Raw genomic sequence first — 114,667 nt, 5'->3', positions numbered from 1 at the left:
AGCCCCTCGATCGGCTTTTTCGGCGCATTCGCCTTGGGCACCACCGCCACGCTGAAACCCAGCTTGGCCGCCTCCTTCAGCCGCTCCTGGCCGCGCGGCGCGGGCCGCACCTCGCCCGCCAGGCCAACCTCGCCAAACGCCAGGAATCCCTTGGGCATGGCCTTGCCGCGCAGGCTGGACGCAATCGCCAGCATCACCGCCAGGTCGGCAGCCGGCTCGCTGATGCGCACGCCGCCCACGGCATTCACAAACACGTCCTGGTCCATGCAGGCGACGCCGGCATGGCGGTGCAGCACGGCCAGCAGCATCGCCAGCCGGTCGCGGTCCAGGCCGACGCTCAGGCGGCGCGGGTTCGGGCCGCCGTCATCGACCAGCGCCTGGATCTCGACCAGCAGCGGCCGCGTTCCCTCCAGCGTCACCATCACGCAACTGCCGGGCACCGGCTCGCTGTGCTGGCTCAGGAACATCGCGCTCGGGTTCGTCACGCCCTTCAGGCCCTTTTCGGTCATGGCAAAGACGCCGATCTCGTTGACTGCGCCAAAGCGGTTCTTGATGGCGCGCACCAGGCGAAAGCTCGAATGCGTGTCACCTTCGAAATACAGCACGGTATCGACCATGTGCTCCAGTACGCGCGGCCCGGCCAGCGCGCCGTCCTTGGTGACATGGCCAACCAGGATGATGCACACGCCGCTGGATTTGGCCGCGCGCGTCAGGTGCGCCGCACATTCGCGCACCTGCGCCACCGAGCCCGGCGCCGACGTCAGCAGGTCCGAATACACCGTCTGGATCGAGTCAATCACCGCAACCGCCGGCTGCGTGGCCTCCAGCGTCGCCAGAATCTTGTCGAGCTGGATTTCCGCCATGACCTTCACCTGCGAGCCGTCCAGCCCCAGCCGGCGCGAGCGCAGCGCGACCTGCGCGCCGCTTTCCTCGCCGGTGACATACAGCGTGTTCAGACCGGCGCGCTGCAGCGAATCGAGCGCCTGCAGCAGCAGCGTCGATTTGCCAATGCCCGGATCGCCGCCGATCAGCACCACGCCGCCCTCGACGATGCCGCCGCCCAGCACGCGGTCAAGTTCCTCGTGGCCGGTCGGCGTGCGGCTCATGTCGGTGGCCTCGATGTCGGCCAGCGCGGTGACGTCGGACGCCTTGGCGAGCCCCTGGCGCTGCGTGCTGTAGCGGTTCTTGACGGCGCCGGGGTTCTCGGCAACCGACTCGATCAGCGTGTTCCAGGCGTTGCAGTGCGGGCATTTTCCCAGCCACTTGGGGCTGATGCCGCCGCATTCGGTGCAGGTGTAAATCGTTTTTTCTTTGGCCATGCACCTAGTGTATTGACCGCGCGCCCAGGTCAGGTCTGCCTGGCAGTCGGTGCCGTTGAAGTCATCGACAGGAACCGGGCATGCCTGCACGGTTCCTGCCCTGCCTCGTCAGGATTTTTTGGCGGCAAGGCGATGCGCCCAGTAAGTGTGTATTCCGGTGAGGCACAGCGTCAGCCAGGCAATGCCTTCGGCAAATGCGGCCAGCACGTCGCTCAGGTAATGCACGCCCAGGTACACCCGGGTCAGCGACACCAGTGCCACCAGCGTGAAGGCCCCGAGGATTGCCGTCACGCGCCAGTGCCAGGCCGCGGTCCTGGCCACCACCATCGCCGCCATGACACCGTAAAACAGGGTGGCGCCGGCCACATGGCCACTGGGAAAGCTGTAGGTGGCCAGCAGCAGCAAGGGGTCGTCAAAGCTGGGGCGGGCACGGTGAAATGCATGCTTCATGGCCACGTTCAGCAGCATGCCGGACGGCACCGTCAGGCCGACGCACAGCAGCCAGTACCCGTTTCGCTTCCAGGCCAGCCAGGCGCACACCACCACAACCCCCAGCACGACCGCGACGGGGCCGAGAATGTTGGTCGCCGCCAGCATTGCCTGGGTCATCAGCGCGGTGGAGTGCGCATGGAACCATTGCGCCACCCGCAGGTCGATGACGGTGAGCGGGTCACCGGTCACCACGTCCTCGGCAATTCCGCCGAACAGCCAGCTTGCGCCTGTCAACAGCACCGCCCCCGCCGTCAGCTGCAACCCCAGATAGCTGGTGGGTGAGAACCGGTCCCGGACAAAAGAAATCTGCGGGGCGAAGTGCTGGCGCCAGGCGCTGACGCGCGGGCGCTGGAGAAAGCGGCGCCATGCCTGCGTGAGGGCAGCTTCATGGCGGGTCGCCCAACGCCACAGCCAGGCCACCAGCAATGCAACCACCAACAGGCCACCGACGATGGCGCTGGCCCGCCCGATCCACCGTTCGGCCGTTTGCCAGCTGGCGCCCAGAACGTAACCCAGCAAGGCGACAGCCGCTGCCCAAAGCACCGCGCCAAACACGTTGTAGGGCAAAAAAATCCGGTAGGGCATGCGCGAGGCGCCGGCCAGAAAGGGCACCAGCGCCCGGGCAAAGCCGACGAACCGGCCCAGGAAGACCGCCTGGCTGCCGTGGCGCGCAAAAAAATCGTCCGCGCTTTGCACGCGCGCCTCGTTCAAGCCGAAACGCCCGCCATAGCGCGCCAGGGCCGGGCGCCCCATCCGGCGGCCCATTTCATAGCCGAGGCTGTCGCCGATGGACGCGCCGACCGCCACGGCGATGATGAGCAGGTCCAGGTCCAGGGAGCCCTGCGCGGCCAAAAAACCGGCCACCAGCACCAGGCTTTCGCCGGGAATGACCAGTCCCAGAAACGCTGCCGATTCCAGCATCGCACCCAGGAAGATGATGAGGTAGCCCCATTGCCCAAGCCGCTCGACCAGATGGATCAAATACTGCAGCATCGGCTTTCCTGCGTTGTTTCGGGCACGTGAACCCGGTCACCATTCAGAGTTGGTCGCCAGACAGTCTACGCCGGCCAGGTCGATGCCAGGAAGGCCATGAACACGCCCAATCCTGTCAGGCTCAACACCAGCACCGCGCCGGCCGCGCAGTCCTTGGCAATCCGTATCGCCGCATGCTGTTCGGGATGAAGATGGTCCAGCGCATTTTCCAGCGCGGTGTTGAACAACTCGGCCGCCAGCACAAGGCCGCAGTTCATCAGCAGCAACGCCCACCACACCAGGGCCGGTCGGCGCCACAGCAGGATCAGCAACACGCCGGCGGCCAGCGCCGCCTGCTGGCGAAAACTCGCTTCGCCGCGCCATGCGCTCGCAATGCCTTGCACGGCAAAACCGGCACGTTGGCGAAAAGACTGGTTTTTCATGGCGGGTTCTGGTTGATTTGCGAAGGCCGGACCGACGTGGGGGCTGGATGCGCCGATGCACGTTGAAAGCTTTTCATGGCGTCGGTTGTCGTCTTTTACACCTTCTTGTTTTTCGTCGTCTGGTGCCTTTCCCGGTGCCTGTCGGCAACGCGCGACCAGGCCAGGCGGTGACGCCTGCCAGGCCATGGTGCTGACGGCTTCGGCCTTGTCGGCATCGAGGATGCAAAGTGATGCCGGCAGCGCGGACACGTTGTAGCATGCCTGCCTGCCTTCGTTCCTCCAACCCACACACGGACACCGCCCATGACCACCCCCCTCAATCCCTTCAAGCAAACACTGGCCGACAAGCGGCCGCAAATCGGCCTGTGGCTGGGCCTGGCGGACCCGTACAGCGCAGAACTCTGCGCCGGCGCCGGGTTTGACTGGCTGCTGATCGACGGCGAGCATTCGCCCAACGACCTGCGCAGCATCCTGGGCCAGTTGCAGGCGATTGCGCCGTATGCCTCGCACCCGATTGCGCGCATTCCGGTCGGCCACGGCCACATAGGGACCACGCTGATCAAGCAATACCTGGACCTGGGCGTGCAGACGCTGCTGGTGCCGATGGTCGACACGCCCGAACAGGCCGCCGACCTGGTGCTTGCCATGCGCTATCCACCGCAAGGCATTCGCGGCATGGGCGGCGCACGGGCTTCGTTCTGGGGCCGAAACCCGGCGTATGTGCATGAGGCCAATGCCCAGGTCTGCCTGCTGGTGCAGGCCGAAACCGAGCTGTCATTGCGCAACCTCGATGCGATTGCCGCGACGCAAGGCGTGGACGGCGTGTTCATCGGCCCGGCCGACCTGTCTGCGTCGATGGGCCATGTCGGCAACCCCGGCCACCCCGAGGTGCAGACAGCAATTGTGGATGCGATTGCGCGCATCGTCAAAGCCGGCAAGGCGGCGGGCATTTTGACGCCCGACGAGGCGCTGGCCCGCCGCTACCTGGAACTTGGCGCCACCTTCGTCGCCGTGGGGCTGGACACCAACCTGCTGGCCAAGACCACCAGCGCGCTGGCGGCACGCTTCAAGAGCGGCGTGTCGGTCGCACCAGCCAGCCAGACCTATTGAGCAGCCACAGCCGACGGCTATTTTTCAACTGGAGTTCTCCATGCCGCATCTGACAATCGAATACACCGCCAACCTTGAAGCTTCGGCCGACATGGGCCTGCTCTGCACCACCCTGGCGGCCACGCTGGTGGCGCTGCGCCACGACGACGGTGCCCCGCTGTTTCCAGTGGCCGGCACGCGCGTGATGGCCTGGCCTGCGCCGCATTTTGCGGTGGCCGACGGCCAGCCCGAGCGGGCCTTCATCTACCTGAACCTGCTCATCACGCCGGGCCGCAGCCCGGCGATGGTCGAGCGCGCCGGCGAAGCGGTGCTGGCCAGCGTGAAAGCGCACCTGGCGCCGGTGTTTGCCGCCCATGCCGTCGGGCTGACGCTGCAGGTTTACGAAGGCGCGCCAGTTTATGAAGGCAAGCACAACAACCTGGCGGCGCACCTGCCACCGGCCTGAGCCGGGACTAATTTGCTATTTAATCAATAGCTGCCAGTACCGGTGCATCTTGCGCAAAAGGCATTTTTCTCTTAAATTTTGACTTCTGGAGACCGTCACCATGAAAGCCATGAAAGTTTGCATTTACGGCGCCGGCGCCATTGGCGGCTGGGTAGGCAGCGGGCTGGCGCAGGCCGGTTGCAGCGTCAGCATGGTGGCGCGCGGCGCCACGCTCGACGCGCTGCAGTTGCACGGGCTGCGCCTGCGCGCGGGAAACCACGTCACTTCGCAGGCCGTCGCCTCCAGCGACACGCCGGCTGACTTTGGCGTGCAGGACCTGGTGGTGCTGGCGGTCAAGGCGCCGTCGCTGCCCGAGGTGGCGCGCCAGATCGCGCCGCTGCTCGGCCCGCAGACCCTGGTGCTGACGGCGATGAACGGTGTGCCGTGGTGGTTTCTGCACGGCTTCGGCGGCGCGCTGGCTGGCACGCGGCTGACGTCGGTCGATCCGGACGGCACGCTGGCGGGCGCCTTGCCGGTGCAGCGCATTGTCGGGGGCGTGGTACACGCCAGCTGCTCGGTCGATGAACCGGGGCAGGTCTGCCACCACTTCGGCAACAAGCTCATCCTGGGTGAGCCGTCGGGCGAGAAGACCGGACGTGTGCAGCAGCTGGCCGCGCTACTGGAAAAGTCCGGCTTCAAGGTGGCGGTTTCCGACCAGATCCAGAAAGACATCTGGTACAAGCTCTGGGGCAACATGACCGTCAACCCGATCAGCGCGCTGACCGGCGCCACCACCGACCTGATCATGAATGACGAGCTGGTGCGCGGCTTCATCTCGCAGGTGATGCTGGAAGCCAAGGAAATCGGTGCGCGCATCGGCATTCCGATTGAACAGCAGCCCGAAGACCGGCACCAGATCACCCGCCAGCTCGGCGCCTTCAAGACCTCGATGCTTCAGGACGTCGAGTCCGGCAAGGCGCTGGAACTCGATGCGCTGGTGACGGTGGTGAAGGAGCTGGGCCAGCTGACCGGGGTGGCCACGCCGTTCACCGATGCGCTGCTGGGCCTGGCACGGCTGAAAGCGCGGGTGCGCGGGCTGTATTGAGACGTTTCAGGGCTTTTACGCTTGCTGCACGGGCAAAATCCGCTATCAAATACGCAGCAACCAAAGCGCAACCGCAAGAATTTACCGTCACCCGCCCGATTGCGCCGCATCGCGCAGCAGCACGCACTGGCTGTACTGCAAAAACTCGTCCAGGTGTTTCTGGATGATGGCCACCGTGATTGGCAGCTGCAAGGCCTGGTAATCATGCAACGCAATATTGCGAAAACCGACCATGCGCTTAAGGCCATCGGCCAGCGCCGCTTCTATCCAGCCGCCCTGCGCCAGCAGCGCAAACACGTCGCGTGCGCTTTGCGGCACGCCCATCCTTTCGCGCCGGATCAGGTGCTGCCCCATGTCCAGCGCCGCTTCGCAGGCGCGCTGGATGTTCAGGATGGCCGCATCCTGGCGCGTGAAATCGGTGGCAAAAGTGGCCGGGTGGCGGTGATATTCCTCGCGTGCCCGTTTCACACAGCGCTCAATGGTGGCGGCCTTGTTGATCAGCACGTCATCGGCCATACACGCTTCCACTTTTGCCAATGTCGTCCAGCAGCCCGGCACGGGCGGTATCGAGCGCTGTTTTTTCGCTCAGGATGGCCGCCTCGTACAGGCCAGCCTGCACATCCCTGGCCCACCAGCGCTGGCCGGTGGTGATGATCTGGTGCTGCATTACGGTAGAGGCCGCGCGCAGGTCGAGCAAATCGACCGGGCAGCCGGCCACATCGGCCAGGTCGCCCGACAGCGCCCACAAGGCCAGCGGCTCGGCGTATCCGGCCACCAGCACCGCCAGGTCAAGGTCGCTTTGCGGGCCTGCAACACCCTGCGTGCGGCTGCCGAAGGCGTAGATCGCCAGCAGGTCCGGCACGCGGCTGCGCAGCATGTCAAGAAGGGCGTTCCGGTTCATGCGCTAGCGTAACCCAGCCTGGGCTTGCCGCCGTGGAGTTGCCTCGTTTGTCCTGCCGCGCTGGCCCGCTGACAGCCGCAGCCAATGGGCAGCGGGCACGAAATGGTCAACCGTCGCACTTTTTCAATCAGCCACCATGGTCACGCGTGGCGCCACGGCGCACATCAGCTCATAACCCACCGTGCCGGCGGCCCGTGCCACCTCGTCGATGGGCAGCACCGCGCCGCTGGAGGCCACGCCCCAGAGCGTGACCTCGCTGCCCACGCCGGCCCTGGGCACCGGCGTCAGGTCCACCGTGATCATGTCCATGCTGACGCGGCCGACCATGCGGCATCGAACGCCCTGGACCAGCACCGGCGTGCCGGTCGGGCAGTGGCGCGGATAGCCGTCGGCGTAACCACAGGCGACCACGCCGATACGCATGGGCGCTTCGGCGGTAAAGCTCGAACCATAGCCGACCGTGTCGCCGGCCTGCAGCTGCTGCAGCCCGATGATGCGGGACGACAGCGTCATCGTGGGCTGCAAGTCCCAGTGGGCGGCGCTGTGCTCTGGAACGTCGGGCGCGCTGCCGTACAGAACGATGCCGGGCCGGACCCAGTCGGAGCGTCCGGCCAGCGCAGCACCATGGCGCAGGATGGCCGCGCTGTTGCTGAGCGTGCGCTCGCCGGGCAGGTCATGGGTGACGGCGTCGAAGGCCTTCAGTTGCGCGCTGATGCCCCGGGGACCGTCGGCATCGGGGAAATGCTGCATCAGCGAGATTTCCTCGACCTGCGGTAAGGCGTTGAGGCGAATCCACGCGGCCCGAAAGCGCTCGGGCGTGAAACCCAGGCGGTTCATGCCGGTGTTCATCTTCAGGAAGACGCGGTGCGGCAGCTGCGTCTTGTGCGCGGCCAGCCGGTCGATCTGCTCGTTGCAGTGGACGGTGTGCCACAGGCCCAAACGCGAGCACAGCTCCAGGTCGCGCGCCTCAAAGCAGCCTTCGAGCAGCAGGATCGGGCCGCGCCAGTCGAGCGCGCGCAACCGCTGCGCCTCGGCCAGGTCGAGCAGCGCAAAGCCGTCGGCGCTGCGCAGTGCGTCAAAGACACGCTCGATGCCGTGGCCATAGGCATTGGCCTTGACGACGGCCCAGACGCGGGAATCCGGCGCGGCAGCGCGCACCCGAGCCAGATTGTGGCTCAGGGCGGTGGTGTGAACGGTGGCAAGAATGGGACGTGGCATGGCGCAATGAAAGTGGGTAAGGACAGGAATAAACGAAAAAGGGCGGGCAGGTCCGGACAGGTGCAATTGAAGCGGGCACCGGACGGCGGGCCACCCTTCATTTTGACATCTGGCCCCCATGCTATAAACAGCGATATTTTGGAGACATTCACCCCCTATCTTGAGACACCGGACCCACTGGTGCATTTTTCTGCGGTGATCAATACAGTTCAATGAAGCGCGGTTTTTACACCATCATGGCAGCCCAGTTTTTCAGTTCGCTGGCTGACAACGCGCTCTTTGTAGCGGCCGTCGAACTGCTCAAGACCAATGGGGCGCCCAAATGGCAACCGGCCGCGCTGGTGCCGATGTTTGCGCTTTTTTACGTCATTTTGGCGCCTTTCGTTGGCGCCTATGCGGATGCCCGGCCCAAGGGCAACGTCATGTTTGTCAGCAACGCCATCAAGGTCGTCGGCTGCCTGATGATGCTGTTCGGCTCGCATCCGCTGCTGTCCTATGCCATCGTCGGCCTGGGTGCCGCCGCCTATTCGCCGGCCAAGTACGGCATCCTGACCGAACTGCTGCCGGCGTCGCAACTGGTCAAGGCCAACGGCTGGATTGAAGGCCTGACGATCTCGTCGATCATCCTGGGCGTGCTGCTGGGCGGACAGCTGGTCGGCCATGCGATTTCCAGCCACCTGCTCGCCTTTGACATTCCGTTCATCGACACCGGCATCGACACCGCCCCCGAAGCGGCCATTTCGCTGCTGATCGTGCTGTACGCAATAGCCGCCTGGTTCAACCTGCGCATTCCTGACACCGGCGTTGAGATGCGCCCCATGCCGAAAAACAAGTTCGAGCTGCTGCCCGATTTCTGGAGCTGCAACTCGGCGCTGTGGCGCGACAAGCTGGGCCAGATTTCGCTGGCCACCACGACGCTGTTCTGGGGCGTGTCGGGCAACCTGCGCTACATCGTGCTGGCCTGGAGCGCGGCGGCACTGGGCTACAGCACCACGCAGGCTTCGTCGCTGGTGGGCGTGGTGGCGATCGGCACGGCCGTCGGCGCCATCCTGGCGTCTATGCGCATGCGGCTGGAGCATGCCACCAGGGTCATGCCACTGGGCATTGCCATGGGCGTGCTGGTGATTTTGATGAACTTCATCACCAACGTCTGGGTGGCCGCGCCCTTCCTGATCCTGCTGGGCGGACTGGGCGGCTTTCTGGTGGTGCCGATGAATGCGCTGCTTCAGCACCGGGGCCACAACCTGATGGGCGCGGGCCGCTCGATTGCCGTGCAGAACTTCAACGAACAGGCCTGCATCCTGAGCCTGGGCGCGGGCTACAGCCTGTCCACCGGCCTGGGGCTGTCAGCCTTTGGCGCGATCACCGGCTTTGGCGTGGTGGTGGCCGGCTTCATGTGGCTGATCCAGCGCTGGCACAACAGCAACACCGTGCACCACAAGGTGCAGCTGGACCACTTGCTCAGCATTGCCCGCAGCGACAAAACGCACTGATGGCGGGCGCGAGCGTGACACGCACTGCCACCGGGCAGACTGCGGCGCTGGCGGTTGGCGCGCTGGTGCTCAATGCGCTGGTCTGGGGCGTTTCCTGGTGGCCGTTTCGCCAGCTGCAGGCTTACGGCCTGCATCCCCTGTGGGCCACGGCGCTGATGTACCTGATGATTGCGGCCAGCCTGCTGACCGTGCGGTTCAAGGCCTGGCGCGGCTTCGTGGCCTGTCCGCAGCTGTGGTTTCTGGCCGTTGGGGCAGGCCTGACCAACGTCAGCTTCAACTGGGCGGTGACCGTGGGCGACGTGGTGCGGGTGGTGCTGCTGTTTTACCTGATGCCGGCCTGGTCGGTGCTGGTGGCCTGGCTGCTGCTGGGTGAAAAACCCACGCCAGCATCGCTGGCCCGCCTGGGGCTGGCCATGGCGGGCGTGCTGATCGTCCTGAAGACGCCCGATGCGTCCTGGCCCGTGCCGCAGGGCGCCGCCGACTGGCTGGCGATTGCCGGCGGCTTCAGCTTTGCCGTCACCAATGCCCTGCTGCGCAAATACGGCCACACGCCCGGTGCTTCGCGCATGCTGGCGATGTTTGGCGGCAGCGGCCTGATGGCGACGGCAGCAGCGCTGGCGGGCATGTCCTGGCAGCTCGTGCCCGGCCCGGCGCTGCAGACAGCCGGCATTCCGGTGTTGCTGGGGCTGAGCCTGGCCTTCATGGTCGGCAACACCGCGCTGCAATATGGCGCGGCGCGGCTGGCGGCCGGAACGACCGCCGTGGTGATGTTGACCGAAATCCTGTTTGCCAGCCTGTCGGCCGCCATGATGGACGCCGCCCAGTTCACCCCGCGCATCCTGCTGGGCGGCAGCCTGATTGTCCTGGCGTCGGTGCTGGCAGCCCTGGCACCGGCCGCCGAAGAAGTGCAAACGGGGGCAAAATTACCTTGATACGCTTTTCCCCACCATGCCTGACAGGAGTTTTTTCATGCGCACAGACGCCAAAACGGTGTACGACTTCGAAGCCCGCCAGATCGACGGCCAGGACATGGCCCTGTCCGAATTCAGGGGTCAAGTCATGCTGATCGTCAACACCGCCAGCCAGTGCGGTTTCACGCCGCAGTTTGGCGGGCTGGAAGAACTGCACAAGGCCTATGCCGCAAAAGGACTGGTGGTGCTGGGGTTCCCGTGCAACCAGTTCGGCGCGCAGGACCCGGGCCAGGACAGCGACATTGCCAGCTTCTGCCAGGTCAACTACGGCGTGACGTTTCCGATGATGTCCAAGGTCGATGTCAACGGCCCGGCCGCCCATCCGCTGTACCAGTGGCTCTGCGGCGAAGCACCCGGCCTGCTGGGCAGCAAGGCCATCAAATGGAACTTCACCAAGTTTCTGGTCGGCAGGGACGGCAAGGTCATCAAGCGCTACGCACCGCTGGACAAGCCGACCGATCTGGCCAAGGACATCGAAGCGGCGCTTGCCGCCTGACTTCAGGCCAATCCCTGAACACCAGGGCAGCGTCCTGGCGCGTGGGAAAACCTGCTGACAGGGCCCACTACACCAAAGCCGCATGAGCGGCCTGTTTTATTGATCAAAAACAGCTTTAACGCTTTACTGACGAGCGTAACAAGCTATATATTTAATAGCAAAATGAACCACTGGCGCGCGTCAAGCCGCAGGGTTTGCGTCGACCGTCCCGCCGGCAGTCGCGGCCAGGCCCGCCACGGCGCTGGTCAGGGCCGTCGCAAACTGGTCATGAAAATCCTGCTGACCCAAAAGATCAAGGACGCCGGCCTTCCATAGTTTGGCGCGCACCCGCTCATTAGCCTCGCACAACAGGGTGCGCACGCCGCGTTTTCGCAGCTTGACGATCACTTCGTCCAGCGTCTGGATACCGGTGATGTCCATGAACGGCACCCGGCGAAACCGCAGGATCACGACCTTCGGGTCCGCATGGATTTCCATCAGCACATGCTCGAACTTTTCCACGGCACCGAAGAAAAAAGGCCCGTCAATCTCGTAAATCGACACGCCAGGCGGAATTTCCTGCAACCCTGCCGCAGCCAGTTCTGTCTTGAGCTCCTTGCTGTCAACGACCTGCACATCAACGGTTTCAGCCATTCTGCGCAGGAACTGGAGAATGGCCAGAATGACGCCGATATTGACCGCCACCACCAGGTCGGCAAAGACCGTGAGCAAAAACGTGATCAGCAAAATCGCCACGTCAGCCCGTGGCGCGCGCCGAACGATATGGCTGAAATGCTTGAGTTCACTCATGTTGTAGGCCACGACAAACAAGATGGCGGCCAGACAGGCGAGCGGAATATATGCCGCGTAGGGCGCCAGGAACAGGACGATCAGCACCAGCGTCACCGTGTGGGTGATGCCGGCCAGGGGGCTGGTGCCGCCATTGCGGATGTTGGTGGCCGTGCGCGCAATGGCGCCGGTGGCGGCAAAACCGCCAAAAAATGGCGCCACCACGTTGGCCAGCCCTTGCCCGATGAGCTCCTGGTTGGAGTCGTGTTTGGTCGCCGTCATGCCATCGGCGACGACGGCGGACAGCAGCGATTCGATGGCGCCCAGCATCGCTATCGTGAAGGCCGGCCCAATCAGTGAGATGACCTGTGCCAGCGTCACGCTGGGAAAGGAAAAATGCGGCAGGCCCGTGGGAATACCGCCAAAGGCACTGCCGATGGTGGCAATGCCGTCAACGTGGAAGAACGCCTGCAAACCGGTTGCCACGATCAAGGCCACGAGCGGCCCTGGCACCCGCTTGAGCCCACGGATACGCGTGGAAAACAGCACCAGCAGCAGGCTCATCAACGCCATGCCCGTTGTGGGAAAGTGCAGTTGCGGCAGCACTTCGACCAGGTGCAGCAACTTCTGGTGGAAGTGCTCTCCCTCCACCTTGGGCAGCCCCAGAAAATCGCGCCATTGCCCAACCCAGATGATGACGCCGATGCCGGCAGTGAAGCCCACAATGACCGGATCGGGAATGAACTTGATCACCCCGCCCATGCGTGTCAGCCCCATGACGAGCAGGATCAGCCCGGCCATGAGCGTGGCCAGTTGCAGGCCTTCAAAACCATACTTGAGCGTGACCCCCGCCAGAATTGCAATGAAGGCGCCCGTGGGGCCGGCGATCTGCACCCGGCTGCCACCCAGCACCGACACCATGAAGCCGCCGATGATGGCGGTGTAGATGCCCTGTTCGGGCCGGGCGCCCGAGGCAATCGCGAAGGCCATGGCCAGAGGCAGCGCCACCACCCCGACGATCACCCCGGCAACCACGTTGGGAACGATCTTTCCTTTGCCGAACAGGCCGGCCCGCTTTGCTTCAAGAATGGTGATCATCGGCCTTCAGCCTTTCGTGCAAGAGTGGCTGACGAACTGGCGTCAGGTGGATTGCCCGCGCAGCCAGGTTCGGTAGGAGAGTAAATCCTGGTACAGGGGCGGTGCGGCAACGGCCATCAACACCAGTGCAATCGGCACGGTGGAAAAGAAACCGATGGTCTTGAAGGCAAACGCGCCCATCAGGCCCCCCCCAAAGAAAAGCAGCAAAATTGTCGAGTGGATGCGCAGCTTGTCGCGATCAGCCCTGACAAAAAACTGCACGTTGGCCTCCGACACCCCGTTCCAGTACAACAGCCGTCCGATCTCGATACTCAGGTCCGTCAGAAGGCCGGTGACGTGGGTGGTGCGGATTTCAGCAGAAGAAATCTTGGTGATGATGGCGTTTTGCAGACCCATGATGAAACAAAGCAGCAGCACCGTCGTGGGAACAAAGACCTCCACCAGCATATTGAGGTTGGCTCCGAGCAAACCGAACAGCAGCAAAAGCAGCGCCTCCAGCATCAGGGACAAGGCAAATTCGGCGTGCAGCCTGCGACGCCTTGCCCAATTGATCAGCACTGTCGTGGTGATGGCCCCTGCCACAAAAGAGCCGACGTACACCAGGCCGGCGATGATCAGGGTGAAGTTGCCAAGCGCAATGTTGTCGGCAACGGAAGACACGATGCCCGTCATGTGCGAGGTGTAGCGCCCCACCGCCAGAAAGCCTCCGGCATTGACGGCACCCGCAACCCAGGCCAGCAGTCCGCCCAACTGCCGGTTGGCCCGGCGGGTTCGGCGCTTGGTGGTCAGCCCTATCAGGCCTTTCCACAAACTGCTGATATGGCTCACGGCTTGCGGACCCGGCAGTGACAGGCGGCAAGAACGTGCCAGCGCCGGTCTGACACACCAATGCCTCGGAAATATTCACGAGATTTCTTTTTACCCATGAAAGTTGCGCTGTGTGGTCACGTCGTTTTTATTTTAACAACACCCACTGCAAGCCCACTATTCTAAAGCTGCACGCTATGAATTCAATAGCGCATCATCCAGTACTTCGATCCAGTGCCGCACTGGCGTGGCCGTGCCGCTTTGCAGGTGCGTGATGCAGCCGATATTGGCCGAGACAATCACTTCGGGCGCGATCTCGCCCAGATTGGCCAGCTTGCGGTCGCGCAGCTGGTAGGCGATCTCTGGCTGGAGCACCGAATAAGTGCCGGCCGAGCCGCAGCACAGGTTTGCCTCATTGTTCGACACCTTGATGTCAAAGCCCAGCCGTCCCAGATACTGCTCGACACCGCCGCGCAACTGCTGGCCATGCTGCAGGGTACAAGGCGGATGAAAAGCCAGTCGGGGTGAATTTTTGGCCACAGCTTCGGTCAGTTCAGGACGAGCCGACTGCAGGGCTTCGGTGATGATGGGCAGCAACTCGCTCAAATCGCGGGTCAGTGCGCTGATGCGGGCGGCTTTCTCGGCATACGCCTGATCGTCCTTCAGGATATAGCCGTATTCCTTGACCGTGACACCGCAGCCCGAGGCGTTCATGACCAGCGCTTCAATCCCCTGCTCCACATAAGGCCACCAGGCGTCGATGTTGCGGCGCATCTCGGCCTTGCCGCCGTCCTGGTCGTTGAGGTGGAATTTCACCGCGCCGCAGCAGCCGGCTTTGGCCGCCACGACGGTCTGGATGCCGGCGGCGTCGAGCACGCGGGCCGTGGCCGAATTGATGTTGGGCATCATCGCGGGCTGCACACAGCCCGCCAGCATGAGCATTTTCCGGGCATGCGTGCGCGTAGGCCAGGCGCCGGCCGCCTGTTTGGCGGGCACCTTGTTCTTGAGCGAATCAGGCAGCAGACCGCGCACCGCCTGGCCGATCTTCATGGCAGGCGCAAACAGTGGCGACGGCAGGCCTTCCTTGAGCGCCCAGCGCACGGTGCGTTCGCCGGCCGGGCGCGGTACCCGCTCATCGACCAGCTTGCGGCCAATATCGACCAGATGACCGTACTGGACACCGCTGGGGCAGGTGGTTTCGCAGTTGCGGCAGGTCAGGCAGCGGTCCAGGTGAAGCTGGGTCTTGCGCGTCGGCATTTCGCCTTCGAGCACCTGCTTGATCAGGTAGATGCGGCCGCGCGGCCCGTCCAGCTCGTCGCCGAGCAGTTGGTAGGTCGGGCAGGTGGCAGTGCAAAAACCGCAATGCACGCATTTGCGCAGGATGGCTTCGGCCTGCAGGCCGTCAGGCGTGTTCTGGAATTCGGGGGCGAGTTTGGTTTGCATGGTGCTTCAAAGTTTCCGGTGGATGTCACCGGTCCGCAAACATGCGGCCCGCGTTAAAAATGGAGGTCGGGTCAAACTGCTTTTTGAGTTCGCGCTGGATGCGGGACTGCACCTGCGACAGCGGCGTGAAGACCGGCAGATCCACCGGCGTGTGGTCGGCGCGCCGGAACAACGTAGCATGGCCGCCGGCCTGGCCCGTCAGCTGGCGCAATTGTGTGGCGGCCGAAGCCGGCGCCCAGAGCCAGCGCAGGCCGCCATGCCACTCGATCAGCGGGGCAAAGGGCAAGTCCATGGCAGCCGTGGTTTGCGGCACGCTCAGCCGCCACAGGCAGGCGTCAGGCGAAGGCGGCTGCGCAAAAAACGGCAGGGTTTGCTCGCGGCAGGCATTCCAGTCGGCGCTGGCCTGGTCGTTGTCGATGAGCATCGCCTGGCCGCCCGCCGCCTGCACATCGGCCATCATGCGGGGGCATGCGGCCTTGACAGCAGCCACCGCGCCGCGCAGCCGCACAAACAGGACATCCTGACCGGGGCTGGCGCTGTCGTCATGGACCCAGCAGCTGGCGTTCAGCGGCAGAGGCTGGCCCCCCCAGCGATTGAGCAAATCCAGCGCTTTTTGCTGCGGCAGGCTGCACTTCAAGGTGGCTTCTGCGGGCGCCATGGGCAGCACCTTGAGCGACACTTCCAGCAGCACGCCCAGCGTGCCGAGCGCGCCGGCCATCAGCCGCGAGACATCGTAGCCGGCGACGTTTTTCATGACCTGGCCGCCGAAGGTCAGGCATTCGCCCTTGCCGTTGAGCAGCACCACGCCCAGCAGGTAGTCGCGCACGGCGCCGCTGCTGGCGCGCGCCGGTCCATTGAGGCCGCTGGCGACCATGCCGCCGACCGTGGCGTTGGGACCGAAATGCGGCGGCTCGAAGGGCAGGCACTGGCCTTGCTCAGCCAGCAGCGCTTCCAGATCGGCCAGCGGGGTTCCGGCGCGCACGGTCACGACCAGTTCGCTGGGCTCGTAGCTGACGACGCCGGAAAACGCGGCCATGTCCAGCACATCGCCGTTCAGGGCCTGGCCGTAAAAATCCTTGCTGCCGCCGCCGCGGATGCGCAAGGGCGTTCCTGCTTGCGCCGCCTCGCGAATGCGTGCGGCCATCAAAGTTGTCATGTCGGTGTCTGCATTCATGGCCGGAATGGTACGCGTGCAACGCACTCAGGGTGTTTGAATTTTTTGAATGCGGTGTGTTCGGTTTTTTTGCGGGCCGGGGGCAGTCGCCTGCAAACCCCATTCAGCGCCGCGCAAACGCCCAGGCATGCTATCAATAAAGTAGCTGCGCATGCAAGGCTGTCATGCGCAAACACCTTTTTTAATAAACGGCGGAGGGTTTTTCAATCCCTGAAGAAATTCACCGGCAGCCCCGGAACCTCGACCGGCATCGACAGCACGCAGCCCGAAGCAGGCCAGTCCCGCAGTTCGCCGGCCGGGCGGTTCTGCCGCGCGGTCGTGAGGTAGAGCGTTTGGAGGTCGGCGCCGCCAAAGCAGGGCATGGTGGGGCATTGCGCAGGCACGGCGAACTCGGCCAGCACCTCGCCCGCTGGCGACAGCTTGAGCAGCCGCCCGCCTTCATACATGGCGACGTAATAGTTGCCTTGCACATCGACCGCCGCGCCGTCGGGCCGGCCGCCATAACCCTGCATACCCGGCATGCCGGGCTGCCAGCCGGCGGGCTTGGCGGGCCATTGCCGGAACACCCGCTCGTGGCTCAGGATGTTGCCAGCGGCATCCCAGTCCCAGGCGCGGACCGCATGGCGCGGCGTATCGGTCCAGTACAGCGTGGCCGCGTCGGGCGACCAGGCCAGGCCGTTGGCCGTGGTGGCATCGGCCGCCTTGACGTCAAGGATGGGCGTGCGGCCTGCGCGAACGTCCAGGCAAAAAAGCTGCGCGCGGGCGGCGTCGCGCGGTTCGTAAATGGTGCCGGCCCAGAAGCGGCCCAGCGGATCGGCCTTGCCGTCGTTGAAGCGCGTGGTGGCCGGGTCGTGCAGCGCAGGCGCGAGCAGTGCCAGTTCACCGCCCCAGTGCCGGGCGCGGTAGATGCCGTCGCGCAGGGCGATGACCAGGCCCGTAGTCTGGCCACTGCTGCGGGCCGGCGCGATGCAACCGGGCTCGGACGGCAGTGTCCAGCGTTCGACGGCGCCACCGGGCAGCGTTGACCGGCAGACCTGTCGGGCAGGAATGTCCACCCAGTACAGTCGCTGCTCCTCCGGGTGCCAGAACGGCGATTCGCCCAGTTCGCTGGGCTGTGAAATGGCGATTTGCCAGGGCATGCGTTTCTCCTTGCGGCGGTGCGGTTCAGCGAAGGGGTCCTTCGCGCCTGCGACTGTAGCGGCAAAAAAAACAGCCCGCTGGCATTGCTGCCTGCGGGCTGAACTTCCCTCGGAGACTTCTGTCAGCTTGTTGGGCAGTCCTTAGCGGTTGTAGGCGGTTTCGCCGTGCGACGTGATGTCCAGGCCTTCGCGCTCGTCTTCTTCGCTGACGCGCAGGCCGATGGTCAGGTCAACGATCTTGTAGGCAATGAAGGACACGACGCCCGACCACACCACCGTGATCAGCACCGCCTTGGCCTGGATCCAGACCTGCGAGACGATCGAGTAGTCGGCGGCAGTGATGCCGGTAGCCGTCACCCAGTCGGCGACAAAGCCGGGGCCGCCCAGGGCCGGCGAGTTGAACACGCCGGTCAGCAGCGCGCCGACGATACCGCCCACGCCATGCACGCCAAACACGTCCAGCGAATCGTCGGCACCCAGCAGCTTCTTCAGGCCATGCACGCCCCAGAGGCAGGCAAAGCCGGCAATGAAACCAATCACCAGGCCGCCGCCGATGCCGACGTTGCCAGCTGCAGGGGTGATGGCCACCAGGCCCGCCACGGCGCCGGACGCAGCGCCCAGCATGGAAGCCTTGCCGCGCATCAGCGCTTCACCGAGGCACCAGGCCAGCACGGCGGCAGCCGTGGCACCCAGGGTGTTGATGAAGGCCAGGGCGGCAAAGCCGTTGGCTTCCAGTGCAGAGCCGGCGTTGAAACCGAACCAGCCCACCCACAGCAGGGAAGCACCCACCATGGTCAGCGTCAGGCTGTGCGGCGCCATGGCTTCCTTGCCGTAGCCGATGCGCTTGCCGACCATGAAGGCGCCGACCAGACCGGCGACGGCCGCATTGATGTGGACCACGGTGCCGCCGGCAAAGTCCAGCGCGCCCGACTGCCAGATGTAGCCGGCCTTGCCGTTCATCGCATCGACCACTTCCTTGCCGGTGTAGGCGTCAGGGCCCATCCAGAACCAGACCATGTGGGCCATGGGCGCATAGCTGAAGGTGAACCAGATCACCATGAACAGCAGCACGGCGGAAAACTTGATGCGCTCGGCAAAGGCGCCGACGATCAGGCAGCAGGTGATGCCGGCAAAGGTGGCCTGGAAGGCGGCAAACACGATTTCCGGAATCACGACGCCCTTGCTGAACGTGGCCGCGTTGGCAAAGGTGCCGGCGGCGTTGTCCCAGATGCCCTTCATGAACAACCGGTCAAAGCCGCCGATAAAGGCGCTGCCCTCGGTGAAGGCCAGGCTGTAGCCGTAGATGAACCAGAGCACGACGATCAGCGAGAACGTCACCATGATCTGCATCAGCACCGACAGCATGTTCTTGCTGCGCACCAAGCCGCCGTAGAACAGCGCCAGGCCGGGCACGACCATCAGGATCACCAGGATGGTCGAAACCAGCATCCAGGACGTGTCGCCCTTGTTCGGAACCGGGGCCGGCGCGGCAGCAGCCTCGGCGGCCGGAGCCGTTACTGCGGCGGCAGGTGCAGCCGTGGCGGCGGGTGCGGCGGGTGTGGCAGCAACATCGGGCTTGGCTTCAGCAGCAGATGCAGCAGGCGCTTCTGCCGGGGTCTGCGCCAGCGCAAAAGCGCCCGTGCCGAGCAAGCTCAATCCGAGCAGCAGGGAAGCAATCAGTTTTTTCATGGCAATGGTTCTCGTTTTTTTCAGGGGGGTGATGTCAGAGGGCTTCCTTGCCGGTTTCACCGGTGCGGATGCGAACGACCTGCTCCAGGTCGTACACAAAAACCTTGCCGTCGCCGATCTTGCCGGTGCGCGCCGAGGTCTCGATGGCTTCAATCACGCGTTCCACCAGGTCATCGGACACAGCCGCTTCGATCTTGACCTTGGGCAGGAAATCGACGACGTACTCGGCGCCCCGGTACAACTCGGTGTGACCCTTCTGACGTCCGAAGCCCTTGACTTCGGTCACGGTGATGCCCTGCACGCCCATGCCGGAGAGGGCTTCGCGCACCTCGTCCAGCTTGAACGGTTTGATGATGGCAGTGACGAGTTTCATTTCAGTTTTCCTCCAGGATGAATGACGAGGCAGCAATCCGATGGCGCTGCCGGCGCATTACAGGGTTGTTGTAGGCATCACGTCCAGCGTGTTCTTGGTGCGAAAGCGGCCGCTATCAACAAGGGCGACGAAGATTGGTTTCATGGAATCCCCGAAAAATTTTTAACGTTGGCGGAACTTCTTTAGCAGGGACCGTGCCAGTTTTTTTTGCCTCCCCTGAAAGCGCCTGGCTGATTTCGTCGGCTGCCGGGTTACGCTAGTGGTTTACAAGCTGTTACGCACCGTTTTGATGCACGCGCAGTGCACAACATTGATGCATTGATAAGGAAGCCACCCCATGAGCCTGTCTTTAGTGCATAGCCGTGCCTTGCTGGGCCTGCAGGCACACCCGGTGTGCGTTGAAGTGCATCTGGCCAACGGCCTGCCGAGTTTCACGCTGGTTGGACTGGCCGACACCGAGGTCAAGGAAGCACGCGAGCGGGTGCGCTCGGCCATCCAGAATGCCGGGCTGGAGTTTCCGGCCAACAAGCGCATCACGGTGAACCTGGCGCCGGCCGATCTGCCCAAGGATTCGGGCCGCTTCGACCTGCCGATCGCACTCGGCATCCTGGCGGCCAGCGGGCAGATTGATGCGCGCAAGCTGGCGGGCTATGAGTTTGCCGGCGAGCTGTCGCTGGGAGGCGACCTGCGGCCGGTACGGGGTTCCCTGGCCATGAGCCTGGCGATTGCCCGGCCGGCGCAGGGCACGCCGCAACCCTTGCCCCGCATGGTGCTGCCCGAAGGCAGCGCGCAGGAGGCCGCGCTGGTGCCGCAGGCCGAGGTCTACCGCGCGCAGCATCTGCTTGACGTGGTGCGGCAGTTTTTGCCGGGCGATGCCATTCCCGAAGCCAAGGACGGCTGGATGCGCGTGGCGTCCGCCGCTCCGTCGCGGCAACCCGCCTATCCGGACCTGGCCGATGTCAAGGGCCAGGCTGCTGCCCGGCGCGCACTGGAAATTGCAGCGGCCGGCGGGCACAGCATTTTGATGGTCGGCGCGCCGGGGTCCGGCAAGTCGATGCTGGCGCAGCGCTTTGCCGGCCTGCTGCCAGCCATGACGACCGAGGAAGCGCTGGAAACTGCTGCCGTCGCCTCGCTGGGCGGGCGCTTCACGCTGGACCACTGGGCCGTGCGGCCCACCTGCGCGCCGCACCACACGGCCAGCGCGGTAGCGCTGGTGGGCGGCGGATCGCCGCCGCGCCCGGGCGAGATTTCACTGGCGCACCGGGGCGTGCTGTTTCTCGATGAGCTTCCAGAGTTTCCACGCGCCGCGCTGGAAGCGCTGCGCGAACCGCTGGAGTCCGGCCACATCACGATTTCGCGCGCTGCACAGCGCGCGGAATTTCCGGCGCGCTTCCAGCTGATTGCCGCTATGAACCCCTGCCCCTGCGGCTACCTGGGCTCCAGCCTGCGCGCCTGCCGCTGTTCGCCCGATGTGGTGTCTCGCTACCAGGGAAAGCTCAGCGGCCCGCTGCTCGACCGCATCGACCTGCATGTGGAAGTCGGCAGCTTGGCCGCCGATGAACTGGTGGACGCACCGCCGGGCGAATCCACCGGGGCCGTGCGCAGCCGGGTGGTGCAGGCCAGGGAGCGCTCGATGACCCGGCAAGGCAGCAGCAACCAGGCGCTCGAAGGCCAGGCCATTGATGCGCAATGCCAGATGGACCCGGCAGCGGCCAAGTTCCTCCATGTGGCGGCGACGCGGCTGGGCTGGTCAGGCCGGGGCATTCACCGCTGCCTGAAGGTGGCGCGCACCATTGCCGACCTGGCCGGCGCCAAGACGGTGCAGGTCACGCATGTGGCCGAGGCGGTGCAGTACCGGCGCGCGCTGAAGGCGGCGCACTGAAACGCCAATGGCAATGCTAAAGCCGGCCTGCGGACGGGTTTGATACCCGCCTGTTGCTCATCCATGAAGTTAATTTTGGTAATAAAGACAAGAAAATAAATAAATTTCTGCCGCCTGCCTGACCCGCCAAAACCACCGCTCACCGCCTTGAAACCGCCGGTTTTGGAAAAAGCACAAACCGGCATCCTGCGCCAGGGGTTACCCATTGCGGCGACGGCCTGCCAGCGCTCGGCATTTGCAGAAAATTCCATTACTTGCTCTGATTTTTATAGCTATAAAGACAATAAAAACGTGCGCTGAAGGCATATTTTTATTTTTAATCATGGTTTTAAAAACCGCCTGCTTTGACGCAACAAATAGCCTACGGAGACGACCGGCCCGGGACTCACCACTTTGTGAACGGGTTGTAAACGCAATGTAGCCTCCCTACAATAAATTGCCAATTGGGAGGGAACTTTGCGCATGGATCAAGCCAGCAAGCTACATATCTGGACTGCGCGCCCCAAGGATGTCGAGCTGGCTCAATGGCCTCAGCTGACCGCATGGCTTGATGCCGCGGAGCGCCTTTGTGCAGCAAAATTTCGGCGCGACGACGACCGCCGCGCCTACATCCTGGCGCATGCCTTGCGGCGTCTGGCCGTGGCTACTGAACTGGGCATGACGCCTGCCAGCCTTGCCTTTTCCAGCGAAACTGGCGGCAAGCCCATTCTCACTGCGCCCGCAGACCGGGCCATTCACTTCAGCCACGCCCGCAGTCGCACGCTGGTGGTGTGCGCCGTCACGCGCATCGGCCCGGTCGGCATTGATGCCGAATTCATTGAACACAACAGCGCCGACATGGCGCTGCTGCGCGGCCTGGTAGCGCTGCCTGATGCGCAGCAGCGGCGGGCGGCACTGGGCAGCGACAGCACGCGGCAGTTTTTCTTTTACTGGACGCTGCTGGAGGCGTACTGGAAGTCCCGGGAAAGCGGGCTGTCGTTTGACAACCCCGCGCTGCATTGCCAGCCCACGCCCCAGGGCTGGTTTGAGGTCTCGACATCGCAGGGGGGCGCTGGCAGGCACGCTGCACGCAGCGGGCTTGCATGGGCCAAGGCGCTGCAGGGGCCGCCCGACTGCATGATCATGCTGGCCGTGACGCCAAGCCCGGCCATTGCAGCGCGCAGTGCGTTGCGCCTGTGCTACCACACGCCGGTCTTTCAGTCCCTCTTTGAGCCGGTCCTTGCGAGGCAGGACGGCAGCCCCCGAAATCCGCACCCGTGGCACCGGCCTTGCGCGCCACCCAGCCCCCTATCACGCATGCAAGCTGCCACATCCCTAGGCGCATGAAAGAAATGAACATGAAAAGAAACCTGGCCAGCGCCCTGTTTGCAGGCAACGAAAGCCTGCTGATTCACTGCGCCGAAGCCTGGCTCAACGCAGGCCATGCCGTGCGCGCCGTCGTCAGCACCGAGCCGGCTATCGTCCAGTGGGCGCACACCCGGGGAGTTGCGGTGTTTGACGATGAGGCGTCGCTGGTGCAGCCGTCCGGGCAGGCGTTCGATTACCTTTTTTGCCTGGGCAAGCCGTGCGGCGTGCCGCGCGAGCTGATGGCGCGTGCGCAAGCGCTGGCCATCACGTTTCACGACGCACCGCTGCCGCGTTACGCGGGCTGGCATGCGCCGGCATGGGCGCTGATGGCGCAGGAAACGTCGCATGGCGTTACCTGGCACGAAATGACGCCTCTGGGCGAAGGCCGCATCGTGCGCCAGGCGCACTTTGACATTCCGCCGGGCGAGACGACGCTGGGCCTGCAGGCGCGCTGCTACGAAGCGGGCCTGCAGAGCTTTGAAGCGCTGGCCGAAGCCATTGGCCGCAACGACCTGGTGTTGAGCCAAGCGCTGCCGGCCGGCCCCTGTGTTGACCGCCAGCAGCGTCCGCCCACACTGGGAACGCTCGACTTTTCGCGCCCGGCCGGCGAACTGGCGGCGCTCGTCGGCGCACTCGACTTTGGACCTTACCCCGATTGCCCCAACCCGGTGGCCCGCGCCAAGCTCTACCTGGGCGACAAAATGCTGCTGGTGCATACAGCGCGCGCCCTGTGCAAGGCCGAATCCTCCGGCGCGGCGCCCGGCACGGTGCTGCAGGCCGATGCAGACAGCGTGCGGGTGTCCACCGCGCACGGCGACATCGTGCTGGACGGCTTGACCGCGCCCTGGGGAACGGCGCCCAGCCATGGCTTGCTGGCGGGCATGGTGCTGCCCGTGCTCGACAGCGTGACGCGCGCGCAGCTGGCCGCCCGCGCTCCTGAAGTCGGCCAGGGCGAGCGCTTCTGGCAGCAGATTTTGAGCACCTTGGCGCCCGTGGAACTGCCTTATCCGCACAAAACAGGTGCGCCACAGCCCGCGCCAGGGCCATTTCGGCAACTGGCGCGCATACCCCTTGCGCTGCCGGCGCGCGGCGCTGCGACGGTGGCCGGTTTTTTGAGCTGGCTGTCGGCGCTGACAGGACAGCAGCGCATTTCCCTGCTGTATGGCGACCGTGCGCTTCAGGCCAGCGCGCAGGGGCTGGAATGCTGGCTGTCGCCCTGGGTGCCGCTGACGCTGGAGACAATGCCCGACCATTGCGCCCAGCAGGCCGCAGAACAGGCCCAGGCACGGATTGACCGGATGCACCGGGCCGGTGCCTGCCCGCGCGACCTGCCGGCGCGACTTGGCGGCCAGCCGGGCGCCGGCGAACGCTGGAGCAAGCTGGGCATCAGCCTGGACGGCACCGCCGTGCCGCCCGGGGCCGAACTCATCCTGATGAGCGATCCGTCCGGGCAGCACCTCGAACTCGTCGGCGATACCGCTGTTTTTTCAGGCGAAACCCTGGCGGTGATGGCCGGCCATCTGGCGGTTTACCTCCAGGCCTTCGAGGGCGCGGACGCCATTGCAGAAATTTCCCTGCTGCCCGACGCTGAAACGGCGTTGCTGGCGCGCCTGAATGCGACGGCCACGCCGTATGACGCTGTCTTGGGCATTCACGAGGCCATTGCCGCGCAGGCGGCCCGCACGCCGCACAGCACGGCTGTTTCCTTTCGGGGCAAGATACTGAGCTACCGCGCACTCCAGGCGCAGGCCAGTGCGCTGGCAGAGCGCCTGCGCCTGAGCGGCGTGCGTCCCGGCGACGTGATCGGCCTGTGCCTGGAGCGCGGCCCCGACCTGGTTGTCGGCGTGCTGGCCATCCTGCAGACCGGCGCGGCCTACCTGCCGCTGGACCCGGACTACCCGCACGACCGCCTGCTGTACATGATCGAGGATTCCGGCGCGCCGCTGGTGCTCACCAGCCGCGCCGTCACCGCCCGGCTGCACATTCCGCCTGAAAAGGTGTTCCTGCTGGATGAAGCCGAAGCGGGCAGCGCGCCGGTCCTGACGCGCAGCCCGGCACCAGACAGGGCGCGGCGCGCGGCCTACCTGATCTACACCTCCGGCTCGACCGGCCGGCCCAAGGGCGTGGTGGTCACGCACCAGAACGTGCTCAATTTTTTCGCCGGCCTGAACGCGTGCATTCCGCATGCGCCGCCCGGCCGCTGGCTGGCCGAGACCAGTGTGTGCTTTGACATTTCGGTGGTCGAGCTTCTCTGGACGCTGACGCACGGCTTTGCCATCGAGCTGCATACCAGCGCACTGCCCTACCTGTCGGTGGCCGACGCCCTGCTTCAGGGCCAGGTCACGCACCTGCAATGCACCCCGTCCATGGCCTCGATGCTGGTGTCGGACAGTGTCGGGCGCCGGGCGTTGTCCGGCCTGGCGGTGCTGATGGTGGGCGGCGAGGCGCTGTCGATGAAGCTTGCCCGGGAACTGAGGGCGCTGGTGCCGGGGGCTTTTTTCAACATGTACGGCCCGACCGAAACCACCGTCTGGTCCACCGCCTGCGACCTGGCGACGCTGGGCGAGTTCGTGCCGCTGGGCCAGCCGATTGCCAACACGCAGCTGTCCATCCGCACGCCAGGCGGCGCGCCCTGCCCCGCGCTGGTGGCTGGCGAACTGCTCATTGGCGGCGCCGGCGTGTCCGACGGCTACTGGCAGCGGCCCGAACTCAACGCTGAGCGCTTCCTGAATGAGGCAGGCGCACGCTGGTACCGTACCGGCGACCTGGTGCGCCGCCACCCCGACGGCACGCTGGAGTTCCTCGGGCGCATCGACCACCAGGTGAAGATTCGCGGCCACCGCATCGAGCTGGGCGAGATTGAAAGCGTGCTGCTGCGCCAGCCCGGCGTGAAGGAAGCCGTGGTCATCGCCCGCGAAGACGCCGCTGGCGACTGGAGCCTTGCCGCCTACGTCACGCCCCAGACGGGCGCGGCGCTGCAGATCGAGTGCCTGCGGCGCGGCGTGGCCGAAAAACTGCCCGACATCATGGTGCCGAGGGCCATCGCACTGCTGCGCACCTTTCCGCTGACGCCCAACGGCAAGGTGGACCGGCGCGCGCTGCTGCCGATCAAGCCGCTGGCCGCAGGCCAACACCCGGCAAGCCCCGAGCCGCAACTGCCGCAAAGCCCGCTGGCCACCACCCTGACCGCCATCTGGGCGCAGGTGCTCGGGCAGACGGACATTGCCGCAGGCGACAACTTCTTTGAACGGGGTGGCAGCTTTTTTCTGGCCCTGCAGGTGCAGCGCCGGCTGCACGAGGCCTGCGGGCGCCTCGTCAGCCTGGGCGACATGGTGCGCTGGCCGGTGCTGGGTGAACTGGTGGCGCAGCTGGACGCCAGTGCGCCGGCTGCGGGTGCGGCGGGTGCCGCCAGCGCCACGCCAGACGACCCATCCGTGGCCAGCGCTGCCTTCATGGCAACGCTGCTAACCGTAAGCCCCGTGGGTCCAGCCCCGGAGAAAGTCACTCCGCACCCCGTCGAGTCCGCCATCGCCCAGATGTGGCGCGAGCTGCTGGACGTGCAGGACATCGTGCCCGAGGACGATTTTTTTGCGCTGGGCGGCCATTCGCTGACCGCCGTGCGGCTGTTTGCGCAAATCCGCAAGCAGTTCGCCGTTGAACTGCCACTGGCCACCCTGTTTGAAGCCCCCACGCTGGCCACGCTTGCCGCCATCGTCACAAGCCACCTCGGGCAGGACGCTGCCAGCGCGATGGCAACAGACACTGTGCCGTTCGACCGGCCCACCCCGCGCGCATTTTCTCCGCTGGTGACGATCTGCCGGGGGCGCCCGGGCCGCCGTCCGCTGTTTTTCATTCACGGGGCCGGCGGCAACGTGCTCAACTACAAGGTCATCTCCGACCGGCTGGGGCCGGACCAGCCCTTCTACGGTCTGCAGGCGCAGGGCGTCGATGGCCGTCTTCCTTTTCATACGACGATTGAGGCCATGGCGGCGCAATATGTCGAGGCCGTGCGTTCGGTGGACCCGCACGGCCCCTACCAGCTTGCCGGCTTTTCCGGCGGCGGCGTGATTGCCTTTGAAATGGCGCAGCAGCTGAGCCGGGCCGGCGCCAAAATCGGGTTGCTCGGGATGATCGACACGCTGTCCCCGGAAGCTGAAAAACGCAAAATTCCGCTGCTCAGGCGCTTGTGGCTGTTGCGGCACTGGTCGCTGAAATTTGCCAGGGAGCGCTCGGAGCAAAGCAAGAAGGACCGCGTGCTGCCGGCCGGCGTCACGCTGGCGCAGCAGGATGCCGCTGTTGCCGGACCGTACACGCAAGAGGTGGCCGACTTCTACCTGTTTCGCAACTACATGCAGGCGCAGAACCGCTACCAGGCGCAGCCTTATCACGGATCAATGGTTCTTTTCCGGGCAACGCAGGCCAGAACGCAGTACCTTGCCGCCGGAAACTGTCTTGGCTGGGAGGCGCACATTCGCGGCGACATCCGCGTGACCACCATCGATGGCTCCCACCTGACGATGATGGTGATGCCGGGCGTGGACAAGGTGGTGGAAGGATTTCGCAGCGAACTGGCTTTGCGCGAGGAAACCGGAGCGCCGGCCGACCAAGCCACGCTCACGCACCCGGTCACGGCGGATTCAACGCCCAAGGGCAAGCTCCGCACCGCCTGAGACGGGCGCGCCTCCGCGCCGCTTCAGCCGTATCGCCCAAGCGGGTTTTACAGGTTGGGCGCCAGCAGGCGCTGCAGGTCCTCGGCCCGGGCACCACGGCGCTGCGCCAGGTCCTGCAGCTGGTCGTCGCCGATCTTGCCGACGCTGAAGTAACTGCTGTGCGGATGGCTCAGGTAAAAGCCGCTGACGCTGGCCGCCGGCGTCATCGCCAGGCTTTCCGTCAGCGCCATGCCGATGTCTTCTGCCTGGAGCAGCTCGAACATCTCTTTTTTCGCGCTGTGGTCCGGGCAGGCCGGGTAGCCGGGCGCGGGGCGGATGCCCTGGTACTTCTCGGCAATCAGCGCGTCCTTGCCGAGTGCCTCGTCGGGCGCGTAGCCCCACAGGTCGCGCCGCACGCGCTGGTGCAGCGCCTCGGCAAAGGCTTCGGCCAGCCGGTCGGCGAGCGACTTGAACATGATGGACGAGTAGTCGTCGTGGTCGTCCAGAAAATACTTGTCCTTCTTCTCGGCGCCCAGGCCGGCGGTGACGGCAAAAATCCCGATGTAATCGGCAATTTTTGAGTCATTTTTGCCGTTTCCGCTTGTGTGACGGGCGCGAGCAGCTATCAATTCAGGAGTCAGCCGCTTGGGCGCGACAAAGTCGGACAGGCAGCGGCTGGGGCGCATCACGCCGTCAACGGCTGTTTTTTCGGTCTGCTGGCGCAGGCCGTACCAGGTCATGGCGACTTCGCTGCGCGTTTCGTCGGTGTAGATCTCGATGTCGTCGCCCACGCTGTTGGCTGGCAGCAGCGCCATCACGCCGTTGGCGGTAAGCCAGCGGCCCTCGATCAGCCGCTTGAGCATGCGCCTGGCGTCGGCATAGACGCGCACCGCCTCGACGCCGACCACCTCGTCCTTCAGGATCGCCGGGAACGGCCCCGCCAAGTCCCAGGTCTGGAAAAACGGTCCCCAGTCAATGAAATCGGCGAGTTCGGCCAGGTCAAAATTCTTGAACACGCGCCGGCCAATGAATTTGGGAACGGGCGGCGTGTAGCTGGCCCAGTCCATCGCCGTGGCATTGGCTCTAGCCTTGGCCAGTGGCCACATCGGCAGCTGCTTTTTGTTGGCGTGCTGGGTGCGCACCTTGTCGTAGTCGGCGTTGACCTCGGCGATGTACCTGGTGGCCTGGTCAGACAGCAGGCTTTGCGCCACGCTGACGCTGCGCGACGCGTCGGGCACGTACACCACCGGGCCGTCGTAATGCGGCGAAATCTTCACCGCCGTGTGCACGCGGCTGCAGGTGGCGCCGCCAATCAGGAGCGGAATGTTGTTGAGGCGGAAATGGTCGTCCTTTTGCATCTCGCTGGCGACGTACTGCATTTCCTCCAGGCTCGGCGTGATCAGCCCCGACAGGCCGACGATGTCTGCGCCTGAAGCCTTGGCCAGCGCCAGAATCTCGTGGCACGGCACCATCACGCCCATGTTGACGACCTCGAAGTTATTGCATTGCAAGACCACGGTAACGATGTTCTTGCCAATGTCGTGCACGTCGCCCTTGACGGTGGCGATGATGATCTTGCCCTTGGTCTTGACATCGCCGCCGGCGGCCTGCAGCAGCAGCTTTTCTGCCTCGATGTAGGGCAGCAGGTGCGCCACGGCCTGCTTCATCACTCTAGCGCTCTTGACCACCTGCGGCAAAAACATCTTGCCCTGGCCGAACAGGTCGCCGACCACGTTCATGCCGTCCATCAGTGGGCCTTCGATGACGTGCAGCGGCCGTCCCTTCTCGGCAAGGATGGCCTGGTACATCTCCTCGGTGTCTTCGGTGATGAACTCGTTGTTGCCATGGACCAGCGCATGCGACAGCCGGGCGCGTATCGGCAGTGCGCGCCATTCGTATTTCTTGCTGTCGTCGCGCGCGCCGCTCTTGGCCGTTTCGGCGACTTCGATCAGGCGCTCGCCGGGCGTGAGGTGTTCCTCGCCCTCCTTGTAGACAGGCTGGCGATTGAGCACCACGTCTTCGACGCGCTCGCGCAGCACCGGCTCCAGGTCGTCATACACGCCCATCATGCCGGCGTTGACGATGCCCATGTCCATGCCGGCCTGGATCGCGTGGTACAAAAATACCGTGTGGATGGCTTCGCGCACCGGGTCGTTGCCGCGAAAGCTGAACGATACGTTGGACACGCCGCCCGAAACCTTGGCACCGGGCAGATTGGCCTTGATCCAGCGCGTGGCGTTGATGAAATCGACCGCGTAGTTGTTGTGTTCGTCGATGCCGGTGGCAATGGCAAAGATGTTGGGGTCAAAAATGATGTCTTCGGGCGGAAAACCGATCTCATCGACCAGCAACCGGTAGGCGCGCTCGCAAATGCCGATTTTTCGCTCGTAGGTGTCGGCCTGGCCCAACTCGTCAAACGCCATGACGACGGCAGCGGCGCCGTAGCGCTTGAGCAGCTTGGCCTGCTGCTTGAAGGCGTCAACGCCTTCCTTCATCGAGATGGAATTGACGATGCCCTTGCCCTGGATGCAGCGCAGGCCGGCCTCGATCACGCTCCATTTGGAGCTGTCGATCATGATGGGCACACGGGCGATGTCGGGCTCGCCGGCGATCAGGTTCAAAAACCGCACCATGGCCGCCTGGCTGTCGAGCATGGCCTCGTCCATGTTGATGTCGATGATCTGCGCGCCGTTTTCAACCTGCTGGCGCGCCACTGTAAGCGCCTGTTCATAATCGCCGTTCAAAATCATGCGGGCGAAGGCCTTGGAGCCGGTGACGTTGGTACGCTCGCCGATGTTGACGAACAGGGAATCGGCGCCGATGGTGACCGGCTCCAGGCCGGACAGCTTCATGGGCGAAACGTCTTGGGGAAATTGAACTGAGGGCATGACTCACCTTGGAATAAAGGTGAGCGTCGTTGCTAAAAAGGGATAGGCATCCCTGTTTACCCAAGCCTGACAAAACTGGAGTTTCGCTGCAACGCTCCTTGGGTTAAGCTCGATTTTAAGCACCAATGCCGGCAAGCCCGCTGCCAGCGACCAAATTCCATCGGGTTGACCCATGCTAAGCACCTTCTTCAGAAAAAAAAGCTTCCCTTCGGTCAGTCCAAGCCATGACGCCACCGAAGGCTCGGAAGCGGCCGACCTGGCGGCCCGGTTGCTGATGGCGCCCACAGCCCTGATGCAGCTGACGATGCCAGAAGCGCGCATGGTGGTGCGCTACATGCAGCCGCAAATTGTCGCCAAAGGCACGGTCTTCATCCGTGAAGGCGACGTCCGCGACACCGGATTCCTGATGCTGCTGCTCGATGGCGAAGTAACGGTGGAGTCCCTGGTGGTCAGCCGCGTCGAGCCTATCGTCATCACCCTGCTGGGCCCCGGCAGCCTGATTGGCGAACTCGGCATGTTCGACGGCCTGCCCCGCTACGCCAGCTGCATTGCCGCCACGCAGTTGCGCTGCGCAATCCTGACGCGCGAGGCCCTGAACCGCATGATGGAGGAAAACGCCGCGATTGCTGCCAAACTGCTGCTGGCCGTGTCGCTGCGCATCGGCGCGCGCCTGCGCGAGGTGACAGACAAGCTCAAGATGTACGTCCAGCTGACGCAGGCAATGGAGCAGGAGATCGCTTCGCGGCCCGACGCCTGAGCCATCACCGATAGCCGGCACCCGCAGGCTCAGCCGGTCCTCAAGCCGCTTCGGCGTAGAAAACACCGCGCTGCAGTTTGCGTCCGCCCACCAGCGCCACCGAGCGGGCAATCGCCGCGATGTGATCCGGCGTGGTGCCGCAGCAGCCGCCCACGATGTTGACCAGCCCTTCGACCGCAAACTCGTGCAGCAGGCGCGAGGTCACGTCGGGCGTTTCGTCAAAGCCGGTGTCGCTCATCGGGTTGGGCAGGCCGGCGTTGGGATAGCAGCTGATGAAGGTGTCGGGCGCGGCCTTGGCCAGTTCCTGGATGTAGGGGCGCATCAGCGCGGCGCCCAGCGCGCAGTTCAGGCCCACGGCCAGCGGCTCGGCATGGCGCACGCTGTGCCAGAAGGCCGTCACGGTCTGGCCGCTCAAAATTCGGCCTGAGGCATCGGTCACGGTGCCGCTGATGATCAAGGGCAGCCGTTCGCCCGAGTCCTCGAAATACTCGTCAATCGCAAACAGCGCCGCCTTGGCATTGAGCGTGTCGAAAATCGTCTCGACCATCAGCACGTCGCAGCCGCCCCTGACCAGCGCTTCGGTCTGCTCGTAATAGGCTTTTCGCAGTTCCTCGAAACTGGTGTTGCGCGCACCGGCGTCGTTCACATCGGGGCTGATGCTGGCGGTCTTGGGCGTGGGGCCCAGGGCGCCGACCACAAAGCGCGGCTTGTCAGGCGTGGAGAACTTGTCGCAGGCCAGTCTCGCGATGCGGGCCGATTCGTAATTCATTTCCACTGCCAGGTCGGCCATGTCGTAGTCGGCCTGCGCCACGGTGGTGGCGCCGAAGGTGTTGGTTTCGATCAGGTCGGCGCCGCCGGCGAGGTAGCCTTCATGGATGTCGCGGATCACGTCGGGGCGCGTGAGGCTGAGCAACTCGTTGTTGCCTTTCACGTCCTTGTGAAAGTCCTTGAAGCGCTCGCCCCGGTACTGTGCTTCGGTCAGCTTGAAGCGCTGGATCATGGTGCCCATCGCGCCGTCAAGGATCAGGATGCGTTGCGCCAGAAGGGCGGGGAGCTGCTGGGCGCGGGTGTAGATGATGGGCTTCATGGCGTGCATTTTAGGATGCGCTTCAAGGCCGTTGACTTTCCCTGACAATAGGGCAACAGCCTGTTGGCCTTTGATGGAACCCATCATGAACCCGCCTCCCGGCCCAGATGACGGGACACAAGCCACAGGCAAGCGCTGCAAAGGTTGATTTTGAAAAATATTGATTGAAAATGGCTTTTGCGCATGTCTGACGTGCGCTAGCAGCTATTTTTTTTATAGCGCCACCGATTATTTACACCGCTCACCTGTCTGGCCTGCCCTTGTCCTCACTGCCCATTTCCTCCTCCCAGCCCACGCCGCTGGACGTGCTCGGCCAGGTCTTTGGCTACAGCGACTTTCGCGGTCCGCAGCAAGCCATCGTGGAACACGTCGTGCAGGGCGGCGATGCGCTGGTGTTGATGCCGACCGGCGGCGGCAAGTCGCTGTGTTACCAGATTCCGGCCATCGTGCGCCAGCAGGCGGGCCACGGCGTGACCATCGTGATCTCGCCGCTGATCGCGCTGATGCACGACCAGGTTGGCGCGCTGACGGAGGCCGGCGTGCCGGCTGCCTTCCTCAATTCAACCCAGACCTATGAGGAAAGCAGCGCGCTGGAAAAACAGCTGCTGCGCAATGAACTGACGCTGCTCTACGCTGCGCCCGAGCGCATCAACACGCCGCGCATGCGGGGTCTGCTGGCGTCGCTGCACGAGCGCGGCCTGCTCAGCCTGTTTGCGATTGACGAGGCGCATTGCGTCAGCCAGTGGGGCCACGACTTCCGGCCCGAATACCGCAGTCTGAGCCTGCTGCACGAGACCTTTCCCGACGTGCCGCGCATGGCGCTGACGGCGACGGCCGACCACCTGACGCGCCAGGACATGATCGAGCGGCTCAAGCTGGAGGACGCGCGCCAGTTCGTCAGCAGCTTTGACCGGCCCAACATCCGCTACACCATCGTCGAGAAAACCGATGCCACGCGCCAGTTGCTGCGTTTCGTCCAGACCGAGCATCACGGCGAAGCCGGCATCGTCTATTGCCAGTCGCGCAAGCGCGTCGAGGAAATTGCCGGCATGCTCGAAGACGCCGGCATCAAGGCCATGGCCTACCACGCCGGGCTCGACGCCAAGCTGCGCCAGCAGCGCCAGGACCGCTTTCTGCGCGAAGACGGCATGGTGATGGTGGCGACGATTGCCTTTGGCATGGGCATCGACAAGCCCGACGTGCGCTTCGTGGCGCACCTGGACATGCCGAAAAACATCGAAGGCTACTATCAGGAAACCGGCCGCGCCGGCCGCGACGGGCTGCCTGCCGATGCCTGGATGGTCTATGGCCTGCAAGACGTGGTGAACCAGCGCCGCATGATCGACACCAGCGAAGTCGCCAGCGAGGAGTTCAAGGCCGTGATGCGCGGCAAGCTCGATGCGCTGTTGACGCTGGCAGAAGGCACGCGCTGCCGGCGCGTCAGCCTGCTGGGCTATTTTGGCGAGGCCAGCGAGCCCTGTGGAAATTGCGACAACTGCTTGACACCGCCGGCCGTGTGGGACGCGACCGAGGCAGCGCGCAAGATGCTCAGCTGTATCTACCGCGTGCAGCAGGCCAGCGGCATCAGCTTTGGCGCCGGGCACATCATGGACATCCTGCGCGGCAAGCCGACCGAAAAAGTCGTGCAGTACGGCCACGACCAGCTCAGCACCTTCGGCATCGGCGCCGACCTGGCAGAGCCACAGTGGCGCGGCGTGCTGCGTCAGCTGATCGCCAGCAACCTGCTGCGGGTCAACGCCGAAGCTTTCAACACGCTGCAACTGCTGCCCGACGCACGCGGCGTGCTCAAGGGCGAAGTCAGCGTGCTGCTGCGCCAGCAGGCCGCCAGCACCAAGGCCGAGCGCACGCGGCGCGGCAGCAAGTCGGCGGTGAAAACGTCGGCGAAAGGCATGGTTGAAGCCACGCTGAACGCGGGTGCGCTGGAGCGCCTGGGCCGCCTGAAAGCCTGGCGCGCCGAGGTCGCAAAAGAACACAACCTGCCCGCTTTCGTGATCTTTCACGACGCCACGCTGCGCGCCATTGCCGAGCAGGCGCCGCAAACCCTGCAGGCACTGAGCGGCATCAGCGGCATGGGCGTGAAGAAACTGGCAGCGTATGGGGCCGAGGTGCTTCGGGTGTGCGCGCAAGGGAGTTCATAAATTTCACGCATGGCTTTGCAGGTGCCGAACTGGGGGCTCAAATCAAAATTTACAATGAAAAAGGCTCTGTCGCACTGCAGGCAAACGCAAGCAGCTATAAATTATGTAGCAAGCATCAACGCATGAAGCCCATCGCCCGCCCTTCCCGCACCTCGGGCTTGATGCGGTGTTCGGCTTCCAGTTGGGCGAGGAACTCGTCGGCGGACAGCACTGTCTCCAGAATCACCCCCTGCCGCTTGACCGCCGCAAAGTCGCCGGGGCACAGCTGCGTGAGCTGGGACAGTCTTTTTTGCAGGGGCGGCGTGAGCAACGATGCATCGCCCGCCAGCGCTTCGGTGACAAACATCGTTTCGCGCTGATTACTGGTCATTGGCATGAACTTGATCTTGAAGGTAAAGCGCCGCAGCGCCGCCTGGTCCAGGCTTTCCAGCAGGTTGGTGGTGCAGATGAAAATGCCGGCGTAGCGCTCCATGCCCTGCAGCATCTCGTTCACTTCGGTCACTTCATAAGTGCGCTGGGCGCCGCGCCGGTCCTGCAAAAAGCTGTCGGCCTCATCCAGCAGCAGCACGGCTTTCTCGGCCTCGGCTTCGCGGAACATGGCGACCATTTTTTGCTCGGTTTCGCCGACGTACTTGCTCATCAGGTCGCTGGCCTGCTTGATCAGCAGCGGCTGCTCCAGCGCCTGGGCGATGTGCTCGGCCAGCGCGGTCTTGCCGGTGCCGGGCGGGCCGTAAAAACACAGGCTGCCGTGGCCCCGGCTTTTGAGGGCCTGCACGATGCGTGGAATCTCGAAACGCGATTCGACGTTGAGCATCGCCAAATCGTACGTCGTGACGTTGCGCCGGCTAGAAGCTTCAGCTTTGTTGCCCAGCGCCACGTCGGCGTTTTTCAGCTGGCGCTCGATCAGCGACTCGATGATAGAAGCCCCCACGCTCCCCACTTCGTGTGGTTCGCTGCCCCCCGAGGGGGCGCTGCGCCTGCGGTCCGGCGAAGCCGGTCCCGCGGCCCTAACTGGTGAAGAAAGAGCCCCTACGCCCGGCTGAATGCCCATGGGCGTGTCCAAACCTGTGTCAGGGGCGCTGGCCAGGCGGGCAAAGCGCACTGCGGTGCGAATCTGCGCCGGCGTCAGGCCCTTGCGGGCGGTGAGTTTGGCGACGAAGGCATCGCTGACCTGCACGCCTTCGAGCGTCTTGCGCACGATGCCTTCACGCGCGCCGGGCGGCGGCGAACGCAGTTCCAGGTGATAGGCAAAGCGGCGGCGAAACGCCGGGTCGATCTGCTCGATGCGGTTGGTCACCCACAGCGTGGGCACGGGGTTGGATTCGAGAATCTGGTTGACCCAGGCCTTGCCGCTGACCGAATGGCTGCCGGGCGCGCTCAGTTGCTCGGAGCGCGCCATCAGCTGCGCGGCTTCGCTGGAAATCGGCGGAAACACGTCTTCGACCTCGTCGAACAGCAGCGCCGAATGCATGCTGCCCTTGAGAAACACCTGGGCGATCTGCAGCGAGCGGTAGCGGTCGCGCCCGCTCAGGGAATTGCCACCCTGGTCGGCATATTCGACCTCGAACAAATCCAGCCCGGCGGCCTGCGCCACCACCTTGGCCAGCTCGGTCTTGCCGGTGCCGGGCGGGCCGTACAGCAGCACATTGACACCCTGCTCCTTGCCGGCCACCGCATGGCGCAAGAGCGACACCAGCACCTGAGCGTCTTCCTCCACAAAGGCAAAGTCGGCCAGCCCCAGCAGGCTGCGGGTGGCGGGCCGGGTGAAAACCGCCATCAGCTCGCTGTGGTCGCGGTATTTGCGCATCAGCACCGGCGGCAGTTTTTCGCTGACCTTCATCAGGTCGGCCAGGTCGGTGATGTTGTGCTCGGAAATCAGGTTTTCGACCATGCCGATGCGCTCCAGCCGCGAGCCGGGCCGCAGCGCCTCGGCCACTTCGGGTGCCTTGACGCCGGCGACGTCGGCAATCGCTGCATAGGCTTCGGGCGCATTGTTGACCTTGAACTCGACCAGCAGCGAGCGCAGGTCGCGCTGGTAGCGCGCGAGCGTGCCATAGAGCAGCAGCGCGCGTTCGGCGCGGTTGAGCTGCAGCAGGCTGGCCAGCGACTCGATGTTTTTCTCGACCAGCGTGGACTGCTTTTTCAGCGCCAGCGTCAGCCAGTCACCGGTGGCGCTGAGCACCGACAGCAAATCCTTGGGCTGGTCCTTGGCATGCTCGTCAAGGTAGAAGAACAGCGTGCCTTCCTCGTACGGGCCGCGCCAGACACCATGGCGCGCCATGAACTCGGCATCGCTCAGGGTCTCATGGTCCTGCCAGAACTCGTTGCCCTTGCAGCGTCGGCCCAGGAATTCGCGCAGCCGCTGAAACGCCGGCAAGGGCCAGACCAGGTGCCGGCCGGACAGGGACAGCAGGCTGGTCAGGTCGCGCCGCACATTGAACTTAGCGCCCTGGCGCGCGGCCAGGGTGAGCACGAAATGCGAGCACATCAGGTCCAGCACCGGCGCGTCTTTCAGCCCGGGGGACAACAGCCACTGCTGCGGATGCTCGACAAGTGAACGCTTGTTCATGGACAGACTCCAGTTTCCAACGGTATCGCCAACTCCCCCATGCCAAATTTTTATTGATTCAAAGAAACTGCACCATAACGCATGCTGAAGCCCCATGGAAGACACTACTTCAACCGTGGCGCCCGGCCATCGCCGCAGGATGCGCTCAAAGGCGCGGAAAATGACGGTTATCAGCTTCACGCCGTGTTCTACAAGGAAATCCATGCTCAGCCTGACCGACATCGAACAAGCCGCCCAGCGCCTGCACGGCCATTTGCTGAACACGCCCTGCGTGGAGTCGCGCACGCTGTCGCAGTTGACCGGGGCGCAAATTTACCTGAAATTTGAAAACCTGCAGTACACCGCGTCCTTCAAGGAGCGCGGCGCCTGCAACAAGCTGGCGCAGCTCACCGAGTCCGAGCGCCAGCGCGGCGTGATCGCCATGAGCGCGGGCAATCATGCACAGGGCGTGGCCTACCATGCACAGCGGCTGGGCATTCGCGCCATCATCGTCATGCCGCGCTTCACGCCGGGCGTGAAGATCGAGCGCACCCGGGGCTTTGGCGCCGAAGTGGTGCTGCACGGCGACACGCTGGATGCATCACGCGCCCATGCGCTGCAGATGGCCGAACGCGAAAGCCTGGTGTTTGTCCATCCCTACGACGATGAGGCCGTCATCGCCGGCCAGGGCACGGTGGGACTGGAAATGCTGCATGCCGTTCCCGATCTGGAGGTGCTGGTGATTGCCGTGGGCGGCGGCGGGCTGATCGCCGGCATGGCCACGGCGGCCAAGGCGCTCAAGCCGGGCATTGAAATCATCGGCGTGCAGACCGCGCGCTTTCCCGGCATGGTCAACGCCATCAAGGGCACGCACCATCCGCAGGGCACCAGCACGATTGCCGACGGCATTGCGGTGGGAACGCCGGGCGTGATCACACAGGCCATCATTGCCCGGCGCGTCGATGACCTGCTGCTGGTCGATGAAGGCGACATCGAGCAGGCCATGGTGATGCTGCTGGAAATTGAAAAAACCCTGGTTGAGGGCGCGGGCGCGGCCGGGCTGGCGGCGCTGCTGAAGTACCCGGCGCGCTTTGCCGGGCTGAAGGTCGGGCTGGTGCTGTGCGGCGGCAACATCGATCCGCTGCTGCTGGCGGCCATCATCGAGCGCGGCATGGTGCGCGCCGGACGGCTGGCGCGCATCCGGGTCAGCGCACGTGATGTCCCCGGCTCGCTGGCCAAAATCACCGCCACCGTGGCCGACGCCGGCGCCAATATCGAGGAAGTCCACCACCAGCGCGCCTTCACCATGCTGGCGGCACTGAACGTCGAGATCGAACTGGTGGTGCAGACGCGCGGCCGGCCGCACATCGAACAGGTGCTGCAGGCCTTGCGCGCGGCAGGCTTCGAGGCCGAAGAGCAGCACTGAGCCGCCCGGCCATAGCGCATTGGTTTTATCCAGCCAGCCTATTTCAAGCTGAAAACGCCTCTTTCGCTTTACTGACGTGTGAAGTCAGCTATTGATTTAGTAGCAAAAAACTGCCGCGCACCTTGCTCGCCAGGATGAAAGTTCAGGGTAGATTTCGCGCCACCGGCTGTCAGCGCAGGTGCTTGGACAGCTTCGCGGCAAACAGCGCCGGAATGCCGGCGCCACGCCGGCCTGCGATGAGGTCGAACGCATCGCCGGCGCGCAGCGATCCGGGCGTTTGCACCGCCAGGTAAAAGCCGCAAAAGCCGGTCTGGGCCATCAGTTTTGAAGCGCCGCCAAAGCCCATTACCGCATTGAATTTGTAGCAAGGCTCGCGCGGCAGCGTCACGCGCAGTTCGCAGCCGGGAAACTTCAGCACGTCGCCGGCCCAGACGCCGGTCTCAAGCAGGCCTTCGAGCGTCAGGTTTTCACCCAGGCTGCCGGGGGGCAGGCTGTCGTCGATCCCGCCGAGGCCGGCTTCGCGCCGGGCTGCCTGCCACCAGGCGTAATGCTCGGACGGGTAGGCATACACGGCTTTTTCCAGTCCGCCATGAATCGACAGGTCGGCCTGCTCATCGCCCAGCAAGCCCAGCAGCATCACCGGCACGGCACCGGCCACCGGCTGCTTGCCATAGGCTGTCAGGATGCTGCGCTCGCCGACCCTGATGCGGCGGGCCGAACCCACCTGAACCGACATAACCCGCAGCATGGCGCGACGGTCAGTTCCAGCCGATGACATCAAAGCCTTTTTCACTCAGGCAGCGCTGCACGAAGCTGCGGTAAACGCCATTGGGCCGGTCGTTGTGGAAAGCGCCCGACACGGCGCCGGCCGAGCCGCCGACAGCCGCGCCTGCCGCACCCGCGCGCAACACGCCTTCGCTGCCCCGGCCAGTGATCAGCGCGCCGACAACCGATGCCACGCCGGCCACCGCAGCCCCTTCGCCGGCGCGGCGGCCCACTTCATTGGTGTTTTGCGATGGATTCAAGCCAGAGGCCTGCGCGCGCGACAGGCAGGCGTTCACCTCCATGCGGCCCTGCGCATCGCCGACGCGGCTGAGCGTGGCATTGGGGTAGAGCACCGGCCTGGCCGAGGCGCTGTCGGGGCCACTGCTGGCGCAGCCGGCCAGCCCCAAGATCAGCGCTGCGAGAGTGGCGAGCGGAAAAAGGCGGGTCGAAAAATTCATGGTCGGGGATACGGACATCTGCATATCGCAAGGTTAGCGCAATTGCCGAAGTCCGCAAGAAGCGCCCGGGCATGTCAAGAAGGTAAACTTGCAGCAGTTTTCCAAGCATTCCAGGAGCCCTCATGAACCCTTCAGCCGAACACACCACCAACGCCGCCCACAGCAGCCCGACGCCGGCCGAAGAGCAGGATGCGGTTGACGCCATCGTCCCGATGATTCCCTTTGTGCTGCCCATCGTTGGCGGCGTGCTGATTTTCCTGCTGGCCTTCATCGCCGTGTCCATGGCTTGAGTCGGCCTGGCCGCTGCCATGCCCGCTGAAAAAGTCCGCCGCGTGCGGACTTTTTTTCGTTGGCAATGGACGCAGGTTTGCAAAAACCAGGCTTGACCGCCGGTAATGCAAACACCCGGCAACCATTGAAAGGGCTCGCATGATGCGTCCGGAAACGACCGTTTTGAAGGCGCAAGGCCTGGTCTTCAGCCATTCCCCTCCACCCGCGCCGCCGCTGTTTGACCGCCTGTCTTTTGTGCTGCCGCCCGGAGTGACCTGGCTGGGCGGCGGCGAAGGCAGCGGAAAAACCTCGCTGCTCCGCTTGCTGGCCGGCGCCCTGCCCGGAAATGCGGTGCAGGGCCAGCTTCAACTCCACGGCGTCAGCCTGGCGCAAGACCCGTCTGCCTACCGGCTGCAGGTCGCCTGGCTGGACCCGCGCGATGACGCACGCGATGCCCAGACCGCGCGCGGAATCTTTGCCGGCATGCCTGCGCACCACGCCGGCTGGAATCCGGACGCACTGCAGGCGCACATGGCCGGGCTGAGCCTGGCGCCGCATCTGGACAAGGCGCTCTACATGATGTCCAGCGGCACCCGGCGCAAGGTGCTGATTGCCGCCGCGCTGGCGGCAAACGCGCCGCTCACCCTGCTCGACCAGCCGTTCATGGCGCTGGACCGGCCCTCCATCGACTACCTGCTGCAGACGCTGGCAGAGGCGTCGCGACACACCGGCCGCGCCTGGGTGGTGGCAGATTACGAAGCGCCGCCAGGCGTGACGCTGGCAAAAGCCATTGAACTGCCGGCCTGAACCCCAAAAACAAGTCTGAATCTGCCTTCTGCGCTTTACCAGCGTGAATTTTCAGCGATCAAAAAGATATTTTTCATGTCAGCCTGTGTGTGCTTGACAAGGCAATAAGGGCACCCTTTTAAGGTTAAACAGGCATAACCTCATGTTTGTTTTGCATATCTTTTGCAGGTAACACAGTGGTAACCGAAGCCGATGTTCCTAAAATGGCTCTCTGGCCAACCTCTGATGAAGCAGCAAAAAGCTGCATTCCGACAAACGTCCGAACGCCACAGCAGCTGCCATGCGTGTCGTTGCCTGACGTTTATCGAAATCTCGTTTTTTACTTTGGAGTTTTTTTCGATGAACCAACCTAGCATGCAAGGCCTTGAAATCAATACGCCCGCCTATGTCAAGAATGCAAAACTGATTGCCTGGGTCGCCGACATGGTGGCCCTGTGCAAACCCGACACGGTGTACTGGTGCGACGGCAGCGACGCCGAATACCAGCGCCTGTGCCAGCAACTGGTGGACGCCGGCACTTTCAAAAAGCTCAACGAAGCCAAGCGCCCGAACAGCTTTTTGGCCTGTTCCGACCCCAGCGACGTGGCCCGGGTCGAAGACCGCACCTACATCTGCTCGGCGCTGAAAGAAAACGCCGGCCCGACCAACAACTGGATGGAACCCGCCGAGATGCGCGCCACGCTCCACCCGTTGTTTGACGGCTGCATGAAGGGCCGCACGATGTATGTCGTGCCCTTCAGCATGGGTCCGCTGGGCTCGCCGATTGCGCACATCGGCATTGAACTGTCCGACAGCCCGTATGTGGCCGTCAACATGAAGATCATGACGCGCATGGGCAAGGCGGTGTTCGAGGTGCTCGGCACCGAAGGCAATTTCGTGCCCTGCGTGCACACCGTGGGCGCGCCGCTGGCCGAAGGCCAGGCCGACGTGGCCTGGCCGTGCAACAAGACCAAGTACATCGTGCATTACCCCGAAACCCGCGAAATCTGGTCCTACGGCTCGGGCTACGGCGGCAATGCGTTGCTGGGGAAGAAATGCTTTGCGCTGCGCATCGCGTCCAACATGGGCCGGGACGAAGGCTGGCTGGCCGAGCACATGCTGATCCTGGGCGTGACCAATCCTGAAGGCAAGAAATACCATGTGGCGGCGGCCTTCCCGAGCGCCTGCGGCAAGACCAATTTTTCGATGCTGGTGCCGCCCGCAGGTTTTGACGGCTGGAAGGTCACCACCATCGGCGACGACATTGCCTGGATCAAGCCGGCTGCCGATGGCAAGCTCTATGCCATCAACCCCGAAGCAGGCTACTTTGGCGTGGCCCCCGGCACCAACATGCTGACCAACCCGAACTGCATGCTCAGCGTTCGCGGCAACACGATTTTCACCAACGTTGCATTGACCGACGACGGCGACGTGTGGTGGGAAGGCATGGAGCAGGACGCGCCCGGCAAGGCACTGCCGGCGCACCTGATCGACTGGCAGGGCAAGGACTGGACGCCGCAAATTGCCAAGGAAACCGGCGCCAAGGCCGCGCACCCCAACTCGCGCTTCACCGTCGCCGCCACCAACAACCCGGCGCTCGACCCTGCCTGGGACGACCCGAAAGGCGTGGCGATTGACGCCTTCATATTTGGAGGCCGCCGCTCGACCACCGTGCCGCTGGTGACCGAGGCGCGCAGTTGGGTCGAAGGCGTGTACATGGCGGCGACCATGGGCAGCGAAACCACCGCCGCCGCTACCGGCCAGGCCGGCGTGGTGCGCCGCGACCCGTTCGCCATGCTGCCCTTCATGGGCTACAACATGAGCGACTACTTCCAGCACTGGCTCGACCTGGGCGAAAAACTGGCAGCTTCCGGCGCCACGCTGCCCAAAATCTACACCACCAACTGGTTCCGCAAGGGCGCCGACGGCAAGTTCGTCTGGCCCGGCTACGGCGAGAACATGCGCGTGCTGGCCTGGATGATCGACCGCATCGAAGGCAAGGGCCAGGGCGAAGACCATGTCACCGGCGTCAGCCCGAGCTACGAAGACCTGAACTGGACCGGCCTGGACTTCAGCGCCGAGCAGTTCGACACGGTCACCAGCATCGACAAGGCGGCCTGGCTGAAAGAGCTGGAACTGCATGCAGACCTGTTCAAGCAGCTGGCCTACCACCTGCCCAAGGAACTGGGCGACACCAAGGCCGAGATCGAACGCCGCCTGGCGGCCTGACACCGCTTCGCGTGCTGCACTGGCTGCCTTTCATGGGGCCAGACGCAAAAAAGCCACCTGGGCCAGGTGGCTTTTTTGCATCCAGGCGCTGCAGGAGCGCGCTGGCCGGTTTCGTTTGAAGGTGGCTTAGATGTTGTAGCGCGTGTGGGGCTGCGACATGAAAGCGGCCAGTTTCACGGCGGGCGCGACGGGTTTGGCCAGGGGCACGGCATCTTGCACGGCTTCACTGCGCGACATCGCTGCCTGCAGGTCGGCCATCACGCGGTCGTCCTGCCGGGCAATGGCCCACAGGCGCTGGTCGGCGCGGGCTTCGGCGATGCTGCGCGACCAGTTGTCGAGGCTGCTTTTGACCTGCTGGCCGGCGGTGCGCAAGGTGCCGGCAAAAAAGGCCAGCACCGCGAACAGCGCGATCCACAGTGCCATCCAGATCATCAGCAAATGGCTTTCATCCGTGCTGTCCATGACTTCGTAAGCCACCGCCACCACCGCCGCCGCCAGGGCGGAACCCAGCAGCAACGCCACGCCGCACTTGCCTGAAACATCTTGCGGAACGTGTTGCACGGCGTCCATCAGGGCCTCCATGCGGTCGGCGCCGTGGTGGTGGTCGGGATGGGGGGTGTTGATAAAGCTGGTCATGGTGATTTCCTTCGGTCTGATGTGCTTCCGGGTAGGGGTAGCGTGTAAGGTGATATTAGGGTTTTTACCAATACTATTCAACTTTATATATGTAATGTTGTTCATTCATGAAATTGATGAGTGAACCGCCATGTCCCTGCAAAAACCCGGCAAGCCGCCGAACTTTCGGACGCTTGACCTGAACCTGCTGCGCGTCTTTGACGAGGTGATGGCCGAGCGCAGCCTGACGCGGGCTGCGCGCAACCTGTCGCTGACGCAGCCTGCCGTCAGCAACGCCCTGCGCCGGCTGCGCGAGACGCTGGGCGACGAGCTGGTGCAGCGCAGCGGCCAGGGGATGGCGCCAACGCCGCGCGCATTGGTGATCTGGCCCGCCGTGCGCGAAGCCCTGCGGCAGCTGCAGGCCTCGCTGATTCCCGACGAATTCGTGCCTGGCCAGGCGACCAGCAGTTTTGTGCTGGCCATGGCCGACGCCACCGCAGCCGAACTGATACCGGGCCTGAGTGACATCCTGGAGCAGGAAGCGCCGGGTGTCAGCCTGCGGGTCATTCCCCTGACCACGCGCGACCCCCGGCAGTTGCTGGACAGCCAGGCCTGCGATCTTGCGGTGGGGCATTTCCCGTCGGTGCTGCCCGACCTGACGGCCAAGGCACAAAACGGCGAGGCGATGCCATTTTTTTTCCAGCGGCTGTATGACGGCGAATATGTCTGCGTGATGCGCAAGGACCATCCGCTGGCCGGCGGGCGGCTGAGTCTGGACGACTTTTGCGCGGCCCGCCACATGCTGGTGAGTTTTTCCGGCCGGCCTTACGGGTTTATCGACGAGTCGCTGGCCGCGCTGGGCCGGGAACGGCGGGTGGTGCTGACAGTGAACCAGTTCTTTACTGCCGGCCGGGTGGTCGCCCACTCCAACCTGCTGACGGTGCTGCCGCGACATTTCGTGCGCGTCACCGGCATTGCCCGGCAACTGGCGCTGCAGCCCCTGCCGTTTGCCGTCTCGCCGGTGCATGTGGACGCGTTGTGGCACCGGCGCTCGGACCGGCTCGGCGCACATGCCTGGCTGCGGCGCGCCGTGTTGCGGGCGGCTGAAAAGGCCTTCACGGTCTGAGAAAGACCGCCTTTGTTTTTGCGCGGGCGCAGGCGCTCAGCGAATGACGCTCAGGAAGGCGCGGGCTGCACGGCGCAACTCCAGCGCCTGGCGCGGGTCGCGTCCTGCACCGGCGTCGGCGCGTTCCATCAACTGGTGCGCGACCCCGCCGGCGGGCGCCACGGCGTTGCGGGAAGACATGAAGCCGGCGATTTTGGAAAGAATGCGGAACATAAGAAGCTCGGTTCTGTGTTGAAAGTGGTGATGTATTGATAGTAAGGGTTTTCCCTAGGTTTGCATAGTCAGTGCCATGCACAAAGCCATGCCGATATGGCATGGCCGCATTCAAGCCAGTCTTTGCGCCAAGAAAAAATTCCGGCGAGGGAGAAATTTCGCACCTTCCCGCACAATCGGCCCTGTGAACATCCAGCTTCTTTCCGACCTGCATCTTGAGTCCAACCCCTTCTTCAAGGCGACGCCGCTGCCGGGCGCCGACGTGCTGGTGCTGGCGGGCGATATCGGCTCCTACCAGGCGGGCTCGCTGCTGACCAGCCTGGCGATTGACGACTTTGGCCTGGCGCGGTTTTCGCCCTTGCCGGTGGCGCAGGGTGGCGCGGGCTGGCCGACGCCGGTGTTGTTCGTGCCCGGCAACCATGAATACGACGGACTGGAATTTAACGAAGCCGACGCCCGGCTGCGCGAAGCCTGCCAGCGCCTGGGCATCATCTGGCTGGAGCGCGAATGCGTGCAGTTGCAGGGCGTGCGCTTCATCGGCTGCACCTTGTGGACCGATTTTGATGCGCTGACCACCTCTGCCAGCAGCCGGGACCGGGCAGCGAGCAGCATCACTCTGGGCGAGCAGCTCAAGATGCGTGAAAAAGCCTTTCGCGCGGCCAATTTCTACCTCAAGAAGAACCATGCACTGTGCCAGGGCCAGCCCATGCTCGCAGAAGCCATGCGCGAGGAGAGCCTGAAAAGCCAGGCCTGGCTGCGTCAGGCGCTGGCGGTGTCGTTTGACGGCCCCACGGTGGTGGTGACGCACTTTGCGCCCAGCCTGCTCAGCGCCGACCCGCGCTATGGGCTGACGCCGGGGTCGGCCGGGTTCTGCAATTCGCTGGACGAGCTGCTGCCACTGGCCAGGCTCTGGCTGCACGGCCACTTGCATTGCCCGAACGATTACGTCAGGCAGGGCTGCCGCGTGGTGGCCAATCCGCTGGGTTATGCGCGCAAGGGCGAGCAGGAGGGCTTCCGGCCGTCGCTGCGCATAGCGGTCCATCCATAGCCTGATGCCGCGTGTTGAGTTGACGCGCCAGCAGCCTGCCGGTGGCTAAACTACGGTTTTGAACAAGGAGCACACCCCATGAAGATTCTTCTGGCCGTTGACGGCAGCAGCTACACCAAGAAAATGCTGGCCTACCTGACCACGCACGACGAGTTGTTCGGCCCGCGCAATGAATACACCCTCCTCACGGTGCAACCGCCCTTGCCGCCCCGGGCGCGTGCGGCGGTGGGCAAGGAAGTCGTTGACGGCTACTACGCCGAGGAAACCCAAAAAGTGATGGCGCCCATCACTGAATTCCTGGCGCACCACAACCTGGCGGCACAGACTGAATGGAAGGTGGGGCATGTGGGTGAAACCATTGCCAGCTTTGCCGAAGAGGGCAAATTCGACCTGCTGGTGATGGGTTCGCACGGCCATGGCTCGATTGGCAACCTGGTCATGGGCTCGGTCGCGACGCAGGTGCTGTCGCGCTGCAAGGTGCCCGTGCTGCTGGTTCGCTAGGAGTCTGGGCGGCAGAAGGCGTGCATGGCGAAAAGTGGCCCCGCCGAGGACAGTTTTCGCCGAATTTGCAGGCCAATAGCGCGCTATTGGACAAAAAGGCGGTGAAAAATGGACCGGTGCGGCCGCTTTGCAGCGCACGTCCTTCTGCCGCCCAGGCTCCTGGCACTGCGGCAAACCGATTGCAGACGGTTGAAATCGTCATGAATGCCACCAACCGGCTGACACGATTTTGCTATTCATAGCATAGCTGAACATGCCCTGCCAGTAAGCGACAAGGGCCTGAAAGACTTGAAGACTCCGCCCGGGAAACAGGTTTCCCAGGTCAGGCCGCCTCAGCGCCCAGGGTGAAATAGAACGTGGCGCCTTCTCCTTGCACCGACTCGGCCCAGACCCTGCCGCCATGGCGCGCCACGATGCGTTGCACTGTCGCCAGGCCGATGCCGGTGCCGGCAAATTCAGCAGTGGTATGCAGGCGCTGGAAAGCGCCGAACAGCTTTGGGGCATACGCCATGTCAAAGCCGGCGCCGTTGTCACGGACGAAATACACCGTCTCGCCCTCGGGGTCAACCATTTGGCCGAGCGTGATGCAGGTGCAGGCCTTGCGGGCGCTGAATTTCCAGGCATTGCCGAGCAGGTTGTAGAGCACCTGGCGGAGCAGGCGCGAGTCGCCCTGCGCCATGAGGCCGGGCTGCACCTGCAGGCGGCTCACCCGGCCCGGGTCGCGCTCCTGCTGGGCAGACAGCAGCGCCCTGGCCATGGCGCTCAGGTCCACCGTTTCCCAGGCCAGGCTCGAGCGCGACACGTGGGCCAGCGACAGCATGGCATCGATCAGCTCGCCCATCTGCCCGACGCCGGCGCGAATGCGCGCAAGGTAATGCTGGCTGCGCTCGGTCATCGGCGTTGCGCCCTGGCCGGCGATCGATCTGGCCAGCAAGCTGCTGAAGCCATTGATGCTGCTCAGCGGGCTGCGCAAGTCATGCGAGACCGAATAGGAAAACGCCTCCAGCTGCTCATTGGCAAACTTCAGCTGCGCCGTGCGCTGCTGCACCCGGTCTTCAAGGCTGGCATTGAGCAGCAGGATTTCTTCGCGCGCCTGGCGGCGCTCGCGAATGTCGGTGTTGACGATCAGCACGCCGTTGACCTGCCCACTGGCATCGCGCACGACGGTCCCGCGCATCTCGACATATACCGGCGAGCCGTCGCAGGCGGCCTGTTCCACCTCGCCGGTCCAGTCGCCCCCGGCCGCCTTGATCTGTTCGATGGCGGCGGTCAGGACCTGCGGGTCTCGGTACATCAGCGTCTGCAGGGTCTTGCCCAGCACCTGCTCCGCCGGCCAGCCGTAGAGGCGCTCCGCGCCTTTGCTCCAGAAGCGGATGCTCAGGTCCAGGTTGCGCACCACAATGGCACCCGGCGCCAGGTCGATCAGCGACGCCTGCTCATGCAGTCGCGCCGCTGTTTTGCGCTCCGCCTCTTCACTGCGCTTCTGCTCCAGCCGGGTACGCAGGCTGACGATGCCAAAGGCCAGATTGTCGGCCAGCTCCTGCAAAAGCCGGACCTCTTCGGAGGTAAACCGCTGAAGCTCGCCGGCATACAGGCACAGCACGCCAAAACTGTGTTGTTGGCTGCACAAAGGCAACGCGAGGGTGCTGCAATACCCGCGCTTTATCGCCGCCGCACGCCAGTGAAACCCGCTGTCCAGCTGGCTGACATCGTCGGTTTGCTGCGGCAACCCGGTGCGAATGGCCCGGCCCGCCGGCCCGCGACCTTCCGGAAGGTCGTCGCGCCAGTACAGCCTGATGGCTTCCAGGTAGCCTTGCTCGGCGCCCGCATGGGCCGCCGGCTGGATGGTTTTTTCCTCGTCATCGTTGGCAAAGCCCACCCAGGCCATGCGGTAGCCGCCGACTTCCACCGCCACGCGGCACACCTCGGCCAGCAAGGCGGCTTCGTCATGAATGCGGTTGATGGCTATGCCTGAACGGCTCAGCATCTCCAGTGCCCGGTGGGTAGCGGCCAGCGCCATCTCGGCCAGCTTGCTGTCGGTGATGTCGCGTACGGTGCCCACCACGCGCTCTAGTTCGCCTGTATCGTTGAACACTGGGTAGGAGCGGTCGCGCAGCCAGCGGATCTGGCCGTCCGGCGGACAAATGCGGTACTCCACGCTGGAATTTTTTCCGGCTTCATTGAGCGCATTGGCCAGTGCCAGCACCGGCAGGTCTTCGGGCAGAACGGCGTCGACCTGGGAGCCCGGTGTGGCGTACAGGCTCTCACAGCTCCGGCCCCAGACTTTTTCATAGCCCGGGCTGACATAGCGCACCCGGCCCTGGCGGGCATCGACGTTGTAGAACACGTCCTCGATGTTTTCGGCCAGTTCGCGAAAGCGCGCCTCGCTGCCGACCAGCGCTTCCTCGGCGCGCGCGCGCTCCAGCGCCAGCCGCGCCAGCCGGGTGGCCGCATCGATCAGCAGCTGGTCGGCAGGCTGCGGCCGGCCCGGGGTGCGGCGGTAGATGGCAAAGGTGGCCAGCACTTCACCATCCGTTGCCACAACCGGCGTACTCCAGCAGGCCAGCAGCCCGTGGGTGGCCAGCAGCCCCTGGAAACCCTGCATCAGCGGGTCGTGCCGAACGTCCTCGACGATGACGCTTTCGCGGCGAAAGGCTGCGGTTCCACAGGCGCCGGTGCCTTCGGCGATTCTCAGGCCGTCGAGGGCCTGGACGAAGGCTGGCGGCAGACTGGGCGCAATGGCCTGGCACAGCTGCTCGCCCTGCGTCATCAGCATGGAGCACAGGCTGTCCGGTGCGCTGCTTTCGATCAGCCGGAGGATGGCATCCATCGACTCGCGCACCGGCGCGCCGCCGGCGATCAGGACCAGCACTTTTTCCTGGGCCAGGGCGAAGCTTTCTGCCGCCTTGACCTCGGTGACATCGACAAACACTGCCAGGGCGCCGACCTGCAGGCGCTCGGCGCCGAGCAACGGATGGGTGCTCATGCGCAGGATGCGGTCGTGCGTGCCCGGCCGGGAGAGCAGCATATCCCGGTTGTCGATGCGGGCGCCCGCGAGGGTCTGGGTCAGCGGCCCGTTCGAATGCAGGCTGCTTCCATCGAGCGGGGTGAGCGGGCTGGCGTGCCGCCACTCGCTGAACAGTGTGTCTTCGCCGGGCGCGGGAAAGAGCGTGCGCGCGGTCTGGTTGAACTGCAGGAAACGGTCCTGGGTGTCGATGGCGATCACGCCTTCGCTCATGCTGTTGAGGATCAGGTCGAGCATGGCGCGCTCGGCATCGGCCTGGTGCAGTGCAGCATCCAGTTCGCTGCGCTGCGCCTGCAGCGAGGCGGCCATGCGGTTAAAGGCAAGCGCCAGCCGGCCCATCTCATTCTGCGGCGATCCTTCCAGGATGACACGCGCCAGAAAGTTGCCACGGGCGATTTCGTTGGCTCCCTTCAGGATGGCATTGGCCGGATTGACCACCAGGCGCCGGCCCATCGCCAGGGCACAGGCCATGCCCAGGGCGGCCATGCCCAGCAGGGCGGCCAGATCAGCCATCAGCAGCGTGCGCGGCGTGGCGACCAGGATGGCGCGCGGAACGCTGATGGCCACGAACAGCCCGCCGCCCGATCCGCCAACGGGCGCATACGCATACACCTGCTCGACGCCGCTGCCATCGGTCGCCTGGCCCACGCCCGGCTGCCCCGACCGGGCCGCGCCCAGCACCACCGGATCCCGCTCCCGGCTGCCGGCCAGACCGGCAGCCGGATGGGATGCCAGGACAATGCCGTGGCGGTCGATCACCCGCAGTTGCGCGCCTTCCAGGATATTTTCTGTCGCAATGACTTCGGCAAACTTCGTGACATCCACGGCGGCAAAGGCCACGCCGTTGAGGACGCCCTGGTCGCTGTACACCGGCATGCCGAACGCCACGCCAGGCCGGCCGCTTGAGCGGGAAATGGTGTAGTCGCCGACTGAAAAAGTCCGCTGCTCAAGCGCCTGGGTAAAAAAGGTCCGGTCGCCGATATAAACATCGGCAATGGGACTGGCTGCATGGCAGGACAGCTTGCCGTTCAGGTCCACAACGCCGAGGTTGGAATACGCCGTGTCCTGCGCTTGCAGGTTTTTCAGGTACTGCACGCACAGGCGGTTTCGCGTGTCCTTGATGGAAGGGCCGCTGGCGATGTCGCCGAGCAGTTGGGCGGCCCGTTCCACCAGGCGCTGCTGTTGCGCCGCCGCCAGCAGCGCCTCGGACTGCAGACCGGCCTGGGCCAGCGCCAGCACGTTCTGCTGGTTTTTTGCCGCCGACCAGGCGAACAGCCCAAACACCGGCAGCAGCGCCGCCAGCATCAGCAGCACCAGGCTGGAACGAAGACCGGGCCGGATCAACATCGGCAATTTCCGTGCGGGGTGAGTGAAGGATTCGCGAAACAGGATGCGGACATGGGGTCGGGCGAACGCCTGTGATCAACGCGTGGCGGGGTCCGGCAGACAGGCGCCCCGGGCTTACTGCTTGCGCTGCACAAACAGGTTGCGCTTGGCGTCTTCGGGGTAGGCAAAGGTCACCGCGCCATTCTTCACCATGCCCATCACCAGCATGTTCTGGGTGGTGGCATCCTTGTCCTGCTTGCTGAAGGGCTGCTCGTAGGTGGCGGTGACGCCGTAGTACGTGCGGTTACGGCTTTCCAGCGTCGCCTTGATGGCCGGGCCGGTGAGCTTGCCGTCGCGAATGCCGAACAGCGAATAGACCAGCACGTACACCGCGTCATAGCCCTGCGCCGCCGCCATCGGGACCGGAATCTTCTTGACTTTGTACTTGCGCGCATAGCCGGTCAAAAACGACGCCCGGCGCTCGTTGCTGGGTTCGGCGATGAAGGTCTGCGCCATCAGTGCGCCCTCGGCGGCCTCCTTGCCCCCGTCGATGAAGAATGGAAACGACAGTGTCCAGCCGCCGACCTGCGGCACCTTCCAGCCCATCGACTGGCGGCCCCGGGCAATCACCGCGTTTTCCGGGCCGACGGTGTAGCTGAAGATCACATTGGCGCCGGCCGTCCGGGCCGCCTTGAGTTCTTCGCCCAGGTCCTTCACCCCCAGCGCAAACCGGGCCACATGCACCGGCTTGAGTTGCCTGGCCGCCAGCGCGGCTTCGACATCCTTCAGGCCGGCTTCGCCGTAGCCGGTGGTGTCGGCAAAGATGGCCACCTTGTCCCAGCCGCGCTTGACGATGTCCTCGACCACGAAGGGCGCCTGGATGGCGTCGCTGGGCGAGGTGCGGAAGATGTAGCTTTCGGCTGCGGGGTATTTGGCGGTGAGCGGCTTTCCGGTGGCGCACGGAATGATCAGCGGCAACTGACTCGTCTGGTACACCTCCAGCGACTTGGCGGCCACGCCGGTGTTGCAAAAGCCGATGGTGGCCACGACCTTTTCAGCAACCAGTTCCTGCGACAGTTTCAGGCCGGTGTCGGGATTGGCCTGGTCGTCCTTGCGCACGATCTCGATCTTGCGGCCCAGGTAGCCGCCGACGGCATTGATTTCATCGACCGCCTGCAAGATGCCGTTGAGCATCGGCACGCCGAAGTCCGCCGACCCGCCGGTGAACGGACCGATGACGCCAATCTTCAGGGTATTGGCGGGTGCGCCCTGCGCGCCTGTCACCGGAACAGTCTGCCCACGGGCAGGCATTGAAATCGTCAACGCGGCCACAAGGGCCGCTGCAATTCCGGTCACGGCACGCAGGCCGGTAGAGCGCAAAAAAAGCATTGAATTTCTCCTGAGGTACCCGAGTATATGAAACAACATGTATGGAACCCCCGGGTTTCGAACCGCCAAGAAACCAGCAGCTTGTCAAGGTCATCGTCGGGTACAGCCTGTAGCGGATCAGACCCTCTCGCGGTGCATGATGCAACACCCGTATTCAGGCGGACAGCGCCACTTCAGCCGACCGGGTCAGTGCGCAGGTCAGGGCATCGAGCACTTCGGACTCCAGGTTCCAGCAATGCCAGTAGAGCTGGATGGGCAGTACGCAGGAAGGCGCCAGGTTGACCAGCAGACCCTGATCCAGAAGCGGCTGCGCCAGCAGGCGCGGCAGCACGCTCACGCCCCAGCCGGCCAGCACGGCGCGCACCTGGCCTTCGGACGAAGGCACGAACAGCTGGTTCAGCATGACGCGCTTCAAGCCAAAGGCCTGGCCGACAAACTCGCTCTGCATGTCGTCCTTGCGGTTGAAGGCGACGAAGGCAATCTCGCGAAAGTTGTGCGCCGTCAGCGCCTTGCCGCCGAGCCGCTCCTGCGCCAGCGCGGGCGTGGCGACGGCGACATATTCCATCGCGCCGAGCGGCACCACCTTGCAGCCGCGCAACGCCTGTTTGAGCGTGGTGACGCAGCCCAGCACCTGGCCCTGGCGCAGCCATTCCTGCGTGAAGTCCTGGTCGTCGGTGACGATTTCCATCGGCAGGCCCGACTGCGCCAGCCCGGTCAGCGCCGGCAGCGCCCAGGTGGCGATGCTGTCGGCATTGATGGCAATGGAAATGCGCTCTTCCTCGCGCGCGCCGCGCAGCGAACTGGGCGCGAGTTCCTTCAGGTCGCGCTCCAGGTCGGCGCGCAGCAGGCGCAGCATGCGCGTGTGCTTGAGCAGCAACTGCCCGGCCGAGGTGGCCTTGAGCGGCCGGCTGCGTACGATAAGCACCGTGCCCACCTGGGCTTCGAGCGCACGCAGCCGCTGCGACACCGCCGACTGGGTGATCGACAGACGCCGCGCGGCGCGCTCAAAGCCGCCCTCCTCCACGATGGCCGCCAGGCATTCCAGCGCGTCCGGGTCAAAAGTGCTCATGGGGAGGGCTTTCAGTATTAGTGGGCCTGATGATTTAGCTGACAGTTTAATTTGACTGTTATAAGCCGCCAAGCTCCTGCACACTTGCGCTTTGCACAAGGGGAACGGCATGAAGGTTGTGGTTTTGGGCGCAGGCATCATTGGCGTGAGCACCGCCTGGCATTTGCTGCAGCGCGGGCACGAGGTCACGGTGGTCGACCGGCAGCCCGACGCCGCGCTGGAAACCAGCTTTGCCAATGCCGCGCAGATTTCCGTCAGCTACTGCGAGCCCTGGGCCAACCGCGACGCGCCGCTGAAGGCGCTGAAATGGATGTTCCGCGACGATGCGCCGCTGCTGTTCCGGCCCCGCATGCCGTTTGGCGAAGGCTGGCAGCAATGGCGCTGGGGACTGCAGTTCCTGGCGCAGTGCAACGATGCCGCCTTCGAGCGCAATGTGCAGCAGCTCGTCGCCCTGGGCGCCTACAGCCATGCCGCGCTCAAGGACGTGGTGCAGTCCACCGGCATCGACTACCACCGGCTGGAGCGCGGCATTGCCCACTACTACACCGAGCAGAAATCGTTCGACACCGCAGGCGACGCCGCCGCGCTGATGCGCAAGTACGGCGTGGCGCGCCGGGTGGTGTCCACCGCCGAATTGCTGAAGATCGAGCCGGCCCTGAGCCAGTTTGCCGACCGCATCGTCGGGGGCACCTACACCGCCAGCGACGAAAGTGGCGACGCCCGCGTTTTTACCCAGTCGCTGGCCCGGCGCTGCGCCGAACGCGGTGCTCAGTTCTTGTACAACCACGACGTGCTGCGGCTGGAAAAAGCTGGCAATGCTATTGAATCCGTAGCTGTACGCGCCCGTCCATCAAGCGCAAACGGCATAAAAGATGCGCAATTGACGCACTTGAAGGCCGATGCGGTGGTGGTGGCCTGCGGCTCCTACAGCGCGCCGCTGCTGCGCAGCGTCGGCGTGGACCTGCCGATCTACCCGGGCAAGGGCTACAGCGCCACCTTCAGGCTTCTCAAGCCCGAGCTGGCGCCGTTTGTCAGCACCATCGACGACGAGGTCAAGTGCGCCATCAGCCGGCTCGGCAACGAGTTGCGGGTGGCCGGAACCATCGAGGTCGGCGGCTACGACCTGTCATTGGACACGCCGCTGGCCAGGGCCAGGTGCCGCATGCTGGCCCAGCGCATCGAGCAGGTGCTTCCCGGCGTGTGCGACACGCGGCTGGAAGAAGAAGGCGGACAGCCGAACTTCTGGACCGGCCTGCGCCCGGCCACGCCGACCAACATTCCCTACATCGGCAAGACCAAAGTCGGCCGGCTGTGGGTCAACGCCGGCCACGGCACGCTGGGCTGGACGCACGGCGCGGGCTCGGGCAAGGCCATGGCCGAGTTGATCAGCGGCGAGGAGCCGGCCATGGCTTTCGGCTTTTACGGCTACGAGCACGGCCGCCGCCAGCCCGGGTTTTCCGCTGCCTGAGGCTTTTGCTTGCGCTGCGCACGCTGACGGTTTGCTTCGGCAGCGTCCGCAGGGTCATCTTTTCCTACAGCTGCTGCTTTTTCAGGCTGACAGCCGGTACGCCACAATTCAGCGACAGTGGGAACATGACCACCCAAAAATCCCACACCTCACCTGCCAACACCCCTGACCAGCCGGCCGCCGGCAAGGGCATGCCGGCCAAGGACCCGCAAGCGCAAGCGTCCATGGTCGGCAAGCAGCCCGACCTGAAGGACGCCTCGGCTTCGGACCAGCTGGAGTTGCCCAGCGACCGCGACCAGGCGCAGGACATGACCAGCAGCCAGTCCAGCCCGCACATCGAGCAGGCCGCCAAGGATCTGAAGGATGGCAAGAAGGACACCAGCAAGGCGCCTGAAATGGACGCAGCCTACAAAAAGCAAAAGCCCTGACGCAACACGCAGCCGGGGACGAAGCGCAAGCACTGCCGCCCCAAGCCTGGCCGGTGGCGCGCAGGCCTTGGGTCGCTTGGGATTGAGCAGTCAATAACTTCCCGTCCGTCATTCCCGCGAAGGCGGAAATCCGGTAACGACATTTGCAAAGGTCATGCGCGCGGCCCTGGATACCCGCCTTCGCGGGGAGGACGGCTGGTTTTGTGTCAAGCGCTCTGCACCATCAGGCATTGCCTGAAAATTAAATTTTTCTGATCAAATCATCGTTTTACGCTGTTTCTGTATAGCTCGTCAGCTATTTAAAAGGTAGCGCCATGGATTTTTAACCCGTCTTTTTCCGCTGCTGGCCGGACTTTTTGCGATGTCAGGGCGGGCCGGCTTGCGCGTGCCCGCCTCCGGCGCAAACCCCGAAGCCTGCGCCTGCCACCGGCATCAGTTAAATTAGTCCCCTATGTTGCCCCTCTCCCCCCTTCGCAAAGCGAGCAGCCCGAGCTTTTCGCCCCGGGAATTCCGCGCCTCGCTGGCGATGTTTGCCACCGGCGTGACCATCGTCACGGCACGCACGCCGGCCGGCGTGCTGGTCGGCCTGACCGCCAATTCCTTCAATTCGGTGTCGCTCAACCCGCCGCTGGTGCTCTGGAGCCTGTCGCAAAGCGCCAGCTCGATGGCAGCGCTCAGCACCGGCTCACACTACGCCATCAACATCCTGTCGGCCAGCCAGAAAGAGCTTGCCGAACGTTTTGCCAGCCGGTATGAGGACCGCTGGACGGATGTGGCCTTCACCGAAGGCGCCAGCGGCGCGCCCTTGCTGACCGGATCGGCCGCCACCTTCGAATGCTTCAACCGCAGCCGTTACGAGGAAGGCGACCATGTGATCTTTGTCGGCGAGGTCGAGCGCTGCAGCCACCAGGCCGGCGCAGCGCCGTTGCTGTACCACGGCGGCAGGTTCTACACCGAACACCCCCTCTAACCGGGCCTCCGGCCTGTCGGCTGGCCTGGCCGGCAGACGGATTCCGCCCGCGTTTTTTGCGTTTTCCAATGCCCCGGATTCTTCATGATTGAACGAAAAACCCACCTCGACACCCTGGCGGTTTCGCTGCTGCTCGGCTGCTGCCTGTTCTGGGGCCTGCAGCAGGTGTTGATCAAGGCCACGCTGGCCGAAATACCGCCGATGTTCCAGGCCTCACTGCGGCTGGTGGGCGCCACCCTGCTGCTCTGGGGCTGGTGCGCCTGGCGCCGCATTCCGCTGTTCAGCCGCGACGGCTCGCTGGCGGCGGGGCTGCTGGCAGGTGCGCTGTTTGGCGGTGAATTTGCCTGCATCTACCTGGGCCTGCAATACACCACCGCGTCGCGGCTGACGGTGTTTTTGTACACCTCGCCGTTCTGGGTGGCGGTGCTGGTGCCGTTCTGGGCGCATTCCGAAAAGCTGCGCGGCCTGCAGTGGGTCGGGCTGCTGTGCGCCTTCGTGGCGGTGGTTTTTGCCCTGCGCGAAGGCTTTTCCGGCGGCGCGGCATCGACCGTTCGCGGCGACCTGCTGGCGCTGGCGGCAGGCATGCTGTGGGGCCTGACGACGGTGGTGATCCGCGCCTCCCGGCTGGTGAAGATTTCGGCGGAAAAGCTGCTGTTCTACCAGCTGGCCGTCAGCGCCGCCACTTTCCCGGCGGTGTCACTGGGGCTGGGCGAGGCCTGGGTCTGGCACTTCAGCCCGTTTGCGCTGGCCTCGCTGGGCGTGCAGACGGTGATTGGCGCGTTTGCCAGCTACCTGGCGTGGATGTGGATGCTGGGCCGCTACCCGGCCACGCAGATTTCAACCTTTGTGTTTTTCACGCCGCTTTTCGCGCTGCTGTTTGGCGCGCTGTGGCTGGGCGAGGCAGTCACGCCCAGCCTGCTGGCAGCGCTGGCCACGGTGGCGGCAGGCATCATGCTGGTCAACCGCAGGCCGCGCGCCGCAGCCTGAGCGACGGGGCGCCGGGACGCGAAGCCGCAGGCAAAGCCTGGTCATGCATGCGCAATGGCCGGCTGGCTCTGGCGACTGGCCTGCTCGGTCACTTGCGCCAGCCAGGCCTCCAGCTGGCTTGAGTCGATGGGCTTGGCAAAGTGAAAGTTGAAGCCCGCCGCAAAGGCGGCCTGCTTGTCCTTGGGCTGGCTGTAGCCAGTCACCGCCGCCAAGACTGCGGTCTGCATGCCGGGGATCAGGCGCAACTGGCGCGCCAGCGTGTAGCCATCCATGTCGGGCAGGCCGATGTCGAGCAGGCACAGGTGCGGCAACACCTGGCGGGCGCATTCAATCGCATCAGCGGGATGAAATTGCACGAACACTTCATGCCCGAGCAGTTCGACGAGCATGCCCAGCAGGCGCGCCGCATCGACGTTGTCATCGACCACCAGGATGCGCAGTGAATGGCGTGCGGGGCGGGAAGACGCATCGCCAGCATCGACGCAGCGTTGTTGTGCCTCTTGCGGCAGGCGCGGCAGAACCACCGTCACTTCGCTGCCCATGCCCATTCCGTCGCTTTGCATCTTGACGGTTCCGCCATGCAGCTGCACCAGACTGCGGACCAGCGCCAGGCCGATGCCCAGCCCGCCCTGTGAACGGTCGGAGCTTCTTTCGCCCTGGGTGAACAGTTCGAAGGCGACGTCCAGCAGTTCGCTGGACATGCCAATGCCGTTGTCACGCACGCGAAGCGTCAGGTGGCCGTCGTCCGCCAGCATCCGCAGGTCGATCCGGCCGCCGTTGGGGGTGTACCGGATGGCGTTGCCGAGCACATTGACCAGCACCTGGACCAGCCGCAGCCTGTCGCCCATCACCTGGGTGGGTTCCGGCGACAGCTGGATGTCCAGATGGTGCGCCTTGGCCTCCAGCAGGGGGCGAATCTGCTCCAGTGCCTCGGTGGCAATGCTTTTCAGGTCGACCGGCTGCCGATCCAGCTTCACCTGGCCCCGGGTGACGCGGGACACGTCCAGCAGGTCGTCGATCAGGCGGGTCATGTGCCTGGCCTGGCGAGAAATCACTTCGCTCAGCTGCCACACGCCGGCTTGATCCAGCGTGCCCCTGGACAGCAGGTCGGCGGCGGTTGCAATCGGCGCCAGCGGGTTCCTGAGCTCATGGGCCAGCATGGCCAGGAACTCGTCCTTGAGCCGGTCCGCATGCTGCAGACCCTGCTGCGCCAGCTTTTGCTCATGAATGTCGGTGCAGGTCCCGATCCAGCGAACGATCACGCCCTGCGCGTCGCGCACCGTCCGGGCGCGGCCCAGGACCCAGCGGTACTGGCCGGAGTGGTGGCGCAGGCGGTGTTCGATCTCGTAGGACTCGCCGGTGGCCAGGCAGTGGCGCCATTTTTTCATCACCTGCGCCCGGTCCTCGGGATGAAACAGCGCCGTCCACGCCCTGCCGTCGATGGTGCCGTGCGCAACGCCGGTGTAGTCATACCACTGCTGGTTGCAGTAGTCCAGGAATCCGTCAGGCTGCGTGCCCCAGACGATCTGCGGTATGGCATTGGCGATCGTGTGGTACTTGAAGACAGTCTGACGCAACTGGTCGTCGGCGCGGGCGTGTTCGGTGATGTCATTGCCCTCGATGAAGACGCCGCTGACGACTCCTTCGGGACTGGTAATGGGCTGAAAAATGAAATCGATGAGGCGCCGCTCGGGCTGGCCCTTGGCATGCCGCAAAAAAATCACCGGCATCCGGGTCCCGATGAAGGGCTTGCCGGTGGCATAGACCTCATCGAGCAGCGCGCCATAGTCCTGGCCCTCGACCTTGCGGCCAATCTCCCGAAAAGTCTTGCCGACCACCTCGTCGCGTCCGACCAGCCGCAGGTAAGCGCTGTTGGCCAGTTCATACACGTGGCCGGGCTCGCGCACCACGGCCATGAAGCTGGGCGCCTGCTCAAACATGCTGTAGAGCCACTGCGTTTCGCTCCGGCGGGGTTTTTCCGGCGGCGCCTTGGCAGTGGCTTGCGCCAGCGCGCAATACAGCCCGGCCACCGTGCCGTCGGGACCATCGACGGGCGCCGACGAAAAACTGAAGCAGGCCGTTTCGTCCGCGCCGTTGCGGCGCAGCAGCAATGGCGTGCACTCCAGATCAACCGCCTGCCCGGAAAGGGCCGGCTTGACCAGCCGCTCCATGTCGGGCCACACCTCGTAAAGGGGCCGGCCCAGCGCCGCCGTATGCTTTTGACCCAGGAGGTTCAGGCAAGCGTCGTTGCACAGCAGGCACAGCTCGGGACCCCAGGCGACAAATACCGGCGTTCTGGAACGCAGCATGAGGGCGACAACGGTCTGGAGCGCTTGCGGCCAGTCTTGCGGGTGACCAAGCCGCGAGTTTGCCCAGTCATGGCTGCGCATCACCGCCCCCGCTGTGCCACCGTCCCTCAAAAAGCCGGGAGATATTTTTAATTCTTGAGTCAAAATTTGATTTTTTCAACCAAGTTGATAACGTTACATAGAACGTATGCTAATCGAACATGGCCGTATCGGTACGGCTGGCGCCATTTGAATTGCTTTAAAAAAGCCGCTTTTGTGACTTCCGCCATACCCGACCCGTCAGTGATCCGGATGCCGCGAAACACCTGAACAATTCTCGTCTTCAGGATTCTAGGGATGAACCGGTATTGTCGAGGTAGCGGGACGGTGGCGGTGCCGGCGCTTCAGTGCGCTCCTGCATCAAACGGTCCACCGTCTGACAGGCAGCAAAAGAAAAGCTGGTTATCTTGCACGCATGAGTTCATTGCGCATTCACACCACGGGCATGGCGAGCGGCACTGAAAGGCAGGCACCATGACGCCCACGCTGCCGCAGATGCTGTGGGTGGTGCGCCACGGCCAGAGCGCCGGCAATGTGGCGCGCGATGCGGCCGAAGCCAATGGCCTGCATGTCATCGACATTCCCACGCGCGACATCGACGTGCCACTGTCGGACCTGGGCCGGCGCCAGTCGCAAAGCCTGGGCCACTGGTTTGGCAGCCTGCCGCTGCAGGAACGGCCCCAGGTGCTGCTGTGCTCGCCGTATGTCAGGGCGCGGCAAACGGCGCAGTTGCTGCTGGACAGCGGCGGCATCACGCAGGCCGTCAGGCTGCGCATGGACGAACGCCTGCGGGAAAAGGAGTTCGGCATCCTGGACCGCCTGACGCACCTGGGCATCACCCGGAAATACCCGGAACTGAGCGAGCAGCGTGGTCATGTCGGCAAGTTCTACTTTCGCCCGCCGGGCGGCGAAAGCTGGTGCGACGTGATCCTGCGGCTGCGCAGCCTGCTGGAAATGGTGACGCGCGAATATGCCGGCCAGCGGGTGCTGGTGGTGGCCCACCAGGTGATCGTGAACTGCATGCGCTACCTGGTCGAGCAGATGGACGAGGCCACCATCCTGGGCATCGACCGGCTCGGCGATGTTCCCAACTGCAGCGTCACCTCATACCGGACCGTGGGCGACGACGACGGCAATGACCAGCCCCGGCATGTACTCGACCTGGTGAACTTTCTGGCGCCGCTGCTGGAAGAAGGCACGCCGGTGACTTACGAGCCCGATATGCCGGTGGCACCCAGCCCCTGAACCTGGTTGCCTGCCATGCAGACCTTTGACCGACTGTCACTGCGCGACTGGCCGGGGTTCCGGGGATCCTCGATACGCTGGCCATGGACGTCTTGCTGCAGGTGCCGCGCTTTGACCAGCCGGCGCTGCTGACGCCGCATGCGGGTGAAATGGCGCACCTGAGCGGCCAGCGCAAGGATGATGTCAAGGCCGATGCGCCGGCACTGGCGCGGGCCATGGCGGCAAAGCACAACGCGGTGGTGGCGCTGAAAGGCGCGAGCACCTTCGTCATTTCGCCCCAAGGTGAAGCGTGATGCCATGTGCCGGGCAATGCAGGCCTGGGCACGTCGGGCTCTGGCGATGTGCTGGCCGGCATCATGAGGGTCTGGCGGCGCGCCGCTGGTGCAGGCCGGCGCCCGGGGTGTCTTTGAGCATGCCCTGGCAGGTCATCGGCTGGCCGAGCGCCGTGGACGGCGGGGCTTTCCGGCCCGGTAAATCCTGAGGGAAATTCTGTCGGCCATGCGCGATCTTTGACAATGCCCCCAGACAAACCCAATGCGCCGGTTGAAAAAAGCGCAGGGATGGCTTGCCGGCCTGCGTAACTTGCGGCGAGTTGCGTTCCAATCGACTTGACACCTTTTCCAGGATCTTCGCCATGCCGCTCCGCTCTGCCCTTCCCGCACTTCTCGCCGCGCTGCTGTTCGGTGCCAGCACGCCGCTGGCCAAGCTGCTGGCAGGGAACATGCCGCCGCTGCTGCTGGCCGGCCTGCTCTACCTGGGCAGCGGCTTGGGGCTGGGCGCGTTGCTGCTGGTGCGGCGCCTGCGCGAGCGCCGTGGCGGCCAGCCGCTGACCCTGCTGCATATTCCACGAGCCGAGCGGCCCTGGCTGCTGGGCGCCATCGTGGCTGGCGGCATGCTGGCGCCTGCGCTGTTCATGCTCGGCCTGGCGCAGACCAGCGCCGCGTCGGCATCGCTGCTGCTGAACCTGGAAGGCGTGCTGACGGCGGTCGTGGCCTGGCTGGCCTTCCGCGAAAACGCCGACCGCCGCGTCGTCCTGGGCATGGCGGCCATCGCGCTGGGTGGCGTGCTGCTGTCGTGGCAACCGGGCGGCGCCAGCTTCTCGCCCGGCGCCCTGTTGATCGCAGGCGCCTGCCTGGGCTGGGCCGTGGACAACAACCTGACGCGCAGGGTGTCCGGCAACGATGCCCTGCTGGTGGCCTGCCTGAAAGGCCTGCTCGCCGGCGTGACCAACACCGCCATCGCGCTGTATGCCGGCGCTTCACTGCCGGGTGCAACGCAACTGGGCTATGCCGGCCTGGTGGGCTTCCTGGGTTACGGGCTCAGCCTGAGCCTGTTCGTGGTGGCGCTCAGGACGCTGGGAACGGCGCGCACCGGTGCCTACTTTTCGGTGGCGCCCCTGTTCGGCGTGATGATTTCGCTGGTCCTCTGGCCGGACATGCCGGGCGGGCTGTTCTGGGCGGCGGCCGCGCTGATGGGGCTGGGCGTCTGGCTGCACCTGAGCGAGCGGCATGCGCATCCACACACGCACGAGGTGTTGCAGCACAGCCACCCGCACCGGCACGACGCGCACCACCAGCATGCGCATGACTTTGCGTGGGATGGCACGTCGCCGCATGTGCATCCGCACCGGCATGCGCCGCTGGCGCACACGCATGCGCATTACCCGGACATTCACCACCGCCATCCGCATTGACGCCCTGAAGCGGCGCGCGGGGCGCCGGCTGAAGGCTTTATGGCTTCACGCCGTGCCGGGCCTGCCACTTTTTCATGAAGGCGATTTCCTGCTTCTGCGCCTTGATGATGTCCCGGGCCATCTTGCGCAGCTCGGGGTCCTTGCCGTACTTCAGCTGGACATTGGCCATGTCCACCGCGCCCTCGTGGTGCGGAATCATGTGCGCCACGAAATCCTTGTCGGCATTGCCGGTGTAGGGTCGGCCCATGTCCTTCATCATCTTTTCCTCGCCTTGCTGAAAGGCCCGGGTCGCGTCAGAGGCTCCGGCATCGGCGGCGTGGTTCATGCCCGCATGCTCCGCCGGCATGGCCGCGGCAGGCTGCGCCTGGGCGGTGAAGGCGGCAGCGGACAAGGCCATGGCGCCGAGCGCACAGGCCAGGGTTTGGGAAAAACGGAAATTCTTCATGGGGAAAGCTCCTGAAAGGTGGATCAAATCGGTTCCATGCCGGTGCATGCTGGCGTCAGCATGAAGCTTCCCACCGGGGGAAGGTCAAGCGCTTTTCCCATGAAAAACCGTCCCGTTGGGCGGTGTCAATTCCTTACGTCTGTGCAGGTTTTTTTTTGCTACCGTGAGGCTCGCCTTTGCCACGCAAACCCAGCCACAGCACGCCAACCCGTCCAGTGCGATTTTTTGCAGAATCAGCGAAACCTGCATCCGCCGCACTGGCAGCCGGAACCCCATGAAATCACCTGCCCCCGTTCCGCGCCCGGAAGAAATCGAACTCAAGCTGGCCTTGCCTACCGCCGACCCGCTGGGCCTGGCCCGGCGGCTCGCGCGAACGCCGCTGCTGGCGCGCCGCAAGCCCACGCAGCAGCCGCTGCACAACATCTACTACGACACGCCCGGGCAGGACCTGTACGAGGAGCGCGTGGCATTGCGCCTGCGCCGCATGGGCAGCAGCACCGATCCGCAGTGGCGGCAAACGCTGAAGATGGGCGGCCGCAGCGACTCGGCCCTGAGCCATCGCGGCGAGTGGGAAGTACCGCTGGCCGGGGCCGAACTGTCGCGCGAGGCGCTGGAAGCCACGCCCTGGCCCGAGTTCGACCCGGACGGCAGCCTGTTTGAGGCGCTGGTGCCCTGCCTGGTCACCGCCTTTGAACGCACGTCGTGGTCGGTGCGCCGGCGCGGCGGCAGCGTGGTCGAGGTGTCGCTGGACATCGGCCAGGTCGTGGCGGGCGACCAATGTGCGCCACTGTGCGAGCTGGAACTCGAACTCGTGTCCGGAGAGCCGGCGGCGCTGTTCGAGGTCGCCCAGGAGATTGCCCGCAGCGTGGCGGTGCTGCCGCTCAACGTCAGCAAGGCCGAGCGCGGCTATGCGCTGCTGCAGGACCGCCTGAACCAGCCGCTGCACGCCCGGCCGCCAGCGCTGGCCGAGGGCATGACGCTGCCGCTGGCGGCGCAGAGCGTGCTGCGTGAAATGTTCTGCCAGTTCACCAGCAACCTCAAGCTGCTGAACCAGACGGACGATCCCGAAGTGCTGCACCAGGCGCGCGTCGGCTGGCGGCGCTTCAGGAGCGCCATGCGGCTTTTCAAACCCGGACTGGCGGCCGACCAGCTGCCCGACTGGCAGCCGCTGGCGCCGCTGCTGGCCTTCATCGGCGAGCTGCGCGACATTGACGTGGCCCGGACCGACACCCTGCCTTTGCTGGCCGACGCCTACCGTGCGGGCAACGCGCAGCGCGCTGAAAAATGGCAGGCCATGCTGCTGGCACTGTCGGACGCCGCCCGGCTGCAGCGCAAATCGATTGGGCATGCGCTCGAAGTGCCGGCCGTGGGCGCCACGCTGCTGACCATCACAGAGTGGCTGGAAAACCTGCCCAGGCAGAAAGGGCCGGCCGACCACAAGGCTGACGCGTCCAGGCGGCCCCTGCGCCGCTGGGCCCGGCAGCGCATCGGGCGGCTGCACCGTAAACTGCAGCGCGCCCTGGACGACAGCGCGCACCCGCAAAGCCTGCACCGCGCCCGCATCCTGGCCAAGCGGCTGCGTTACGCCATCGAAGCGCTTCAGCCCCTGCTGTCCAGGCGGCAGACGAAACGCTGGCTGCTGCAGGCGGTCCAGCTTCAGGCCGACATTGGCAGCGCACGCGATCTGCAGCAGGCCAGCGTGCTGGCGGCCCGGCTGGAGATCGACCCCGGGCTGGCCGAATTCCTGCGCGGTGTCGCCGCCGGGCAGGCAGTGCCGCGCTGAGCCTGCCTGGCTTCAGCCCGGCCGCGCCAGCCGCTGCTGCGCAAAACCGACGTACCAGTCCAGGCAGTGCGGGTTGGCCATCGCGTCGCGGTTGAGGACTTTTTCCAGTGGCTGGCCGAGCAGCAGCTTCTTGATCGGCAGTTCCTGCTTCTTGCCCGACAGGGTGCGCGGGATTTCCGCCACCTGAAGGATGTCGTCCGGCACGAAACGCGGGCTCAGCGCGGTTTTGACAGCGTGGTTGAGCCGCGCCCTCATCGCGTCGTCGAGCACCACGCCACTCTTGAGCACCACGAACAGCGGCATGTAACTGGCGCGGCCCAGGTATTCCAGGTCGACCACCAGCGAGTCGAGCACTTCGGGCAGCGCCTCGATGGCGCTGTACAGCTCGCTGGTGCCCATGCGCAGGCCGTGGCGGTTGATGGTCGCGTCCGAGCGGCCATAGATCACGCAGCCGCCTTCTGTACCCGGGTCAATCTTCAGCCAGTCGCCATGGCGCCAGACCGCGCCCAGTTCCGGCCCGGCATCGCCGCCGCCGGGCCTGCGGCCGTGGCCGGGCGGGTACATGTCGAAATAGCTGGCCAGCAGGCGCGCGCCGCTGTCGTCGCCCCAGAGGTACAGCGGCATCGACGGAATCGGCTGGGTGCAGACCAGCTCCCCGACCTCGCCGATGACCGGCCGGCCGCTGTCGTCCCAGGCCTCGACCGCCGCGCCGAGCAGGCGGCACTGCATTTTTCCGGGCGTCTGCGGCAGTTCGCGGTTGCCGCCGATAAAGGCGCCGGCAAAGTCGGTGCCGCCCGAGATGTTGCACCACCAGACGTCGTCAACGCCGGCACTGGCCATGAAGGCGGAGCCCCATTGCTGCACCTCGGCGCTCAAGGGCGATCCGGTCGAGCCCAGCGCGCGGATGCGGCTCAGGTCGCCGCAGGCTGCGGGCGTGATGCCGGCCTTCATGCAGCTGGCATAAAACGCCGCACCCGCGCCAAAAAAGGTCACGCCGGTATCGGCGGCAAAGCGCCAGAGCGTGGTCCAGTCGGGCTGGTCCTTGGAGCCGCCGGGGTTGCCGTCGAAGATCACGCAGGTCGTGCCGCCCAGCAGGCCGGCCAGCTGCGCATTCCACATCACCCAGCCGGTCGAGCTGTACCAGTGGTAGCGCTCGCCGAAGGAATTGGGCTGGTAGCTGCAGCCGACGTCGTTGTGCAGCGTGCCGAGCTGCATCTGCACCAGCAGCATGCCGCCGTGCCCGTGCACGATGGGCTTGGGCAGGCCGGTGGTGCCGCTCGAATAGACGATCCACAGCGGATGGTCGAACGCCAGCCAGAGCGGCTCGAAAGCGCTGGTTTGAGCATCATTTCGGGCTGTTACGCTTGTCCAGTCTGCACAACCAGCTACTGAAACCATAGCATCCAGGTTGCCCAGCAGCAATGTGTGCCGAACGCTGGGCAGCGCCTGGCGCAGCTCGGCCAGCACGCCCAGGCGGTCGTGGTCGCGCCCGCCGTGGGTCACGCCGTCGCAGGCGATCAGCACCGTGGGAGCGATCTGCCGGAAGCGGTCAAGCACCGCGTGCGTTCCCATGTCGGGGGCGCACAGGCTCCACACGCCGCCGATGCTGACCGTCGCCAGGAACGCCACCATCGTCTCGGGAATGTTCGGCAGATACGCCGCCACCCGGTCGCCAGGCTGCACGCCCTGAGCCTGCAGGTGCAGCGCCAGCGACGCCACCTGGCGGCGCAGTTCGGGCCAGCTCAAGTCGCGCTGCCGGCCCTTTTCGTTGCTGCTGACGATGGCGGGCATACCGGCGGCATGCGCCGCATCGACATGGCGCAGCACCTGCCGCGCATAGTTGACCTGCGCGCCGGGAAACCAGCAGGCGCCGGGCATGACGTTTTTGGCCAGTGCCGCGCCGTGCGGCGTGGGCGACTGCAGGTCAAAATAGTCCCAGATGCTTTGCCAGAACGCGTCCAGTTCAGTGGTGGACCAGCGCCAGAGCGCGTCGTAGCTGCCAAACACCAGGCCATGCCGGTCACGCAGCCAGTCCTGGTAGAGGCGGATTTGCGCAATGCCGGGCGCGGCTGTAGTTGTCTTGTTCATGCCTGTTGTCTCCGTGCGGGTGATGAACGGCCAGCGTAGCAGCGTCGGACGGGCCTTGCTGTCGCCAGCCGTACCCGGGAACAGGTCAAACGGCTGGAATCGCACTTTCAGGCTGCAGGGGGCTTTTTGCGCAGGACGGTCAGACCCGGGCAACTACAAGATAAACCGCGATAAAGCCCCCAGGGCGCCTGACTCAAATTCCTGCTTCAGCAAATCGGCCAGACGCAGCGCCATCGCCACGATCGTGAGGGTGGGATTGGCATAGCCGCCGGTGGGGAAGGTGGAACTGCCCGCCACGAAAAGATTGGCGATGCCGTGAACCCGGCAATCGGCATTGACGACGCCAAGCTTGGGATCGTCATGCATCCGGGTAGTGCCCATGAGGTGGTGAGAACCGACAGGCCTGACGACATTGGGCAGTCCGTCGGGGTCGTGGACAAGCTGCAGCTTGCCCAGACCGGAGCGCTCAAGCGCATCGGCAATCGCGGTCTGGGCGCGCAGCGTCTGCGCGATGTCCTCTTGCGGCCAATGCCAGCGCACTTCCAGTTTGGGACAGCCGTACATGTCACGTTGCGAGCTCAAGGTGACACGGTTGTCCGGATGGGGAGATTGTTCAATGCTGTGCCAGACTTCAAACCGCTTGAATTTTCCAGGCACATCAGGCAATGCCGACCAACCGCCATTGCCCAGGCCGTAAGCCGTTGCCTGCCGGCCGGTATGGGCCAGGTAAGCCATTCGGGCCACATAATCCGAGCCAAACAAGGTATTGAGCAAAAGTTTTGCCCGGCCCTCCTTGGGAAAAATTGCAGCATATTCGCCTTGCTGCCTTGTAAACAGGCCAACTTCCCTGAGCCTGTTGAAGGAATCGATGGCCTTGTTCTGGCGCGGATTGGGCTTGGGATAAAGAAAGCAGTTGATGTTGAGCAACTTGTGCTTTTCCATGATGGCTTGGGACAACTTCAGGTAGCCCATGACCGAACTTCCGTTGACCTGGCGCAGGTCATAAAGGGCGCTGCGCCCAAGCAGCCGGGAATCGGTTGGCGTGAAATAGCCACTGCGGCCCTGGAGATGGTCGTGGTAATACCTTCCGACCACATCATGCTGGTTTCCCATACCTGCTGACTGCTGCTGGTTGGACATCAACAGCAGCCGGGCGTTCTCGAAACCACCGGCCGAGATAATGAAGGCCTTGGCTGAAATCCAGAGGTCACTTTTGCCGGGTCGGGCAATTCGGGCACGGGTCACAGCCTTGCCGCTGTCGCCGGCCAGCAGCTCGACGACGCTGGCATAGGTATAAACCGTGACATTGCGGCTCGCAGCCAGTTCGTCCCGATAGTGCTGGTAAAAAACATTGCCGGCGCTGAACCGGAAAATACCGGTTTCCAGATCGGAATCTGGCAGCGTCATGCGCTGAACCTCGGAATCTTCAAAGCCGTCTGGCGAATAGGAAAAATTTCCCGCCTGGCATGTGGACTGTGCCCGCAGGTAATAGGGCATCAGATGGTCGCGGTCAAAAGGCCAGCCGCTGTTGGTAATCCAGTCCCGCTTGACAAAATCGATTGCATCAAACACCGCATGGCGCAGGCCCACGTTGCCATTCCCCACCTGGACATGCCAGACATTGGCGTTGCCGCCAAACTGGCGGCGATTCACATCAATGGGCGCCTTGACATCGCCACGGACCACGCCGCCGGCCAATGACTGGATTTCCGGATCAAAATCAAAACCGCCGCTTTCCAGCAGTGCCACCTCAAGCTTGTGACCGATAAATTCACGCGCCAGACCAATGCCTGCAGGACCTGCCCCAATAATGCATATATCTGTTTCAATTGTCTCTGAATGAAAATATCTGGCGTCAATTAGCATTTGATATCTGTATAAAAATATAAATGAAACAGCAATTTCAAATTTGCTTCACTCAGGGTTTCCGGACTGAACTCATCATTGGAGGTGTTTTACGAACATTGACAACTATGAACCTATTTTTTTAGGGTTTTAACGTTAATTCGGAATGTAAGTTTTATTATTTAATTCGAGGTAATCCAATCAAGCCTTTCTGTTTGCCATCGTCCAGAAAAACAGCTGCATGCAAGCCGAGTCCAGATGCGCTTGCCAGGCTGCACGATGTTGGCGGCATGCATGTGCTTGTTTGCGCGCCGATCCTGCGCCTGGCAAGCCTTGCCATTTGAGCGGCCAGCAACCACTGATGGACCAGCCCCGGGGAGTTTTTGTTTTTTTCCGATGTTTTCGCAAAGCGCGCCTGCCTCCAGTTTTGGGGGGCTCATGGCGTGCAGCAGCTGATTGCCCGGAATGACCGACGCAGCCAGACGAAAACCACTTACACACAGGCCGGTCTTTTCCTGAAAAATCAAGGACCCATCGTTATTTCTCAATGCCCGCTTTTGCCGCAGCTTTTCATCCCCTACCCGCTCCTGACCAAAGGATTTCACATGCAAGAACAATTTGCCGATTGCCTGCAGGCCTGCAACGACTGCGCCGCAGAATGCAACCACTGCGCCGCCGCATGCCTGCAGGAAGACAACGTGGAGATGATGGTGGACTGCATTGCGCTGGACATCGATTGCGCCCAGGCCTGCGCCTTTGCAGCGGCGGCCATGGCCCGCAACAGCGTGCATGCCGCCGACATATGCGCGCTCTGCGCCGACATCGGCCAGTCGTGCGGGGAGGAATGCATCCAGCATGAAATGCAGCACTGCCAGCAATGCGCCACCGTCTGCTTCAATTGCGCCGAAGAATGCCGAAGCCTGGCCAGCAGCGCTTGAGCAGCGTAGCGCGTGCCGAAATCCGGACGGTATCAGTCGACGCGCTGGTCGCGCAGCGAGATGCCGCCCAACAAAAAAGCGTCACACCCGCCGGGCGGGTATGACGCTTTCGAAGCCGTGAAGTTGCTCAGGCGGCGGCGCGTCAGTGCACTTCCTTGAGCAATTCCAGGTCCACATCACCGTTCTGGCTGGTGAAGCGCAGGCTGCCGCCATGGCTGCCTTGCGCCTGGCTCACGCCGGAAATGCGGTGCTCGCCGGTGTCGTATTGTTTGGCTTTCCCGTCCTGCTCCACCGCCAGCCGGTGCTGGTCGGGAAAGAAGGCGTAGCGCACGCCGTTCTGGCTTCCGCTGCTGGAGGGATTGGACAGCCCCTGGGGCCACCAGCTCGAGTCAGGCCCGTCCATCGGCTTTATCGGCTTCATGGGTTCCATGGGCTTCATCGCATCCATGCTCAGTCGTCCCTTCGGTTGCGCCCACGGCGCATGAGCAGCGCGGCCAGCAACGCGCCAGCGGCAGCGCCAATGGCCACCGCCTTGAGGGGCTCATCTGCAATGCGTCGGGCGGCGGTTTCCTGGAAATCGGACGCCTTGGCCTTGAAGTCGCCGAGCTTTTCGCCTGCCACGCCGCTTGCCGACTTGGCGTAGCCACGGGCCGTGTTCCAGGCGTCGCCGGCAACTGCCTTGGCATCGCTCGCCAAAGCCTTCGCGGTATTCAGGGCGTCACGGCCCGTGGCCTTGGCGTCGTCGAGCGCGGGACGCAAGGCCTGCACGGTGTTGGCCGCATTGGCCTTGGCCTCGCCGGCCAGCTGGCCTGCCGCATCGGCAGCGTTGTGGCCGGTTTTCCGTGCCTCGTCAGCAATCTGCGAGGGGGTTTTGAAATCTTCACTCATGGCGGTCCTTTGAATCTTGTTGGCAACAGCGCCAGTCACCATTGGACTATCGTTGCCCCGGCCTGCGTGTGGGTCGGCATACCCTTCTCCTGTAGGCTGAAGATTTACAAGTCCTGCGAAAACGGCGTAGGCAGCGGCTTTTGCGCACGGATCAAATGCCGTGAAGGCGTCCCTGGCAAGCCATCCAGTAGCGTACCTGCCCACGCTGCAAAAATATCAAAAATGATAGCTAATGGTGCACGGCTGTCATGCGCAAACTGCTTATTTTTCTTGAAATTTGCATCAAACCGCGACGCTCAGAAGGCGGGGGCTGGACCGCACAGCTCAGGAACGCCGAAAAGGCAGCACCACCCGGCCGTTTTCAGCATCTTTCAGTGCACTGGCGCACGTCTCAATAGACGCCTGCAACTATTTTTTTTCATGGCATCAGTCAGACACCACCCGCCCGTCCACCAGTTCGACCAGCCGGTCGCAGCCGGCCGCCAGGCGCGGGTCGTGGGTGACGATCAGGCAGGCGCTGCCGTGGTCGCGGTTGAACTCGCGCAGCAAGCCGAACACCTCGTCGGCCGACACCGTGTCGAGGTTGCCGGTCGGCTCGTCGGCTAGGATCAGGCGCGGCCGCAGCGACAGCGCCCGCGCAATCGCCACGCGCTGCTGCATGCCACCCGACAGTTCGCCAGGCCGCTTGTATTCGGCGCCTTTCAGGCCGACGCGCGCCAGCAGTTCGCGCGCATTGGCTTCGGCCGCAGCCGTGGCGGTGCCGTGGGCAATGATGGACGGCAGCAGCACGTTTTCCAGCGCCGTGAAGGCGGGCAGCAAATGGTGGAACTGGAAGACGAAGCCGATGGTCGCGCCGCGCAGCTTCGTCAAGCCTGCATCGTCAAGCGACTGGGTCGGCTGGCCGGCGATTTCGAGCAGGCCCGAGGTCGGCCGCTCCAGCAGGCCGATGATGTTGAGCAGCGTGCTTTTGCCCGAACCCGACGGCCCCTTGAGAGCGACGAACTCGGCGGGTTGCAGGGCCAGGCTGATGCCGTGCAGCACCTCGGTTTCAACGTCCGTGCCGACGTTGTAGCTGCGGTGGATGTCGGTCAGGCGCAGGATGGGGGTGGGGGGTGTGGTCATGCGCCTCGTATTGTGAACGCAGGGATTGGTGCGGGTGGCGGCTGGGCTGGCGGCCTCTGAAGGGCGTCGCTGCGACCAGGAAATGGGGGGTTGCAAGCCATTGTGAAACGGCGCGTCGCTGCAGGCGGGCCGCCAGTTTTCAAACTTCCATGCCGCTTGTCCGATCTCCAGCGCTTGCCACGGGGATAGGGTATCCCCCTAAAATCGGCAGATGATCTCTTCGCACGCTACGGCGACTCTGCAAATCTGGCAGCTGCTGACGCGGCTTGGCGAGGCGCAAATCCTCCTGCCAGCCGCAGCGATGACCCTGCTGGTGTTGTTTGCACAAGCGCATACGCGCAGGCTGGCGTTGAGCTGGATGGCGTTCATCACCACCGCCGCCTTCATCACCACCGCCAGCAAGGTCGCGTTCATGGGATGGGGCATTGGCTGGGCAGCCATCGACTTCACGGGCGTCTCGGGCCATTCCATGTTTGCTGCCGCGATTTATCCCATGTTGATGGTCGCTTTTTTGTCGGCCCCCTTGCGCAGTCACCATCGGCTTGCTGCCGCACTGGGATGCGCTCTTGCGTTATTGGTCGGCGTGAGCCGCATTGAAGTGGGGGCGCATTCCTGGTCCGAAGTGCTGGCCGGGTGGGCCGTGGGCGGTGCCGTGAGCGCGGCGGCGCTGGCTGTTTGCAAAACATCGTCCCTGCGCATCCGGCCCATCGTGCCGGTTGTCCTGCTGGCATGGGTGGCCGTCATGCCTTTTCAATTGCATGCCTCGCCCACCCATTTTCTGGTCACACGCCTGGCCATGTCCCTGTCCGGAAACGAGACGCCGTTCACGCGCAGCGACCTGATGCGCCGTGCCGATCTCGAACGCCTGACCTTTACTCGGCCTGAACCATCCCTCACGCCTTGATCGCCTGTACCGGGTCCATGCGCGCGGCGCTGCGGGCCGGAATTGCTGCCGCCAGCCTGACACCGCAGGCCACGGCGGACTGTTGAGCAGCGTGCTTTTGTCCTGAACTGACAGTCCGTTGAGGGCGAGGGAAATACCGTGCAGCACCCCGGTTTCGACTTCGGTGCCGACGTTATAGCGGCGGCGGATGTCGGTCATGCGGGGGATGGGGTGGGTGAGGTCGTCACTTTTTAAAGGCTTTTCTGCCGATGGTGGCGCTTGATGTTTGAAACCTGCCGTTCGCTGTGCAACTTTTCATGCAGCCACACCTCGATGACCGACGGACAGGGCACGTCCCGCACATTGGCCGCCACCTTGATCGAGTCCAGCAAATGGTGGGGCAAGCGCCGGGAAATCGTCTTGGTTGCGGGTTTTAAGTTTGGCAGCGAAACCTTCTTCGGCTTCGGCCATGAAGACACCCTGCTTTTCGTTCTTGCGGGCGCTGCCGTCATCCCGGTTGACCCCGGTGATGTGGCCCGGATCCATCATCTTTGTCTGTTACCAGCATGTACAAATTTTGCCAGTCAGCCCAGCCGAACGCCATATCGCGCAGGCAGCGATCCAGTCAGGCAAGAAGATCACCGAATCGATCGGTTTCTTGCGCTTGTGGAAAGTCCCTGCAGAAGCGTCCCGTCGGTCGTCAGGGTGCCTCGGAGAGAAGCGGGATGGCCTTTCGGCCCAGCGGCTCGTCTTCGAAAAAGACAAACACCGTGGGCGGCTTGACACCTTTCCAACGCGGCTGGTCGACGACCCACTTCTGCACAAATTCACTGACAGTCTGCCGGGCTGCTTCGCGCTGCAGCAGGAGCAGCTGCGGCGAAGCCGCTTTCTCCGCGAGTTTGAGGGTGATGGACTTCTGGAGCGCGCCAACGGCATCCGTTCCGGTGATTGGCGACCAAATGCCGCTCGAAAAGGACGCAAGCTTTCCCGTATCGATTGCCACCGGCAGTGAGGGCCGCACTGGGGGTGCGACGACGATGAGCGTACGACCTGAAATCCGGAAGTCCCAGTCCTTGGCCAGCGGGATGTGATAGCGATAGACGGTTGGCACCTTGATTTGGGCCACGGTGTTACCAACTGGCACGCCAAGAACGGTATGTCCGGTGGTCGAATCGAATCGCTCCTCTGCGCTGATCATGCTCACCTCCAGCAGTCCTCCGGGCGTTCGCATGACCACCACATCCTGCGTGTCATGGGTGGTTTGTACTGCAACCGGCGGGAACCACAAACGGTAGGCGAAGAAGGAGTTCAGCCCGAGGCTGGCAGCGATGAGAACGGTGACGATTGGTTTCATTGGGCGCAGGATGGGACGGGTGGAGGGGTCATGCGACCGGCCTATTGTGCTTGCACCCTCCACGCGGCCAGCCAGAACATCGCCAGCGGTGAAAATGGAGGGCAATTTCCCTGATGCCATGACCACTGACCAGTCCCTTTTCCCCTTGCGCACCGAATGCCCGCCCGGCACCTGCAACTGCGGGCGCGATGCCCTGCTGGCAAACCCAGGTGGCGACCTGCGCGTGTTACGCCTGACCCGAGAGGACGAGAAGCGGCTTTTGCACCGGCTGGAAAATTTAGGCAGCCTCAGCGATCTGCGGCATATCCAGACGCGGATGGAACATCAACTCGGCATCCGGCTGAGCATCCAGGCCAGCCACAAAGAAGTCCGCAACCTTCGCGGCATCACGGTCCTGGTGCATGAACAGCCCGGTCTGTGCCGAAAAACGCGCCAGGCCATCCCGGCAGCCCTCAAGCGCAGCCTGGAGCAGCGGCCTGAAATTGCGTATGCGTTACTCAACATAGGAAGTCTGTTCGAAAACGAGTAATCCGGCCGGATGACGGCGGCGAATCCATGGCGACCCGCCTCGCGACAAGCTGCCGTATTGCACCCCGGATTTCGATTTCGATACCGGCTCTGGCCAGGCGCAGGATTGGGGGCAGAGGGGTGTTCGTACGCTATCGATTGCGAACGCATGCGTTTTGATGGCCGGGTCCTGGCATGTGGTGTCTGAAGCCCGCCGCTGTACAGGCGTTGAACTGGTCAGAATCTGGCTTTTCGGCTTTTCGGCTTTTCGGCTTTTCGGCTTTTCGGCTTTTCGGCTTTGTGGGTTGAAGGGCTGCCAAAGGCTGAACGGAGTCACTCGAGGTTGAGCGCCTGGACAACAGCAGAGGCCGTCAATAGTCATCCGACCGTAGGCCTTGCGCATGACCGCTTCACGATCAAGACCGGGTGCTCGGCCACCGTTAACAGCGGACCGGCGGCGAACGACCAGATGGATTCAAGTTGAGCTGGTGCTCTCGACCCGAAGCTGGCTATCGGTCCTGAACCGCAGAGCAGTCACTCGATGCCTAACGGGCAAGCACATCCAACGAACTCGACTGGCCATGCCATGAACCAACCCAAATGCGAGCAGCTCGATACCTTAATCTGCCAGCGCGATGGACGAAAGTGGATTTGGCATGTGCGGTGAATTGCAGGTAGCGAATCTGGCCAAATTTGTGATCGAATGATTCAACATAAAGCGACTCCTTCATAAGGGCTGAAGAATCACCTGGAACAGGTCCGGGATATGAAAACGCAACACAGCCTTGGCGATCAAACCTTCTCGCGTTTCTATTTGAGGACCATCCTGGCAAGAGATGACAGTGTTCTTCGCGCATCTCGGCGTCTCGGTCGGCGACATGCTTTTCAAGCCGCAGGAAAAGAAGCAATCGCGACTGATCAGTGTTCTAGCTGGGCTGCGGCCCAGCGCCCAGTCACACATGGTTTCCGTCACCTCTATGCGCCGCGGCAGAAGGTAAGTCGCCGCAGTTCCCGTGGCCCGCATTCGGGCGCCGGTTGATTGATGCTCAGTGCGCCCATTCCACGCGCCGTGCCAAGCGCTCAAACCCCATGTCCACCACCACGGCCAGCATGCCGACCACGATGGCGCCTTGCAGCACATAGGCGGTGTTGAAACCGCTCAAGCCCACGATGATCGGTGAGCCCAGCGTTTTGGCCCCCACGGTGGAGGCAATGGTTGCCGTACCAATGTTGATGATGACCGAGGTGCGCACGCCAGACAGCCACACCGGCAAGGCCAGCGGCCCTTCCACCTGACTCAGGCGCTGCCACGGCGTGAACCCCATGCCGTTGGCTGCTTGTTGCACCGGGGCTGGCACGGCTTCCAGGCCTGTGATCGTGGCCTGCACCACCGGCAGCAAGCCATACAACGCCAGGGCCATCAAGGCGGGCAGTTCGCCGAACCCCAACGCTGGCACGGCCAGCGCCAGCACCGCCACCGGCGGCAGCGTTTGCCCCATGGACACCAGCGTTTCCACCACCGGCCGAAAGGCTTTGCCTCCGGGCCGGGTCACCCAGACCCCGGCCAGCGTGCCCACCAGCACCGACGCCGCGCCTGACACACCCACCAGCAGCAAGTGCTGCCACAGCAGTTGCGTGAACGGCTCCTGGCGGTACACCGGGCGCTCCAGTTGGGGAAACAGGCTGGCAAACAGCGGCTCGCTGTGCGGCAGGCCCACCACCAGCAACGCCAATAACAGCACGGCCCAAAGCAGCCTGTCACGCCACCAGGCATGGCGCGGCTTAAGCATGGGTCGCCTTGCCATCTGCCCGTACGTGGGCTGCTGTGGCGGATCGATTAAACAGGTCGGCCGCGTGCAGAACCCCGGCGTGGGCGCCCGCGTCGTCCAGCAGGTTGAGCGCAGAGCAGCCGTGCAAGGCCAGCAAGGAGACGGCTTCGCGCAGCGTTGCGCTGGCTGCCAGGCTGGGGCCGGTCTGCGCCGACCCGGCGCGCGCCAGACTGCCCGCGCTTTGCAGCGACAGCAGTTTGATGCCGACGTCGCTGCGTCCTACAAAGTCGGCCACCCGGGCGTTGGCGGGCTGGCTCAGCAGCGCCAGCGGCGTGCCCACCTGCGCGATGCGGCCCTGCTCCAGCAGCACAATCCGGGTGCCCAGTCGCAGTGCCTCGTCAATGTCGTGTGTCACCATGACGATGGTCTTGCCAGACGCTTGGTGAATCCGCTTCACCTCGTCTTGCAATGCCGCGCGAATGAGCGGGTCGAGCGCGCCAAAGGGCTCGTCCATCAGCAGCACCTCTGGGTCGCCGGCCAGCGCGCGCGCTACCCCCACGCGCTGTTGCTGGCCGCCAGACAACTGGTGCGGGTAACGGGGGCCGTAGGTGGCCGGGTCCAGGTCAAACAGGGTCAACAACTCGCTTACGCGGGTGGCAATGCGCTCGGGCGGCCAGCCCAGCATGGCTGGCACCACGCCGATATTTCGCGCCACCGTCCAGTGCGGGAACAGCCCCACCGACTGAATCACGTAGCCCATGCGCAGGCGCAAGTCGCGCACCGGCTGCTCCGCAATGTTCTGGCCGTCCATCGTCACGGTGCCGGTATCGGGTTGCTCCATGCGGTTGATCATTTTAAGCAGGGTCGATTTGCCCGAGCCTGAGGCGCCAATCAACACCACCAGCTCACCGCGTCCGATCTGCAGGCTCACATCGTCCAGCGCCCTGGGGGCGTCAGCCGCATGGGCATAAGTTTTTGACACGTTTTTAATGTCGATCAATGCGCGGACTCCCCGGAAGTTGTGGCCGGGCGGGTCAGCGTGATCAGCCCTTTGAACACACCGTCCACCAGCGCGCCCAGCACGACGATGGGCACCACGCCCAGCAACACCAGGTCTTGGGCGCTGCTGAACAAGCCTTCAAACATCAGGCTGCCCAGGCCGCCTGCGCCAATCAATGCCGTCACGCCAGCCAGGCCCACAGCCTGAATGCTGGCCGTGCGCACACCGCTCAGCACCACGGGCAGCGCCAGAGGCACCTGCACCTGCCAAAAAAGCTGGCTATCGGAAAAACCCATGCCCTGCGCCGCCTGCGTGACCGCCGAAGGTACCTGCGCCAGCCCGGCCAGCGTGCCGCGCACCACCGGCAGCAGGCTGTACAGCGTGAGCGCCACGACTCCGGGTGCCAAACCCACTCCACTGATACCTGCGCGGCCCAGCGCTGGCCAGCTTGCAGCCAACCAGGCCAGCGGCGCCATCAACAGGCCAAACAGCGCAATGGACGGAATGGTTTGAATGATGTTGAGTACCGGAAACAGGGCCGGTGCAGCGGCTGCGTAGCGGTGCGTGGCCCAACCCAGCGGCAAGCCAATGACCAGGGTGAAAAAAAGCGCCAGCGCCACGATCTGCCCATGGCGCGCAATGGCTTCCCAGAAGGCGTCATCGCGGTTGGCGTACTCCTTCATGATGGACAAATCATCTGCGGCGCCGCTGGCCAGCAAAAATGCCAGCGGCAGCAAGCTGGCGGCGGCCACGCCCAGGCGGGTCAGCGTGCCCGCGCGCAGCGCTTGCATGGCGTCGGCCAGCACCAAGCCCAACAGCAGCCAGGCCAGCCACAGGCCGCTGCCCAGCGAGGTGCGGCCAAACGGCGTGTCCGCCGACACCACTTGGCTCGCATGGCTGGCGGCCAATGCCCCCAGGCCCACCACCAGCGCGGTGGCCGTTGCTACGGTGAGCCAAAGGCTGACCCGCTTTGCGGGCACCATGGAGAACAATATGAGGCTCGTTAACAGGGCTGCCAATGCCCAGGCCGGGCCTTGAACAAGCGAAAAAAACGAGACCGACTCACCCGTCACCAGCCGGTTCGGGGCCACCCGCACCAAGGGCAGACCCAGCAAAGCGCCCACCGCCGTCAGTGAGAGCGCTGCTTGAGCTGGGCGCCAGCCGAGCGGGACGCCTGAGTTCAGGGAGCTATCCACGGTCATGCTGGCCTCAGCGAGGCGTTAACGCTGGGCTTGCTTCAACAGCCCTTTGGACTTCAGGAAGTCTGAGGCCACTTTTCGGGCGTCCTGGCCTTCAAGCTGAATCTTGGCGTTCAGGCTTTGCAGCGTGGGGCCGTCCAGCAGCTTGAATACCGGAGCAAGGGCGTCTGCGATCTTGGGGTTTTGTTTGAGGACGGCTTCGCGAACAATCGGCGCCGGGGCGTAAATGGGTTGCACGCCTTTGGGGTCGTCCAGAATCACCAGACCCAGCGCGGCTACGGCGCCGTCGGTGCCGTAAGCCATGGCGGCGTTCACGCCCGAGGTTTTTTCACCCGCTGCGCGAATCGTCACTGCCGTGTCGCCGCCGGCCAGCGTCAACAACTGGTCTGGCTTGAGTTTGAAGTTGTAGGCGGTCTGGAACGCAGGCAGTGCGTCCGATCGCTCCACAAACTCGGCCGAGGCTGCGAGCTTGAACTGACCGCCCTTGCCCAGCCACTGGCCGAGGTCGTCCAGTGTTTTCAGCTTGTTTGGGGCGGCGACATCTTTGCGAATAGCAATCGCCCAGGTGTTGTTGGCAGGCGAGGGCGCCAGCCAGACAATGTTGTTCTTCTCAAAGTCCAGCGCCTTCACGCGCTCGTAGCCCGCCTTGGCGTCCTTCCAGGCCGGGTTGGACTCTTCCCCAAAGATGAAGGCGCCGTTGCCGGTGTACTCGGGGTACAGGTCAATCTCACCGGCGGTCAGGGCGCCGCGCATCACCTTGGTGTTGCCCAAGCCACTCTTGTTCTCGGTCTTGATGCCATTGGCCTCCAGCGCCAGCACGATCATGTTGCCCAGCAACTTGCCTTCGGTGTCGATTTTGGAACCCACGCGCACCGGTGCGCCCGCCTGCGCCAGGACGCCGCCCACGGCCAGTGAACCAGCCAGCAGCAGCGCTGTTCTACGTTGGATGAGTGTCATGGTGAGCTCTCTGTGGTCAGGAAAAAAGAGTTTGACAATACCCCACCTGGTGGAACTCTGTCTGTCAGTGCCGAACAGTTCGACAGCCAAGGCGACCACCACACCCCCGCCCGCTTGTATCGAGCGTTGCACTTGGAGCTCAAACTCGACCAATCGTCGAGCAGCTTGCAGCTTTGTCAAAGGCTCAAACGGTTCGTTGAGCCCCATCGATTACCAGCTAAATCATTGTTTGCGCTACACGTGAGCACACGCAGCAAGTCTGCAACACCCCCAAAATTTGACTTTCAATCCGTGACATTCCCCTGCTCTGGCTGACCGTAACATGGATAGCGCCACGACATTGGTGCGCTTCGCCACCGTCAGCGATCGCTGCATTGCCTTCGCTCAAGCACCGGACGGGATAACTGGAACCGATCAAGGCCACCCTACCCGACACCAAACCCTCACGCCCGAATCGCCTGCACCGGGTCCATGCGCGCCGCGCTGCGCGCCGGTATCGCCGCTGCCGCCAGCCCCACGCCGCAGGCCACCACCGACGCCAGCAGCACCAGCATCGGGTCGAGCTGCGCGGAAAACAGCGAGCCGCCGTCGGGGCTCTTGAAGACGTGCGAAAACACCACCAGCAGGCCGAAGGCCAGCGCCGAGCCCAGCACCGAGCCGGCCAGCCCGACCAGCCCGCCCTGCAGCAAAAACACCGTCATGATGCGTCGCCGCCCCGTGCCCATGGCCCGCAAGATGCCGATTTCGCGCTGCTTTTGCACCACGCTGACCACCAGCACGCTGGAAATGCCGAGCGCCACGATGATGATGACAAAGCTGCGGATCAGGTTGTTCGACACGGTCTGGTTGCTCAGCGCGTTGAGCAGGCCCGAATTGGTCTGCATCCAGCTGTCCACCGTCAGGCCGGTCTGGGCGCGCAACGCGTCGGCGACCTGGTTGGCGCCGAACAGGTCCTTGACCGTGACGTCGATGTTCGACACGCCGCCGGGCAGATCCAGCAGCGTCTGCGCCAGCTTGAGCGTGACGAAGACCCAGCGCCGGTTCAGGTCGCGGTTACCCATGTCGAACAGGCCGGTGATGTCCAGCGTTTCGCTGCGGCCGCCGGCGCTGGTCACGCGCAGCTTGTCGCCGACGGTCACACCCAGGTCGCTGGCCAGGTCTACGCCGATGAGCGTGTTGCTGCCGGTCACGTCGAAGCGGCCGCGCGTCATGTAGTCGTCCATCTTCACCACGCGCCGGTAGGCGTCGGGCTGCACGCCGAGCAGCGCGACGCTCTTGTTGCTGTTGCCGCGCGATGCGAAGGCCGGGCCGCTGACCACCGGCGACACCGCCAGCACGCCGGGCGTGGCGGCGGCCAGGCCAGCCATGCGCTCCCACTGATCGACCGAGCGCAAGCGCTGGTCGCGCGGCTGCACCACGGCAGCCACGGCGCGGCCTTCGCTGGGCGTGATGACGCGCTGGGTGACTTCTTCAAGCGGGCGGATCACCACATGCGCCTGCGAGCCCAGCACGCGGTCGATGATGGTCGATTGCAGCTGGTTGATCAGCTGCGTCAGGAAGATGATGACCGCGACGCCGCCGGTCACGCCGGCCAGAATCAGCACGCTTTGCATGCGGCCTTCGCGCAAAAAGCGCAGTGCCACCAGCAACTCGAACGGCATCCAGCGGGTCCAGGAACTCAGGGCGGGGCGGTGGCGGGAAGTGGCCATGGTGGACGTTTGCGGTTCAGCGAGAAATGAAGGACGACGTTTCCATGCCCTTGACGGGCGCGAGCACCGGGCCGGGCCGCACGCGGTCGCCGGCCACGGCTTTTTCGGTCTGCGGAATCACCGCGTCGCCTTCGTTCAATCCTTGGGTGATTTCCACCGAACCGATACCCCGCAGGCCCAGCTTGACAGGCACGCGCACCGCCACACCGTCCTGCAGCGCCAGCACCCATGGCGCTTCGCGGTCGGCATCGCGCACGGCGCCAGAGGGCAGCACCAGCGCATCCTTTTTCAGGCCGCCCACCAGCTCGACCGACACCGTCATGTCGGGCCGCAGGAAAGCAGGCGGCTGGGGCACGGCCAGCCGCACCTCGACCGTGCCGCGCTGCGGGTCAATGGCCGGGGCAATGTAGTTGAGCTGAGCATCGAAGGACTGGCCGGGATAGGCATCGGCCACCGCCCTGGCGGGCATGCCGGCCTTCAGCAGGCGGAGGTTTTTTTCATCGACATTGGCGTCGATCCGGGTGCCGCCCTGCGCGGCCAGCGTGAGCAATACATGGCCGGGCTGGGCCATGGAGCCGGGCTCGACGCTGCGCGTCAGCACCATGGCATCGACCGGGCTGGTGATGCTCAGCCGGGCCAGCCGCGCCTCGGCCACGCCGACCGCCGCCAGCGCCTGGTCGATGCGCGACGCGGCCAATGTGTGCTCGATGCCGCTGGGCTGGTTGGCCTGCGCCTGCACCCGGGCCGATTGCAGCGCGCTTCTGGCCGTGTCCAGCGCGCGCCGGGCGTCATCGAGCTTTTGCTGCGAAAAGAAACCCTGCGCCACCAGGTCCCGGGCGCGCTGGTGTTCGCGCTCGGCGGCGGTGAACGCGGCTTCGGCCTGCACCACCGCCTGGCTGGCGACCGGCGCAGCCACCGTCGCCTGCTGGGTGGCGCGGCCGCGCGCTTCCAGCAGTGCGGCCCTGGCCTGCTGCAGGGCCGCCCGGGCTTCGGCATCCGACAGGCGCAGCAGCACGTCGCCGGCCTTGACGAGGTCGCCTTCGCGCACCCGGACTTCCAGCACCGTGGCGGTGACTTCAGCGCCAATGTCCATGCGCGCCGGCGCATTCAGCCGCCCGGTGGCAACCACCGACTGCACGATGCCGGTACGCGCCACAGGCACCAGTTGCACAGGCGTGCCGCGCCGGCTGGCCAGCAGCGCCGCGCCAGCCACGGCCACTACCAGCAAGGCAGCCAGGCCCCATTTGACAAGAGGTTTCATAGCCGGCAAGCGTAGCAGTTCAACAGCCCCACAACGCTGTGCGAGGTCAAGGCTTGCCAACTTCCTACGGTGCTCAGGCAGGACGGCCGACACAGCTGTGGGCCTGCGTGGCGTGGATTGACTGTTTGATTTTTCTGCAAGGCGTGGTGGTTCACATGGCCCTTTCAGTTCCCGACGTGCTGGTCCTGCCGGGCCGCTGGCTCCAGCAAACCGGCTACCGGTTCACAGTCATCCCCCCCGGCAAGCCATGACCGGGTGAATGTCCGGTACGGCAACCCTGCCGCGCGCAACCTGCGTGATGTGTTCGGCTGAAGCCGGCCGTTTGCCCCCGGCCTGCTGCCGGGCAATGCACTGGAATGGCTGCGCGACGCGGGGTTGTTGGATGAAACCTGCAACTTGCTGCGCAGCCGGGTGCGGTGTTCTTTGAGCCGGACACCTACCGTTTTGATCGCCACCTATGTCAAAGAACCCGGTGAAGGCCGCGCCGAGAAAAACCATGTGCTGCTCTACCGCAAGCTGCTGGAGGCCATGGCCTGAACCCGCTGCACGGCCTGCCGGATGCTTTTTACACGCAGGGCGTGCTGCAGCTCGCCCCGGGATGGAACGCCAGCGAATTTTTGCCTGAAATCATCGGCTTCAACCTGGCTTACGAGCAACTGCAGCTGCACCTGTTGATCACGGCCTGTGAGTTGAACGAACCGGGCATCGACCCGTACTATTTCACGCTGCACATCACCATGGACAACGCCGACAGCGGCCATGCGCAGCGGGCGGTGCAGGCGGTACTGGACACGCTGCCGCGCTTTGGCGACAGCGCCGGTTTCTGGCAACGGGTACACGATGGCAGCCGACTCAGCAACGCGGGCGTCGGCACCACCGAAGTGATTGCCGGCTTTGACATGCAGCGTGAGGTGGAAGCGATTTTCTCGCGCAAGCGCCTGACCGGCCAGAGCGCGCATTCCGACTACTGCCGGGTGGCAGGCCGCAGCGTCAACGACTGGCTTGCGCAGCCTGACGGCATTCCGGCTTTTCTGGCGGCGCTGGAGCAGGCCGGATGGATCAAGCGCCATGCGCCGGTGGGTGAAAGCCGTTTCTGGAAACTGCTGCAGGGCGACAAGGCCGAAATGTTTGGCGTGTTCAGTCCCTATGAACTGCAGGTCATCCATGACTGGATTCGCGGCGACGCGAGCGCCGATGGCCAGGCGCATGACGAACCCGCGTTGCTGTCCGGCCGGCGTCGCCCCAGTTTCCGCGCACATTCCCGGCTGGTGCAGCATCAAGCGGGCGTTACAAATCCGGGCCTGCTGAAGGTGCTGGAAACCTCGCACGAGGAAGCGCCTGACCACGACCTTCAAGCCCCGAAAGCCGAACTGGCGGCATGCCTTGATGCTGAACAGCAACGGCAACTGCTGGTCCGGGCCATGTCGTCCGATCTGCACTGGACGCCGGCAGGCCTGTACGCCACCCGCCGCTTCATGCAATCGACTGGCTGAAGCTGGCGTCCTGCCAGCCAGCATGCAGGTTGGCGCCAGCCGGTTTCTTCGCGCCGCGCTGGTCTGAAAATTCCAGGCACGGCCAATTGCCTTTAGCATTGCCCCACTTACAAACTGGAGCGATCAATGGGCATGCTGGACTGGACGGAAAAAAGCAGCGCGGTGCTGGGGCAAGGCGGCGTCATCGGGCCGGACGAGCGGCTGCCCTGGCCGCAGACGGCGCTGATGGGCGTGCAGCACGTGATTGCCATGTTCGGCTCGACCGTGCTGGCGCCGTTGCTGATGGGGTTCGACCCGAACATCGCCATCCTGATGAGCGGCATCGGCACGCTGATCTTTTTTGTCATCACCAACGGCAAGGTGCCGAGCTACCTCGGGTCGAGCTTTGCCTTCATCGGCGTGGTGATCGCCGCCACGGGTTATGCCGGCAAGGGGCCGAATGCCAACATCGGCCTGGCGCTGGGCGGCATCATCGCCTGCGGCGCGGTGTATGCGGCCATTGGCGCCCTGGTGCAGCTGGTGGGCACGCGCTGGATCGAGCGGCTCATGCCGCCGGTGGTCACCGGCGCGGTGGTTGCCGTGATTGGCCTGAACCTGGCCAGCATTCCGATCAAGAACATGGCGGCCAGCAACTTCGATTCGTGGATGCAGGTGGTCACCTTCGTCAGCGTGGCGCTGGTGGCGGTGATGACGCGCGGCATGCTGCAGCGCCTGCTGATCCTGATCGGTCTGATCGTCTCGTCGCTGATCTATGCGCTGCTGACCAACGGCCTGGGCCTGGGCAAGCCCATCGCCCTGAGCGGCATGGCGAATGCCGACTGGTTTGGCCTGCCGGGCTTTGCCGCGCCGGTGTTCAGCGCCAATGCCATGCTGCTGATCGTTCCGGTGGTGGTGATTCTGGTGGCGGAAAACCTGGGCCACATCAAGGCGGTGACGGCCATGACCGGCAAGAACCTGGACGTGTACATGGGCCGCGCCTTCATCGGCGACGGCATTGCCACCATGGTGTCGGGCAGCGCCGGCGGCACCGGCGTGACCACCTATGCCGAAAACATCGGCGTGATGGCGGCCACCCGCATTTATTCGACGGCAGTGTTTGTCTTTGCGGCGCTGATTGCGCTGCTGCTGGGCTTCAGCCCCAAGTTCGGTGCGCTGATCCAGGCGATTCCGCTGCCGGTAATGGGCGGCGTGAGCATCGTCGTGTTCGGTCTGATTGCCGTGGCCGGCGCCCGGATCTGGGTCGTCAACAAGGTCGATTTCTCGGACAACAAGAACCTGCTGGTTGCCGCCATCACGCTGGTGCTGGGCACCGGCGACTTCACGCTGAAGTTCGGCCAGTTTGCGCTGGGCGGCATTGGCACCGCAACCTTTGGCGCGATCCTGCTTTACGCGCTGCTGGACCGCAGGAAATAGCCAGGGCAGGCTAGCGCGCAGTCGGGCTGATTCAAAAACGGATTTTTCAGTGTCAAAAAGGCACTCTGCGCAGACTGTGTATGCGCCGGCAGCTATTGATACCCTAGCAAAAAATGCGGTGGTTGCGGCATGCCGCCGTTGCCGGCCAGACGGCTTGTGCGCTAGCGGGCAGCCGAGCCCTGGACCGTACGGTCTTTTGCCTTGGAATGGCCGTGCGTCTGGTCAAGCGCTGCCTGGGCAGAGGCCAGTTGGCGCTCCAGGTCGGCACGCAGGCTGATTTCTTCCTTCAATGCCAGGTTGACCTGCGCCAGTTCGTCGGCCGAATTCTGGATGCGGCTTTCAAGTTGCTCGGTGCGCTCGATGGCCTGGGCGACTTCGCCGGTTTGCAGGTGCGCCGGGACTTCCTGCGTCAGCACTGCATTGACCACGCACAGTTCGGCGGCCGACTGTTCGACCGCTTCCTGAATGGCTTCGTTCTTGTCAAGCGCGTGCTCCAGCGCGGTGGGGTTGGAGTCGTTCTGGGCTTGTGGCATGGTGGTCGCGGGCAATGGATGGGAGCGAAAGAAGCTGTGAAGCTTAGCAGAAACACGCCCGAAAGCGTCGGTTGCCGGCCTTGCAGGGCCAGCGGCGCCGCTGCATTGCCGCAGGGCTGCCGGTGGTGCCCGAACTACTTTTCGACAGGCGCCAGGCGACGCGGCCCGCCCGCCGGCTCCGCTCCCAGTATCCGGCCGATGGCCGCTCCGATGCGTGCCCCGATGGCCGTGCCGATGCCTGGCAGCACGGCGGTTCCTGCGGCGGCCCCCGCCAGGGCGCTGGCCGGCACCGACACCTGGACCTTGTCCAGAGGACCGCTGAGCATGAGCGGAACACCGATCACGCCATCGACCAGATCGACCGAAAACTCGGCGTCGATCTTCCGGTTGGCGATGTGCGCCTTGCCCGATGCGCTCAGGGCGCCCGAGCTGGTCTTAAGCCGGCTCAGACTCACCACCATGCCTTGCGAGGTGTTTTGCGTGTCCAGCTGGCCCGTGATGGCATCGAGCGGGGTTTTTCCGGCATGCTCTTTCCCCAGGCTGCGAATGGCCTTGTCCAGGTCAAAACGCAGCAAGGTCGAGCGGCCCATGGTGAAGGACGTGGTGGTGTGCAGCGACCGGGCCAACTCGCCTGCCGTGACGCCGCTGGCGGACAAGGTGGTTTCGCCTGAAGCCTTGCCTGCAACGACGGAGGGCTGGTTGATCGCCTGCAGCGCACTGTCGACTTCGATGCCTTGCGGCTGGAATTTTCCGCTCAGGCGCAGTCCGCCCCTGTCCCCGGATTGCAGCTGAAGCTCGCCGTTGGCCGTGCCGCCCCCCAGGTTGATGCGCGCTTCCCAGCGGTCCTCCTGCCCCAGGCGGGTCAGGGCCAGATCGGCCGGGGGCGTGACATCCGGGCGGCGAATCTGCGCCGTGCGCGGCCGCCAGCCCGCGTCAAAATCGGCTTCTCCGTCAAAACCAATCCGGACGTTGGTTCGGGAAATCCAGGTCACATCGCGAAAAGCAACATGCGCCAGCGGCAGGTCATCCACTGTCAATTTGCCCGACTTTTGCGCTTGACCCGGTGCTGGCGGTTCTTGCGTTTTTTGTGTCGTCTCCGAAGGCGTCTTGTCACCCAGTTGGCGCAATGAAAGCTGCGGCAGAACCGCACCCTCCAGGTCGGCGCGGTCCAGCTTCAGGCGGCGCTGCCAGAGTGCCGCCATGTTGGGGTAGGCCGTGAGTTTTTTCACTTCAATCGGCTGGCTCTGCGTTGTCACGACGTTTTCAATTGTCACGCGGAGCGACGGCAGCAGCTGCCAGTGAAGCGCGCCCACGCTGACCGGAACTCCCAGCGCAGCTTCCAGTTCGGCCGCAGCGCGCCGCCTGAGTTCCTCGTCCGAAGGAACCAGGCGGACCAGCACAATGGCAAGCAAGCCCAGTGCGCCCAGGGCGATGCCTGCTCCAAGCAGCCATTTGCGGGTGCGCGTCATGCCATTTCCGGTTTCATTGCCATAGGCTGCAGCTTAAGCCGCACACAGCAGACGCGGGCGCGACAAGGGACTCATTCGCTGTAGGTGTCCACCTTATAGTGAAGGCCATTTATCTTTATGGACCCGTCATGCGAATCTGGAAGCAAGCCATCTCTGTCGAACTGCTCACCGCCTCGAACGCCGACACCGCCGTCCACCACCTGGGCATCGAGTTCCTCGAAGTCGGCGACGATTTCATCCGCGCCCGCGTGCCGGTGGACAGCCGCACCATCCAGCCCTACGGCCTGCTGCATGGCGGCGTATCGGTGGTGCTGGCCGAAACCCTGGGCTCCTGCGGCGCGGCCTATTGCGCGCTGCCAGGCCATCGCGTGGTCGGTCTGGACATCAACGCCAACCACCTCAAGGGCACGACCAGCGGCTGGGTCACCGGCATCACCCGGCCGGTGCACATTGGCCGCAGCACCCAGGTCTGGGCAATAGAGCTCACCAACGATGCCGGCGAACTGACCTGCGTGTCACGCATCACGATGGCGGTGCTGGCGCCAAAATAAGGGTTAAAACCGGCTCTTGCGCAGGTGGGACGTGTATTCTTAGCTATGAATAAATGAGTCTTTCCTGGCTTGCCCGGCGCCGGCCAAGGCGTTGTGCCGGAAGGGTGGCAGTGGCCGGAGCGCCTGGCGCAGCGCCAAATTTAAGGGTTTACCCTAATCAAAACCACATCGACTGATAAAATCCGGGCACTTGCCTGCGCGGTTCCGCGCCATGCCCCAACCCGGAGTTTTTCCAGATGTCTTTCGCCGATCGCGTACAGAACCCTGCCCTGAGAACCAAAATCATGTCGGCCGACGAGGCCGCCGCGCTGATTCCGGCGGGCGCCCATGTCGGCATGAGCGGTTTCACCGGCGCGGGTTACCCCAAGTCGGTGCCGCAGGCGCTGGCCCGGCGGATTGAAAAGCTGCATGCGGCCGGCGAGGATTTCCGCATCGGCCTGTGGACCGGCGCCTCGACCGCGCCCGAACTCGACGGCGCGCTGGCCAAGGTCCACGGCATCGACATGCGCCTGCCCTACCAGTCGGACCCGACCTGCCGCCGCCAGATCAACGCCGGCGACATGCAGTACACCGACATGCACCTGTCCAACGTGGCGCAGTTTGTCTGGTTCGGCTTCCTGGGCAAGCTTGACGTGGCGGTGGTGGAAGTCGTCGGCATCCTGCCCGATGGCCGCTTGATTCCGTCGTCGTCGGTCGGCAACAACAAGACCTGGCTCGACCAGGCCGACAAGATCATCCTGGAAGTCAACACGCTGCAGAATGCCGGCCTGGAAGGCATGCACGACATCTACTACGGCACCCGCCTGCCGCCGCACCGCCAGCCGATTCCGCTGACCCAGCCGGGCGAGCGTATCGGCGAGGCTTACCTGACGTGCGACCTGAGCAAGGTGATTGCCGTGGTGCCGACCAGCCAGCCCGACCGCAATTCGGCCTTTGCCGCACCCGACGAAAACTCGCAGCGCATTGCCGCGCACATCATCGAATTCCTGCAGCAGGAGGTCACACTCGGCCGCCTGCCGGCCGAGCTGCTGCCCTTGCAGTCGGGCGTGGGCAACATCGCCAACGCCGTGCTGGCCGGCCTGGACAAGGGCCCGTTCAAGAACCTGACGGCCTACACCGAGGTGCTGCAGGACGGCATGCTCGACATGCTGCGCTCGGGCACGCTGGCGATGGCGTCGGCCACGGCGCTGTCGTTCAGCCCCGACGCGCTGGCCGACTTCAACCAGAACATCGACTTCTACCGCAAGCGCATCGTGTTGCGGCCGCAGGAAATCAGCAACCACCCCGAGGTGGTGCGCCGCCTGGGCGTGATCGCCATGAACGCCATGATCGAGGCCGACATTTACGGCAATGTCAACTCGACGCACATCATGGGGTCAAGCATCATGAACGGCATTGGCGGCTCGGGCGACTTTGCGCGCAATGCGTACCTGTCGTTCTTCATGACGCCGTCGGTCGCCAGGCACGGCGCCATTTCCTGCATCGTGCCCATGGCCTCGCATGTGGACCACACCGAGCACGACGTGGAAATCATCGTCACCGAGCAGGGCCTGGCCGACCTGCGCGGCCTGTCGCCGACGCAACGGGCGCGGCTGATCATCGAAAAATGCGCGCATCCCGATTTCCGCCCGGCGCTGCGCGACTACTTCGAGCGCTCGCTCACGGGCGCCTCCGGCAAGCACACGCCGCACCTGCTGGAAGAGGCGCTGTCGTGGCATTCGCGCTACCTTGAATCCGGCGAGATGCTACCGGTCAGCGCCCTGCAGGAGCCGCTGCATCTGGTGTGACGGCGCCGGACAGTGTGGGCCAGGCCCAGGCACGGGTTTTCAAGCATTTTTAGCCGTTTGCACTTACCACACAAGCGTTACCAGCTATCTTTTCGATAGCAAACGAGCGCAGCGGCGGTCTGGCTCAGGACCCGGTTTTCGCCTCTGCCGCGTCATCCTGCGCCATGCGCGTCATGCGTTCGCTTTTCCAGTACACATCGTCGCCGCCGTTCATGCGGTTGAGCACACGCGACAGCACGAACAACAGGTCGCTCAGGCGGTTCAGGTACTGGCGCGGCGTGTCTTTCAGCGCGTCCTGCTGGCCCAGGGCGACCACGGCGCGCTCGGCGCGGCGGGCGACGGTGCGGCAGACATGCGCCAATGAAGCCGCACGGGAACCGGCGGGCAAAATGAATTCGGCCAGGCGCGGCAACTGGGCGTTGTAGGTTTCCAGCGCCTCGTCCAGCTCCAGCAGCGCGTCTGGCTTGAGCAGCTCGAAGCCTGGAATCGACAGCTCGCCGCCCAGGTTGAACAACTGGTGCTGCACCTCGACCAGCACGTCGCGCACGTCAGCGGGCATGTCTTCGCACAGCAGCACGCCGATGTTCGAGTTCAGCTCATCGACATCGCCCATGGCGTGAACCCGCCGGCTGTCCTTGGAAACGCGGGTGTTGTCGCCCAGTCCGGTGGTGCCGTTATCCCCGGTGCGGGTGGCAATTTGTGTCAGTCGTTGTCCCATGATGAAGCTCCTTTTAGGAACCTATTGTCATGCCAATCAAAATAGGGCGAGGCTGCCGCCGCCTGCGGTGGTGAGCGCTGCCGCTGCAACCACCACGGCATTTTTGACCTGCACGATCTCGGCCACGATGGAGACGGCGATCTCGGCCGGCGTCTTGGCACCGAGCGCCAAGCCAACCGGGCCATGCAGGCGCGACAACTCTTCCGCGCTCAAGTCAAAGTGCTCGGCCAGTCGCTGCTTGCGGACCTCCTGATTGCGCCGCGAACCCAGCGCGCCCACATAGAAAGCGCTTGATTTGAGGGCTTCAAGCAGGGCCATGTCGTCGAGTTTGGGGTCGTGCGTGAGGGCGACGATGGCGGTGTGCGCATCCGGTAGCAGTTCGCGCACCACATCGTCAGGCATGCCCTCCACGCGCCGGATACCTTTGACACCTGCGACCAGCATGGCGGCATATTCTTCACGCGGGTCGCACACGAGCACCTCGAAGTCAAGCATCAGGGCTATTTGCGCCACCGCCTGCGACAGCTGACCAGCGCCAATCAGCAGCAGGCGCCATTGGGGGCCAAACACCGTGGTCAGCGTCGTGCCATCGAACTGCAGTGGTTGGCCGCGCACCGCGTCTGCGAGCACAACGGCGCCGGTGGCCAGCGTCAGGTTGCGCGCCACCAACTCGTGCGCGGCCGTGCGCGCCAGCAGCTCCGTGATCCAGGCCGTGTCGAGCAGGGGTTCCTGCACCAGCCGCAAGGTGCCGCCACACGGCAAACCGAAACGGGTTGCTTCTTCCTTGGTCACACCGTAGGCGATCAGGGCGGGCTTCGCCAAGGCCGGTGTGCTCACGCCCCCGGGGGCTAAACTGGTCTTGGTCCGGGCAATCAGGTCGTCTTCAACACAGCCGCCCGACACTGAACCGCTTACCACCCCGTCATCCCGCACCGCCAGCAAGGCGCCCGGTGGTCGCGGTGCGCTGCCCCAGGTTTGCACCACGGTGACGAGCGTGACGGCATGACCGGCCGTTCGCCAGGCCAGCGCGTCACCCAAAACTCTGAGATCAAGACTTTCCATCAGGCCACCTTTTTAATCTGGACGCGGTTGCGCACGACAAAGAAACCACGGTACAGCGCCACGCTCACCACCATGCCCCAAGTCATGCCGACGAACATACCGCCCAACATCCCTGGCAAAGTGCTGATGCCCGCCGCCACCTGCCAGCGCGACAGCCACAAGGCGCCAACGGTCATGCCGATCAGCATCCAGCTGGAGCACATCAGGTTCTGGGCGAAGAGCGAGCACAGGTAGCGCCCGCAATCGGCCCGCATCAACCGCAGGCTGGGGATCGCCAGCAGCCCGCCAGCCAGCATGCCGGCATGCATGCCGGGCAAAAACTCAAGGTGCAGCTGCATGCTTTCCACGAAATCCAGCGACGCGGACTGGGTGCACAGGCTGTCCAGCCGGGCGGGGCCCGCGTTGTAATAGTCGTAGAGCAGGCCCAGCAACATGCCGCCAAACCCCAGCGAGAGCATGACGTGCGGTGGAGACAGACCAGCGCGTTGCGGACGTATCCAAGCCAGAGCGGCGCAGCCCGCAGCGACGGCGGCGAGCGCGAGGAAGGTGACGGCAGACGGGTGACTGCCGGCGTCAATGGCACTGGTCTGCCCGGCCAGCCACAGCGTCGCGCCGACCAGCACAACCAGCACGAAAGGGGTCAGGACGGCGGAGCCGATGCTGCGGGCCAGCCAGTGGGAAGGTGAGTTCATGGCAATCGTTCGGTTCACAACAACAAATGAAAAATGATGCGCTAGGGGAAACCCCATGCCAACCTGGACCTTGTCACCTCAAAATATTCAGTCAAATCTGCAAAGGTTGGGAAGAATGTCATTTTCATGAACAAGGCCGCTCAGGAAAGTGACTCTAACTGCCGTTTCACGCGACCGCCGGGCCCATGAACGAAACGCGTCTGACCTGCATGAGCGTCCGTTTTCCGGCACGAAACTGCCTTCTCACAATTTGCCTGCAACCTTACTACTTAGCAAATCAGATGAAAACCTGCCCCATGGATTCCCTTTCTGCACCACCTTCGAGTTCATGGCTCTATTTGCTGGAGCGATTTGACGTCGGTGTGGTAAATCTCGACCTGGAATTGCGCGTGATGGGGATGAACGACTATGCGCGGCGCTGCCTGCCCGTGCAGGACAAGATGCCCTTTGGCAAGATCGTGACGTCGTTCCATCCCGAGTCGGCGCAGCACAAAGTCAGATTCCTGCTGGGACAGGCCGAGTGCCCGGTGAACAATGCCCCGCCCATGGCCATGATGATCAACATTCCGGATCGGATGCTGCTGATCAAGGTGTCCAAAATCGGCGATGTACAGGGCGCGACCAAAGGCTACACCCTGGTTTTCTATGACATTACCGAGGTCGTCAGCCAGGAGGCGAAAGCCGGCACTGCGCCCGGTTCGCCCGGCACGCGTGAGGGCGGCGACAAGCGGCAACTGCGCAAGATACCCACCATCAAGCAAAACCGGGTGTTGCTGGTAGATGTGCCAAGCGTCTCGTACATCCGCTCCGAGGGGCACTACACCTGGGTCCATACCGCGCAGGGCAGTCAGTTCTGCAACCTCAATATTGGGGATCTGGAGAGCCGGCTCGATCCGCACCTGTTCATGCGGGTGCACCGCAGCTACATCGTCAACCTGTCCCATATTGATGAAATTGTGCGCAGCGACGGTCGCATGACGCTGCACATGATCGGATCCATCCCGGTCGAGATTCCAGTGTCGCGAGCTAGCGCGCCCCTGCTGATGGAGCAGCTCGGGCTGACGGACACGGCCTCCGCCTACGCCAAAAGCTGACGGATCGGGCTGACGCTGGCTGATGAGTGAACATGCTTTTTCTGATCCTCCGTGCAGTGCGGCTGCCATTCGTGCAGCCTGAGCGACGGTTGGTTGTTTAGCTTCCCCATCCGAATCGGCCGGCACTAGAGTCACACTCCTAAAGGTCAATCAGGCCGTACAGGAGACAAAGTGATTCCACCTTCATTTGCGTACCACGCGCCCCGCTCCATTGGCGAGGCACTTTCACTGCTGACCGAACTGGGCGACGACGCCAAGCTGCTGGCTGGCGGACACAGCCTGCTGCCGATGATGAAACTGCGCTTTGCGCAGCCCGGCACGCTGATCGACATCAACCGGATTCCCGAACTGCGCGGCATCCGCGAAGAAGGCGGCCTGATCCGCATCGGCGCGATGACCACCGAGAGCGAACTGATCACCTCGAAGTTGCTGCAGGAACGGCTGCCTTTGCTGCCCGAAGCGGCGCTGCTGATTGCCGACCCACAGGTGCGCAACCGCGGCACCATTGGCGGCGATATTGCGCACGGCGATCCGGGCAACGACCATCCGGCCATCGCGATGGCGCTGGATGCCACATTTGTCTTGCAAGGCCCCTCCGGCGAACGCCAGGTGCTGGCGGTGGACTTCTTCCATGGCACCTACATGACCGCGCTCGCCGAGAACGAAATCCTCACGGCCATTCTGGTGGCGCCGTTTCATCCGGGCACCGGTTATGCCTACCAAAAACTCAAACGCAAGACCGGCGACTGGGCCACTGCCGGTGCGGCGGTAATGCTGCGCATGGACGGGGGCGTGGTGACGCACATCAGCATCGGCCTGACCAATGTGGCACCGACCGCGCTGCGGGCTAGCGCGGCAGAGTCAGCACTGATGGGCCAACCCGTGAATGACACCACGCTGGCGGCTGCGGCGCAAGCGGTGCGCGACGTGTGCGACCCCGCCGAAGACCTGCGCGGCGACATTGAGTACAAGACCGCCATGGCCTCCGAGATGGTCAAACGGGCGATCCGCACGGCGGCCAGCCGCTGCGCCTGAGCTGAAACAAAACAAAGAAGGAGACATTCGATGAGCAAGACACTGGTTTCAATGACCCTCAACGGCCGCCAGGTGGAAGAGGCGGTCGAGCCGCGTACCCTGCTGGTGCACTTTCTGCGCGAAAAGATGAATCTGACCGGCGCCCACATCGGCTGCGAGACCAGCCACTGCGGCGCTTGCACGGTGGATATTGACGGGCAATCGGTCAAGTCCTGCACCCACCTGGCCGTCCAGTGCGATGGCAGCGACGTCAAGACCGTCGAAGGCCTGGCCCATGCCGGCGTGCTGCATGCGGTGCAGGAGGGCTTCTACAAGGAACACGGTTTGCAGTGCGGCTTCTGTACGCCCGGCATGCTGATGCGCGCCTACCGTTTTCTGCAAGACAACCCGACGCCCACGGAAGAAGAAGTGCGCATCGGAATGGCGGGCAATCTGTGCCGCTGCACCGGTTACCAGAACATCGTCAAGGCCGTGCTGCACGCAGCCAACACCTTGCAGAAAAATACCGTCGCCGCTTAAGCGGCAGCCCCATAAGGAGACATGCATGAACGCACCAATGAGTGATCGTGAAAAGGCCCTGATGGGCATGGGCGAGTCCCGCCTGCGCAAGGAGGATGCGCGCTTCATCCAGGGCAAGGGCAACTATGTGGATGACATCAAGCTACCCGAGATGCTGCACATGGACATCGTGCGCTCGCCGGTGGCCCACGCCCGCATTCTTCGCATCAACAAGGAAGAGGCGCTGAAGGTCCCCGGCGTCATTGCCGTGCTGACTGCGGAAGACCTCAAACCCCTCAAACTGCACTGGATGCCCACACTGGCCGGTGACGTGGCAGCCGTGCTGGCAGACGGTAAAGTTCACTTTCAAATGCAGGAAGTGGCCGTGGTGATCGCCACTGACCGCTACGCCGCCGCCGATGGCGTGGAGGCGGTAGAAGTTGAGTACGAAGAACTGCCGGTGGTGATTGACCCGTTCGAGGCCCTGAAACCCGATGCCCCGGTGATCCGGGAAGACCTGGTGGGCAAAACCGAAGGCGCGCATGGCAAGCGCTACCACCACAACCATATCTTTACCTGGGATGCCGGCGACAAGGAAGCGACCGACGCTGCCTTTGCCAGCGCACCCATCACGGTCAAGCAGGACATGCATTACCCGCGCGTGCACCCGTGCCCGCTGGAGACCTGCGGCTGCGTGGCCTCGTTCGATCCGATTCGCGGTGAACTCACCACCTACATCACCAGCCAGGCGCCGCACGTGGTGCGTACCGTGGTGTCGATGCTGTCGGGTATTCCGGAGTCCAAGGTTCGCATCATTTCGCCCGATATTGGCGGCGGTTTTGGCAACAAAGTGGGCATCTACCCCGGCTATGTGTGCGCCATCGTCGCCAGCATCGTGCTGGGCAAACCGGTCAAGTGGATTGAGGACCGGATCGAGAACCTCTCCAGCACGGCGTTTGCCCGGGACTACCACATGACCGGGGAGCTGGCCGCCACCGCCGACGGCAAGATTCTGGCGCTGCGCACCAATGTGATCGCCGACCACGGCGCTTTTGACGCCTGTGCCGACCCGACCAAGTTCCCCGCCGGCATGTTCCATATCGTGTCCGGCAGCTATGACATTCCCAGCGCCTACTGCCGGGTCGATGGGGTCTACACCAACAAGGCGCCGGGTGGCGTGTCTTACCGCTGCTCCTTCCGCGTCACCGAGGCGGTTTATCTGGTGGAGCGCATGGTCGACGTGCTGGCGCAAAAGCTGGGCATGGACAAGGCCGAGATCCGGTCCAAGAACTTCATCAAGCGTGAACAATTCCCCTACACCTCGGCGTTCGGCTTTGAGTACGACTCCGGGGACTACCAGACCGCCATGGACAAGGTGCTGAACGCCGTGGACTACAAGGGTTTGCGCGCCGAGCAGGCGATCAAGCGCGCGGACCCGGACTGCCCCACCTTGATGGGCATTGGCCTGGTCACCTTCACCGAGGTGGTGGGTGCCGGCCCCAGCAAGATTTGCGACATTCTGGGGGTCGGCATGTTCGACTCGTGCGAGATTCGCGTGCACCCAACCGGCAGCGCCATCGCGCGCATGGGCACCATCTCGCAGGGCCAAGGTCACCAGACCACCTATGCGCAGATCATTGCCACCGAGTTGGGCATTTCCTCCGAAGTGATCCAGGTCGAAGAGGGCGACACCCACACGGCCCCTTATGGTTTGGGCACCTACGGGTCCCGCTCGACACCGGTAGCGGGTGCAGCCATTGCCATGGCAGCGCGCAAGATTCACGCGAAAGCCAAGAAAATTGCGGCCCACCTGCTGGAGGTGAGCGAAGCCGATCTTGAATGGGAAATTGACCGTTTCAAGCTGCGCGGCAACGACGACAAATTCAAAACCATGAAGGACATCGCCTGGGCCGCCTACAACCAGCCGCCCGAGGGACTGGAACCGGGACTGGAGGCCGTGCATTACTACGACCCGCCCAATTTCACGTTCCCGTTTGGCGCTTACCTGTGCGTGGTGGACATCGACAAGGGCACGGGTGAAACCAAGATTCGCCGCTTTTATGCGCTTGATGACTGCGGAACCCGCATCAACCCGATGATCATCGAAGGCCAGATTCATGGTGGCTTGACGGAAGGTTTTGCCGTTGCAATGGGGCAATTGCTGTCATTTGACAAGCAAGGCAATATCCAGGGCAACACGCTGATGGACTACTTCCTGCCTACTGCGGTTGAAACACCCAAATGGGAAACCGACTACACCGTCACCCCGTCACCGCACCACCCGCTGGGTGCCAAGGGTGTCGCCGAATCGCCCCACGTGGGCAGCATCCCGACGTTTACCAGCGCCATGGTGGATGCATTTGCACACCTGGGTGTGACCCACTTCAACATGCCGCACACCTCTTACCGCGTCTGGCAACAACTCAAAGCCGTTGGCCTTGCCAGCTGACCCGCAAAGGAATTCATGGAAGTCGTTCTCGATAAAAAATACCCCGTGGCCGCTGGCCTGGAGTCCAGCTGGGCCGTGCTGTCCAACATGCATGAACTCGCGACCTGCATGCCGGGCGCACAGATCACCGAAGACGTGGATGCCACCCACTACAAGGGCAGTGTCCGGGTCAAGGTCGGGCCTGCAGTGGCCGCCTTTGCCGGCACCATTGAAATTTTGACGCTGGACCCGGTGACACGCACCCTGAAGATGCTGGGAAAAGGGGCCGACAAGAGCGGGTCTTCTGCATCGATGGCGCTGACCGCCGTCCTGGTACCCGCCGAGAATGGCCACAGCACGCTGGAGGGCCATGCCGAGGTGATTGTCAATGGCAAGTTTGCCCAGTTTGGCGGACGCATGATGACCTCCGTGTCCGACATGATTCTGTTGCAGTTTGCCGAGGTCTTTTCGCAAAAAGCGCAAGCGCTGCAAGGGCCTGCCCCAGTCGCTCCTGCCGCAGCGGGTGCAGAAGATGCCGCGCCGGTGGCGGCACCGGCGGCTCCGGTCGTGGCCAAGGAATTCAACGCGCTGGCCTTTGTGTGGGTCATGATCAAGAAGTTCTTTGCGGACCTGTTCGGCCGCAAAGCCTGAGCTGGCTTCGCACCATGTCGCCAACCGCTGATACGCCGCCCACGCCGAACGGCTTGCGAGAGCGCCTGTTCAAGGCTGGCTACATTGCTGACGAGGACCTGGCCAGCCTGATCTGGATGGGGCTGACGCTGGAGCGGCCCCTGTTGCTGGAGGGCGCAGCCGGCGTCGGCAAGACGGCCGTGGCCGGCGCCTGTGCGCGGGCGCTGGGTCGCCCGCTGCTGCGCTTGCAGTGCTACGAAGGGCTGGACCTGAGCCAGGCCGTCTATGAGTGGAACTACAGCCGCCAGCTGCTGGAGATTCGCCTTGCAGAAGCCGGGCAGGCCGACCGGGCTGCGCTGCGCGACAACCTTTTTTCCGAAGACTTCTTGCTGCAGCGCCCCCTGCTCCAGGCGATTCGTTCGCCAACGCCCTGTGTCTTGCTGATCGATGAAATCGACCGCGCGGATGAGGCCTTTGAAGCATTCCTGCTGGAGGTGCTGTCGGAACACCAGGTGAGCATCCCAGAGATCGGCACGCTCAAGGCCTTGAGCAAACCGCTGGTGATTCTGACCAGCAATGGCACTCGCGACCTGTCGGATGCGCTGCGTCGGCGTTGTCTGTTTCATTACCTGGATTACCCATCACTGGCGCGCGAAACGCAGATTGTTCGTACGCTGGTGCCCGAGGCCGCTAGCCGGCTCGTCGAGGAAGCGGTGGCGTTCGTGCAGCGCTTGCGCCGGGAAGACCTGGACAAGGTGCCGGGCATTGCAGAAACCCTGGACTGGGTGCGCGTGCTGTTTCACTTGGGCCACGGCGAGCTCCCGGTTGACCACATGGTGCTGGTGCCGACGCTGGCGGCGCTGCTCAAGACTCGCAACGACCGCTGGCAGGTGACGGCGGAGCGTGTGGGCAAGCTGGTTGACGGCCCGCGCATTGCGCAGGATGTGGGCGTGGCCGGTGCCATGAAGTGAAGGGTTATGGATGATGAAGGCCACCGATCCGCGCGAACGTCTGGGCGAGTTCGCCCACTACTTGCGCGACCACGGTTTTGCACTGGGCTACGCCGAGCTTGAGCTGATGGTGCGCGCTGCCGCTGCCCTGCCACTGTCGCAGTGGGGGCGGGTCGAGGCGCTGTGGCGCAGCATCGCCTCGGGCAGCCACAAGCAGTGGCTTAAATACCCGGAACTGCACCAGGCGTTCTGGTTTCCGCACAAGGTCAGGGCCTCGACCCGTAGCTCGGGGCTGACACGGCGCGGGCGCACGCTGCCCGAGTTGGTGCAGCAGATGCACGGCGAGCAGGGCAACACACCACCCGGTCAGGTCAAGCCGACTGAAGGCATGGCCGAGCAAGAGGGCTCGGGTGATGCCGAAGCCAGCGATGCCCCGCCGCACGCACAGGGCGGTGCGGCCCGAACGGCACCGCTGGATCAGCGCGATTTTGCCGACTGGATGCCCGGTGACATGGACCGCTTCGAGCCACTGGTGGAAGCCCTCAAGCGCCGGCTGCGCCAACAGTTGCTGCGCCGGCTGCAAAGCCACCGCACCAGTGGCGTCATTCACGTGCGACGTTCCCTGCGGGCGGCGCTGGCCACTGGCGGCGAACTGGTCAAACTGCACCATGTGCGCCGCAAACGGCGGCAGCCACGCGTGGTGGTGCTGGTGGACGTGAGTCGGTCGATGGAAGTGCATGCGCAATTTTTTCTGCGCCTGAGCCGGGCCCTGGTCGAGGTCATGGATGCGCGGGCTTTTGTGTTCCACACCCGGCTGGCCGAAGTCACTCCGCTGCTGAAGCGGCGCAGCGAACGGGTGCAGGAAAAGGTCAATGCGGTCACCTTCGGCTTTGGCGGCGGCACCCGCATTGCCAGTTGCCTGCACGAGGCGCTGCACCAGCATCTGGCACGCTCCTTGTCACGAGGCGACCTGTTCATGGTGTTCAGTGACGGCTACGACACCGACGAGCCTGAAGCCTTGGCCGAGGTGCTGGCGCAGGTCCGGGCGCGCGGTGCCCGCGTCTGCTGGCTGCACCCCACAGTAGAGGTACCCCAGTCGGCGGCGATGGCCCTGGCGGCGCAACATGTCACCCGTTTCATGCCTGCGCACAATCTGGCCAGCCTGTCCAGGCTGCCAGAGCTGCTGATGTGAACATGATTTCAAACACACCTACAACTTCTGGAAATTCGACTATGGGATGCTTGCTTAAACAGGGTGGTGGACTCTACCCCCGCCTGCGAATTGGGGCGGTCGTATTGGCGGCCGGCGAAGGTGCGCGCATGGGCGGCGTGACCAAGTCGCTGATCCGCCTGCAGGGTGTGCCCCTGATCAGCCGCCAACTGATTGCGCTCAGCGGCGCAGGAGTCGATGAAGTGGTGGTGGTCACCGGGCATGCGCGTGAAGCGGTTGAAGCCCAGGTGCAGAGTTTTCCCATCACACTGGCCTACAACCCGGCCTACCGTGCGGGCCAGCAAGGTTCGGTGCGCATCGGCCTGGCAGCCCTCCATGGCAACTTTGACGCGGTATTTGTCGTGCTGGCCGACCAGCCCCTGATCGGGACCGGGGACCTGACCGAACTGATCGCTGCCTTCAAGAAGCGGCCCAGCGGCAACGTGGTGGTGCCGGTGGTCAATGGCCAGCGCGGCAACCCGATCCTGCTTGACGAGGTAGCCCGCGCGCAAATTCTGGCCAGTGACACCCATTTGGGCTGTCGTCACCTGATCGAGCGCCAGCCGGAACTGGTGCATGTGCACGAGACCGCCAACCTTCGCTTTGTCACCGATCTCGACACGCTGGAGGATGTGCAGCAACTGGCGCAGCGTACCGGCTGGAAGCTGGAACTGCCCGCCACCGAGACGATCGCGTGACGACGATGATGCCGGTGCCTGCTGCGGGCGTTCTGCAGCAACACTGGCCAGTGCCGCTGGCGGTGCACCGTTTTAAAGAAGCGTCCGAGGTCAATCCCGTGTTGGGCCGGGTGTTCAACGCGCTGCGCGCGACCGACGTCATGGCGGCGCCGGGCAGCTTTTATGCCAGTGCCGATGATTTACTGAAACGCGTGGACCTCCCCGAGTTCAGTGCCTTGCTGCAGTTCATTGCCGCCTCGTTGCAAGCCACGGCCCAACAGGCAAACGCCGGTGTCTGGCCAAAGGGTCGTCACGGCCTGCAACTGGATTTGGTGGGGGTCTGGTTTCAGATCCAGAATGGCGCCACTTTTCACGACATTCACACCCATGGCAATTGTTCCTGGTCCGGGGTGTATTACGTGCAGATCGATCCACCCGAGCAGCGCCACACCCACCCCGAGTTCGGCCTACTGAACGGCGCTACGCGTTTTTACAGCCCGCTGTTCCCCTTGCTCGGTGGAGCGTACATGGACATGGGCAACGCCTGGCTGCAACAGGCCACACTGGATGTGACGCCAGCCGAGGGGGAACTGGTGCTGTTCCCGTCGTTCATGCCGCACAAGGCCATGCCGTATGTCGGGGAGCGGGACCGCATCATCGTCTCGTTCAATGCACAAATTCGCTCACCGGGCGGCGACCAGCTATTCCGTTACGCGGGAACCTGAGTCCGGCCAGACGGCAACAAACTGCTGTCACAACAGCCATCATCCAAATACCGAGCAGATAAGGATAATGGGCAAACGAACAAGGAGATACCCAATGAACGCCCACACCGCCCTGTCTCATCTTGTGCCTGACATCCTCCAGCGCGAGACGCCGCAGGCATTGATCGACGCCCTCAAAACCCGCTTTGCCGAACGCTGCTCGACCGCCCTGGTGGTGCGCGAGCAGCACGGCCGCGATGAATCGTCGTTTAACGCGCAGCCGCCCGCTGCCGTGGTGTTTGCCGAAAGCACGCAGGACGTGGCCGACGCGGTGACGCTGGCCAGCGAGTACAGCGTGCCGGTGATTCCGTTTGGCGTCGGCACCTCGCTTGAAGGCCACCTGCTGGCCGTGCAGGGCGGCATCAGCATCGACGTGAGCCGCATGAACCGGGTGCTGGCAATCCACGCCGAAGACCTGACGGTCACCGTGCAGCCGGGCGTGACGCGCAAGCAGCTGAATGAAGAAATCAAGAGCACCGGCCTGTTCTTTCCCATCGACCCCGGCGCCGACGCCACGCTGGGCGGCATGAGCGCTACGCGCGCCAGCGGCACCAACGCCGTGCGCTACGGCACCATGCGCGAGAACGTGCTGGCGCTGGAAGTGGTGACGGCCAGCGGCCGCGTTATTCGCACCGGCACCCGCGCCAAGAAGTCAGCCGCCGGCTACGACCTGACGCGCCTGATGGTCGGCAGCGAAGGCACGCTGGGCGTGATCACCGAAGTCACCGTCAGGCTGTACCCGCTGCCCGAGGCGATTTCAGCGGCGATCTGCTCGTTTCCGAGCATCGAGGCGGCGGTGCGCACCACCATCGAGATCATCCAGCTGGGCGTGCCGATTGCGCGCGTCGAGCTGATCGACGCCAACACCGTGCGCATGGTGAACGCCCACAGCAAGCTCGGCCTGCGCGAGGAAGCCATGCTGCTGATGGAGTTCCACGGCACGCCGAACAGCGTGAAGGAGCAGGCCGAGCTGGTGCAGGAACTCGCCAGCGGCCAGGGCGGTAATGCCTTTGAATGGGCCAGCACGCCCGAGGAGCGCACCCGGCTGTGGACCGCGCGGCACAACGCCTACTTTGCCGCCATCCAGAGCAAACCCGGCTGCCGGGCGATTTCGACCGACACCTGCGTACCGATTTCGCGCCTGGCCGACTGCCTGCTGGAGTCGGTGGCCGAGGCCGATGCCAGCGGCATTCCCTACTTTCTGGTGGGCCATGTCGGCGACGGCAATTTTCACTTCGGCTACCTGATCGACCCCACCAAACCCGAGGAACGCGAAACCGCCGAAATCCTGAACCACCAGCTGGTGGCACGCGCCCTGCGGCTGGAAGGCACCTGCACCGGCGAGCATGGCATTGGCCTGGGCAAGATGGACTTTTTGCTGAGCGAGACCGGGGACGGCGCAGTGGACATGATGCGCAGCCTCAAGCGTGCGCTGGACCCGAAGAACATCATGAATCCGGGCAAGATTTTTTCGCTGTGAAACCAAGCCAATTTGTTTGTTTTTTGGTTTATTTATCGTTTTTATCAGTTTAAATGTTGCATTTTGTCTTTTTCCAAGACAAGAAAAATAGACTTTCCCCACCGCCCGGCTCTAAATCCTGACCTTGGCGCGACGGATCGTTTACCCGCTGGGGTACAGACTGCGTATCGCAGTACGCTATTTAAAACATAGCAATAAAACCTGATCCGGCCGCATTTTCAGGAAATCCTGCTGGATTTCCGTCAGCACACGGCGTTGCGTGGGAAGCGTGAATCCCTGTCAAGATGCCTTCCGTTCCTGAACGCTTGACTTCCTTCACTGCTGATGACACCCCTTCACTTTCACTTTGGCGAACAGCCCGCCTGGGGCGCGCTGCCGCTGCGTGCGCAAGTGCTTATGTTCCCTGACCGGACACGGTCATGACCACGGCTGAACTGGCCGCCGGCATCACGGCACAGCAATTCCATGACAGCGCCAGGGCCGACGTACCGCCAGAGGTCGTCAAGCGCAGGCTGGTCAATGGCTTGCTGATGCTGGTGCTGGCCTGCCTGGTTGGCGTTGGCGGACTGGCTTGTCGAAGCATGCTGGCTGCCGCCGATTCGGAACAGCGCGAAACGCACAGCCGCGCGGTCATGTCGCAGTTCGATACATTCTTGTCCAGCCTCAAGGATGCAGAGACCGGGCAGCGCGGCTTCATCATCACCGGGTTGCCGGAGTACCTGGCGCCTTACCACGCCAGCGTGGGCGTGCTCCCGGCCCAGCTGGAAAGCTTGCGCCTGCTGAACGCGGGCAACGCCCGCCAGCAGCAGCGGATTGCCGCGCTCACGCAGATGCTGGGGGAAAGAATGGCGATTCTCAAGGAAATCATCGCCGTGCGCCAGACCCAGGGCCTGCTGGCCGCCAGCCAGGCGGTCACGGCGCTTGCTGGCAAGAAGAGCATGGACCAGCTTCGCGCGCTGGCAGGAGAAGCCAGGAACGAAGAAGCCGACAACCTGGAAATCCATGCAACACAAAGCGGCGCGGACAGTCGCCGCACGCTTCAAGCGGTGTTGCTTGGCGGCACGCTGGGCGCGCTGGCGCTGCTGCTGCTGTTTGTCTGCCTGCGCCGGGAACTGGCCACCCGCCATCAGGCCGAAAAGGAACTGCGGCATATCGCCTCGCAGTACCAGATGCTGTTCAACTCGATTGACGAAGCCTTTTGCATCGTCGAACTCATTTTTGACGACGGCAAGGTGCCCGTCGACTACCGCTTTCTGGAGGTCAACCCGGCCTTCGGAAAGCAGACCGGCATGTCGGGCGCCACCGGCAGGCGAATGCTGGAACTGGTTCCCGACATGGAGGCGCAGTGGTTTGAAATCTATGGCAAGGTCGCCTTGACAGGCGAGCCGCACCGCTTCGTCAACGAAGCCAGGGCCATGGACGGCCGCTGGTTCGATGCCTATGCCTTCCGGCTGGGTGGGCCTGAAAGCGGGCGTGTGGCGATTCTTTTCCGGGATATTTCTGACCGGGTGAAAACCGAAGAAGCCATGCGCCAGAGCGAGTCACGTTTTCGTGCGCTGTTTGACTGGGGGCCGGTTGCCATTTTTTCATCCGACGCTGCAGGGCGGCTGGAGGAATGCAACCGCGCCGCGCTGGAACTCTGGGGTGCCGAACCCGCAGTCGGCGAGGGCGACAGCACATTTTTCAAGACGCTGGGCATCCGTCTGTCTGACGGTGGGCTGGCGCCCACCCTGCAGTCGCGCACGGCCGAGGTGCTCAAAGGCAACATCCCCGGGGTTTATGACGAGGCATTTGTGGTTGAGCGGCCTGCCGCCCCGGACATGACGGTCGTCGCGCATGTCGTGCCACTGCTTGGCAAGGCAGGCGAGATCACCGGCGCCCTCACCTGCTGCTATGACGTGACCGAGCGCGCCCGCCTGCAGCACGAGACCGCCGAACAGGCGCACGCCCTGATGGACCTGCACCGGCGCAAGGACGAGTTCCTGGCGATGCTCAGCCATGAGTTGCGCAACCCGCTGGCAGCGCTTTCCAATGCGGTGCAACTGCTGCGCCAGCCTGCGGACGCCGACCCGCTTCAGCAGCAAAGCCGCGGCATCATGGAGCGCCAGCTCAAGCACCTCAAGCATCTGGTGGACGACCTGCTGGAAGTCTCGCGCATCACCACCGGCAACGTCCGGCTTCGCCTGGAGCAGGCCAGCCTGAACAGCATCGTGGAAAACGCCGTGGAGTCGGCCAGCCCCCTCATCGCGAGACACCAGCATGCGCTCACAGTGTCAATGCCGCAGGCACCCGTGTTTGTGCAGGCCGATGCTGCGCGGCTGGAGCAGGTGCTGGTGAACCTGCTCGTCAATGCGGCCAAATACACCCCCAATGGCGGAAACCTTTGGCTGAGCGTTGAAAACGAGCCGGCGAATGACCCGAGGGCCAGCGGCGTGCAGGCGACCCAGCTCCAGGTGGCGATCCGGGTGCGCGATACCGGCCTTGGCATGGCGCCTGAGCTGCTGCCGCACATCTTTGATCTGTTCACGCAGGCAGACCGTTCGCTGGACCGCTCGCAAGGCGGGCTGGGCATTGGCCTGAGCATGGTGAAGCAGCTGGTGGAACTGCATGGCGGCACGGTCACGGTGTCGAGCATCCTTGGCCAGGGCAGCGAGTTTGTCGTTCGGCTGCCGGTCATGCAGGCCGTGCTTGCACCCGCAGCACCCGCCCTGGACAACAACGCCCCGCTGCCTGCAAAGGCAGCACAGCGCGTCCTGGTGGTCGATGACAACATCGACGCTGCCCAGGGCCTGGCCACGCTGCTCGAGATGACCGGCCATGACAGCCGGCTGGCGCACGACGGCCCGGCGGCCGTTCAGGCGGCAATGGACTACCAGCCTGACGTGATCCTGCTCGACATCGGCTTGCCGGGACTCGACGGCTACAAGGTGGCGCAGCGGATTCGCCAGCAGGCCGGGCTCAAACACGTGGTGCTGGTGGCGCTGACCGGCTATGGCCAGGATTCCGACCGTCAGCGCTCGCAGGATGCAGGCTTTGACCACCACCTGGTCAAGCCCGCCGATTTCAGCGAGATCGAGAAAATTCTGCTGGCTGCTGCCTGAAACGCAACCGCCCTGGCCACAAACCGGATTTTCAGCATCAAAAATGCTTTTTCCGCAGACTGCGCATGTATTGACAGCTATTGATACAGTAGCAAAAATGCTATGTGGCCTGTGTTGCCTGTGTCGTCTGTACACCGCAGTTGCCCGTCAAGCGGGGCTGTTTCTGTTAGACGTCCAGCGGTGCCAGGTACGCTGGCAGGATGACTCGATCGCGCATCAGCGGGCCGATGCACCGATCAGTTGATTGCGGCAGAAATCCGGCGTGGCTCCAGAAGCCTGCCATCGGACAGACCGAACACAGTGCCCATGGAGCGGGTTTCCGGCAGGACGTAGACAAGGGCCGGCTGCCGTCCGAACACCGGCTTGATCCGCGCGTCATAGAACGCGGCAGGCACGTTGACGCAACCGTAGGAGATACGGTTGTCGGCCGCCGTTGGCGTGGCCAGGCGTTCCAGCCGCCGGTCGGCCTTGTTGCTGGCGCGAACGCGGTGCATCGAGACGGCGGCGTCGTAGTCGATCCAGACAATGTCCTCGCCCTGCAGGTTGCGGCCCGGCTCGGACATGAAGCGGCCTGCCGGCGTGGTGCGTTCGTCAGGCCGGATGTCCGACATCTTGCGCGTGCCGATGTCGGGCGCCGAGTCGTCCCCCACCGCCAGACCGAGCAGCACCGGTGAGGAATCGAGCGGTCTGCCGGACGCGTCAAAGACGTGCAGCATGGCGGCCTTTTTGTCGATGATGGCAAAAGGCAACCCCTGGTGATTGCCGGTGGCGCGAATCCACGCGGTCATGCGGGACACGTCCGGTCCTGCGGAAGACGGCTGGGGCGCCCTGCCTGCGGCAGTCGAAGCCGCTGGAGAGGCCGCCAGCGATGGCTGCGGCATGCCGAGCAAAGCCGCCAGGCTTGCGCAAAGCAGCGCCTCCGACAGGGTGCGCGGACAGCGGAAAAAACGCGTTTTCAACGACGAGGCAACAAGGCAGGTGTTCATGGAAGGAAATGGTAAATCATTGCCGGAATGTCGGAAATCTGCAGGAACAAAATGCGGCTCTCTCCTACGGCGCCATAAGGTCGCCTCTGAAACGCAACGAAAAATGCACTCCCTATAGTCAATACAGCTTGAAACGGAAGCTGATCGAAGACACGTCAAGCGTGTTGACCGCAAATTTTTTCAGAAGGACAAGATCATGAAAAGTCATATCAAATCGATTTCCCTCGGAGCCTTGATGGCACTGGCAGTGGTCAGCGCATCCGCACAGACCCCCATGCCGGCAGCAGGTGCATCGGCACCTGCCACGTTGGGCGTGACACCCCAGGAAGCGTCAACCGCCCTCAAACAGGCTGTGCCGCGCAGCGATACCGCCACGGTTGTTAGAACCGCGCCCTCACCCGCCCAGCGGGCCAGCGATGCCATGGGCAGCAACAACACTGCAGCCCCGGCTGCCACGACCAGCAATACCGCCAGCACGGCGCCCATGAGCGGCACCGCACGTAACGGCGCCATGGGAACGACCCGCGCAGCCCGCGCCGACCGCAACTGATTGCCGCAATTCTTTTTGTTTCTTAAGTTTAAAAGGAGATTGTCATGAACATGAACACCAACGCCACCCCTTACACCGGCACCACCCCGTCCACCACAGGCTCCAGCAACATGGTGACCGGCCTGTTCCCCGACCGCGCCAGCGCTGAAGCTGCCTACAACGCTGCCCATACACGCGGCTATTCAAAGGACGATGTCAACCTGGTGATGTCGGACGACACGCGCAAGCGCCACTTTGCAGACGACAGCGTGATGGGCAAGGAAACCGAACTGGGCAACAAGGCCGCTGAAGGCGCCGGCATTGGCGGCGCCATCGGCGGCACCATTGGCGCCATCCTGGCGGGCATTGCCGCCGTGGGCACCAGCATCGCCCTGCCCGGCCTGGGCCTGGTGATTGCAGGCCCCCTGGCGGCGGCAGCGGCCGGTGCCGGCGCTGGCGCTGCCAGCGGTGGCCTGATCGGCGCCCTGATCGGCTGGAACATTCCAGAAGAGCGCGTCAAGGAATACGAGGAAGGCGTCAAGAACGGCGGCATCCTGATGGGTGTGAAGACCCGCAATGACGAAGATGCGCTGCACTTTGAAAACGAGTGGAAGCAAAACGGCGGCCAGCATATCTACCGTTAAGCATTGGCGACAGCTTCAAGCCCTTTTCAAGGGCTTGTGCAAAGGCTGGCAAGGCGGCGTTCTGTAACCGGAACGCCGCTTTTTTTGTGTCTTGTTCCGGGTGCGCCGGTACACCTTATTGCAGTTCTGGATTGATGCGGGATGTCGCGGTTTCGCCTTGCCGTGCTTCAGCCTGTCCTGCGGCTTCGCACCTGATCCCGGATTGAATTGAAAACGGAATCAGGCAGCCTGTTGATACGGCTGCCAGTTGGACGGAAGCTGGCCCAGGCGGTCGCCGACAATCTGCAGCACCGCCGGGTTCCAGCCCATGCCGATATGGCTGCCATTGATCTCGATGTCCTGCACCAGCCTCGCGGGCCGGGCATGGCGGCAGGTTTCCCAGGCCACCACGCCGTCGGAGCGGCTGTAGATCGAGGTCGTGGGCAACGGTGGCGGGGTGCGCAGGCGCTGGCTCAGCCCCGGATCGATGACCGCCGACGAACCGCTGAGAAGGCGGAACAGCCAGCCGACATTGGTGTGGTCGGCCTCGGCATTGAACGGGGTGCCGATGGTGATGACCTGGCGCACCTGCGGTGCCAGCAACTTTCCGACTTCACGGGCGTACAGGCCGCCCAGGCTCCAGCCAATCAGGGTTGCCTTGTCCTTGTGCCCGCCCAGTACGTTGGCGGTGTGCACGGCCAGCGCTTCCAGCCAGCGGTCCAGATCGCCCTTGGGGCCCGTGTTGAAGCCCCTGCCCCAGTCCAGCGTTTTGTAGCCAAGCGATTCGCAGTAATCACGCAGCGGGGCAATGGCCGAACTGTCGGTCGCGAGGCCCGGAAAGATGATGACCGGGTGTCCGTCGCCTGCGGGAACCATCTTTCTTGGTCTGACACCGTTGACTTTGAAAGACAGGAACTCCAGCGCGGCACGCCAGGGTTCGGTTCCCAGAAGGGTCAGGGGCGGGCGGCAGATTTCGAGGCTGGCAGTAGAAGGCATGGCATGGAGGGCATGGGCCAAAAGTTTCAGATACCCCTATGGTCACGCTTGCAGGAGCCCGGAAAACACGGGAATCACCCCCAGACCGCGTAGGAATAAAGCCAGCCCGCCTGCCATACTAGTAGCGCTGGCGCTGTCGGTCTGTTATGAACACCGAGCCATTCCGCCATGGAATGGCGCCGTAACTTAATGACTGAAACTTTGTTACGGAGCGCTGCAAAACCATTCTTGGCCCATGGCATGCGCGTCCGTGCGCCCTGCCCGCATCAGGCGGTTCGGCGCAGGCGCTCGATCAGCCCGTTGATCTCGTCCAGCGACGAAAACTGGATCGCCAGTTCGCCAACGGCTTCGCGCTTGCCGTTGCGCTTGACCTGCTTCCTGATGCGGACATCGACATCGGCCATCAGCAGGTCGGCCAGTTCTTCTTCAACCCGCAGGGTGTCGCGCGCCTTTTCATGCACGGCATTGTTGGGTGTCAGCGAAAACTCGCTGCCGAGTTTCTTGACCAGGCTTTCAGCCTCGCGCACCGACAGCTTGCGGGCAGTGATCTGGTTGGCAGCGGTGATCTGCGTGGCCCGGTCCAGCGCCAGCAGCGCCCGGGCATGGCCCATGTCCAGGTCGCCGGCCATCAGCATGGTTTGCACCGGATCGGCCAGGTTCAGCAGGCGAAGCAGGTTGGACGCGGCGCTGCGCGAGCGTCCCACGGCTTGGGCGGCGAGTTCATGCGTCATGCCGAACTCCTTGACCAGACGCTGCAGGCCCTGCGCTTCTTCCAGCGGATTGAGGTCTTCGCGCTGGATGTTTTCAATCAGCGACATGGCGGCGGCCGACTCATCGGGAACGTCGCGGATCAGCACCGGCAGGCTGTCAAGCCCGGCCAGCCGCGCCGCCCGGAAGCGCCGCTCGCCGGCAATAATCTCGTACTTGCCGCTGTTGGCACCGCTTTTCAGCCGCCGCACCAGGATGGGCTGCATGATGCCCTGCACCTTGATGGATTCGGCCAGCTCGTACAGTGCGCCTTCGTCCATGCGGGTTCGCGGCTGATACTGGCCCGGCACCAGGTCGTCGAGCAGCAGCGAAGCCGGCAGACCGGGGCTGCTGGCCGCGGTCAAGGCATCGGCAGCCTCGGGCGAGTCATCGACCTTGGGGCCGAGCAGCGCTTCGAGTCCGCGACCCAGACCCTTTTGTTTTTTGGTGACCATGGCGTTGTCTTGTCTTTCTTTGAATCGGTAGGAACGGCTGGCGCGGTCGGGTCGCGCTCAGGCGGGAGTATCACCCATCAGCCGCAGCAACTGCGCATGCGCCTGCGACCAGTCGCCCAGGCCGCTTTCTGCATTCAGGTGGCCGCATGCGCCGACATCGGTGAGGTCGGCGCCCCAGGCCAAGGCAAACTGCCGCGTGCGCGCCGGGCTGCAAAAGGGGTCGTTGCCGCTGGCGAACAGAACCGTTTTGAAGGGCAGCTTTGCCAGGGAAACCGGTGACCAGCTGGGCAGCAGCGCGCGCACATCGTCGCGTTCGACATCGGGCGGCGCGACCAGCAGGGCGGCTTTCACCCGATGCGTGTTGCGGCTGTGCGCGGCCCAGGCGGCCACATGCTGGCAGCCGAGGCTGTGCGCCACCAGCACGGCGGGCCCATCGCGCTCGACATCGCACGCCAGCAGCACCTCCTCCAGCCGCGCAATCCAGTCGCCGCGCAGCGGGCGCATCCAGTCGTGCTGTGCAACCCGGGTGTAGCCATGCAGGCGCTCCCAGCGGCTTTGCCAGTGGTCCGGGCCGCTGCCTTGCCAGCCGGGAAGAATCAGGACATTGGAGGGGTTCATGGCATCGCTCGGGCTTTGGGTGCAAAAAACTGGAAATACTCGGGAAACTTCAATTTGCTATGTTTTTAATAGCTGTTTATGTACGCCGGATCTGCGCAAAACACTGTTTTGACCAACAAATCCGGCGTCAAACCTACAGAATGCGTCCAACCATCTCCTGCGCAAAGGCCACGAAGGCCTGCGCGCCCTTGGAAGACGGGTCGAAAATCACGCCGGGCAGGCCGTAGCTTGGTGCTTCGGCCAGTCGGACATTGCGTGGAATCACGGTGTTGAACACCTTGTCGCCGAAATGGCCTTTGAGCTGTTCGCTGACCTGCTGCTGCAGCGTGATGCGCGGGTCGAACATGACGCGCAGCAAACCGATGATCTGCAAATCCTTGTTCAGGTTGGCATGCACCTGCTTGATGGTGTTGACCAGATCGGTCACGCCTTCAAGGGCAAAGTATTCGCACTGCATCGGAACGATCACGCCGTGCGCCGCGCACAGCCCGTTCAGCGTCAGCATCGACAGCGACGGCGGGCAGTCGATCAGGATGAAATCGTAGTCCTTGTCGACCTTGGCCAGCGCCTGCTTCAGGCGCTTTTCGCGCCGCTCCAGCGTCACCAACTCGATCTCTGCGCCGGACAATTCGCGGTTGGCGCCCAGCACGTCGTAGCCGCACTTCTCGCTGTGAACGCGCGCATCGACAATCGACGCGGCTTCGAGCAACACGTCGTAGACCGTCATTTCCAGCTTGCGCTTGTCCACGCCCGATCCCATGGTGGCATTGCCCTGCGGGTCCAGGTCGACCATCAGCACGCGCTGGCCTATCTGGGTCAGACCCGCGGCCAGGTTGACGGTGGTGGTGGTCTTGCCCACGCCGCCCTTTTGGTTGGCAATGCAGAATATTTTGGCCATAGCGTCTTGTTGAGTTGTCGTTCCGATAGGGGAAGCGAGGATTGCAGTGTCCGATTTACCGGGAAAGGGCGAGCTTGATACCAAAGGCAATCAGAAACATGCCAGCCGCTTTTTCGAGCGTCATCGATATTTTTGGGTTGGCCCGAATGCGCGCTGCCAGTTTCCAGGTCAGCAACACGGCCGTCAGGCCATAAAGAAATGTCAGCACCGCGATGGTGGCAGCCATCACGCCAAAGGTCTTGAGGCCCTGGTGCTGCGCCGGATCGACGAACAGCGGAAAGAAGGCCAGGTAAAAAACGATGGCTTTGGGGTTGAGCAGGGTGATCAACAAGGCCTGGCGAAAATAATGGCGTGGCTTGATCTGCAAGATGGGAGCCGCACCGGGCTTGGCCAGCAGCATCCTGAAACCCAGCCAGGCCAGGTACAGGGCGCCCATCCATTGAACGGCATGGAATGCAGCAGGATAGGCCGCCATCAATGCGGATACACCCGCCACAGCCGCCCAGAGCAACATCTGGTCGCCGGCAATCACACCAAAGGTAGCGCCCATGCCCCCGGCAATGCCACCCTTGCCGGTCGAGGTGATCAAGGCCAGATTGCCGGGACCGGGAATGGCCAGAAAAACCAGGATGGCAACAACAAAAGCGCCATAGTCGGCAACACCAACAAACGAGCCCGGCATGGAAGGTTCCAGTAGTAGAGACCCTGAGTTTACGACACGGGACGCAGCCAGAGAAGGCAGCGCTCGGCATCCAGATCAGGAACCTTCAATTGTTCCACGTGAAACATTGCAATGTTTTCGGGCAAGGCCAGCAATTCATCGCCTGGATGCTTGCCTTTCATGGCCATCCAGACACCTTGCGGTGCCAGCGCATCCACTGACCAATTCGTGAAATCAGCCAGTGATGCAAACGCCCGGGAACAGATCACGTCGAATGGCTGTTGAATGCTTTCGACCCGCGCATGCAGACCCGCAAGGTTCGGCAGCTTCAAGGCGAGCGCCGCCTGCTTGATGAATGCAGCCTTTTTGGCCACGGTGTCCACGCAGGTGACGTTGACGGTTGGACAGCAGATCGAAATCACCACGCCCGGCAAGCCCGCGCCGGATCCCACATCGAGCAAGCGGCTGCCCTGATCCAATCCGGCACCCAGCAGATAACGCTGCAAGGCCGGCACCACGGACAGGCTGTCTAGCAAATGATGCGTCATCATTTCCGCCGGATCGCGCACCGACGTCAGGTTGTAAACCCGTGTCCATTTTCCGATCATTGCCTGGTAGTCAAGCAACTGGCTGATTTGCGGCTCGCTCAATTCCAGTTGCAGCGCCGCAAGTCCGGCCAGCAAAGTAGGGCGCAAGTCTTTTTCCAGAACTGCCATCAAACTTCTGCCTGTTCAGCAGGCTTGAGCGGAACCGTATTTTTCCAGAGGTTCTTCTTCAGGTGCACCAAAAGCAAGGAGATGGTTGCCGGCGTGACGCCCTGGACGCGGGACGCCAGCCCAAGGGTTTCGGGCCGGTGCTTGGCAAGCGTCTGCCGCGCCTCAAAGCTCAAGGCTGACACCTGCAAATAATCCAGATCAGCCGGGAGCTTGAGATTTTCATAATGGGAAGCGCGTTCAACCTCCACTTTTTGCAGGTCGATATACCCTGCGTACTTCGCCGTGATTTCGATTTGCTCGATCACGCTTTTCACAAGATCTGCCGGCAAGGCTTCGACCATTGATGTTTCACGTGAAACATCGGATGAACCCGTCGGAATTTCAGGGTTGGCATACTTGCCATCGCTGAGCGACATCAATCCGGCGTAGTTCACATAGGGCCGGCGCAGCAGATCGGCCAGGTTGTATTCACGCTCAATCGCCTTGCCAAGCACACGTTCGGCTTCGCTCGCCGGCAGGTTGTTCGGATTGATCCAGAGTGAGCGCAAGCGCTGTGTTTCACGTGAAACAATATCACGCTTTCGGTTGAAGGCGTCCCAGCGGGCGTCATCGACCAGACCCAGTTCGCGGCCCTTTTCGGTCAGCCGCATGTCGGCGTTGTCCTCGCGCAGCATCAGCCGGAACTCGGCCCGGCTGGTGAACATGCGGTAGGGCTCGGTCACACCCTTGGTGATCAGGTCATCGACCAGCACGCCCAGGTAGGCCTCGTCACGCTTGGGCAGCCACGCTTCCTTGCCCTGGCATTGCAATGCGGCATTGATACCGGCGAACATGCCTTGCGCGGCGGCTTCCTCGTAGCCCGTGGTTCCGTTGATCTGGCCGGCAAAGAACAGCCCGCCAATGGCCCGGGTTTCAAAGCTGGTCTTCAATGCGCGGGGGTCGAAGTAGTCGTATTCAATCGCATAACCGGGCCGCAGGATGTGGGCGTTTTCCATGCCGGCCATCGAGCGCACCAGGGCGTACTGGATGTCGAACGGCAGGCTGGTCGAGATGCCATTCGGGTAAATCTCGTGCGTCGTCAAACCTTCGGGCTCCAGGAAAATCTGGTGGCTGTCCTTTCCGGCAAAGCGGTTGATCTTGTCTTCCACGCTCGGGCAGTAGCGCGGCCCCACGCCGTCGATCTTTCCGGTGAACATCGGGCTGCGGTCGAAGCCGGAACGGATGATGTCGTGCGTGCGCTCGTTGGTATGGGTGATCCAGCAGGGCATCTGCCTGGGATGCGGGATGCTGCCGCCCATGAAGCTGAACACCGGCACCGGCCCTGGCGTGCCGCCCGGCATGCCGTCGCCCGGCTGAACACCGCACTTGCTGAAGTCGATTGAGCGGCCGTCAATGCGCGGTGGTGTGCCGGTTTTTAGACGTCCCTGCGGCAGTTTGAGTTCCTTCAGGCGCGCGCTGAGCGACACCGCTGGCGGGTCGCCGGCGCGGCCCGCCGCATAGTTGCTCAGGCCGACATGGATCTTGCCATCCAGAAAAGTCCCGGCCGTCAGCACCACGGTGCGCGAGCGGAACCTGATGCCGACCTGCGTCACCGCGCCAACGACGCGGTCGCCTTCGACCATCAGGTCATCGACGGCCTGCTGGAACAGCCACAGGTTGGGCTGATTCTCGACCATGCGGCGAATCGCCGCCTTGTACAAAACCCGGTCGGCCTGCGCCCGGGTGGCGCGCACAGCTGGTCCCTTGCTCGAATTCAGGATGCGGAACTGGATGCCGCCCTCGTCGGTGGCCAGCGCCATCGCGCCGCCCATGGCATCGACCTCTTTCACCAGATGGCCCTTGCCAATGCCGCCGATCGACGGGTTGCAGCTCATCTGGCCGAGCGTCTCGATGTTGTGCGTCAGCAGCAATGTCTTGCAGCCCATGCGGGCGGCGGCCAACGCGGCCTCGGTGCCGGCATGGCCGCCA

Annotated in this window: 100 protein-coding genes and 1 riboswitch (2 of these 101 cut by a window edge); of the genes, 48 read left to right on the top strand and 52 right to left on the bottom strand. The window is 63.8% G+C overall.

All coding sequences use genetic code 11. From position 1 onward, the window contains the following. From radA to GZ092_RS02245, 3 genes are all read right to left on the bottom strand, one after another. Positions 1-1,319: the 5' portion of a DNA repair protein RadA gene (radA, locus tag GZ092_RS02255; protein ID WP_293634093.1), read on the bottom strand. It extends 61 nt beyond the left edge of the window; the window shows 1,319 of its 1,380 coding nt (coding positions 1-1,319); the start codon lies at positions 1,317-1,319; its stop codon lies beyond the left edge, outside the window. A gap of 108 nt (positions 1,320-1,427) precedes the next feature. Beyond that, positions 1,428-2,804 (bottom strand): bifunctional DedA family/phosphatase PAP2 family protein, encoded by a 1,377-nt coding sequence (locus GZ092_RS02250; RefSeq protein ID WP_293634092.1) that lies wholly within the window; start codon positions 2,802-2,804, stop codon positions 1,428-1,430. 65 nt (positions 2,805-2,869) lie between these two features. Further along, positions 2,870-3,226, bottom strand: coding sequence for a diacylglycerol kinase (locus GZ092_RS02245; RefSeq protein WP_293634091.1), 357 nt, complete (start codon positions 3,224-3,226; stop codon positions 2,870-2,872). Positions 3,227-3,529: 303 nt separating this feature from the next. Here GZ092_RS02245 and hpaI point away from each other — a divergent pair, with 303 nt between their 5' ends. The 3 genes from hpaI to GZ092_RS02230 all read left to right on the top strand — a co-directional run bounded on the left by hpaI (position 3,530) and on the right by GZ092_RS02230 (position 5,865). Next, positions 3,530-4,336, top strand: coding sequence for a 4-hydroxy-2-oxoheptanedioate aldolase (gene hpaI / locus GZ092_RS02240; RefSeq protein WP_293634090.1), 807 nt, complete (start codon positions 3,530-3,532; stop codon positions 4,334-4,336). A 40-nt stretch (positions 4,337-4,376) separates the two neighbouring features. Beyond that, on the top strand, positions 4,377-4,781 hold the full coding sequence (locus GZ092_RS02235; protein ID WP_293634089.1) for a 5-carboxymethyl-2-hydroxymuconate Delta-isomerase: 405 nt from the start codon (positions 4,377-4,379) through the stop codon (positions 4,779-4,781). 109 nt (positions 4,782-4,890) lie between these two features. Next, on the top strand, positions 4,891-5,865 hold the full coding sequence (locus GZ092_RS02230; protein ID WP_293634137.1) for a 2-dehydropantoate 2-reductase: 975 nt from the start codon (positions 4,891-4,893) through the stop codon (positions 5,863-5,865). 87 nt (positions 5,866-5,952) lie between these two features. Here the strand turns inward: GZ092_RS02230 and GZ092_RS02225 are convergent, their stop codons facing one another. The 3 genes from GZ092_RS02225 to alr all read right to left on the bottom strand — a co-directional run bounded on the left by GZ092_RS02225 (position 5,953) and on the right by alr (position 7,984). Further along, positions 5,953-6,381: a DUF86 domain-containing protein gene (locus tag GZ092_RS02225; protein WP_293634088.1), complete on the bottom strand. Its 429-nt coding sequence runs from the start codon at positions 6,379-6,381 to the stop codon at positions 5,953-5,955. Next, positions 6,371-6,766, bottom strand: coding sequence for a nucleotidyltransferase domain-containing protein (locus tag GZ092_RS02220; protein ID WP_293634087.1), 396 nt, complete (start codon positions 6,764-6,766; stop codon positions 6,371-6,373). The genes GZ092_RS02225 and GZ092_RS02220 overlap by 11 nt, the downstream gene beginning before the upstream one ends. Positions 6,767-6,889: 123 nt before the next feature. Further along, positions 6,890-7,984 (bottom strand): alanine racemase, encoded by a 1,095-nt coding sequence (gene alr, locus GZ092_RS02215; protein ID WP_293634086.1) that lies wholly within the window; start codon positions 7,982-7,984, stop codon positions 6,890-6,892. A 212-nt stretch (positions 7,985-8,196) separates the two neighbouring features. On the opposite strand from alr, the gene lplT reads away from it, so the two are divergent. From lplT to GZ092_RS02200, 3 genes are read left to right on the top strand one after another with little or no spacing between them, the layout of a single operon-like run. Beyond that, on the top strand, positions 8,197-9,477 hold the full coding sequence (gene lplT, locus GZ092_RS02210) for a lysophospholipid transporter LplT (RefSeq protein ID WP_293634085.1): 1,281 nt from the start codon (positions 8,197-8,199) through the stop codon (positions 9,475-9,477). Between the two features lie 14 nt (positions 9,478-9,491). After that, a complete protein-coding gene (locus tag GZ092_RS02205) occupies positions 9,492-10,409 on the top strand; it encodes a DMT family transporter (protein WP_293634084.1) in 918 nt (305 codons plus the stop codon). Positions 10,410-10,446: 37 nt separating this feature from the next. Further along, on the top strand, positions 10,447-10,944 hold the full coding sequence (locus tag GZ092_RS02200; RefSeq protein ID WP_293634083.1) for a glutathione peroxidase: 498 nt from the start codon (positions 10,447-10,449) through the stop codon (positions 10,942-10,944). Positions 10,945-11,124: 180 nt separating this feature from the next. Here the strand turns inward: GZ092_RS02200 and GZ092_RS02195 are convergent, their stop codons facing one another. The 7 genes from GZ092_RS02195 to glnK form a co-directional block, all read right to left on the bottom strand. Then, the gene (locus GZ092_RS02195) at positions 11,125-12,810 is read right to left on the bottom strand and encodes a SulP family inorganic anion transporter (protein WP_293634082.1); all 1,686 of its coding nucleotides are present in this window, start codon (positions 12,808-12,810) and stop codon (positions 11,125-11,127) included. Between the two features lie 42 nt (positions 12,811-12,852). After that, positions 12,853-13,629 carry a YoaK family protein gene (locus tag GZ092_RS02190; protein ID WP_293634136.1) on the bottom strand — a complete coding sequence of 259 codons (777 nt, stop codon included), beginning with the start codon at positions 13,627-13,629 and terminating at the stop codon, positions 12,853-12,855. A gap of 183 nt (positions 13,630-13,812) precedes the next feature. After that, a complete protein-coding gene (gene glcF, locus GZ092_RS02185; protein WP_293634081.1) occupies positions 13,813-15,060 on the bottom strand; it encodes a glycolate oxidase subunit GlcF in 1,248 nt (415 codons plus the stop codon). A gap of 25 nt (positions 15,061-15,085) precedes the next feature. Next, positions 15,086-16,234: a glycolate oxidase subunit GlcE gene (gene glcE, locus GZ092_RS02180; protein ID WP_293634080.1), complete on the bottom strand. Its 1,149-nt coding sequence runs from the start codon at positions 16,232-16,234 to the stop codon at positions 15,086-15,088. A 203-nt stretch (positions 16,235-16,437) separates the two neighbouring features. Then, on the bottom strand, positions 16,438-17,373 hold the full coding sequence (locus tag GZ092_RS02175) for an SMP-30/gluconolactonase/LRE family protein (protein ID WP_293634079.1): 936 nt from the start codon (positions 17,371-17,373) through the stop codon (positions 16,438-16,440). 141 nt (positions 17,374-17,514) lie between these two features. Continuing rightward, positions 17,515-19,062: an ammonium transporter gene (amt, locus tag GZ092_RS02170; protein WP_293634078.1), complete on the bottom strand. Its 1,548-nt coding sequence runs from the start codon at positions 19,060-19,062 to the stop codon at positions 17,515-17,517. A 34-nt stretch (positions 19,063-19,096) separates the two neighbouring features. Further along, a complete protein-coding gene (gene glnK, locus GZ092_RS02165; RefSeq protein WP_036807247.1) occupies positions 19,097-19,435 on the bottom strand; it encodes a P-II family nitrogen regulator in 339 nt (112 codons plus the stop codon). Positions 19,436-19,772: 337 nt separating this feature from the next. Here glnK and GZ092_RS02160 point away from each other — a divergent pair, with 337 nt between their 5' ends. The 4 genes from GZ092_RS02160 to GZ092_RS02145 all read left to right on the top strand — a co-directional run bounded on the left by GZ092_RS02160 (position 19,773) and on the right by GZ092_RS02145 (position 27,334). Continuing rightward, the gene (locus tag GZ092_RS02160) at positions 19,773-21,317 is read left to right on the top strand and encodes a YifB family Mg chelatase-like AAA ATPase (RefSeq protein ID WP_293634077.1); all 1,545 of its coding nucleotides are present in this window, start codon (positions 19,773-19,775) and stop codon (positions 21,315-21,317) included. A gap of 147 nt (positions 21,318-21,464) precedes the next feature. Next, complete coding sequence (locus GZ092_RS02155; protein WP_293634076.1) at positions 21,465-21,617, top strand: hypothetical protein; 153 nt, start codon at positions 21,465-21,467, stop codon at positions 21,615-21,617. 162 nt (positions 21,618-21,779) lie between these two features. Beyond that, positions 21,780-22,643: a 4'-phosphopantetheinyl transferase superfamily protein gene (locus GZ092_RS02150; protein ID WP_293634075.1), complete on the top strand. Its 864-nt coding sequence runs from the start codon at positions 21,780-21,782 to the stop codon at positions 22,641-22,643. Positions 22,644-22,654: 11 nt separating this feature from the next. Then, positions 22,655-27,334, top strand: coding sequence for an amino acid adenylation domain-containing protein (locus tag GZ092_RS02145; protein ID WP_293634074.1), 4,680 nt, complete (start codon positions 22,655-22,657; stop codon positions 27,332-27,334). Between the two features lie 47 nt (positions 27,335-27,381). On the opposite strand, the gene metH is transcribed toward GZ092_RS02145, so the two are convergent. After that, positions 27,382-30,201: a methionine synthase gene (metH, locus tag GZ092_RS02140; RefSeq protein WP_293634073.1), complete on the bottom strand. Its 2,820-nt coding sequence runs from the start codon at positions 30,199-30,201 to the stop codon at positions 27,382-27,384. A 14-nt stretch (positions 30,202-30,215) separates the two neighbouring features. Beyond that, positions 30,216-30,307, bottom strand: a riboswitch (S-adenosyl-L-homocysteine riboswitch). A 66-nt stretch (positions 30,308-30,373) separates the two neighbouring features. Between metH and GZ092_RS02135 the strand changes: the two genes are divergently transcribed. Beyond that, positions 30,374-30,958, top strand: a complete 585-nt coding sequence (locus GZ092_RS02135; RefSeq protein WP_293634072.1) for a cyclic nucleotide-binding domain-containing protein — start codon at positions 30,374-30,376, stop codon at positions 30,956-30,958. A 40-nt stretch (positions 30,959-30,998) separates the two neighbouring features. On the opposite strand, the gene GZ092_RS02130 is transcribed toward GZ092_RS02135, so the two are convergent. Then, positions 30,999-32,045: a homocysteine S-methyltransferase family protein gene (locus tag GZ092_RS02130; RefSeq protein ID WP_293634071.1), complete on the bottom strand. Its 1,047-nt coding sequence runs from the start codon at positions 32,043-32,045 to the stop codon at positions 30,999-31,001. Between the two features lie 260 nt (positions 32,046-32,305). Between GZ092_RS02130 and recQ the strand changes: the two genes are divergently transcribed. Next, positions 32,306-34,204 carry a DNA helicase RecQ gene (recQ, locus tag GZ092_RS02125; protein ID WP_293634070.1) on the top strand — a complete coding sequence of 633 codons (1,899 nt, stop codon included), beginning with the start codon at positions 32,306-32,308 and terminating at the stop codon, positions 34,202-34,204. Positions 34,205-34,319: 115 nt separating this feature from the next. Here recQ and GZ092_RS02120 read toward each other — a convergent pair whose 3' ends face one another. After that, a complete protein-coding gene (locus GZ092_RS02120; protein WP_293634069.1) occupies positions 34,320-36,773 on the bottom strand; it encodes an AAA family ATPase in 2,454 nt (817 codons plus the stop codon). A gap of 202 nt (positions 36,774-36,975) precedes the next feature. Here GZ092_RS02120 and GZ092_RS02115 point away from each other — a divergent pair, with 202 nt between their 5' ends. Continuing rightward, entirely contained in the window at positions 36,976-38,178 is a 1,203-nt protein-coding gene (locus GZ092_RS02115; RefSeq protein WP_293634068.1) for a threonine ammonia-lyase, read from the top strand. 169 nt (positions 38,179-38,347) lie between these two features. On the opposite strand, the gene GZ092_RS02110 is transcribed toward GZ092_RS02115, so the two are convergent. Further along, on the bottom strand, positions 38,348-38,926 hold the full coding sequence (locus GZ092_RS02110; RefSeq protein ID WP_293634067.1) for an MOSC domain-containing protein: 579 nt from the start codon (positions 38,924-38,926) through the stop codon (positions 38,348-38,350). Between the two features lie 10 nt (positions 38,927-38,936). After that, positions 38,937-39,401, bottom strand: coding sequence for a glycine zipper family protein (locus tag GZ092_RS02105; RefSeq protein WP_293634066.1), 465 nt, complete (start codon positions 39,399-39,401; stop codon positions 38,937-38,939). Between the two features lie 122 nt (positions 39,402-39,523). On the opposite strand from GZ092_RS02105, the gene GZ092_RS02100 reads away from it, so the two are divergent. From GZ092_RS02100 to GZ092_RS02090, 3 genes are all read left to right on the top strand, one after another. Beyond that, the gene (locus GZ092_RS02100) at positions 39,524-39,691 is read left to right on the top strand and encodes a hypothetical protein (RefSeq protein ID WP_198026802.1); all 168 of its coding nucleotides are present in this window, start codon (positions 39,524-39,526) and stop codon (positions 39,689-39,691) included. Between the two features lie 139 nt (positions 39,692-39,830). Next, the gene (locus tag GZ092_RS02095) at positions 39,831-40,478 is read left to right on the top strand and encodes an ATP-binding cassette domain-containing protein (RefSeq protein ID WP_293634065.1); all 648 of its coding nucleotides are present in this window, start codon (positions 39,831-39,833) and stop codon (positions 40,476-40,478) included. A gap of 339 nt (positions 40,479-40,817) precedes the next feature. Beyond that, the gene (locus GZ092_RS02090; RefSeq protein WP_293634064.1) at positions 40,818-42,686 is read left to right on the top strand and encodes a phosphoenolpyruvate carboxykinase (GTP); all 1,869 of its coding nucleotides are present in this window, start codon (positions 40,818-40,820) and stop codon (positions 42,684-42,686) included. A gap of 126 nt (positions 42,687-42,812) precedes the next feature. Here GZ092_RS02090 and GZ092_RS02085 read toward each other — a convergent pair whose 3' ends face one another. Next, positions 42,813-43,322, bottom strand: a complete 510-nt coding sequence (locus GZ092_RS02085) for a hypothetical protein (RefSeq protein WP_293634063.1) — start codon at positions 43,320-43,322, stop codon at positions 42,813-42,815. 130 nt (positions 43,323-43,452) lie between these two features. On the opposite strand from GZ092_RS02085, the gene GZ092_RS02080 reads away from it, so the two are divergent. Further along, entirely contained in the window at positions 43,453-44,427 is a 975-nt protein-coding gene (locus tag GZ092_RS02080; RefSeq protein ID WP_293634062.1) for a LysR family transcriptional regulator, read from the top strand. A gap of 36 nt (positions 44,428-44,463) precedes the next feature. Here the strand turns inward: GZ092_RS02080 and GZ092_RS02075 are convergent, their stop codons facing one another. After that, positions 44,464-44,640, bottom strand: coding sequence for a hypothetical protein (locus GZ092_RS02075; RefSeq protein WP_293634061.1), 177 nt, complete (start codon positions 44,638-44,640; stop codon positions 44,464-44,466). A 184-nt stretch (positions 44,641-44,824) separates the two neighbouring features. On the opposite strand from GZ092_RS02075, the gene GZ092_RS02070 reads away from it, so the two are divergent. Together GZ092_RS02070 and GZ092_RS02065 are read left to right on the top strand one after the other, a co-directional pair. After that, entirely contained in the window at positions 44,825-45,688 is an 864-nt protein-coding gene (locus GZ092_RS02070) for a metallophosphoesterase (RefSeq protein WP_293634060.1), read from the top strand. Between the two features lie 78 nt (positions 45,689-45,766). Further along, entirely contained in the window at positions 45,767-46,189 is a 423-nt protein-coding gene (locus GZ092_RS02065; protein ID WP_293634059.1) for a universal stress protein, read from the top strand. 322 nt (positions 46,190-46,511) lie between these two features. Here GZ092_RS02065 and GZ092_RS02060 read toward each other — a convergent pair whose 3' ends face one another. From GZ092_RS02060 to GZ092_RS02050, 3 genes are all read right to left on the bottom strand, one after another. Continuing rightward, positions 46,512-50,561 carry a GAF domain-containing protein gene (locus GZ092_RS02060; protein WP_293634058.1) on the bottom strand — a complete coding sequence of 1,350 codons (4,050 nt, stop codon included), beginning with the start codon at positions 50,559-50,561 and terminating at the stop codon, positions 46,512-46,514. A 114-nt stretch (positions 50,562-50,675) separates the two neighbouring features. Then, a complete protein-coding gene (locus GZ092_RS02055) occupies positions 50,676-51,929 on the bottom strand; it encodes an ABC transporter substrate-binding protein (RefSeq protein WP_293634057.1) in 1,254 nt (417 codons plus the stop codon). 154 nt (positions 51,930-52,083) lie between these two features. Continuing rightward, positions 52,084-52,998: a LysR family transcriptional regulator ArgP gene (locus GZ092_RS02050; protein WP_293634056.1), complete on the bottom strand. Its 915-nt coding sequence runs from the start codon at positions 52,996-52,998 to the stop codon at positions 52,084-52,086. Between the two features lie 109 nt (positions 52,999-53,107). On the opposite strand from GZ092_RS02050, the gene GZ092_RS02045 reads away from it, so the two are divergent. From GZ092_RS02045 to GZ092_RS02030, 4 genes are all read left to right on the top strand, one after another. After that, positions 53,108-54,466 (top strand): D-amino acid dehydrogenase, encoded by a 1,359-nt coding sequence (locus GZ092_RS02045; protein ID WP_293634055.1) that lies wholly within the window; start codon positions 53,108-53,110, stop codon positions 54,464-54,466. A 125-nt stretch (positions 54,467-54,591) separates the two neighbouring features. Then, complete coding sequence (locus GZ092_RS02040) at positions 54,592-54,894, top strand: hypothetical protein (protein ID WP_293634054.1); 303 nt, start codon at positions 54,592-54,594, stop codon at positions 54,892-54,894. A gap of 451 nt (positions 54,895-55,345) precedes the next feature. After that, on the top strand, positions 55,346-55,864 hold the full coding sequence (locus tag GZ092_RS02035; protein ID WP_293634053.1) for a flavin reductase family protein: 519 nt from the start codon (positions 55,346-55,348) through the stop codon (positions 55,862-55,864). 84 nt (positions 55,865-55,948) lie between these two features. Beyond that, positions 55,949-56,851: a DMT family transporter gene (locus GZ092_RS02030; RefSeq protein WP_293634052.1), complete on the top strand. Its 903-nt coding sequence runs from the start codon at positions 55,949-55,951 to the stop codon at positions 56,849-56,851. A gap of 41 nt (positions 56,852-56,892) precedes the next feature. On the opposite strand, the gene GZ092_RS02025 is transcribed toward GZ092_RS02030, so the two are convergent. After that, positions 56,893-59,160 (bottom strand): PAS domain-containing protein, encoded by a 2,268-nt coding sequence (locus GZ092_RS02025; protein ID WP_293634051.1) that lies wholly within the window; start codon positions 59,158-59,160, stop codon positions 56,893-56,895. A gap of 513 nt (positions 59,161-59,673) precedes the next feature. Between GZ092_RS02025 and GZ092_RS02020 the strand changes: the two genes are divergently transcribed. The 3 genes from GZ092_RS02020 to GZ092_RS02010 all read left to right on the top strand — a co-directional run bounded on the left by GZ092_RS02020 (position 59,674) and on the right by GZ092_RS02010 (position 62,137). Beyond that, positions 59,674-60,444, top strand: coding sequence for a histidine phosphatase family protein (locus GZ092_RS02020; protein ID WP_293634050.1), 771 nt, complete (start codon positions 59,674-59,676; stop codon positions 60,442-60,444). Positions 60,445-60,491: 47 nt separating this feature from the next. Beyond that, the gene (locus GZ092_RS02015; protein WP_363254179.1) at positions 60,492-60,737 is read left to right on the top strand and encodes an NAD(P)H-hydrate dehydratase; all 246 of its coding nucleotides are present in this window, start codon (positions 60,492-60,494) and stop codon (positions 60,735-60,737) included. A gap of 341 nt (positions 60,738-61,078) precedes the next feature. Beyond that, positions 61,079-62,137: a DMT family transporter gene (locus GZ092_RS02010; RefSeq protein ID WP_293634049.1), complete on the top strand. Its 1,059-nt coding sequence runs from the start codon at positions 61,079-61,081 to the stop codon at positions 62,135-62,137. 37 nt (positions 62,138-62,174) lie between these two features. Here the strand turns inward: GZ092_RS02010 and GZ092_RS02005 are convergent, their stop codons facing one another. After that, complete coding sequence (locus GZ092_RS02005) at positions 62,175-62,582, bottom strand: DUF305 domain-containing protein (protein WP_293634048.1); 408 nt, start codon at positions 62,580-62,582, stop codon at positions 62,175-62,177. A 274-nt stretch (positions 62,583-62,856) separates the two neighbouring features. Here GZ092_RS02005 and GZ092_RS02000 point away from each other — a divergent pair, with 274 nt between their 5' ends. Continuing rightward, the gene (locus tag GZ092_RS02000) at positions 62,857-64,365 is read left to right on the top strand and encodes a CYTH and CHAD domain-containing protein (RefSeq protein WP_293634047.1); all 1,509 of its coding nucleotides are present in this window, start codon (positions 62,857-62,859) and stop codon (positions 64,363-64,365) included. A gap of 12 nt (positions 64,366-64,377) precedes the next feature. Here the strand turns inward: GZ092_RS02000 and GZ092_RS01995 are convergent, their stop codons facing one another. The 3 genes from GZ092_RS01995 to GZ092_RS01985 all read right to left on the bottom strand — a co-directional run bounded on the left by GZ092_RS01995 (position 64,378) and on the right by GZ092_RS01985 (position 68,909). Then, positions 64,378-66,453 (bottom strand): acetoacetate--CoA ligase, encoded by a 2,076-nt coding sequence (locus GZ092_RS01995; RefSeq protein WP_293634046.1) that lies wholly within the window; start codon positions 66,451-66,453, stop codon positions 64,378-64,380. 153 nt (positions 66,454-66,606) lie between these two features. After that, positions 66,607-68,319 (bottom strand): GMC family oxidoreductase, encoded by a 1,713-nt coding sequence (locus GZ092_RS01990; RefSeq protein ID WP_293634045.1) that lies wholly within the window; start codon positions 68,317-68,319, stop codon positions 66,607-66,609. Positions 68,320-68,480: 161 nt separating this feature from the next. Continuing rightward, complete coding sequence (locus tag GZ092_RS01985; protein WP_293634044.1) at positions 68,481-68,909, bottom strand: hypothetical protein; 429 nt, start codon at positions 68,907-68,909, stop codon at positions 68,481-68,483. Here GZ092_RS01985 and GZ092_RS01980 point away from each other — a divergent pair. Then, on the top strand, positions 68,904-69,236 hold the full coding sequence (locus GZ092_RS01980) for a four-helix bundle copper-binding protein (RefSeq protein ID WP_293634043.1): 333 nt from the start codon (positions 68,904-68,906) through the stop codon (positions 69,234-69,236). The genes GZ092_RS01985 and GZ092_RS01980 overlap by 6 nt on opposite strands. 142 nt (positions 69,237-69,378) lie before the next feature. Here the strand turns inward: GZ092_RS01980 and GZ092_RS01975 are convergent, their stop codons facing one another. The 3 genes from GZ092_RS01975 to GZ092_RS01965 all read right to left on the bottom strand — a co-directional run bounded on the left by GZ092_RS01975 (position 69,379) and on the right by GZ092_RS01965 (position 71,246). Continuing rightward, a complete protein-coding gene (locus GZ092_RS01975) occupies positions 69,379-69,684 on the bottom strand; it encodes a hypothetical protein (RefSeq protein ID WP_293634042.1) in 306 nt (101 codons plus the stop codon). A gap of 2 nt (positions 69,685-69,686) precedes the next feature. Continuing rightward, a complete protein-coding gene (locus GZ092_RS01970) occupies positions 69,687-70,124 on the bottom strand; it encodes a hypothetical protein (RefSeq protein WP_293634041.1) in 438 nt (145 codons plus the stop codon). A 426-nt stretch (positions 70,125-70,550) separates the two neighbouring features. Beyond that, on the bottom strand, positions 70,551-71,246 hold the full coding sequence (locus GZ092_RS01965; protein WP_293634040.1) for an ABC transporter ATP-binding protein: 696 nt from the start codon (positions 71,244-71,246) through the stop codon (positions 70,551-70,553). Positions 71,247-71,457: 211 nt separating this feature from the next. Between GZ092_RS01965 and GZ092_RS01960 the strand changes: the two genes are divergently transcribed. Beyond that, positions 71,458-72,150 carry a phosphatase PAP2 family protein gene (locus GZ092_RS01960; RefSeq protein WP_293634039.1) on the top strand — a complete coding sequence of 231 codons (693 nt, stop codon included), beginning with the start codon at positions 71,458-71,460 and terminating at the stop codon, positions 72,148-72,150. Positions 72,151-72,380: 230 nt separating this feature from the next. On the opposite strand, the gene GZ092_RS01955 is transcribed toward GZ092_RS01960, so the two are convergent. Together GZ092_RS01955 and GZ092_RS01950 are read right to left on the bottom strand one after the other, a co-directional pair. Continuing rightward, positions 72,381-72,641, bottom strand: a complete 261-nt coding sequence (locus GZ092_RS01955; RefSeq protein WP_293634038.1) for a CopG family antitoxin — start codon at positions 72,639-72,641, stop codon at positions 72,381-72,383. Positions 72,642-72,829: 188 nt separating this feature from the next. After that, on the bottom strand, positions 72,830-73,483 hold the full coding sequence (locus GZ092_RS01950) for a hypothetical protein (protein ID WP_293634037.1): 654 nt from the start codon (positions 73,481-73,483) through the stop codon (positions 72,830-72,832). A gap of 118 nt (positions 73,484-73,601) precedes the next feature. On the opposite strand from GZ092_RS01950, the gene GZ092_RS01945 reads away from it, so the two are divergent. After that, positions 73,602-74,012, top strand: coding sequence for a hypothetical protein (locus GZ092_RS01945; protein WP_293634036.1), 411 nt, complete (start codon positions 73,602-73,604; stop codon positions 74,010-74,012). A 1,024-nt stretch (positions 74,013-75,036) separates the two neighbouring features. Here the strand turns inward: GZ092_RS01945 and GZ092_RS01940 are convergent. The 6 genes from GZ092_RS01940 to GZ092_RS01915 all read right to left on the bottom strand — a co-directional run bounded on the left by GZ092_RS01940 (position 75,037) and on the right by GZ092_RS01915 (position 81,885). Beyond that, positions 75,037-75,780 carry an ABC transporter permease gene (locus GZ092_RS01940; protein ID WP_293634035.1) on the bottom strand — a complete coding sequence of 248 codons (744 nt, stop codon included), beginning with the start codon at positions 75,778-75,780 and terminating at the stop codon, positions 75,037-75,039. Beyond that, entirely contained in the window at positions 75,773-76,759 is a 987-nt protein-coding gene (locus GZ092_RS01935; protein ID WP_293634034.1) for an ABC transporter ATP-binding protein, read from the bottom strand. The genes GZ092_RS01940 and GZ092_RS01935 overlap by 8 nt, the downstream gene beginning before the upstream one ends. Further along, positions 76,756-77,742, bottom strand: a complete 987-nt coding sequence (locus GZ092_RS01930; RefSeq protein WP_293634033.1) for an ABC transporter permease — start codon at positions 77,740-77,742, stop codon at positions 76,756-76,758. The genes GZ092_RS01935 and GZ092_RS01930 overlap by 4 nt, the downstream gene beginning before the upstream one ends. 237 nt (positions 77,743-77,979) lie before the next feature. Continuing rightward, complete coding sequence (locus GZ092_RS01925) at positions 77,980-78,915, bottom strand: ABC transporter substrate-binding protein (RefSeq protein WP_293634032.1); 936 nt, start codon at positions 78,913-78,915, stop codon at positions 77,980-77,982. A gap of 443 nt (positions 78,916-79,358) precedes the next feature. Then, the gene (locus GZ092_RS01920) at positions 79,359-80,624 is read right to left on the bottom strand and encodes an FtsX-like permease family protein (protein WP_293634031.1); all 1,266 of its coding nucleotides are present in this window, start codon (positions 80,622-80,624) and stop codon (positions 79,359-79,361) included. A 16-nt stretch (positions 80,625-80,640) separates the two neighbouring features. Then, positions 80,641-81,885 carry an efflux RND transporter periplasmic adaptor subunit gene (locus GZ092_RS01915; RefSeq protein WP_293634030.1) on the bottom strand — a complete coding sequence of 415 codons (1,245 nt, stop codon included), beginning with the start codon at positions 81,883-81,885 and terminating at the stop codon, positions 80,641-80,643. A gap of 53 nt (positions 81,886-81,938) precedes the next feature. Between GZ092_RS01915 and GZ092_RS01910 the strand changes: the two genes are divergently transcribed. From GZ092_RS01910 to GZ092_RS01900, 3 genes are all read left to right on the top strand, one after another. Continuing rightward, positions 81,939-82,136, top strand: coding sequence for a hypothetical protein (locus GZ092_RS01910; protein WP_293634029.1), 198 nt, complete (start codon positions 81,939-81,941; stop codon positions 82,134-82,136). A 327-nt stretch (positions 82,137-82,463) separates the two neighbouring features. Continuing rightward, entirely contained in the window at positions 82,464-83,378 is a 915-nt protein-coding gene (locus GZ092_RS01905; protein ID WP_363254169.1) for an iron-containing redox enzyme family protein, read from the top strand. A gap of 126 nt (positions 83,379-83,504) precedes the next feature. Next, positions 83,505-84,791, top strand: coding sequence for a solute carrier family 23 protein (locus GZ092_RS01900; protein ID WP_293634028.1), 1,287 nt, complete (start codon positions 83,505-83,507; stop codon positions 84,789-84,791). Between the two features lie 161 nt (positions 84,792-84,952). Here GZ092_RS01900 and GZ092_RS01895 read toward each other — a convergent pair whose 3' ends face one another. Together GZ092_RS01895 and GZ092_RS01890 are read right to left on the bottom strand one after the other, a co-directional pair. After that, on the bottom strand, positions 84,953-85,324 hold the full coding sequence (locus tag GZ092_RS01895; RefSeq protein WP_293634027.1) for a hypothetical protein: 372 nt from the start codon (positions 85,322-85,324) through the stop codon (positions 84,953-84,955). 134 nt (positions 85,325-85,458) lie between these two features. Beyond that, positions 85,459-86,793: an AsmA-like C-terminal region-containing protein gene (locus GZ092_RS01890; protein ID WP_293634026.1), complete on the bottom strand. Its 1,335-nt coding sequence runs from the start codon at positions 86,791-86,793 to the stop codon at positions 85,459-85,461. 128 nt (positions 86,794-86,921) lie between these two features. Between GZ092_RS01890 and GZ092_RS01885 the strand changes: the two genes are divergently transcribed. Next, on the top strand, positions 86,922-87,344 hold the full coding sequence (locus tag GZ092_RS01885; RefSeq protein WP_293634025.1) for a hotdog fold thioesterase: 423 nt from the start codon (positions 86,922-86,924) through the stop codon (positions 87,342-87,344). A gap of 236 nt (positions 87,345-87,580) precedes the next feature. After that, complete coding sequence (locus GZ092_RS01880) at positions 87,581-89,131, top strand: acetyl-CoA hydrolase/transferase family protein (RefSeq protein ID WP_293634024.1); 1,551 nt, start codon at positions 87,581-87,583, stop codon at positions 89,129-89,131. A 124-nt stretch (positions 89,132-89,255) separates the two neighbouring features. On the opposite strand, the gene GZ092_RS01875 is transcribed toward GZ092_RS01880, so the two are convergent. Genes GZ092_RS01875 through GZ092_RS01865 form a run of 3 tightly spaced genes read right to left on the bottom strand, consistent with a single transcriptional unit; the run spans position 89,256 to position 91,603 of the window. Then, positions 89,256-89,849, bottom strand: a complete 594-nt coding sequence (locus GZ092_RS01875; protein ID WP_293634023.1) for a cob(I)yrinic acid a,c-diamide adenosyltransferase — start codon at positions 89,847-89,849, stop codon at positions 89,256-89,258. Between the two features lie 36 nt (positions 89,850-89,885). Then, on the bottom strand, positions 89,886-90,911 hold the full coding sequence (locus GZ092_RS01870; RefSeq protein ID WP_293634022.1) for an XdhC family protein: 1,026 nt from the start codon (positions 90,909-90,911) through the stop codon (positions 89,886-89,888). Further along, on the bottom strand, positions 90,911-91,603 hold the full coding sequence (locus tag GZ092_RS01865) for a hypothetical protein (RefSeq protein ID WP_293634021.1): 693 nt from the start codon (positions 91,601-91,603) through the stop codon (positions 90,911-90,913). The genes GZ092_RS01870 and GZ092_RS01865 overlap by 1 nt, the downstream gene beginning before the upstream one ends. A 296-nt stretch (positions 91,604-91,899) precedes the next feature. Between GZ092_RS01865 and GZ092_RS01860 the strand changes: the two genes are divergently transcribed. The 11 genes from GZ092_RS01860 (at position 91,900) to GZ092_RS01810 (ending at position 105,470) form a co-directional block, all read left to right on the top strand. After that, the gene (locus tag GZ092_RS01860; protein WP_293634020.1) at positions 91,900-92,697 is read left to right on the top strand and encodes a PAS domain-containing transcriptional regulator; all 798 of its coding nucleotides are present in this window, start codon (positions 91,900-91,902) and stop codon (positions 92,695-92,697) included. 171 nt (positions 92,698-92,868) lie between these two features. Further along, the gene (locus tag GZ092_RS01855) at positions 92,869-93,732 is read left to right on the top strand and encodes a xanthine dehydrogenase family protein subunit M (protein ID WP_293634019.1); all 864 of its coding nucleotides are present in this window, start codon (positions 92,869-92,871) and stop codon (positions 93,730-93,732) included. A 30-nt stretch (positions 93,733-93,762) separates the two neighbouring features. Next, positions 93,763-94,251 carry a (2Fe-2S)-binding protein gene (locus GZ092_RS01850; protein WP_293634018.1) on the top strand — a complete coding sequence of 163 codons (489 nt, stop codon included), beginning with the start codon at positions 93,763-93,765 and terminating at the stop codon, positions 94,249-94,251. A gap of 25 nt (positions 94,252-94,276) precedes the next feature. Further along, positions 94,277-96,679 (top strand): aerobic carbon-monoxide dehydrogenase large subunit, encoded by a 2,403-nt coding sequence (locus tag GZ092_RS01845; protein ID WP_293634017.1) that lies wholly within the window; start codon positions 94,277-94,279, stop codon positions 96,677-96,679. A 15-nt stretch (positions 96,680-96,694) separates the two neighbouring features. Beyond that, positions 96,695-97,309, top strand: a complete 615-nt coding sequence (locus tag GZ092_RS01840; RefSeq protein WP_293634016.1) for an SRPBCC family protein — start codon at positions 96,695-96,697, stop codon at positions 97,307-97,309. Positions 97,310-97,323: 14 nt separating this feature from the next. Continuing rightward, complete coding sequence (locus GZ092_RS01835; protein ID WP_293634015.1) at positions 97,324-98,259, top strand: MoxR family ATPase; 936 nt, start codon at positions 97,324-97,326, stop codon at positions 98,257-98,259. A gap of 10 nt (positions 98,260-98,269) precedes the next feature. Further along, positions 98,270-99,430, top strand: coding sequence for a VWA domain-containing protein (locus tag GZ092_RS01830; protein ID WP_293634014.1), 1,161 nt, complete (start codon positions 98,270-98,272; stop codon positions 99,428-99,430). A gap of 41 nt (positions 99,431-99,471) precedes the next feature. Beyond that, positions 99,472-100,146: a nucleotidyltransferase family protein gene (locus GZ092_RS01825; RefSeq protein ID WP_293634013.1), complete on the top strand. Its 675-nt coding sequence runs from the start codon at positions 99,472-99,474 to the stop codon at positions 100,144-100,146. Positions 100,147-100,151: 5 nt separating this feature from the next. After that, a complete protein-coding gene (locus GZ092_RS01820) occupies positions 100,152-100,850 on the top strand; it encodes a putative 2OG-Fe(II) oxygenase (RefSeq protein ID WP_293634134.1) in 699 nt (232 codons plus the stop codon). A 94-nt stretch (positions 100,851-100,944) separates the two neighbouring features. Next, positions 100,945-102,369, top strand: a complete 1,425-nt coding sequence (locus tag GZ092_RS01815; protein ID WP_293634012.1) for an FAD-linked oxidase C-terminal domain-containing protein — start codon at positions 100,945-100,947, stop codon at positions 102,367-102,369. A gap of 419 nt (positions 102,370-102,788) precedes the next feature. Beyond that, positions 102,789-105,470 carry a CHASE3 domain-containing protein gene (locus tag GZ092_RS01810; RefSeq protein ID WP_293634011.1) on the top strand — a complete coding sequence of 894 codons (2,682 nt, stop codon included), beginning with the start codon at positions 102,789-102,791 and terminating at the stop codon, positions 105,468-105,470. A 236-nt stretch (positions 105,471-105,706) separates the two neighbouring features. On the opposite strand, the gene GZ092_RS01805 is transcribed toward GZ092_RS01810, so the two are convergent. Beyond that, entirely contained in the window at positions 105,707-106,456 is a 750-nt protein-coding gene (locus GZ092_RS01805; RefSeq protein ID WP_293634010.1) for a L,D-transpeptidase, read from the bottom strand. Between the two features lie 196 nt (positions 106,457-106,652). Between GZ092_RS01805 and GZ092_RS01800 the strand changes: the two genes are divergently transcribed. Together GZ092_RS01800 and GZ092_RS01795 are read left to right on the top strand one after the other, a co-directional pair. Then, complete coding sequence (locus tag GZ092_RS01800; RefSeq protein ID WP_293634009.1) at positions 106,653-107,006, top strand: hypothetical protein; 354 nt, start codon at positions 106,653-106,655, stop codon at positions 107,004-107,006. A 44-nt stretch (positions 107,007-107,050) separates the two neighbouring features. Further along, positions 107,051-107,629: a hypothetical protein gene (locus GZ092_RS01795; protein ID WP_293634008.1), complete on the top strand. Its 579-nt coding sequence runs from the start codon at positions 107,051-107,053 to the stop codon at positions 107,627-107,629. A 219-nt stretch (positions 107,630-107,848) separates the two neighbouring features. On the opposite strand, the gene GZ092_RS01790 is transcribed toward GZ092_RS01795, so the two are convergent. From GZ092_RS01790 to mnmG, 7 genes are all read right to left on the bottom strand, one after another. Beyond that, positions 107,849-108,604, bottom strand: coding sequence for an alpha/beta hydrolase (locus tag GZ092_RS01790; protein WP_293634007.1), 756 nt, complete (start codon positions 108,602-108,604; stop codon positions 107,849-107,851). Between the two features lie 266 nt (positions 108,605-108,870). Beyond that, positions 108,871-109,806 carry a ParB/RepB/Spo0J family partition protein gene (locus GZ092_RS01785; RefSeq protein ID WP_293634006.1) on the bottom strand — a complete coding sequence of 312 codons (936 nt, stop codon included), beginning with the start codon at positions 109,804-109,806 and terminating at the stop codon, positions 108,871-108,873. Positions 109,807-109,863: 57 nt separating this feature from the next. Continuing rightward, on the bottom strand, positions 109,864-110,424 hold the full coding sequence (locus tag GZ092_RS01780; protein ID WP_293634005.1) for an alpha/beta hydrolase: 561 nt from the start codon (positions 110,422-110,424) through the stop codon (positions 109,864-109,866). Positions 110,425-110,557: 133 nt separating this feature from the next. Further along, positions 110,558-111,322 (bottom strand): AAA family ATPase, encoded by a 765-nt coding sequence (locus tag GZ092_RS01775; RefSeq protein WP_293634004.1) that lies wholly within the window; start codon positions 111,320-111,322, stop codon positions 110,558-110,560. Positions 111,323-111,377: 55 nt separating this feature from the next. Continuing rightward, positions 111,378-112,004 (bottom strand): LysE family transporter, encoded by a 627-nt coding sequence (locus tag GZ092_RS01770; protein WP_293634003.1) that lies wholly within the window; start codon positions 112,002-112,004, stop codon positions 111,378-111,380. A gap of 29 nt (positions 112,005-112,033) precedes the next feature. Then, positions 112,034-112,699, bottom strand: coding sequence for a 16S rRNA (guanine(527)-N(7))-methyltransferase RsmG (gene rsmG, locus GZ092_RS01765; RefSeq protein ID WP_293634001.1), 666 nt, complete (start codon positions 112,697-112,699; stop codon positions 112,034-112,036). Then, positions 112,699-114,667, bottom strand: the 3' portion of a protein-coding gene (gene mnmG / locus GZ092_RS01760; RefSeq protein ID WP_293633999.1) for a tRNA uridine-5-carboxymethylaminomethyl(34) synthesis enzyme MnmG. 50 nt of this gene lie beyond the right edge of the window; 1,969 of the gene's 2,019 nt are visible here — the last part of the coding sequence; its start codon lies beyond the right edge, outside the window — the gene reads right to left on this strand; it ends in the stop codon at positions 112,699-112,701. The genes rsmG and mnmG overlap by 1 nt, the downstream gene beginning before the upstream one ends.

Origin of the sequence: Polaromonas sp., assembly GCF_010365105.1 — a bacterium.
GTDB lineage: Bacteria > Pseudomonadota > Gammaproteobacteria > Burkholderiales > Burkholderiaceae_C > Polaromonas.
Note: the sequence above shows the minus strand (reverse complement) of the source record. Positions and strands in the feature narration are given on the sequence as shown.

Bases quoted from the DNA above. Each gene is read 5' to 3' on its own strand.
- GZ092_RS02175 (WP_293634079.1), bottom strand. From the start codon at position 17,373: ATGCCCTGGCAAATCGCCATTTCACAGCCCAGCGAACTGGGCGAATCG.
- GZ092_RS01975 (WP_293634042.1), bottom strand. From the start codon at position 69,684: ATGGATGCGATGAAGCCCATGGAACCCATGAAGCCGATAAAGCCGATG.
- GZ092_RS02150 (WP_293634075.1), top strand. From the start codon at position 21,780: ATGGATCAAGCCAGCAAGCTACATATCTGGACTGCGCGCCCCAAGGAT.
- metH (WP_293634073.1), bottom strand. From the start codon at position 30,201: ATGCCCTCAGTTCAATTTCCCCAAGACGTTTCGCCCATGAAGCTGTCC.
- GZ092_RS01945 (WP_293634036.1), top strand. From the start codon at position 73,602: ATGACCACTGACCAGTCCCTTTTCCCCTTGCGCACCGAATGCCCGCCC.
- GZ092_RS01860 (WP_293634020.1), top strand. From the start codon at position 91,900: ATGGATTCCCTTTCTGCACCACCTTCGAGTTCATGGCTCTATTTGCTG.
- GZ092_RS01805 (WP_293634010.1), bottom strand. From the start codon at position 106,456: ATGAACACCTGCCTTGTTGCCTCGTCGTTGAAAACGCGTTTTTTCCGC.
- GZ092_RS02120 (WP_293634069.1), bottom strand. From the start codon at position 36,773: ATGAACAAGCGTTCACTTGTCGAGCATCCGCAGCAGTGGCTGTTGTCC.
- GZ092_RS01920 (WP_293634031.1), bottom strand. From the start codon at position 80,624: ATGGCCACTTCCCGCCACCGCCCCGCCCTGAGTTCCTGGACCCGCTGG.
- glcF (WP_293634081.1), bottom strand. From the start codon at position 15,060: ATGCAAACCAAACTCGCCCCCGAATTCCAGAACACGCCTGACGGCCTG.
- GZ092_RS02000 (WP_293634047.1), top strand. From the start codon at position 62,857: ATGAAATCACCTGCCCCCGTTCCGCGCCCGGAAGAAATCGAACTCAAG.
- GZ092_RS02115 (WP_293634068.1), top strand. From the start codon at position 36,976: ATGCTCAGCCTGACCGACATCGAACAAGCCGCCCAGCGCCTGCACGGC.
- GZ092_RS02090 (WP_293634064.1), top strand. From the start codon at position 40,818: ATGAACCAACCTAGCATGCAAGGCCTTGAAATCAATACGCCCGCCTAT.
- GZ092_RS01780 (WP_293634005.1), bottom strand. From the start codon at position 110,424: ATGAACCCCTCCAATGTCCTGATTCTTCCCGGCTGGCAAGGCAGCGGC.
- GZ092_RS01800 (WP_293634009.1), top strand. From the start codon at position 106,653: ATGAAAAGTCATATCAAATCGATTTCCCTCGGAGCCTTGATGGCACTG.
- GZ092_RS01845 (WP_293634017.1), top strand. From the start codon at position 94,277: ATGAACGCACCAATGAGTGATCGTGAAAAGGCCCTGATGGGCATGGGC.
- GZ092_RS02050 (WP_293634056.1), bottom strand. From the start codon at position 52,998: ATGAGCACTTTTGACCCGGACGCGCTGGAATGCCTGGCGGCCATCGTG.
- GZ092_RS01970 (WP_293634041.1), bottom strand. From the start codon at position 70,124: ATGAGTGAAGATTTCAAAACCCCCTCGCAGATTGCTGACGAGGCACGG.
- GZ092_RS01850 (WP_293634018.1), top strand. From the start codon at position 93,763: ATGAGCAAGACACTGGTTTCAATGACCCTCAACGGCCGCCAGGTGGAA.
- GZ092_RS01980 (WP_293634043.1), top strand. From the start codon at position 68,904: ATGCAAGAACAATTTGCCGATTGCCTGCAGGCCTGCAACGACTGCGCC.
- GZ092_RS01830 (WP_293634014.1), top strand. From the start codon at position 98,270: ATGATGAAGGCCACCGATCCGCGCGAACGTCTGGGCGAGTTCGCCCAC.
- GZ092_RS02095 (WP_293634065.1), top strand. From the start codon at position 39,831: ATGATGCGTCCGGAAACGACCGTTTTGAAGGCGCAAGGCCTGGTCTTC.
- GZ092_RS01990 (WP_293634045.1), bottom strand. From the start codon at position 68,319: ATGCTAATTGACGCCAGATATTTTCATTCAGAGACAATTGAAACAGAT.
- GZ092_RS01790 (WP_293634007.1), bottom strand. From the start codon at position 108,604: ATGCCTTCTACTGCCAGCCTCGAAATCTGCCGCCCGCCCCTGACCCTT.
- GZ092_RS02250 (WP_293634092.1), bottom strand. From the start codon at position 2,804: ATGCTGCAGTATTTGATCCATCTGGTCGAGCGGCTTGGGCAATGGGGC.
- GZ092_RS01955 (WP_293634038.1), bottom strand. From the start codon at position 72,641: ATGACGGCAGCGCCCGCAAGAACGAAAAGCAGGGTGTCTTCATGGCCG.
- GZ092_RS02225 (WP_293634088.1), bottom strand. From the start codon at position 6,381: ATGGCCGATGACGTGCTGATCAACAAGGCCGCCACCATTGAGCGCTGT.
- GZ092_RS01785 (WP_293634006.1), bottom strand. From the start codon at position 109,806: ATGGTCACCAAAAAACAAAAGGGTCTGGGTCGCGGACTCGAAGCGCTG.
- GZ092_RS01915 (WP_293634030.1), bottom strand. From the start codon at position 81,885: ATGAAACCTCTTGTCAAATGGGGCCTGGCTGCCTTGCTGGTAGTGGCC.
- GZ092_RS02040 (WP_293634054.1), top strand. From the start codon at position 54,592: ATGACCACCCAAAAATCCCACACCTCACCTGCCAACACCCCTGACCAG.
- GZ092_RS01995 (WP_293634046.1), bottom strand. From the start codon at position 66,453: ATGAACAAGACAACTACAGCCGCGCCCGGCATTGCGCAAATCCGCCTC.
- GZ092_RS02145 (WP_293634074.1), top strand. From the start codon at position 22,655: ATGAAAAGAAACCTGGCCAGCGCCCTGTTTGCAGGCAACGAAAGCCTG.
- GZ092_RS01925 (WP_293634032.1), bottom strand. From the start codon at position 78,915: ATGACACTCATCCAACGTAGAACAGCGCTGCTGCTGGCTGGTTCACTG.
- glcE (WP_293634080.1), bottom strand. From the start codon at position 16,234: ATGAATGCAGACACCGACATGACAACTTTGATGGCCGCACGCATTCGC.
- GZ092_RS01775 (WP_293634004.1), bottom strand. From the start codon at position 111,322: ATGGCCAAAATATTCTGCATTGCCAACCAAAAGGGCGGCGTGGGCAAG.
- GZ092_RS02030 (WP_293634052.1), top strand. From the start codon at position 55,949: ATGATTGAACGAAAAACCCACCTCGACACCCTGGCGGTTTCGCTGCTG.
- GZ092_RS02075 (WP_293634061.1), bottom strand. From the start codon at position 44,640: ATGTTCCGCATTCTTTCCAAAATCGCCGGCTTCATGTCTTCCCGCAAC.
- GZ092_RS01815 (WP_293634012.1), top strand. From the start codon at position 100,945: ATGAACGCCCACACCGCCCTGTCTCATCTTGTGCCTGACATCCTCCAG.
- GZ092_RS02100 (WP_198026802.1), top strand. From the start codon at position 39,524: ATGAACCCTTCAGCCGAACACACCACCAACGCCGCCCACAGCAGCCCG.
- GZ092_RS02005 (WP_293634048.1), bottom strand. From the start codon at position 62,582: ATGAAGAATTTCCGTTTTTCCCAAACCCTGGCCTGTGCGCTCGGCGCC.
- GZ092_RS02065 (WP_293634059.1), top strand. From the start codon at position 45,767: ATGAAGATTCTTCTGGCCGTTGACGGCAGCAGCTACACCAAGAAAATG.
- GZ092_RS02020 (WP_293634050.1), top strand. From the start codon at position 59,674: ATGACGCCCACGCTGCCGCAGATGCTGTGGGTGGTGCGCCACGGCCAG.
- GZ092_RS02110 (WP_293634067.1), bottom strand. From the start codon at position 38,926: ATGCTGCGGGTTATGTCGGTTCAGGTGGGTTCGGCCCGCCGCATCAGG.
- lplT (WP_293634085.1), top strand. From the start codon at position 8,197: ATGAAGCGCGGTTTTTACACCATCATGGCAGCCCAGTTTTTCAGTTCG.
- GZ092_RS02010 (WP_293634049.1), top strand. From the start codon at position 61,079: ATGCCGCTCCGCTCTGCCCTTCCCGCACTTCTCGCCGCGCTGCTGTTC.
- GZ092_RS02230 (WP_293634137.1), top strand. From the start codon at position 4,891: ATGAAAGTTTGCATTTACGGCGCCGGCGCCATTGGCGGCTGGGTAGGC.
- glnK (WP_036807247.1), bottom strand. From the start codon at position 19,435: ATGAAACTCGTCACTGCCATCATCAAACCGTTCAAGCTGGACGAGGTG.
- GZ092_RS01890 (WP_293634026.1), bottom strand. From the start codon at position 86,793: ATGACGCGCACCCGCAAATGGCTGCTTGGAGCAGGCATCGCCCTGGGC.
- alr (WP_293634086.1), bottom strand. From the start codon at position 7,984: ATGCCACGTCCCATTCTTGCCACCGTTCACACCACCGCCCTGAGCCAC.
- GZ092_RS01795 (WP_293634008.1), top strand. From the start codon at position 107,051: ATGAACATGAACACCAACGCCACCCCTTACACCGGCACCACCCCGTCC.
- GZ092_RS01885 (WP_293634025.1), top strand. From the start codon at position 86,922: ATGCGAATCTGGAAGCAAGCCATCTCTGTCGAACTGCTCACCGCCTCG.
- GZ092_RS01950 (WP_293634037.1), bottom strand. From the start codon at position 73,483: ATGAAACCAATCGTCACCGTTCTCATCGCTGCCAGCCTCGGGCTGAAC.
- GZ092_RS02105 (WP_293634066.1), bottom strand. From the start codon at position 39,401: ATGAATTTTTCGACCCGCCTTTTTCCGCTCGCCACTCTCGCAGCGCTG.
- GZ092_RS01880 (WP_293634024.1), top strand. From the start codon at position 87,581: ATGTCTTTCGCCGATCGCGTACAGAACCCTGCCCTGAGAACCAAAATC.
- hpaI (WP_293634090.1), top strand. From the start codon at position 3,530: ATGACCACCCCCCTCAATCCCTTCAAGCAAACACTGGCCGACAAGCGG.
- GZ092_RS01810 (WP_293634011.1), top strand. From the start codon at position 102,789: ATGACCACGGCTGAACTGGCCGCCGGCATCACGGCACAGCAATTCCAT.
- GZ092_RS02045 (WP_293634055.1), top strand. From the start codon at position 53,108: ATGAAGGTTGTGGTTTTGGGCGCAGGCATCATTGGCGTGAGCACCGCC.
- GZ092_RS01900 (WP_293634028.1), top strand. From the start codon at position 83,505: ATGGGCATGCTGGACTGGACGGAAAAAAGCAGCGCGGTGCTGGGGCAA.
- GZ092_RS01965 (WP_293634040.1), bottom strand. From the start codon at position 71,246: ATGACCACACCCCCCACCCCCATCCTGCGCCTGACCGACATCCACCGC.
- GZ092_RS02245 (WP_293634091.1), bottom strand. From the start codon at position 3,226: ATGAAAAACCAGTCTTTTCGCCAACGTGCCGGTTTTGCCGTGCAAGGC.
- GZ092_RS01835 (WP_293634015.1), top strand. From the start codon at position 97,324: ATGTCGCCAACCGCTGATACGCCGCCCACGCCGAACGGCTTGCGAGAG.
- GZ092_RS02025 (WP_293634051.1), bottom strand. From the start codon at position 59,160: ATGCTGCGTTCCAGAACGCCGGTATTTGTCGCCTGGGGTCCCGAGCTG.
- GZ092_RS01960 (WP_293634039.1), top strand. From the start codon at position 71,458: ATGATCTCTTCGCACGCTACGGCGACTCTGCAAATCTGGCAGCTGCTG.
- GZ092_RS01930 (WP_293634033.1), bottom strand. From the start codon at position 77,742: ATGGTGCCCGCAAAGCGGGTCAGCCTTTGGCTCACCGTAGCAACGGCC.
- GZ092_RS02130 (WP_293634071.1), bottom strand. From the start codon at position 32,045: ATGAAGCCCATCATCTACACCCGCGCCCAGCAGCTCCCCGCCCTTCTG.
- GZ092_RS02220 (WP_293634087.1), bottom strand. From the start codon at position 6,766: ATGAACCGGAACGCCCTTCTTGACATGCTGCGCAGCCGCGTGCCGGAC.
- GZ092_RS02135 (WP_293634072.1), top strand. From the start codon at position 30,374: ATGCTAAGCACCTTCTTCAGAAAAAAAAGCTTCCCTTCGGTCAGTCCA.
- GZ092_RS02080 (WP_293634062.1), top strand. From the start codon at position 43,453: ATGTCCCTGCAAAAACCCGGCAAGCCGCCGAACTTTCGGACGCTTGAC.
- GZ092_RS01770 (WP_293634003.1), bottom strand. From the start codon at position 112,004: ATGCCGGGCTCGTTTGTTGGTGTTGCCGACTATGGCGCTTTTGTTGTT.
- GZ092_RS02085 (WP_293634063.1), bottom strand. From the start codon at position 43,322: ATGACCAGCTTTATCAACACCCCCCATCCCGACCACCACCACGGCGCC.
- GZ092_RS01820 (WP_293634134.1), top strand. From the start codon at position 100,152: ATGATGCCGGTGCCTGCTGCGGGCGTTCTGCAGCAACACTGGCCAGTG.
- GZ092_RS01825 (WP_293634013.1), top strand. From the start codon at position 99,472: ATGGGATGCTTGCTTAAACAGGGTGGTGGACTCTACCCCCGCCTGCGA.
- GZ092_RS02160 (WP_293634077.1), top strand. From the start codon at position 19,773: ATGAGCCTGTCTTTAGTGCATAGCCGTGCCTTGCTGGGCCTGCAGGCA.
- GZ092_RS01940 (WP_293634035.1), bottom strand. From the start codon at position 75,780: ATGCTTAAGCCGCGCCATGCCTGGTGGCGTGACAGGCTGCTTTGGGCC.
- GZ092_RS02035 (WP_293634053.1), top strand. From the start codon at position 55,346: ATGTTGCCCCTCTCCCCCCTTCGCAAAGCGAGCAGCCCGAGCTTTTCG.
- GZ092_RS01870 (WP_293634022.1), bottom strand. From the start codon at position 90,911: ATGGAAAGTCTTGATCTCAGAGTTTTGGGTGACGCGCTGGCCTGGCGA.
- GZ092_RS02200 (WP_293634083.1), top strand. From the start codon at position 10,447: ATGCGCACAGACGCCAAAACGGTGTACGACTTCGAAGCCCGCCAGATC.
- GZ092_RS01895 (WP_293634027.1), bottom strand. From the start codon at position 85,324: ATGCCACAAGCCCAGAACGACTCCAACCCCACCGCGCTGGAGCACGCG.
- rsmG (WP_293634001.1), bottom strand. From the start codon at position 112,699: ATGGCAGTTCTGGAAAAAGACTTGCGCCCTACTTTGCTGGCCGGACTT.
- GZ092_RS02055 (WP_293634057.1), bottom strand. From the start codon at position 51,929: ATGCTTTTTTTGCGCTCTACCGGCCTGCGTGCCGTGACCGGAATTGCA.
- GZ092_RS02060 (WP_293634058.1), bottom strand. From the start codon at position 50,561: ATGTTGATCCGGCCCGGTCTTCGTTCCAGCCTGGTGCTGCTGATGCTG.
- amt (WP_293634078.1), bottom strand. From the start codon at position 19,062: ATGAAAAAACTGATTGCTTCCCTGCTGCTCGGATTGAGCTTGCTCGGC.
- GZ092_RS01840 (WP_293634016.1), top strand. From the start codon at position 96,695: ATGGAAGTCGTTCTCGATAAAAAATACCCCGTGGCCGCTGGCCTGGAG.
- GZ092_RS02195 (WP_293634082.1), bottom strand. From the start codon at position 12,810: ATGATCACCATTCTTGAAGCAAAGCGGGCCGGCCTGTTCGGCAAAGGA.
- GZ092_RS01865 (WP_293634021.1), bottom strand. From the start codon at position 91,603: ATGAACTCACCTTCCCACTGGCTGGCCCGCAGCATCGGCTCCGCCGTC.
- GZ092_RS02235 (WP_293634089.1), top strand. From the start codon at position 4,377: ATGCCGCATCTGACAATCGAATACACCGCCAACCTTGAAGCTTCGGCC.
- GZ092_RS01875 (WP_293634023.1), bottom strand. From the start codon at position 89,849: ATGGGACAACGACTGACACAAATTGCCACCCGCACCGGGGATAACGGC.